Source organism: Rossellomorea vietnamensis (genome assembly GCF_008180615.1).
Lineage (GTDB): Bacteria > Bacillota > Bacilli > Bacillales > Bacillaceae_B > Rossellomorea > Rossellomorea vietnamensis_D.
In genome coordinates, this window is record NZ_VTEH01000010.1 from 1 (window position 1) to 115,343 (window position 115,343).

The following is a 115,343-nucleotide window of genomic DNA, read 5'->3' on the forward strand; positions in this document are numbered from 1 at the left end:
CTTCCCTAACAACAGAGCTTTACGATCCGAAAACCTTCATCACTCACGCGGCGTTGCTCCGTCAGACTTTCGTCCATTGCGGAAGATTCCCTACTGCTGCCTCCCGTAGGAGTCTGGGCCGTGTCTCAGTCCCAGTGTGGCCGATCACCCTCTCAGGTCGGCTACGCATCGTTGCCTTGGTGAGCCGTTACCTCACCAACTAGCTAATGCGCCGCGGGTCCATCTGTAAGTGGCAGCCGAAGCCGCCTTTCCACTTTTCCTCATGCGAGGAAAAGAACTATCCGGTATTAGCCCCGGTTTCCCGGAGTTATCCCAGTCTTACAGGCAGGTTACCCACGTGTTACTCACCCGTCCGCCGCTGATTTCAGGGAGCAAGCTCCCATCAATCCGCTCGACTTGCATGTATTAGGCACGCCGCCAGCGTTCGTCCTGAGCCAGGATCAAACTCTCCGAAAGAAGTTTGACTTGCTCATTTGCTATTTTTAAAGTATTAGCAACTTTGTAAGAAACATGTTCTTACTAGATTTACGTTGACGTTTTGAGTTGTTTAGTTTTCAATGTTCAATGTGCGCTTGTCGTAAGCGACTTATATAATATAACATTCATCTAGTTATAATGTCAATAACTTTTCAAAAAAAAGTTTCAGCCGGCTTTTTGCCAACGAGATTCATTATACATTTACCATCATGAGATTACAAGAAAAAATTATGATTTTACAGGTGAAATAAACTCTCACTTATCTTGAAGCATTCTCCATTAAAAAGAAACGAACCAGCATCCGGCTGATCCGCTTCGAATTCTGCAGATTAAGAAAGTACTTCTTCTATAAATAAGTCTCTTCTCTTCGCAAGATCCAAAATCGTCTCTGTTTCCTTCATCTGTAGTAGCGGACGGGTTGGATTTTCTCTTGTTATGAACATGACTTCCCCAGCTTCTCCGTTGGATAAACGGATTTCTGTACCGATGGTAAGGTCTGAGATGATATCCATAAGCGCCTGAACCGCCTGGATGTCATACTTGCCAAAATGGTCTTCCTTTATTTGCTCCAGCACCTGGAATGGCAGCTGTCTGCTCCTATAAACCCTCTCAGATGTCATTGCATGGAATACATCCGCAACTGCGATAATTTTTGAGAATTGGTGGATTTTTTCTTTGTTCTCTCCTGTTGGATAGCCGCTGTCATCCATTCTCTCATGATGTTGAAATATGGCTAGTTTTGTTTCAGGTTTCAGGAGGTTGATATCTTTCACCATTTTATAACTATATACTGGATGCATCTTGATTTCTTTGAATTGAGATTCTGACAATGCTGTCTCTTTACTAAGGATGGATGCAGGGATTTTGGCCATCCCGCAATCGGCCAGCACCCCGGCAAGAGTCACTTGGATTTTTTTTCCGTTATCCATTCCGAGCCTCTTGGCAATCAACCCGCTCAACAGGCCAGTGGCCAGTGGATGATGATAGATATAATCCTTTTTAGAAGTATATTGGTGGAGGTGGGCAACATTACTTGGGTTTTCCTCCACAAGCTCCAGCAAAGGCAGGATGATGCTTCGGATTTTTGAAATGGAGACAGACATTCCAGATTGCCAGTTTTGGAATTCCCCTTTGAACTCCTGAACTTTAATCAGATATAAATTCAGGAAGTCACCATTTTGCCTTAGAGGCTTTGTTGTTCTTTCCTCTTCATCCTCTACTGCTTGTACAGGAGAAAACGGGGTTCCGTCTGCTTTAATCCTTTCAACAGATATTTCTTCGATATTAAATGAGTGCAATACTTTAATATGGATATCTTTGATGACCGTTTTCTTAGGTATGATGGGTAAGGAAGTCATTCCCCAAATATCCTGATTAAGAATGCAGCCTTCTTCTGCCTCTTGTATCTTGATTTTCATTATTTCACCTCTGTCCAGCGTTCATTTCTTTATTTTACCAGACAATTAACAATCTTCGCACCGTTTTTCTTAAGCATTTCATACATTAATGATGCTGAAAATAAAAAATCACTCCCCGGAAAGGAGAGTGATTACTGTTTTATTCGTTACTGCTCTCGTTATCATTATCGTTTGCGTTCTCTTCAGAGGTTTCCTCTGTGACTCCATCAGCCGATTCTTCTGTCAGATCAACAGGGATCTCTTCTTCTTCTTTTTCTTCGTCCTTCTCGACTTTCGCCACTGTAGCAACTGAACTGTTTTCATCTAAACGGATCAGCTTCACACCCTGTGTGTTACGGCCTGTTGTCGAGATATCATTGACATCCATACGGATCAGTACGCCGTTAGCTGTAATCAGCATAAGGTCTTCTTCACCAGTTACAGCTTTAACAGAAATTAACTCACCGTTTCTTTCAGTGATGTTGCAGGTTTTCAAGCCTTTCCCGCCGCGTGTTTGAATACGGTACTCCTCTGCTGGTGTCCGTTTACCGAATCCTTTTTCCGTAACGACCAGGACATCGTCTTTCTCTTCAAGGATTTCCATGCCTACCACAATATCGTCAGAATCAAGATTGATTCCTTTTACCCCGGTAGCTGTACGCCCCATTGAACGCACATCTGTTTCAGGGAATCGGATCAGCATTCCTTTTTTGGTTCCGATAATCATATCTTTGCTTCCATCCGTCAGCTTAACGGAAATGAGTTCATCATTTTCCCTTAAATTGATCGCGATCAGGCCATTGGTTCTGATGTTAGCGAAGTCAGAGACTGGTGTACGCTTTGATATTCCCTGCTTTGTAGTGAAGAACAGGTACCAGTCATCAACGAACTCTTCTATACGAATCATTGCATTGACCCACTCACCTTTGTCGACACCCAGCATGTTGATGATTGGAATCCCCTTAGCCGTTCGGCTGAACTCAGGAATCTCATATCCTTTTGCTTTAAACGCCTTTCCTTTGTTTGTAAAGAAAAGGATCGTATCGTGTGTGGATGTGGTGAGAAGATGTTCAACAAAATCATCTTCATTCGTACCCATTCCCTGAATTCCGCGGCCGCCGCGTTTCTGGCTGCGGTAGGTGGAGACTGGAAGACGTTTGATATATCCATTATGAGTCAGTGTAAGGATGATATTCTCGCGTGGAATCAAATCTTCATCCTCAATCTGCTCAATGCCTCCCGCCACAATTTCAGTACGGCGTTGGTCATTGAAGCGCTCTTTGATCTCATTCAATTCTTCACGGATGATTTCCAATACCTTTTCCTCATCAGCAAGGATTGCTCTTAATTCTGCAATCAGCTTAAGAAGCTCTTGATACTCGTTTTCAATCTTATCTCGTTCTAAACCAGTCAAGCGCTGAAGACGCATATCGAGGATTGCTTGAGCTTGTTTCTCAGAAAGAGAGAAGTTCTCCATTAAGCCTTCCCGCGCAATGTCAGTTGTTTGAGAGCCGCGGATCAAAGCGATGATTTCATCGATATGGTCAAGGGCTATACGCAAGCCTTCCAAAATGTGCGCACGCGCTTCGGCCTTCTTCAGTTCGAACTCGGTTCTTCTGCGAATGACCACTTTCTGGTGCTCTAAATAATGATAGAGACACTGCTTTAGATTAAGTACCTTCGGCTGCCCATCTACAAGGGCAAGCAGGTTGATTCCGAAACTCGTCTGCAATGCCGTTTGTTTGTAAAGGTTGTTCAGAAGGACATTGGCATTGGCATCTTTGCGGACTTCAATGACGATCCTCATTCCGTTTCGGTCGGATTCATCGCGAAGGTCTGTTATGCCGTCAATCTTTTTATCTCGAACCAGGTCAGCAATTTTTTCAATAAGCTTTGCTTTATTGACCTGATACGGAATCTCCTCGACGATAATCGTTTCTTTACCGTTCGCCTTTGTCTCGATTCTTACTCTAGCTCTCATAGTGATGGAGCCTTTACCTGATTCGTATGCTCGGCGGATTCCGCTTCTGCCGACGATCATTCCCGCTGTAGGGAAATCAGGGCCTGGAATATAATCCATCAGTTCCTGGATTGTGATTTCCGGGTCATTGCTCAGTGCAAGAAGGCCGTCAATCACTTCACCCAGCTGGTGAGGCGGGATATTGGTGGCCATACCTACAGCGATCCCTGAGGAACCGTTCACCAACAGGTTCGGAAAACGTGCAGGCATGACAATTGGTTCACGTTCTGAACCATCATAGTTATCTCTATAGTCGATTGTATCTTTGTTGATATCACGGATTATTTCCATTGAAATCTTGGACATTCTGGCTTCTGTATAACGCATGGCTGCTGCTGAATCTCCATCGACAGATCCGAAGTTCCCATGGCCGTCTACAAGCATATAACGATAGTTGAAATCCTGTGCCATACGCACCATCGTATCGTATACAGCTGTATCACCATGCGGGTGATACTTACCGATTACTTCGCCGACGATACGGGCAGATTTCTTATAGGCTTTATCAGATGTCATTCCCAGGTCGTTCATCGCATATAAGATTCTTCGGTGTACGGGTTTTAGACCGTCCCGTACATCCGGCAATGCCCGGGAAACGATAACGCTCATGGCATAATCCAGGAAGGATGTACGCATTTCATGGCTAATATTAATTTCTTTTACATTAGAACGTGGTGTTTCCGCCATAATAGAAGGGACCTCCTTTTAAAAGGTATTTTAGCTACCTATGTCCGCTTTTGTTTCTTAAGTTTCTTAGTGATATACTGCCGTCTTCATACTCTCGATTGAATAGGTCCTTATGTAAAAGACAGGATAGAAAAAGATGCTTCTATCCTGCTGAGGAATTAAACGTCCAGGTTTTTCACATATGCAGCATTGTCTTCAATAAAGTTTCTGCGAGGCTCTACTTTATCCCCCATAAGCATCTCGAAGGTTTCGTCCGCTTCGATTGCATCTTCCAGGCTTACCTGCAGAAGGGTCCTGAATTCAGGATCCATTGTGGTTTCCCAAAGCTGAGTGGCATTCATCTCTCCTAAACCTTTATAACGCTGAATTCCCGGTTTAGGCTGCGCAGGCAGCTGTGCCAGTGCCTCTTCCAGCTGTTTATCTGAATAGACATAGTCTATCTTTTTACCTTGCTTGATCTGATACAAAGGCGGCTGGGCGATATAGATATAACCAGCTTCAATAATCTGTCTCATATAGCGGTAGAAGAATGTCAGCAGCAGCGTACGAATATGCGCTCCATCAACATCCGCATCTGTCATAATGACGACTTTTTGATAACGCGCCTTTGAGATGTCAAAATCTTCGCCGATTCCAGTACCAAGTGCAGTAATCATCGCACGTACTTCGTTGTTGGAAAGGATTTTATCAAGTCTTGCTTTCTCAACGTTGATGATCTTTCCTCTAAGAGGCAGGATCGCCTGGAAATGGCGGTCACGGCCCTGTTTGGCCGATCCGCCTGCTGAGTCACCCTCAACTATATAGATTTCACTGATTTTGGGATCCCTTGAAGAACAGTCCGCCAGTTTACCAGGCAGGCTTGATACTTCCAGGGCACTCTTTCGGCGGGTGAGTTCACGCGCTTTTTTCGCAGCAAGCCTTGCTCGTGCTGCCATTAAGCCTTTGTCGACTACTTTTCGGGCGACCACAGGATTTTCAAGCAGGAATGATTCAAAGTGCTCAGAGAACAAAGCATCTGTTATCGTTCTTGCTTCCGAGTTCCCAAGCTTTGTCTTTGTTTGTCCTTCAAACTGGGGATCAGGATGTTTGATAGAGATAATGGCAGTGATCCCTTCACGGACATCTTCACCAGAAAGATTGGCATCACTTTCTTTATATAAATTATTTTTTCGGGCGTAATCATTGATGACACGGGTCAGGGCAGTCTTGAATCCCGATTCGTGTGTTCCGCCTTCATACGTATGAATGTTATTGGCAAATGAGTAAAGGTTGCTCGCGAAACCATCGTTGTACTGAAGGGCTATTTCCACAGAAATGTTTTCTCTTTCACCCTCAATGAAAATCGGTTCTTCATGGATGACTTCTTTTGTCCGATTCAAATGTTCGACATAGGACTTGATTCCACCCTCATAATGGTACTCATTACTTTTATCTTCGACACGCTTGTCTTCGATGACAATCCTGATTCCTTTGTTAAGGAAAGCAAGCTCACGAAGACGATTTGCTAAGATGTCATATTCATATTCTCTTGTTTCCGTAAAGATCTCAGGATCCGGTTTGAAGTGGATGATTGTTCCTGTTACATCGGTTTCTCCTGTCACTTTTAAATCAAAACTTGGAGCGCCTTTTTCGAATTTCTGATAATGGATTTTTCCGTCACGGTGGACGAATACTTCCAGTTCTGTCGACAGGGCGTTCACGACAGAAGCACCTACTCCATGGAGACCGCCTGAAACCTTATAACCGCCGCCGCCGAATTTACCGCCGGCATGAAGGACGGTCATGATGACCTCAACAGCAGGCCTTCCCATTTTTTCGTGGATGCCAACCGGGATTCCACGTCCATCATCGCGGACCGTAATGCTGTTGTCTTCTTCAATTGTTACTTTGATTTCGGAACAGTAACCTGCAAGGGCTTCATCGATACTGTTATCGACGATTTCCCAAACCAAGTGATGAAGTCCTCTGGAGCTGGTGGAACCAATGTACATTCCGGGACGTTTCCTTACCGCTTCCAAACCTTCTAAAACCTGTATCTGATTCTCATCATAAGATTGTCTTTGTTCTTGTTCCATTGTCAAACCAATTCACCTACACTTCCTGTGCATATATATATTATTCATTCTCACTATCTATTTAAAAGATTGTCATGAGTATTCCATTTTCTCGAACGCTTCTTCAATGTGGTGGATGCCAATGGTGAAAGATACAACTGGTCTACGGTGACCACTAGAGACTTATATGTACCTTTTGCCAGGTTGCTCGTCTGTTTTTCTTTCTTTTTAAGAAATAATTGCATTTCCTCTGAAAATTGAACAGTATCCTTGTCTATTATTGCAACAATTTCATCTGTTCTTACCATCACATCTTCCCCAACATGAATATACATGGAAACACCTCACTTCACTCTCTTGATCTGACCGGCTTCAACTTCAAATGTTGTGGCCTCATTCAACGTCTGATGATCGATGCCGTCCACATTGGTCGTTGTGACAAAGGTCTGCACCTTGCCTTGAATAGTATTGAGTAAATGGGACTGCCTGAAGTCATCCAGTTCAGACAATACGTCGTCCAGTAAAAGAATCGGGTATTCTTTAATTTCTGAATGAATCAGTTCGATTTCAGCGAGCTTCAGAGAAAGGGCCGTGGTCCGCTGCTGGCCTTGAGATCCGAAAGTCTGGACATCCCTGTCATTGACAAAGAATTGCAGATCATCCCTGTGAGGACCGGCAAGAGTCACCCCTCTATCTATTTCACGCTGTCGTATAGAATTAAATTTGTCCTCTAGTATTCCTACCATTTTCGACCAATCTTGATCTTCGCATACATCTATGGACGGTTTATATTGAATATCCAGGGTTTCAATGCCTCTGGATATCCCTGAATGGATGGGACGTGCCCATTCTTGCAGAAGCTTGATAAAGTCAAATCGCTTGCGGATGATTTTCCCCGCTACTTCAATCAGCTGTTCTGTCAAAACGTCGAGCATCGTCTCATCTTTCTGCTTTTTAATCTGCAGCATCTTCAAGTAATGATTGCGCTGCTGAAGGATCTTTTGATACAAAGCGATATCATGCAAATAGACAGGTGATACCTGCCCGATTTCCATATCAATAAAACGGCGCCTCACTTGAGGGCTCCCTTTCACTAAGTGGAGATCCTCAGGCGCAAACATGACGACATTCATATTTCCTACATACTGACTCAATTTCTTCTGTTCAATATGATTGGATTTGGCTTTCTTGCCCTTTTTGGAAATCACCAATTCAAGAGGGATAGAGCCATTATATTTTTGTATCCTGCCTTTTATTTTAGCATATTCCTCATCCCAGCGTATTAAATCTTTATCATTTGATGTACGGTGGGATTTTGCCATTGCCAAAACATAAATCGACTCCATGATATTGGTTTTTCCCTGGGCATTTTCTCCCAATATAACATTCACACTGTTTTCAAATGTGATATCAATGGAGTCATAGTTTCGATAGTTTTTGAGCTGAATTTCTTCAATGTACATAAACAGTCATCCTCTTATTCTTCGTCAGAGATGATGAAAGCCCCATTTTCCTCTATTTCAACTTTGTCTCCAACCCTCAATTTTCTTCCTCTTCTTTGATCCTGTTCTCCGTTAACAAAGACTGCATGTTCACTCAGGAACCATTTAGCCATTCCTCCTGATTGAATCAGTTCAGCCAGCTTCAAAAACTGGCCCAAAGTTATATATTCAGTATCAATGGTAATTCTCTTTTCCATGATAGATCACTACTTTCCGGCATAATATCTAATTATTTTATTTTACTATATTTTCACCTTAATACAAAACACAACCTGCAAATGCTTTTGGAGAAGGCGCTTCGGCACTTTAAAGCGCTGAAAGGGACAGTCCCTCTTAGTGGTTTAACGTGTTAAAGCTGACTGTCTTGCTGCTTCCTAAATGAAAAAGCGACTGGCTGCATAACGGAAGATGTTGTTAGTCAGCCAGTCGGTTCATATACTTTTTGAATTAATATGTTCTTACAGGCAGAATCAACTGCAATATAGAGTCGTCATGGAGAGGCTTGATAACGAACGGTCTCATTGCTCCTGTAAAATCAATATGGATTTCTGTTCCTTCCAATGCTTTTAGAGCATCCATCATATATTTGGCACTGAAGGAAATCTTCAATTCTTCTCCCTCATTCGATTGGCTTTGAACCTGCTCGATGACTTTCCCGATTTCTGGAGTATTGGAAGAGATTTCGATTACGCCGTTTTCTACCGTCGATAATTTAACGACATTATTTCTTCCTTCTCTAGCCAAAAGAGAAGCACGGTCAATCGCCTGGAGAAATTCTTTTGTTGCCAGTACCAGCTCTGTTTTGCTTTCATTTGGGATCAAACGGCTTGTATCAGGATAGTTGCCTTCTAATAGTCTGGAGAAAAACAATAAGTGTTTTGCCTTGAACAGTACTTGATTATCAGTAATGACAATCTCCACTGGTTCAGAATTATCATCGAGAATCTTGCTAAGCTCCGTCAAACTTTTCCCTGGAATCACGATATTGTATTCATTTCCATTATCGTTTTCAAGTGGAGCCTTTCTCATCGCAAGACGATGGCTGTCTGTTGCAATACAGGAAAGTTCCCCATTTTCCACCTTCCAGTTTACACCTGTCAAGATGGGGCGTGTTTCTGAGGTGGACACTGCGAATACCGTTTGTCTTACCATGGTCTTAAGCAAGTCAGTTGGTACCTTGAAAGCATTTCCTTCCTCAATCTGCGGGAGATGTGGATATTCTTCTGGATCAAGTCCATTTAAATTAAATTCTGCTTTCCCTGAGCGGATCACTGTTTGCAAATGGTTTTGAACTTCAATTTCGACTGTGTCCATGGGAAGTTTTTTAACGATTTCGCTGAAGAACTTCGCTTGCAGCACAATTCCGCCTGTTTCAAAAACCTCTACGATTTCATTTCCTTCTTCCTCTTTTGGGATAAAAGATTCAATGGAAATATCGGAGTCGCTTCCTGTCAATGTGACTCCTTCATCATTAGCTGTTATTTTGATCCCCGTTAGAATTGGAATCGTTGTTCTGGATGTGACAGCTTTCATGACATCCCCGACACTCTGTACGAGATTGTCCCTTTGGATAACAAATTTCATTATCTTTTCCTCCAGTTTGAACATAATTTTTTTACTGCTGCATATACTAATATATTTATTAAAAAAATAGTACTAGTAGTAATAGGGCCTGTTAGTATGTGGATAAGTGGGAAAAACGAAAGGAAACACAGCCTATCCACATGTGGACAGACTGTGTGCAAACATAGCAAAGTTATTAACAGTATTCAGGATAACTCTCTATTAACTTTTTGGTGTTTTATATGGTTTTTTCTCAAAATCTGCTTTTGGAAAAAAAGGATTTCCGCTCCAAAGGCACGACTACGGGCAGCTAGCGCTGGGACCAGGCCCACCGGCCAGTGATGATCGCACTTCTTCTCTTCAGAATCTGCTGATTAAGAGGGCATAAAGCAGTTAACTTTTTAAAACATCCCTGATCTCTTTCAACTGATGCTGAAAAGCTGAATCAGCTCCAAGCATTTTAGAGATTTTTTCATGTGCATGAATGACGGTCGTATGGTCCCGTCCCCCGAATTCTTCTCCAATTTTCGGAAGTGAAAAATCAGTCATTTCTCTAGATAAATACATTGCAATCTGTCTCGGGAAGGCAATGGATTTAGTGCGCTTTTTCGCTTTGAAATCCTCCAGCTTTATATTGAAATGTTCACCGACCACTCTTTGAATATCAGCGATTGTGATCACTTTCGGTTTAGAACTTGGAATGATATCTTTCAAAGCTTCGGCAGCCAGATCGGCATTGATGTCTTTGTTGATTAACGATGAATAGGCCACAACCCTGATCAAGGCACCTTCCAGTTCACGGATGTTGGAATCGATTTGGTTAGCGATATAGAGCATGGCTTCATTAGGAATATCCAATCCTTCCGCTTTTGCCTTCTTCCGCAGGATCGCAATCCTTGTTTCCAAGTCAGGAGGAGTGATATCTGTAATCAGTCCCCACTCAAACCTTGAACGGAGCCTGTCCTCAAGTGTCGGAATCTCTTTTGGAGGCCGGTCACTCGAAATGACGATCTGCTTGCTTTCTTCATGCAAAGTGTTAAAGGTATGGAAAAACTCTTCCTGAGTCTGTTCTTTCCCTGCAAGAAATTGAATATCATCGATTAAAAGGACATCAACACTGCGGTATTTGTTCCGGAAATCAACGGCTTTATTGTCACGAATGGAATTGATGAATTCATTCGTAAATTTCTCAGAAGATAAATAAACCACTTTTGCAGCCGGATTATGCTCAAGGACATAATGTCCGATGGCATGCATCAAGTGGGTCTTCCCAAGTCCTACTCCTCCGTAAATGAACAACGGGTTATATGCCTTCGCGGGCGCTTCGGCAACAGCCAGTGATGCAGCATGTGCAAAGCGGTTACCGGATCCGATAACAAAGGTGTCGAACATATATTTAGGGTTAAGCATATTTTGATGAAACTCCTGGCTGTCGTCGTTATCAGCGACTTTCTTTGGAGGTACAGGTATATCAAATTCTTCCGGTTCCTGGTTCTGCGGAATAATAAATTTAACAATGAGTTCTTCGCCTGTAATGTCCAATAGAACACCGGAAATTAATTGAGAATACCTTCCTTCAAGCCAATCCCTGGCAAATTCATTGGGAGCGGTGATGATAAGTGTATCTCCTTGTATGGAATGAGCTTTAGTAGACTTCAACCAAGTATCAAAACTGGGTTTGCTGATCTTTTTCTCTATGTTCGAGAGGGCTTTATTCCACAAGTCCCCTATATTCTCCAAACTGGTCCCCTCCTTTTCCTCTAAGAGTATGTACAACGATTGTACAGCCTGACTCTCCGATAAAAGTTTATTATTAATAAAAATACAATACTATGAATGTGGAAAAATATATAATAAGGAAGAAAAACGGTTATTCGACAATATCCACCTTATGTGGACAACCTTTTACAAAGGCTCTGTACAAACTATCCACAAGTTATCCACCAACTGTGGATAACGTATTTTACCAACAATAGCAATTCAGAGTGAAAACACAATAATCATATCAGAATATCCTTGCGGTTGCAATGACTTTTAAACTTTATCCACAATAGCCTGTTCTTGTTGAAAAAACTTTTCCACAGGGTATTTATTTGTGAAAAAGGTGTCAATATGTGCTGTGGATAGATAATTTTCGTGTCGAAAAATATCCACAGGCTGTGTGGAGTCCAGTTTGGTATCGAAAAAGTACAACATGAATCAGACCATTTTAAAATAGAAGATTTGTTGAAGAAGTTGAAATGACTGTCTTGAGATTTGGTTCACTAATGGAAAAAAAATTGTGAATTCCCCTTTATCAGAGATCAGCATAAAAATCGGGATGGCATGTCCAGGTTGAATTTAAGTGAGGATTTGAAAAGCATAGTAAAAAGCAATAACACTTAAGAGAAGACAAGAGCAAAATAAAGAGGGAGAAGAAACTGGGTCTTTGAATTGATGAAATATAGCATATCATCTATTAACTGACTGTTTGCTTCTATACAAAGGTGCAAGAGACGTGAATACCTCCTTAGATATGAAAAATTTCCTTGGGAAACAAGAGAAGGAAGGACAAAAGTATGGACTCCACTTTTCAATCTTCTTTGGCTGCAGTCAAAATCAAACTCAAACTCAAAAGCCTGATATTCCCTTTGGTTTTAATTGAACTGGGAGCAGCAGCTCATTAAAATATGTGAAAACAATCTTTTTCAAAATTCACCTTGAAGAGCGGCAGAGTTTATCATAGGAGCCTTAAACAATGAAGCAAAGGGGAATATATATAGATTTAAATTTGTCCTAATAAAAGCATTACAGCCTTGCAAAAAATTAAAAGAGGTGGTATTGACAATTTATGTCCCTCTCTTTATAATTGAAAAGACTGTCTTTAACCTATAATTTTATCCATTCCTTTAGGGAGGTGTCATATATGAAAAGAACGTTTCAACCAAATTCTCGTAAAAGAAGCAAAAACCACGGTTTCCGTGCACGTATGAGCTCAAAAAACGGCCGTAAAGTTCTAGCTCGCCGTCGTCAAAAAGGAAGAAAAGTATTATCTGCCTAGGCCACTGAATTTATCAGTGGTCTTTTTTCAAGGCTCTTTTCGTAAATTTTTTGGCTATTTGACTTTTATTTCGAAAGAGAAAGCCAGAATGAACCAGGAAATTAAGAGCAAATAGCATTAGTGTGCTGGGTTATCCGAAAGCAGCCATTGAATCAGACCGGGTATAAATCTTCTTATAATAGAGAAAAAAGGTAACAGGGTTGCGAAGTTAATGTTTAAATGAACCTTTAAAGCCGATCTCACTGGAAAAAAGGGTTCCAAACTTGAATGAACTGATTTACTTTAGAAATAGCAGGTGGGTAAATGCGAAAAGAACAGCGAGTGAAGAAAAACAGTGAATTCCAAGAGGTATTCAAGAAGGGAACCTCAATTGCTAACAGACAGTTCGTTTTGTACAGACTCAAGAAAGAAGAACAGAAATTCTTCCGAATAGGTCTTTCTGTCAGCAAGAAGATTGGAAATGCTGTTGTCCGTAATCAAGTTAAACGATATATTAGACAGGTCTTTCTGGAATTGAAAGATGATGTCAAGGATCAGTATGATTACGTTATTATCGCCAGGAAACCGGCGGCCGATATGGATTTTCATGAAATAAAGAAAAGCTTGATCCATGTTTTAAAGAAAAGCAAAGTGCTGGATAGCAAGCAGCATGCACAGTTTGACAAAAGGAAATAAAAAATCGTAAGAACTTTGACAAGTTTCTACAGCATAGGGGAAGTAAAAGATGTTACAATATCCCTGTGTTTGCACCAGTTCCGATAATTGAAATTCAGATGATCGGATTTTCTTTATGGACAAGCCAGGTTGTCCGGATAAAAAGTTTTAGGGAGGAAGTAGAGGGTGAAAAAGAGATTTTTAGCCGTGCTTGTCATGATTGGACTTGTTACTGTCCTGTCGGGGTGCATGGAATATAACCAGCCGATCACAGAGGAGAGTTCCGGATTTTGGAATGAATACATTGTGTATCCTCTTTCTTTATTGATTACAAAAGTATCCGAATTTTTTGATGGAAGTTATGGATTAGGAATCATTATCGTTACACTTATTATTCGTTTAGCGATTCTTCCATTAATGATTAAACAGACCAAAAACTCCAAAGCCATGCAGGCGCTTCAACCAGAAATGCAGAAACTGCGTGAAAAATACAGTTCAAAAGATGCAGAGACACAGAGGAAACTGCAGCAGGAAACAATGGGGCTATTCCAGAAACATGGTGTCAACCCATTAGCAGGTTGTTTTCCGCTAATTGTCCAAATGCCGATTTTGATTGGTTTTTACCATGCCATAAGCCGTACCGAAGAGATTAAAAACCATACATTCTTATGGTTTGACCTTGGTCTGCCGGATCCATTTTATCTTCTGCCGCTTATCGCTGGTGCTACGACTTTCATACAACAGAAAATGATGATGGCAGGAACAGCAAACCAGAATCCACAAATGGCTATGATGCTTTACATTATGCCAGTCATGATTATCATCTTTGCCATCAACTTCCCGGCAGCACTTTCTCTATACTGGGTTGTTGGTAACTTATTCATGATCGTTCAAACCTACTTCATCAAAGGGCCGGACTTGAAACAGGCCGCAGCGAAAAGCGCGGGAGCTAAAAAGTGAGAGAAGTAACAGCTACTGGTCCATCGGTCGAAGAAGCAGTGGAATCTGCATTAGCTCAATTGAACATCAGTAGAGAACAAGCAGAAATTGAAGTGAAGGATGAGGGGAAAAAGGGATTTTTCGGTCTTTTTGGAACCCGTCCTGCCACGGTTTTTGTAAAAAAAATCAACAACCCGTTTGATGAGGTAAAGAAATATTTGATTTCCGTCAGTAATATGATGGGAATTGATGTTGAAATAGACATTAAAGTAGATGGCCGTCATGCCGAGTTTCAACTTGCAGGTGAGAAAATCGCTTTGTTAATTGGAAAAAGAGGCCAAACATTGAATTCACTTCAACATTTAGCCGGACTTGTAGCCAATCGATATTCAGAACAATTCCTCACAGTCGTGCTGGATGCAGAAAATTACCGCGAAAGACGCAGGCAGACACTCGCCAGCTTAGCGGAAAGACTCGCAGAAAAAGCGGTAAGAACGAACCGGAAAGTTTCATTGGAACCGATGCCCTCCTATGAACGAAAAGTAATCCATTCTGCTTTGGTGAGATCCAAAAAGGTGGAAACCTTCTCGGAAGGCTCTGAGCCAAACCGCTACATTGTTATAGAACCCAAAAGAAAATAAGTGACTTCCATCCAGGCTGGTTATCAGCCTGGATTTTTTTTGTTTAGCTCTTTTCGTAAACTTTGTTGTTATTTCGGACTAATTCCAAAAAATAACCATAATTCACCGAAATAACTTCATAACCAGGAAAAGAAAAGAGCTGCTCTCTTAGATTTGAGAAAAAACCTTAGTATACGGGGATATCTGAAAGCAACAATATATCCGAATACAGCTTTTTGTTTTGGAGTTTCAGTCAGCCATTTGCCGCCAGTTCCTTTAGAATCCTGGTGTTTGTTAACCTAAACACTTCAATTCCGTATAGTTTGAGAGCATGTTCCCCAGTATCCCGTTAGTGATAAAACAGCGGCACCATTCCTCTATCCTAGGGTTATAAAGTACTAAACGCCTTAAACACCACAAATGTTTCTCAGCAAAAAATGTGAACTCTTTCTATCCTTAATCGGTTTCTTATTACGGCTCAAAGTACAAGGATTAGCTTCCTCCTTTGAAGATGGGCTCGCCAGAAAAGATCACAAGCGCTCTTTATTAGGCATGATCCTCTCTAAGTGCTGGAGTTAATGCTGTATAAACACTCTTTTTACAGCACTATCTCTCTAATTCCTGGAGTTAATGCAGTATAACCGCTCTTTTTACGTCATCATCTCTTTAAGTGCTGAATTTAATGCTGTATAAACACTCTTATTACAGCATCATCTCTCTAATTCCTGGAGTTAATGCTGTATAAATGCTCTTTTTACGTCATCATCTCTTTGAGTGCTGGATTTAATGCTGTATAAACGCTCTTTTTATAGCACTATCTCTCTAAATCGTGGATTTGATGCAGTATAACCGCTTTTTTTACAGCATCATCTTTCAAATCTATGGAGTTGATGCAGTATAACCGCTCTCTTTACAGCATCATCTTTCAAATCAATGGATTTGGTGCTATATAAACACTCTTCTTACAGCACTCTCTCTCTAAGCCCCGGATTTGCTGCTGAATAACCGCTCTCTTTACGGCATCTTATCTCTGACTCTTAGATTTCAATCTGTATAGCTGCACTGGGAGACAAATCGGCTGCAGTTAAAAAAGGACTAAAAAAACGAAGTGTTTTAAACAAATACAAAAAACGTTCTGATTCGCTTTATTGTTATTCACATGTGGATAAGTTAAAATGAGAGAATGAGGAAAATGTCTTTGTGGATAAATATAAACCTGAACTTTTTTATCTATGAAGAGTATGATATTCTAATCATTTAGAGGATGAACGATACGCCTATAAATAAATCACTACGATATAGATATTTTACCGATGGAATGGCTAAGTTAGTAAAAAGCCATCCCGGATTCTTTCGTGTGTTCAAAATTAATAGTTGAGCACGAGACAGGAATAAGAGATTAAGAAAAGAGGTGAGAGAGATGGAATTCGATACGATAGCAGCCATTTCTACTCCGATGGGAGAAGGTGCGATAGCAATCGTTCGTTTGAGCGGTGACCAGGCCTTCGATATTGCGGACAAAGTCTTCAAAGGAATCAAAGGTGATTCGGTCCACGATGTGGCTTCCCACACAATCAACTATGGACATATTGTCGATCCTTCTACTGGTGCCGTTGTAGAGGAAGTCATGATGTCGGTCATGAAAGGCCCTAAAACCTTCACCCGTGAAGATATTATCGAAATCAATTGCCATGGCGGCTTGGTTTCAGTTAATAAAGTTCTTCAGCTGGTGCTGAAATCCGGCGCTCGTTTAGCAGAACCCGGAGAGTTCACTAAAAGAGCTTTCCTTAATGGACGAGTTGATTTATCTCAAGCTGAGGCGGTAATGGACTTAATTAGAGCGAAAACGGACAGAGCCATGAATGTTGCGCTTAACCAGATGGAAGGCCGGTTGTCTAAGCTGATCCGGAAGCTTCGTCAGGAAATTCTCGAGACGCTTGCCCATGTGGAGGTAAACATCGACTATCCGGAGTACGACGATGTCGAAGAGATGACCCATGGCGTTCTGCTGGAGAAATCAAAATATGTACGTGCAGAGATAGAAAAGCTTCTGCGAACGTCCGAACAAGGAAAAATCCTTAGAGAAGGACTTTCCACAGTCATTATCGGAAGACCGAACGTAGGAAAATCTTCATTGCTCAACAGCCTCGTTCATGAAAACAAAGCGATTGTGACAGATATCCCTGGAACAACACGCGATGTAATCGAAGAGTACGTAAATGTGAGGGGAGTTCCGCTCCGTCTTGTTGATACAGCTGGAATCCGCGAGACCGAAGATATTGTGGAAAGAATCGGTGTCGAACGGTCAAGGCAGGTTTTGAAAGAAGCCGATTTAATCCTGCTTGTGCTGAATTACTCTGACGAATTTACTCATGAAGATGAACAATTGTTTAAAGCAGTCGAAGGAATGGACGTAATTGTCATCGTCAACAAAACAGATCTTCCTCAGAAAATTGATATGGATAGAGTGAAGGAACTGGCATTACAGCATGCGATTGTTACAACTTCCTTATTGGAAGAACAGGGAATCGATGAGTTGGAAGAAGCCATATCTTCACTGTTCTTCGCAGGGTCACTTGAAGCGGGGGATATGACCTATGTATCCAACAGCCGCCATATTGCCCTATTAAATCAAGCGCATAACAGCATAGATGAAGCAATCAATGGAGTCGAAATGGGGACTCCAATCGATATCGCCCAGATCGATTTAACAAGAACATGGGAACTCCTTGGTGAGATCATTGGGGAAAGTGTTCATGAGAGCTTGATCGATCAGCTTTTCTCTCAATTTTGCTTAGGGAAATAACCGTTGCCCCCATCATCTTGAGAAAAGGTGTGGTAAAAAAACTGTTACCTTTAGATAGCAGTAAAGTTCACGAACAGGGACATAAGATAGAACGACTTACTTTAATAAAGTTTTAAAAATAGAAGTACCAACATTAAGGAGGAAACGAAAACGATGCAATATGAAGCAGGACAATTTGATGTCATCGTTATCGGTGCGGGCCATGCAGGTGTAGAAGCCGGACTGGCAGCTGCAAGAATGGGTGCCAAGACCATGATGATTACAATCAATCTAGATATGGTTGCATTCATGCCGTGTAACCCGTCAGTAGGCGGACCCGCAAAGGGAATCGTGGTCAGGGAAATTGACGCACTAGGTGGAGAAATGGGGAAAAATATAGATAAAACCCACATCCAGATGCGTATGCTGAATACGGGAAAAGGACCTGCCGTACGTGCTTTAAGAGCTCAGGCAGATAAATTTTCTTATCAGCATGAAATGAAGAAAACAATTGAAAATGAACCGAACATGACACTTCTGCAGGGAATGGTCGAAAGCCTTATCATTGAAGATGGCGAGTGTAAAGGTGTGGTAACTCAAACAGGCGCTGGTTACCGTGCGAAAACGGTTGTCATCACTACCGGTACTTTCCTTAGAGGTGAAATCATCCTTGGAGATCTTAAATATTCAAGCGGCCCGAATAATCAGCAGCCATCCATCAAACTTTCTGAGCATTTACAGGAGCTTGGGTTCGATATGGTCCGTTTCAAAACGGGAACTCCACCGCGGGTAAACAGCAAAACAATCGATTATTCAAAAACAGAAATACAGCCGGGCGATGAAGTTCCTCGGGCATTCAGCTATGAAACAACACAATATATCACAGATCAGCTGCCTTGCTGGTTAACGTATACCAATGCCGAAACACATCAGCTGATTGATGACAACCTGAGCCGTTCCCCTATGTACTCAGGGATGATCAAAGGGACAGGGCCGCGCTACTGTCCATCCATTGAAGATAAAGTTGTCCGTTTCCATGATAAACCTAGACATCAAATCTTCCTTGAGCCTGAAGGAAAGAACACACAAGAAGTGTATGTTCAAGGACTATCAACAAGTCTTCCGGAAGATGTGCAGATGAAAATTCTTGCAACCATCCCTGGACTGGAAAAAGCACAGCTGATGAGAGCTGGATATGCAATTGAGTACGATTCCATTGTGCCGACGCAGTTATGGCCGACACTGGAAACAAAGAAAATCAAAAACCTTTATACAGCAGGACAGATTAATGGTACATCTGGCTACGAAGAAGCGGCTGGACAAGGCTTGATGGCGGGTATTAATGCTGCTTGCCGTTCCTTGGATAAAGAAGAGGTCATTTTAGATCGTTCAGACGCTTATATTGGGGTGCTGATTGATGACCTCGTGACAAAAGGCACCAATGAACCCTATCGTCTTCTGACTTCACGTGCGGAATATCGTCTGCTGCTCCGCCATGACAATGCAGACCTTCGCCTCACAGAAATCGGCCGCAAAATCGGTCTCATTCATGAGGAGCGGTATGAACGTTTCCTGACGAAAAAGGCATCGATTGAGGAAGAAAAAGAGCGGTTGAGTACAATCAGGCTGAAGCCAAATGAAGAGACGCAAAATGTAATCAAAGCAGCCGGCGGAAGTGAACTGAAAGACGGCATCCTGGCATCCGATCTGCTTCGACGCCCAGAAATGAACTACAGCCATATCAAATCTTTGATTCCAAGAGAAGTATCTTTAACTGAAGACATTGAAGAACAGGTAGAAATTCAGATTAAATATGAAGGCTATATTGAGAAATCGCTGCAGCAGGTCGATAAAATGAAAAAGATGGAAAACAAAAAAATCCCTGATTTCATCGATTATGATGCCATCAACGGCCTTGCATCTGAAGCAAGACAGAAACTAAAAGAAGTCCGTCCTTTATCATTGGCCCAAGCTTCAAGGATTTCCGGCGTAAATCCTGCAGACGTTTCAATTTTGCTTGTGTATATTGAACAAGGAAAAATTGCTAAGGTATCAGCTGAATAATAGAAGAAGCCGTGGCTCTTTTCCTTATCTGCCGAAAAGAGTTTTAAAGGAAGGATTGAATCAATGAATATTTCTCAGTTTACAGAAAAGTTGAGCGAAAAGGGCATCAACCTGACATCAAAGCAGCTCGCCCAGTTCCAGCAATACTATGAAACGCTTGTTGAATGGAACGAAAAGATGAATTTAACTGCCATCACTGATAAAGAAGAAGTGTACTTGAAGCACTTTTATGATTCTATTACCGCTGCCTTTTACCTGGATTTCAACCGGGAAATCCGGGTATGCGACGTGGGTGCCGGGGCTGGGTTTCCTAGTATTCCTCTGAAAATATGCTTTCCGCAAATAGAAGTGAATATTGTGGACTCCCTGAATAAGCGGATCACTTTCCTTAATCACTTAGCTGAGAAGCTTGAACTGGAGAATACCTATTTTTATCATGACCGTGCCGAGACGTTCGCCCAGAAACCGGAGCATCGGGAACAATACGACCTGGTAACCGCAAGGGCTGTGGCCAGGATGTCTGTGTTAAGCGAATTATGTCTTCCGTTAGTGAAGAAAAATGGGACTTTTGCTGCGATGAAAGCAGCCAGTGCTTCCGAAGAGATGAACATAGGAAAGAAAGCAATCACAACTTTGGGTGGGGAACTGGAGGAAGTCCATTCTTTTCAGCTTCCGATAGAAGAAAGTGAAAGAAACATCATTGTTATTCAGAAAGTGAAGCCGACACCTAAGAAGTATCCGCGTAAACCTGGAACACCTAATAAGCTTCCGTTAGAGTAACATCCGTTAAAAGCTATGTGCATCAACCGGTTCCTGTATATGAATTTGATTGTACATTAATTGAAAATAGTGTCGATTAATATCTGATAAACGGTCAAAGTGATTGCAGGAACTTGTCATATGATAGAGAATAGTAAATAAGGGAGTTCCTTAAAGGTGGTGTAGGAAGATGAAGCATCCTTTCTCTCGTTTTTTTGGCTTAGGAGAAAAAGACCAGGGTACTGATCAGGAGATGGAAGCTGCTGTCAGCGAAGTGAATGATAGAGATGAAGTAAAGAATATTCCAATTTCCAGTATAGTCCCTAACCGTTTTCAGCCAAGAACAGTCTTTAACGAAGAGAAGATTGAAGAACTATCGAGAACGATTCATACTCACGGAATCATACAGCCGATTGTCCTGCGGCAAAGCGATGAAAATCAGTATGAAATTATTGCAGGGGAGCGCCGGTTCCGGGCAGTTCAAATGCTTGGCTGGGAAACTGTACCTGCTATTATTAAAAATATGTCTGATACAGAAACAGCTTCTGTTGCATTAATAGAGAATTTGCAAAGGGAAGAGCTTTCTCCGATCGAAGAGGCTGTTGCCTATGGCAAACTGCTTGAACTTCATAATTTAACCCAGGAGGCCCTTGCACAGCGCCTTGGAAAAGGGCAATCCACTGTTGCCAACAAGCTCAGGCTCTTAAAGCTGCCTGAAGAAGTACAGGAAGCCGTCCTGGCCAAGCAAATTACAGAAAGACATGCGAGGGCGCTCATCCCTCTTAAAAAGAAGGAAAAACAGGTGATTCTGCTTCAGGAAATCATTGAGAAAAACCTCAATGTCAAACAAACTGAAGACAGAGTGGATAAAATGCTTTCTGAAGGTGAAGAAAAGCCGAAGCCAAAGCGCAAGGCCTTCAGCAAGGATATGAGAATTGCGGTCAACACGATCCGCCAATCGCTGTCCATGGTTTCCGACAGTGGAATCAATCTTGATTCCCAGGAAGAAGAGCATGAAGAATACTATCAGTTCACTATAAAAATACCTAAGAAAAAGCAATAATAATATCTATTAATCTGCTATAGCATTATTCCTATATTCATAGATATCTATTGTGCTGAGTTTTTCACCCTTTACTTCCAAAAAATGAGTTGTTATTAAGGTGTTTTCTTATACTCAAGGGGATTGAGCGGAAATCACTTGCTTCTTTGCAGCATTAAGTATATACAAACAGCACAATAGATTCTTTCAGTGAGAAACAGTTAAATGGTTTCTCACTTTTTGTATGCAGCCATTCAATATAAATTGGAAATAGAATTTTTTTGAAATGAAAGACAAACTATTCCGGAATTTTGATAGAATAGAAGGTAGACGATAAATTTTTCAGGAAATTGAATTGGAAGTTTAAAGGGCAGGTGAAAACCTTGGGCAGAATAATAGCCATAACCAACCAGAAGGGCGGAGTGGGAAAGACCACAACATCCGTCAATTTGGGGGCGTGTTTAGCATACATAGGAAAGAAAGTACTTCTAGTTGACATTGATCCGCAAGGAAATGCCACAAGCGGTGTGGGCATTGAAAAAGGGGATGTCCAGGAATGTATATATGATGTGTTAGTAGATGATGCAGAGGTCAAAGATTTGGTGAAGCCGACTAAAGTGGAACGGCTATTTGCAGTACCCGCCACCATCTCGCTCGCAGGAGCGGAAATTGAACTTGTTCCAACGATATCCAGGGAGGTCCGCTTAAAGAGGGCTCTTGAAAAGGTTAAAGATGACTATGATTATATTATCATCGATTGTCCTCCCTCTCTTGGCTTGTTGACGATCAATGCGTTAACCGCATCTGATGCCGTCATCATCCCTGTGCAATGTGAATATTACGCACTCGAGGGGCTGAGCCAGCTGTTGAGCACCGTCCGGCTGGTGCAAAAGCATCTTAATCATGACCTGGCGATCGATGGAGTCCTGCTGACCATGCTGGACGCTCGTACAAACCTGGGAATTCAGGTCATTGAAGAAGTGAAGAAATATTTTCAAGATAAAGTTTACCGGACCATTGTTCCTAGAAACATTCGATTAAGCGAAGCTCCAAGCCATGGAGAACCAATTATTATCTACGATAGCAAATCCAGGGGTGCAGAGGTTTATCTAGATCTAGCAAAGGAAGTGGCTGCGAATGGCTAAAGGACTAGGTAAAGGAATAAACGCTTTATTCGCCAATGTGGATGCTGAGAAAGAAGAGTCAGTTCAGGAAATCAGCCTGAAAGAATTAAGGCCTAACCCTTATCAGCCGCGTAAAGTATTTGAACCTGAAGCAATCGAGGAATTGAAGGAATCCATCCTGGAGCACGGGATTCTACAGCCGATCATTGCCAGGAAAAGCATCAAGGGCTTTGAAATAGTCGTTGGTGAGAGAAGATATAGAGCGGCTAAAGAAGCAAAGCTTGATAAAGTTCCCGTCGTTGTCAGGGAACTGACAGATAAACAAATGATGGAGCTCGCGGTATTAGAAAACCTGCAGCGTGAGGACCTCTCGCCGATTGAAGAAGGCAATGCGTATCAACTTCTGATGGACAAGCTGGACCTCACACAGGAACAGCTGGCGAAAAGGCTCGGGAAAAGCAGGCCCCATATTGCCAACCATATCCGTCTCCTTTCTCTGCCTGTGCAGATTCAGCAGCTGATCATCGATAATAAAATTACGATGGGACATGGCCGCGCTCTGCTTGGCTTAAGAAAGAAAGAGAAATTGCAGCAGGTTGTCGATAAAATCATCAAAGAATCTTTGAATGTAAGACAACTGGAGAAACTGATTCATGAGTTTAATGAAAATGTTTCACGTGAAACAAAGAAGCCGGAAAAGAAAGATGTTTTCATTAAAGAACAGGAAACAATTTTAAGAGAAAGATTCGGTACCAATGTTTCCATCAAGCAATCCAAGAAAAAAGGCAAAATCGAATTCGAATTCTTCTCCAAAGAAGATCTGGATCGAATTCTGGAAATGCTGGGCCACTTGGAAGATAAATAATAGGTGCTTATTGAACTGACCATTTTAAATGTGTTGGTTCTTTTTTTGTGCCGCCTTTTATCTTAAGGATGGACAGCCAGATGGATCTGCTGATTCTCACTTAAGGCATAGCTTTGAAAATGGTTGTACCCAACAAACGGAAAACAGTCTTTTTTTAGGTTCCGTCTTTTATCCTAAATGTAAAAAAATTGTAGGCAATCACGGTGAAAAGTGCTATTTTAGTAGAAAGAATTTCGATAATCGAAAAAGGAGAACGTCTTTATGGTGCTTTTAGGAACGATCGTTAATGGAGTGTGCATCATTATTGGCACTCTGCTTGGCAAGCTGCTTCACCGTATTCCGGAGAATATGAAAGGTACAGTGATGTATGCAATAGGGTTGGCTGTTATGGTTTTAGGATTACAGATGGGAATGAAAAGTGATAATTTCCTCATTGTCATTATCAGCCTTGTCCTCGGTGCGGTCATTGGTGAATGGATAGGCCTTGATGATAAGCTTAATGCTTTAGGATGCTGGCTGGAAAAAAGGCTGGGAACGGCAAATAGTGAAACGAGCATCTCGCAGGGTTTTGTGACAGCAACTTTGATTTTTGTCATTGGTGCAATGGCTGTAATTGGAGCACTGGACAGCGGTATCCGAGGGGCTCATGATGTTCTCTATACAAAGGCAATCATCGATGGATTTACTTCCCTCATCCTGACTACAACGTTGGGAATCGGTGTTATGTTTTCCGCGGTTCCGGTGGTCCTTTATCAGGGAACGATTGCTTTGTTCGCTACACAAATTGACCGCTTCGTCCCTCAAGCGGTTATGGATTCTTTTATCGTGGAAATGACTTCTGCCGGGGGTATCATGATATTTGCGATCGGCCTTAACCTCATCGGCCTCACAAAAATCAGGGTAGCGAACCTTCTTCCCGGCATCCTTGTGGTTGCAGCAGTTGTCTCCTTAATGTACGGATATCAGCAATTTATTTTGTAATGGCTCTTTTCGTATACTTTGTTGCTATTTGATACTAATTCCGAAAAAATAATCTTGTTAAGAGAGGTAAGAACTCTGGTAACACCGAAAAGAAAAGAGCTGCTCTCCCTCGATAAGAGATAAAACTCTAGTATCCGGGGATATCCGAAAGCAACAATATATGCGAAAACATCCTTTATAATAAAAAAACACACTAAGCTTGGCTGCCATGTGTGTTTTTTCTATTATAGCAATTGCTGTTTTTCTTCATTAAGGTTCACCTTGAAGAATGACTCTTTTCGTGGTCTTGCCTTGCTTGCCAGATAGATTCCTTCTGAAATGATTCTGGCCATTTTCAGAACAAGATTCAAGCGGGTATTCTGCAAAACAAAGAATTCCATAAAGCCGCTGACATTTACAATTCCGGTGATATGCATATCACCGACATCCGGAAGTTCCTTATTTACACCCGCACCAGGCTTTACAGGTCCGTCGCCAAGCTGGATTGCCCCGACGCTCTTGAGTCTTCCAAGACAGGCATCGATGCCGATGATGAAAGGATTCAGATGACTTTTTCTGATTTCCTCCAGCTTTTCTTCCAGGTTGACGGCATGAATGGGATCATCCAGTGTACCGTAAATATGAAGACCGTCCGTTACTTTTTCTTCTAAAAAGGTGCCGACGAGTGGTCCTAAGGAATCGCCTGTTGAGCGATCTGTTCCGATACAAACGATTACTACGGGTCTCATGGTTGTCGGAAGCATGGTGAGCAGTTCCGCAGAGATTGAGGCGGCTGCTTTTTCATCATCATGCAGCACTCGGTATGGCTCTGCTTTCCGCTCAAAAAAACCCTTTTTCAGATTCATTCCCTCCACTCCTTTGTGGGTAGTATTAACAGTATACGGAAAAAAAGGCTTATCTATACATAGTATTATGTATTTGTCACAAACTAAGACCTTTTAAACAATTTTCGGATAGTTTGCTTGCCGCTATCCAAATACGGATAAAATTGATACAATGAGATATATTTTCTGAGAGCTTTATAGGAGTGGATTTCTTATGAGTCAAACAAATAATAATGAGGCTGAAAATCCGTTAGAGGAATCTGCTGATCAGGCTAAACAAGTAACACAAGAATTCTGGGATAAGTTAATTAGTGATGACTTATGGATTGAGATTGGTTTAGCTTCAGTAAAAATAATTTTAATTTTATTATTAACTGCTGTTGTCCTTAAAGTCGGTAGAACAGTTATTAGAAATATATTCAGGGTGCGTTCACGGTCTCCTTTTAAAATAACGGAGAGACGAGAAGCTACCTTAAGTAAACTATTGGAAAATGTCTTGACCTATGTTGTGTATTTCATATCAATCACGATGGTTTTAACCAACTTGGGAGTTGAGATTGGAGCTCTCTTAGCCGGTGCGGGAATTGTCGGTTTAGCTGTTGGTTTCGGGGCTCAGAACCTTGTGAGAGATATTATCACCGGCTTCTTCATCATCTTTGAAGACCAGTTCTCCGTAGGGGACTTCATCCGTGTCGGGGCACTGGAAGGAAATGTGGAAGAAATCGGTCTGAGAACAACGAAAATTAAAAACTGGACTGGTGAGCTTCATATCATACCAAATGGAAATATCGCCGAGGTCACCAACTTTTCTATCCATAATAGTATCGCTGTAGTGGATGTCAGCATCGCTTATGAAGAGAACATCGAAGAAGCAGAAAGAGTCATCAGTGAACTTCTGCAGACAATGCCTCAAAAATACGAAGAACTGGTCACACCTCCGGATCTGCTGGGTGTCCAGACACTGGGAGCTTCCGATGTTGTCATGAGGATTGTAGCGGAATGTACCCCAATGCAGCACTGGGCAATGGCGCGAAATATCCGAAAAGATGTTAAACTTGTATTGGATAAACATGGAATAGAAATTCCATTCCCTCGAATGGTTATGTATAACAGACAAGAAGAGAGTATAGAAAATTCCGTAAGACAGCTTGATAGTGAGTAGGGAGGAAAAGGTATGGAGCCAAAAAGCTTTCAATTGAACGATGTCGTGGAAATGAAAAAGCCGCACCCATGTGGAGTCAACCGCTGGAAAGTCATCAGAATGGGCATGGATATCCGTATCAAATGCCAGGGATGTGACCACAGTATCATGCTTCCTAGAAAAGAGTTTTCGAAAAAGATGAAGAAGGTATTGGAGTCTGCGGGAGAAGAGAATTAAGCAGGAGAGGGATTATCCGTTCAGGGGTACTCCCTCTCTTTTTCTGTTAAAACCAATCCTCGATTAGAAGAGTTCTATTACTCTCTAAAATATTCTAAGTTACCAAACTGGCTTGCTCTCCGGCTATTTCCCAGGCAACTTCCTTCCAGCTCTATCCGATCATTCCACCCTCCCCTTGTGTTTCTATCACTTAAAACCTATAATTAGAAAAGGTTTGAATAATTTTAGACATTGACTGCCGGTTCATCAGGCAGAATAAATATAGATCCATTTAATGAGGAGTGACCAAAATGGCTTTAACAGCTGGAATTGTTGGTTTGCCGAATGTCGGGAAATCAACTTTATTTAATGCAATCACAAAAGCAGGCGCAGAGTCTGCCAACTATCCGTTCTGTACAATTGACCCGAACGTCGGAATCGTAGAGGTTCCTGATTACCGCCTTGATAAATTGACTGAGCTTGTTGAACCGAAGAAGACTGTTCCGACAGCTTTCGAATTCACTGATATTGCCGGGATTGTGAAAGGTGCCAGCAAAGGTGAAGGACTTGGAAATAAGTTTCTTTCTCATATCCGCCAAGTGGATGCGATCTGCCAGGTTGTCCGCTGCTTTGCGGATGATAATATCACCCACGTTTCCGGGAAAGTAAATCCGCTGGATGATATTGAAGTAATTAATCTTGAATTGATTCTGGCAGACCTAGAGTCTGTTGACAAACGAATTGCCCGTGTACAAAAATTGGCCAAGCAAAAAGACAAAGAGGCTGCTTATGAGCATGAGATTCTTGTGAAATTGAAAGAGGCATTTGAAGAAGGCAGATCTGCTCGTACGGTTGAATTCTCAGAGGAGCAGATGAAAGTAGTAAAAGGCCTGCATCTTCTGACGATCAAGCCTGTCCTCTATGTTGCCAATGTTAGCGAAGATGACATTGTAGACCCATCTGATAATGAATATGTTCAGCAGGTCCGTGAGTTCGCGAAAGGTGACAACGCTGAAGTGATCGTTGTTTGTGCGAAGATTGAATCAGAAATTGCTGAGCTTGATGATGAAGAGAAAGCCATGTTCCTTGAAGAGCTTGGTATCGAAGAGTCTGGTCTGGACCAGCTGATCCGTGCTGCTTATGACCTTCTTGGGCTTGCCACCTACTTCACTGCCGGTGTTCAAGAAGTCCGCGCGTGGACGTTCCGACAAGGCATGAAAGCTCCTGAATGTGCCGGGATCATCCATACTGACTTCGAAAAAGGCTTCATCCGTGCGGAAACCGTATCATACGACGACCTGGTTGCAAATGAAACCATGGGAGCTGCACGTGAAGCAGGAAAAGTAAGACTTGAAGGAAAAGAATATATAGTAAAAGATGGAGATGTCATCCACTTCCGTTTTAACGTCTAAATAAAATATAGCTGTTCAAAGTCCTTATAATGGGTACTTTGAACAGCTTTTTTCTTATTGACAATACTGGAATATTTCCCGTAAGATAAAGCTATCTTGTAAAACAAGATAGCTTTTTTTTGATTCACTACCTTGTAAAACAAGTTAGAGAGGATGCAAACACGTGTCATTAAAAAGTCAGATGTTAAAAGGCATCTTAGAAGGATGTATCCTTGCCATCATCCATGAAAGTCCCACCTATGGATATGAACTTTATGTGAAACTATCCCAGAGAGGCATGGATGCTGTTAGCGAAGGTTCGATCTACCCTGTTTTATTGCGTCTCCAAAAAGAAGGGTTAATTCAGGGAAAGATGAAAAAATCAGACAGCGGGCCAAACCGGAAATATTATACCCTTACCGGTGCAGGTGAGAGTGCACTTGGACAATTTCGGGGTGAGTGGAAAAAATTAAGTACTTCAGTTGATTCAATTTTTAAAGGAGGGAAAACGTGTGACAGCTAAGGAAATGATCGAGCTCAATAATGAAAGAAGAGAAAAACTGAATGAAGCAAACAAGAAGTACTATGAAGATATGCTTCTTTACATTCGAATGAGTAATGTAGCGGAGCAAGATGGTGAAGAACTTCTTCTCGAAATTCTTGAGCACCTTCTGGAAGCGCAGGAAAATGGCCAGAGTGCTGAGGAAGTGTTTGGAAATCAGCCAAAGAAGTATTGTGATGAGCTGTTGAAAGATTTGCCAAAAGAGCCTGTAGCAAATAAATTATGGATGTATTTCTATATAACTGTCTCAGGGATGGCGTGGTATTTCTTGGTTCACGGAGTATTTGCCCTCTTCGTGCCGCCTGAAAAAGGACTCCCTCTTACTCCGATTCTTGTCTCGATTGTATTCTTTGGAGCTGTGGTTCTGTTACTGTTAAAACTTATGAAGTGGACAACATATAAAAAGAGAGCAAATCTGTGGCTCCTGTCTATGGGTGCACTTATATTTATGGGCTGGACGGGACTTCTTATCTATCTGGAACTCCAAGATGCCTTTCAATATGAACTGGCATGGCCGATGTATACATCACTGGCAGTTGCAATAATTCTATTCAGTCTGTCCTGGATATTACGCCATAGAGTCATTAAGTTTTAGAAAAAGCTGTTTCTATAACTCAGTAGAGAAAGAATGTTAATGTATTTCGCGTGCTATTGCATTAACCTGTCCACTATGATATAATTCTAACTTGTGAGTAATATTATATTGCTCCTTGCTCTTCTGCCGAGAAGAGCCGCATAGACCACAAGGAGGTGACTACAAGATGAGAAAGTACGAAGTTATGTACATTATCCGTCCAAACGTAGATGATGAAACTAAAAAATCTGTTGTTGATCGTTTCGATAATATCCTAACAACAAATGGCGCGGAGATCATCGAGTCGAAAGAGTGGGGTAAACGTCGTTTAGCTTATGAAATCAACGACTTCCGTGATGGATACTACCAATTGGTAAAAATCCAGTCTAACACAGAAGCAGTTTCTGAGTTCGATCGTTTAGCTAAGATCTCTGACGATATCATCCGTCATATCGTAATCAAAGAAGAAGAATAATCCAAACGTTTTCTGAAAACGAATGCTTCTGACTTGTTTCACGTGAAACAATTGTTAGAAGGAAGGGGTTGATTCTGATGATGAACCGAGTAATATTAGTGGGTCGGCTAACCAAGGATCCAGAACTGAAATATACTCCTAACGGGGTGCCCGTGGCTACATTTACACTAGCTGTTAATCGTACTTTTACGAATCAGCAGGGTGAACGTGAAGCGGACTTTATTAATTGCGTTGTATGGCGTCGTCCAGCCGAAAACGTGGCAAACTTCTTGAAAAAAGGAAGCCTTGCCGGTGTTGACGGCCGAATCCAAACTCGTAATTTCGAGGGACAGGATGGCAAGCGTGTCTTCATGACTGAAGTCGTTGCTGAATCGGTTCAATTCCTAGAGCCTAAGAACTCAAGCCAAGGCGGCGGTTCCGGCTATCAAGGTGAACGAGGCGGCAGCAATTATGGCGGCGGTCAGAAACAGCAGCAGGACTATTCATATGGTCAAGATCAGAATCAGCGCAATAATAACAACAGCAATAACAACAACCAGAACTATACGCGTGTGGATAATGACCCATTCGCAAATGACGGTCAGCCGATCGACATTTCGGATGACGATCTTCCATTCTAAATTTCAATATATGAAGCAATGAAAATAATAAGCAAGGAGGCGATTTGTAATGGCAATGCGCAGAGGCGGAAAAAGACGTCGTAAAGTGTGTTACTTCACTTCAAACGGAATTACACACATCGACTATAAAGATGTAGATCTTTTGAAAAAATTTATCTCTGAGCGCGGAAAAATCCTTCCACGTCGTGTGACAGGAACTAGCGCTAAATATCAACGCAGACTTACTCGTGCAATTAAACGCTCACGTACTATGGCTTTACTTCCATACGTTGTAGGTGAATAATTGAAACCAAAGGAACAGCAGGATTACTTCTGCTGTTCCTTTTTTATCTTCTTAAAAAGGCTCTTTTCGTAAACTTTATATAAACCCTAATTGAGCTGAAATAACCTGATAAGCAAAATGGGCAGCTCTCCCTGTTTAACTAGGAAAACTCCGCACTTGGAATTTTTTCGAAAGCAGCATTTTATGAGAAAACAGCCTCATAAATTAAATCCAAAGTGGTTTTCTCAAGGTTTGTAAGCAATAGTTATTAGCTATACTGATGAGAAGGCAATTGCGCGGACAGCATTTGAGAAAGCCGCTTTACATACTGTGAATTGAAACTGAGTTCGTTTAGAAGCAATGAATTGAAACTGTAAGCAAATACCTATAAAATTAGTGGTGTTTGCTTCGTGCAAAAAAAGAAAGTTAATCTGAGCAGCGGCGCTTCTGCTTTAGATTCATAAATGTGGGGTGTCCAAGTGAAAAATGCCCGTACGCTTACGGAAGGAGCATTGCTGCTCGCCATCTATACGGTTCTATTGCTGATAACAGCCTATGTTCCTGTCCTCAGCATCATTTCAATATTTTTCTTAGTACTGCCATTTATTATTTATAGTGAAAAGCATGGGATCAAGCCGGCACTGATTATGCTTGCAGCTGCTGTCTTTATTTCTTTACTGGCAGGAGCATTCTTAATCACCCTTCCTTTAACGCTTTCCTTTGGAACAGTAGGGATTATTATCGGTTGGATGCTGAAAAACAAAAAATCCAAAATGTTGATTTATCTTGTATCCAGCTTTGTCTTTTTGGTCAGTAGCGTGATTGAATATATTGTATCCATATTATTGCTGGATATGAACCTGATCCAAGAGTTCATTGCTTGGTTTGAAAAAGTTTTAATTAATGCCATTCAGCGGGCGGAAGAGATGGGTCAGCCGCTTCCTTCGGGGAATATGGAAGATATTCGTTCATCAATGGAACTGTTTGAGATCTTGCTTCCGTCCTTCTTTTTGACTTCTTCTCTGGGTGTGATGCTCATTATCATAAGCGTGAATTTCCCCCTGTTAAGAAGAATCGGAATTCACTCAGCCAAATTCCCGCCATTCAGAAATTGGAAGCTAGCGCAAAGCATAGTATGGTATTATTTAATTACATTGATTCTGATGATTATTGCAAGACCCGAAATGGGTACATATCTTCACGTGGTGGTTTTCAACCTTTTTTATGTACTGCAGCTGTTATTGGTTGTGCAGGGTCTTTCGTTCATTTATTTCTTTGCCCACTTAAAGAATTGGCCAAAGGGACTAGTGATTTTAATTACAGTTTTAGCCTTTCCGCTTTATGAGTTTGTAAGGATTTTAGGTATAATTGATTTAGGATTTGATCTTAGACAGCGCCTTCAACGTAAGTCATAAGGTTAGTATTCTTATTTGAGGAGCTGAAATCATGCCATCTAACTATAAAAAACGATTGGTCAGGTATCCACTGTATGGGCTGGCAGCCATTTCGGTCTTGGTCCTGGCAGCAGTGGCCTTCTATAACTGGTGGATTGCCCTTGCCGGGTTTTTCCTGCTGGCCGCCGTATTTTATATTGCGTTTTATTATGAAAAGAAAACTTATCAATCAACAGAAGAATATATTTCTACCCTCTCCTACCGTTTAAAAAGAGTGGGTGAAGAGGCTTTAATGGAAATGCCGATTGGAATCATGCTCATTAATGATGATTACTATATTGAGTGGACGAATCCATTCATGGCATCCTGTTTCAATGAAGATACATTGGTGGGACGTTCGCTTTACGATGTCGCCGATTCAGTGGTGCCATTGATCAAGCAGGAAGTGGATACGGAAGTCGTGACGTTGAATGAACGGAAATTCCGCGTTATTTTAAAACTCGAGGAAAGGCTCCTCTATTTCTTTGATGTAACAGAACAAACGGAAATCGAGAAGCAGTATGAAGAAGAGCGAACAGCCATTGCTATCATATTCCTGGATAATTATGATGAACTTACCCAAGGAATGGATGATCAGACGCGAAGCAGTTTAAACAGCATGGTCACCTCCATTTTAAATAAGTGGGCCAAGGATTCCGGTGTGCTCTTGAAGCGGATTTCCTCAGAGCGGTTTATAGCCGTTTTTAACGAGAAGATTCTTCAGCAATTAGAGAAAGATAAGTTCTCGATTCTTGATGATGTCAGAGATACAACCTCCAAGCAGAATGTTCCGCTTACTCTGAGCCTTGGTGTCGGAACCGGAGTCTCGACCCTTCCTGAACTTGGAACTCTTGCTCAGTCCAGCCTTGATCTTGCTCTTGGGCGGGGTGGTGACCAAGTGGCCATCAAGCAGCCTAATGGGAAAGTGAAATTCTATGGAGGAAAGACAAATCCGATGGAAAAACGGACCCGGGTCCGTGCCCGCGTGATTTCCCACGCTTTGAAGGAACTGATGGTGGAAAGCGACAAAGTCATCGTCATGGGCCACAGGATGCCTGATATGGATGCGATAGGAGCTGCCATCGGAGTCCGTAAAGTGGCGCAGATGAACCAGAAAGAAGGATATGTGGTTGTTAATTTTAATGAGATTGACAATGGTGTAAAACGATTGATGAACGAAATCAAATCGAACCCTGACCTGCATTCCAAGTTCATCTCTCCTGAAGCTGCCTTGGACCTTATGACTGACGATACACTCCTTGTGGTGGTGGATACCCATAAACCATCCCTTGTTATTGAGGAAAGGCTTTTGCAGAGGGCTGAACGAGTTGTTATCATTGACCATCATCGCCGTGGTGAAGATTTTATTAAGAATCCTCTGCTTGTTTATATGGAACCGTATGCTTCCTCTACAGCAGAGCTTGTAACGGAGCTGCTGGAATATCAGCCGAAGCATGAGAAAATATCTATGATGGAAGCCACAGCTCTGTTGGCCGGCATCATAGTCGATACAAAAAGCTTCACCCTGAGAACAGGGTCCAGGACGTTCGATGCGGCCTCTTATCTCCGGGGGCAGGGCGCAGATACCGTCCTGGTCCAGAAGTTCCTGAAAGAAGACGTGGAAACGTATATCAAGCGTTCGCGATTGATTGAAACGGTTGACTTCTATTACGATGGAGTGGCAATTGCGAAGGGTGAAGAGGATATCATCTATGATCCTGTTCTGATTGCCCAAGCTGCAGATACACTTCTGACCATGGATGGCGTCGTAGCTTCTTTTGTTCTTTCAAAAAGAACGGATGACCTTGTTGGAATCAGTGCCCGCTCTCTTGGTGAAGTGAACGTTCAAATTATTATGGAAAGCCTCCAAGGCGGAGGACATTTAACCAATGCGGCTACTCAAATTCCCGGCGTTACGGTGGGGGAAGCCGAACGCAGCCTGAAAGAGGCGTTGGATGAATACTTTGAAGGGGGAAAAGAATCATGAAAGTAATTTTTCTTAAAGATGTTAAAGGAAAAGGTAAAAAAGGTGAAGTGAAGAATGTGGCAGATGGATATGCACACAACTTCCTTATCAAGCAAGGACTTGCTGTAGAAGCAACAAACTCCAGTGTGAGCCAGTTGGAGGGCCAGAAAAATAAAGAAAAGAAACAAGCCCAGGAAGAGCTGGAAGATGCAAAGAAGTTGAAAGTAACTTTGGAAGAACTCACTGTGGAAATGACAGCCAAATCCGGTGAAGGCGGCCGTCTCTTCGGCTCAATCACAAGCAAACAGATTGCGGACCAGCTGAAAAAAACGCATAAAATAAAAGTGGACAAACGCAAAATCGAAATGAACGATGCCATCCGTTCATTGGGCTTTACCAATGTACCCGTTAAGCTTCATCAAGATGTAACCGCCACTTTGAAAGTGCATGTTACTGAAGAAAACTAATATTGGAAATCGATTTTACCGAAAAACGTGTTAAAATAGAATAGACTTATATAAATGTGATCTGGTAGGTTATGCCGATCACATTTTTTCTATTGAAAAAAATCCTTCTCTCTGGAGGTTTTACACTATATGAACGAAATAATGTCCAATCATGTACCACCACAAAATATAGAAGCTGAGCAGGCAGTCCTTGGGGCGATTTTCCTGGAACCCAGCACTCTGACCCAGGCATCTGAATCGCTTATCCCTGAGGATTTCTACCGCAGTTCGCATCAGAAGATATTCAACGTGATGCTGAACCTTAGTGATAAGGGGAAAGCTGTCGATCTGATCACAGTTACGGAAGAACTTTCTGCCATGAAAGAACTCGAGGATGTTGGCGGGGTATCTTATTTGAGTGAATTGGCCGGCTCCGTTCCTACTGCTGCCAATATCGAATACTATGCCAAGATCGTTGAAGAAAAGTCATTGCTCAGAAGGCTCATCCGGACGGCAACGACCATCGCGCAGGATGGCTACTCCCGTGAGGACGAAGTCGATGCCCTTCTAAGTGAAGCTGAAAAAAATATCATGGAAGTCGCACAGCGGAAGAATGCCGGAGCGTTCCATGATATCAAGGATGTACTAGTAAAGGCCTACGACAACATCGAACTCCTTCATAATCGTACTGAAGATGTAACGGGCATCCCAACCGGCTTCGCCGACCTTGATGAAATGACGGCAGGTTTCCAGCGAAATGACCTGATCATTGTTGCAGCACGTCCTTCCGTTGGTAAAACAGCCTTCGCTCTTAATATAGCGCAGAATGTAGCCGTGAAAACGGATGAAAATGTCGCGATCTTCAGTTTGGAAATGGGTGCCGAGCAGCTTGTGATGCGTATGCTATGTGCAGAGGGCAATATCAATGCCCAGAACCTTCGTACAGGATCGCTGACAGATGAAGATTGGCGCAAACTGACGATGGCGATGGGAAGCCTTTCGAATGCCGGGATTTACATTGATGACACCCCTGGTATCAAAATCGGTGAAATCCGATCAAAATGCCGCCGCCTTAAGCAGGAACAGGGCCTTGGGATGGTCCTGATCGATTACTTGCAGCTGATCCAGGGAAGCGGACGTTCCGGCGAAAACCGCCAGCAGGAAGTATCGGAAATTTCCCGTGAGCTGAAAGGGCTGGCACGTGAGCTTGAAGTTCCCGTCATTGCCTTGTCCCAGCTTTCCCGTGGAGTAGAGCAGCGTCAAGATAAGCGTCCCATGATGTCGGATATCCGTGAATCCGGAAGTATCGAGCAGGATGCCGATATCGTGGCCTTCTTATACCGTGATGACTACTATGACAAAGAATCAGAGAATAAGAACATCATAGAAATCATTATCGCCAAGCAGCGTAACGGCCCGGTCGGTACCGTATCTCTTGCCTTTGTGAAAGAATATAATAAATTCGTCAACCTGGAAAGAAGGTATGATGACGCAGGTGTTCCGCCTGGTGCATAAAGAGTCGAGGGATTCTCCCTTGGCTCTTTTTTATATGGAAATAAAAGCGGTAAGCTAGCTGGTTTCAACCTTTATTAAAAGTTACCTCAAGAGACAAGAGAAGAGTTGGAAGATGTTCACCTATATTTTTGATGCTTATAACTTGTAACATTCACACCGGAAGGCATAACCTCCAAAGTTAATGTATCGGCTCCTATATAATTATGTGCTTCCTCAAATGGATACACCTTTAAAACTATATTAAAACCAAAGGTTCTTCCATTGTGCGTTCTCTCAATACTTAAGATTTCTATATCGTAAAGAGCGTATTGAGTTAGCTCCCCGTATTGCCCTGTCACAGCATTGCCAATATGCGGAGACAATGTAGTGAGAAATGCATCAGTTATTATAGTTTGATTATTTTCCGCTTGTGATTGGATCGGTGTAAGGATTAGTACAAAAATAAGGGCCAGCGACATAACAATTAACTTCTTCATACAGGAATCCCCCTTCTGCTTTTTCTACCTAATATGACTGGATTCACTGGTTACTATACATACTTTTTAGGGTTTAAATCATATCAACAAAGAAGGGTTAGATGTAGATGGTTACATGTCACCTCAAGAGAGAGAAACGTTTTAGATTGTCCTTCATGAGCATCCCGAGAAACACAAGAAAAGGTAAAAACGAGATCAGGTGTCCTTCGTGAACAAACCGAGAGACACCAAGAGAGAAAAGAAACTTTAAACTTCAAACCAAGATCATTTAAACTAAAAAATCCAAATAGGACTAATAGATTTCCTTGTATCTTCGCAAACTAAATAAGTGAAATTAGAATAAATAATTTTTACGAACAAATAAAATAATAAATATAAATAACGTTCGTGTTTTCATTGACTAGACCTTCTTTTACCTGATAAAATAAGGTTGTTTGATATGAGAACGATAATTAACCCTAGCGGAGGTGCCATTTATGTCTTCAGTAGTAGTTGTAGGAACACAGTGGGGAGACGAAGGAAAAGGAAAGATTACCGACTTCCTTTCAGAAAATGCTGAGGTAATTGCACGTTATCAAGGCGGAAATAACGCAGGCCATACAATTAAATTTGATGGCGAGACTTATAAACTACATCTTATTCCATCAGGAATCTTCTATAAAGAGAAAACATCAGTGATCGGCAACGGAATGGTCGTTGATCCAAAGGCGCTTGTAAAAGAGCTGAAGTATCTTCATGACCGCGGCGTTACAACGGAAAATTTACGCATCAGCAACCGGGCGCATGTCATTCTTCCTTATCACTTAAAATTGGATGAAGTGGAAGAAGAGCGAAAAGGTGCTAATAAAATTGGAACTACGAAAAAAGGAATCGGCCCGGCATACATGGATAAAGCTGCCCGCAGCGGAATCAGAATCGCTGATTTGCTTGATTATGAATCTTTCAAGGAAAAGCTGACACGCAATCTTGAAGAGAAGAACCGTTTGTTAGAGCGTTTTTATGAAACCGAAGGATTTACAATTGAAGAAATCCTGGATGAATACTATGAATATGGACAGCAGGTTAAAAAATATGTTTGTGATACATCTGTTGTTTTGAATGATGCCCTTGATGAAGGCCGCCGTGTCCTGTTTGAAGGTGCACAAGGAGTTATGCTTGATATTGATCAAGGTACATATCCATATGTTACATCCTCCAACCCTGTTGCAGGGGGAGTGACAATAGGTTCAGGAGTGGGCCCGACGAAAATCTCTCATGTTGTGGGTGTATCCAAGGCTTATACGACTCGTGTTGGGGACGGTCCTTTCCCGACTGAATTGAAGAATGAAATCGGAGATCAAATCCGTGAAGTCGGCCGGGAATATGGAACAACAACAGGACGTCCGCGCCGTGTCGGCTGGTTCGACAGTGTCGTGGTTAGGCATGCGCGCCGAGTAAGCGGAATGACCGATCTATCGCTTAACTCAATTGATGTCCTTACGGGAATCGAGAATTTGAAGATCTGTACGGCCTATAAATATAAGGGTGAGGTTATCAATGAGTTTCCTGCTAACCTGAACATCCTTGCTGAGTGTGAACCTGTGTATGAAGAGCTTCCAGGATGGACGGAAGATATCACAGGCTGTAAAACATTAAGCGACCTGCCTGCGAACGCACGCCACTATCTTGAGCGTGTTTCCCAGCTGACAGGCATCCCTTTGTCCATTTTCTCTGTAGGGCCAGACCGCTCTCAAACCAATGTAGTGAGAAGCGTTTGGGCTAAATGATGATACAAAAAAGCTTGAGGACTAAGCCCTCAAGCTTTTTGCTATTTTGAACAGGAGCATCTATGTGGCGGCTCCTGCATGTAAGGTTTGATACACCCGGTCATCACAGATTATGTAGAGCACATCCTCTTTTCGAAGCTTCTTCTCCGCTGCATTGCTGAAATCCATGTCTTCGTTAACAGCGATTAAGACCGCTCCACTTTCAAACAGGGCATGCGAGGCATCCTTATATGTATGCCAATCTTTTAACGGAACTAGTTCATGAATATTTTTCCCGAACTTTTTGCTCAAAAGCTGCCTGAACAAGCCAGTGGTTCCCGGCTGCAGAGTCGCCTTTGCCATCAGGAGCGAGACAGAATCATTCGAAAGGATAAAATCATCTACATCAATATGGTTAAACAGAGGAATGTTCTTCTCTTCCATCACTTCTACAACTGAATGGATATTTGCGTTGTTCTTTTTTGATAAAGCTTCTACAGCAGAGGCAATCAATAGAGACTTCCCATCGGCCAGAACAGGTTTTGAGATACTTAAGTCCGAAAATATAGCCACCCGGTCTGCTTCCAGAATATTTGCCTTCATCAGTACTTCTTCATCTGAAGCATCTCCACTTATAAAGTGCACAAGGTCATGAGTAAATGGGGCGTTGTCCAACTGCTCGATCAACACAATATGCTTATCGCCCTTATGAGCAAGCACTTCCTTAATGGCCCGTTCCGTCCTCGAAGACCAGCCGATATATATAAAATGCTCTTTATTTTTAAACAAAAGCTTTCCCTCCCTTTTTAACGTGTTATAGGTAGCGAGAACATCCATGATTTTACTGATCAAAAGCCCGATGATGCCTATACCAAATATGAATAGAAAAACACCGAGGAGCCTTCCGGGCACCGTCGTAGGATAGTAATCACCATATCCGACGGTAGTCAATGTGGTCATCGTCCACCAGAATCCCTCAAAAAGAGTGGGAAAGTTTTCGGGTTCGATATAATGAATAGAAACTGTCCCAAACAGAACTATAGCAAGTGAAAGAAAAAGGATAACACTAAAGTCCATCTTGGACACTTTCTTCCACAGCCTTATGAAAATGGTCACACCATTGCACCTCCTGTTGTTTTCTTCCATATTAACATGAAATGATATATGGTCCCTCAGATTTTGGGCTTTAATTTATTTCGTGACCAACGAATTGATGTGACGGGATCTGTTTGGCTCCTCTTTATCAGACACCCCTTCTGGATACATATCTTAGATGAAAACCTTCCACTCATGTATCCACGCTGGACTTCTGGATACATATCTTAGATAAAAACCTTTCACTCATGTATCTACGCAGCGCTTCTGGATACATATCTTTGACGAAAACCTKCCACTCATGTATCCATGCAGGGCTTCTGGATACATATCTTAGATGAAAACCTTCCACTCATGTACCCACGCTGGACTTCTGGATACATATCTTAGATAAAAACCTTTCACTCATGTATCCACGCAGCGCATCTGTATACATATCTAAGATGGAAACCTTCCACTCATGTACCCACACAGCACTTCTGGATACATATCTTAAGTAGAAACCTTTCACTCATGTACCCACACTGCGCATCTGGATACATATCTTAGATGGGCACCTTCCACTCATGTACCCACGCTGTGCATCTAGATACATATCTTAGATGGTAACCTTCCACTCATGTATCCACGCAGCGCAACTGGATACATATCTTAGATGAAAACCTTCCGCTCATGTACCCACGCAGGACTTCTGGATACATATCTTAGATAAAAACCTTTCACTCATGTATCTACGCAGCGCTTCTAGATACATATCTTAGACGAAAACCTTCCACTCATGTATCCACACAGCACTTCTGGATACATATCTTAAGTAGAAACCTTTCACTCATGTACCCACACTGCGCATCTGGATACATATCTTAGATGAAAACCTTCCACTCATGTATCCACGCTGGACTTCTGGATACATATCTTAGAGGAAAACCTTCCACTCATGTACCCACGCAGAGCTTCTGGATACATATCTTTGACGAAAATCCTTCACTCATGTATCCACGCAGAGCTTCTGGATACATATCTTAGATGAAAACTTTCCGCTCATGTACCCACGCAGGACTTCTGGATACATATCTTAAGTAGAAACCTTCCACTCATGTATCCACTCTTTCGTAAAAATTGAACTCATATTTAAAGCCTCCATGCCTGTAATACGATGTATATAATGAGCCACAACACAGCAATTCAGACACAATAAAATTAATTTCGACATTATTTTCAAAAAGTTATTGCCTAGAATCTATTTTATGTGGTACTATTATCTTCGTTGCTCCAAACAAAACGGCCCATTGGTCAAGCGGTTAAGACACCGCCCTTTCACGGCGGTAACACGGGTTCGAATCCCGTATGGGTCACCAAAATTGGTCCGGTAGTTCAGTTGGTTAGAATGCCTGCCTGTCACGCAGGAGGTCGCGGGTTCGAGTCCCGTCCGGACCGCCATTTACATACTAAAAAATTGATTAATTTAATCTTAGTTCAAACTAAGAGGGTTTCGATAAACGAGAAGGTCAAGGAAGTGACTGAGCGAATACCGGAGCGCACTGAGAGGTGCGTGAGGATATGAGCGATGGAACTGACGAAGAGATTCGAAGTTTAGCGGAAGCCGAAACAATTATGGCTCAGTAGCTCAGTTGGTAGAGCACGTCCGAATAAGCTTCATAGAATAAACTTCAGCGTACAGCTCGAGCTGCACTTTGAATAAGCTTCCTTAGAGCTGGACGATCAATTAACATCTTAATTTTCCTATATTAATATGGCTCAGTAGCTCAGTTGGTAGAGCAATGGACTGAAAATCCATGTGTCGGCGGTTCGATTCCGTCCTGAGCCATCCTCTAAAAAGCATTGCGACGACTTGACTCTCGCGATGCTTTTTTATTTTTCGAAAATGACAATCAACCAGGCAAATGTTCCTTAGAGAAAAAAGGTGGGCTTTCCTTTTATTCTCTAAGGGTTATTTGACCCTGGGCCTGACCAAGGCGCTTCCGCTTTTATTTCAACGTGCCAATCTTCCCCTTCGTTAATACCTACCTTCTCCTTCCTTGAACCTCCTAGATATTTCATAAGAAAGGCATAATTTGTAACTTATTATACAATTATGTTACATTATGAAAACGTTTCTCTCTTGCTGCCAGAATTATGGTAGATTATAAAAGTACCATTTTAAACTAAACTAATTTTTTAGGTATAAGAGACTAATGTTCATATTGCTTCTGGTTTCTTTGTCTTTAGCTAGGAGGAAAGACCGATGATTTGGAGAAATTCCGTTCATTCATCTAAAGAAGAAAGTCCAAATAAATTAATACATAAATCTGTTAAACTGCTAAAAAGAGCGGCAATGACAACAATAGCTTTGTCTGCCCTTACCTTTGGTTCTGCTGCTGCAAATGACAATGCAGAGCTTAAAACGATTTATCACGTATATATGGAGACAGAATATGTCGGCTCAGTAACGGATAAATCAGCTGTCGAGAAGGCGATTGCTAGCAAGCTTGATGCAGAAGAAGAAAAGTATGATTCTATTGAATTGCAAATTGATCAAGAGATTTCTTATATTCCAGAACAAGTATTCAGGGCATCAGCCGATAATGAAAAGGTGATTGAACACCTGACTCAGGCTGTTAAAGCAGAAGCGAAGGCTGTTTCCATCTCATTCGGCGATAAGCCGGCGGTTCTTGTAAAAGACAGGCAAGAAGCAGAACTGGCTCTGAAAAAGCTGAAACTTAAATTCGTGTCGGAAGAAGAATTAAAAGAGATGGAAGAAGGTACACCTGATTCTAAAGAAGATTCGAAATTGATTTCAATTAAGTTATCAGAAGAAGAGAATCTTGAAGAAACCAAGGCTGCACCTGAAGAAATCATGAATGCTGACAAAGCGGTTGAGTTTCTTTTGAAAGGCACTATAGAAGAAAAAAAATACAAAGTTCAAGAAGGGGATGTATTGGGAAGTATTGCCCAAAAGCATGACCTGACTTCTGGAAAACTGCTGGAGTTAAACCCTGAATTGAATGAAGATAGTGTCATTCAGATTGGCCATGAAGTCAATGTAACGGTATTCAAGCCGCTTGTCGATGTAACAGTTGAAAAAGAACAATCTTCAGTTGAGACAGTTCCTTATGAAAAAGAAGTAATTGAAGACAATACATTGAACAAAGGCGATATTAAAGTGAAACAGGAAGGACAAGATGGCGAAAAAGCCATTACCTACCTTATAACAGAAAAAAATGGTGTTGGGGTTAACCGTACAGTCACAGAAGAAACAGTGACGAAAGAGCCTGTTAAGTATATTGTAATCAAAGGAACCAAAGTTACTCCTTCCCGGGGCTCAGGAAGTTTCTCATGGCCTACAAACGGCGGATATGTATCTTCCAAAGTTGGTCAGCGATGGGGAAAAATGCACAAAGGGATTGATATTGCCCGTCCCAATAACTTGACGATCAAATCGATTGATAACGGGACAGTTGTTTCAGCTGGATGGGATTCCGGCGGATATGGAAACAAAGTGGTTATCGACCATAATAACGGCTACCGATCCGTTTATGCACATTTAAGCAGTATCAGTGTATCAGCTGGACAAACCGTTTCAGCCGGTTCTGCTATTGGAAATATGGGAAAAACAGGTCAATCAACAGGAGTTCACCTGCACTTGGAAGTATATAAGAATGGTGGAATGGTTGATCCTTTAAGCCTCTTTTAATAAATGAACGATGTATCTTGGAATCCAATGCCTCTGGCCGTTTCGGCTCGGAGGCTTTTCTTTATAAAAAGCTGTTTTCTCATAGTTTGTTGCTTTCGGATAAATTCCAGGAGCCGGATTTTCCCCAGATACTAAGGAATTTCTCTCTAATCGGGTAAAAAGCTCTTTTTTTCATGATTACCAGGTTATCAAGGTGGGTTAAGATTAGTTTTTTTGAATTAGTTTCAAATAGCAACAAAGTTTACAAAACAGCCTTATAAAAAACTATCCTTGGTGAAATTTGGTTTCAGGCATCGCGCTTATCCACCTATTTTGAGTCTTTACCATTTATTTTTACTGATTTATATTACCCGGGAGATAAAAGCTTCAAACCTGTGAGAGTTAATAGATTACAATATGGAGACAAACCCTTCTAATTCCAGATAAAAGATGAATTAAAAGCGATTAAATGATAAATTAGAATCAACCCTGCGTTCATAAGCGTGCAGGTTTGTACCATAATACTAACTAGTAGAGAAACATTCACTGAAATAAAAGTCAATTTGAGATAAAGGAGATTAGGGACTATGGATAAGAAGATACTTGTTGTAGATGATGAGAAACCGATTGCGGATATACTGCAGTTCAACTTAAAGAAAGAGGGCTATGAAGTCCACTGCGCATATGATGGCGATGAAGCAGTCAAAATGGCGGAAGAAATCAAACCTGATCTTGTGCTGCTTGATATCATGCTTCCTAACCGCGATGGAATGGAAGTCTGCCGTGAAATCAGGAAAAAATATGAAATGCCGATTATCATGCTGACTGCTAAAGATTCTGAAATTGACAAGGTCCTTGGTCTGGAGTTAGGTGCTGATGACTATGTCACCAAACCATTCAGTACGAGGGAACTGATTGCCCGTGTTAAAGCAAACATGAGAAGGCATCAGCATGGGGCTGCCCAGCAGGCGGATGAAGCAGGATCAAATGAAATTGCTGTTGGTTCTCTTGTCATTCACCCTGATGCGTATATCGTCTCTAAAAGAGGAGATACAATCGAACTTACTCACCGTGAATTTGAGCTGCTTCATTACCTGGCCAAGCATATCGGTCAAGTTATGACTCGTGAGCACCTCCTGCAAACTGTATGGGGCTATGACTATTATGGAGATGTCAGGACTGTGGATGTAACGGTAAGACGTCTGCGTGAGAAAATTGAGGACAATCCCAGCCATCCTAATTGGATCGTTACCAGAAGAGGAGTCGGCTATTATTTACGCAACCCAGAACAGGAGTAATTAAATGAAGAAAGTAGGCATTACCCGTTCCATACACTTGAAGTTCGTCTTGATTTATGTCCTGCTTATCCTTCTGGCCATGCAAATCATTGGAGTATACTTTGTCCGTGAGCTGGAGGATAAGCTGATCACCAATTTTACAAGCAATATTAAAGAGAATGTCCGCTTTTTACAATATAATATCGGCGAAGAAATGCTCAAGGAAAGGACAGAGGATGATCCCCAACTTGAGGAAGATATTGAGCGGATCCTTGATGATTTTAAAGGGTCCGATGTTTCTGAGGTTACAGTCATTGACAGCAAGTCCCGCATCCTCGGTTCTGCCAGGGATGATAACCTCGATACAGTCGGACAGCGTACCACTAATACCATGGTGAAGAGGGTTTTAGCGACTGGAAAAGAAATTGACGAAGCTTTCCTTAACCAAAACGGAAACCGGATATGGGTGTACACCTCTCCGATCACCATTGGTAATGAAGAAATCGGGGCTGTTTATCTTATAGCCAAAATTGAAAACGTCTATCAGCAGCTGGAAGAAATTAATGAAATTTTTTCCACAGGCACGGCCATTGCTCTTGTAATTACTGCTATCCTGGGTGTTCTTCTGGGTCAGACGGTTACGAGGCCGATTTCCGATATGAGGAAACAAGCTCTTGCGATGGCAAAAGGAAACTTCTCGAGAAAAGTAAAGGTATATGGATATGATGAGATTGGCCAGCTGGCCATCACATTTAATAATTTGACGAAGAGGCTTCAAGAAGCTCCAGCAACGACTGAAGGGGAAAGAAGAAAGCTCTCTTCTGTCCTTTCTTATATGACGGATGGTGTTATAGCAACCGACCGTAAAGGCAGAGTCATCTTGATCAATGATCCTGCAGCCAAGATGCTGAATGTTTCACGTGAAACAGTCCTGTCACAGCCTCTGGTATCTCTATTAGGGCTTGATGAAGAGTATACATTTGAAGACCTATCAAATGAGCAAGATTCCATTATCCTGGATTATAGTACGAAAGAACAGCCTTATATATTAAGAGCTAATTTCTCGGTTATCCAAAAAGAAACGGGCTTTGTTAACGGAATTATAACCGTCCTTCATGATATTACGGAGCAGGAAAAGATTGATATGGAACGAAGGGACTTTGTATCCAATGTTTCTCATGAATTAAGGACACCTTTAACGACTATGAGGAGTTACTTGGAAGCATTAGCAGAGGGAGCTTGGCAGGATGAAGAAATCGCTCCGCGGTTCCTTAGTGTTACTCAAGATGAGACAGAGCGGATGATCCGCCTGGTAAATGATCTTCTTCAGCTTTCCAAAATGGACAGTAAAGATTACCGTTTTAATAAGGAATGGATTGAATTCGTAGGCTTCTTCCATCAAATCATCGACCGATTTGAAATGTCTAAAAATCAAAATGTTGATTTTAAAAGACAGCTCCCTGAGAATGCCTTATTTGTAGATATTGATAAGGATAAATTGACCCAGGTTCTTGATAATATTATTTCCAATGCGTTGAAATATTCCCCTGAAGGCGGTTTGATTACATTCAGTGTCACAGAGAAAGAGGAACATATCTTAATCAGTGTATCTGACCAGGGATTGGGTATTCCACAGGATAATTTAACAAAAATCTTTGAACGTTTTTATAGAGTCGATAAAGCCCGATCAAGACAAATGGGAGGCACCGGGCTGGGTCTTGCCATTGCAAAAGAGATGATTTCAGCTCACGGCGGAACTATATGGGCTGAAAGTAAGGAAGGAAAAGGAACAACCATTTCATTTACTCTTCCTTATGACAGTACACAAGAGGATGAGTGGCTATGAAGTATGAACAAATCAAATCCATCACACTGACCTTGCTTGTGGTCTCCAGTATCTTTTTGACCTGGAATTTATGGACGTATCAGCCAAGTCTGGAGCCAATTGATGAGAGCACTATTACGGAGGATATCGTAATCAGTGATCAAAAGGAGCTTAGGGAAATTATCCTGCCTCTTAAACTTCTTTATCATCGTGGAACTGACACCTATGGAACACAGAGGCAATTCGAGATGGAAAAGATGATAAATCAAATGGCTTCGTGGGATGTTTATGGGTTGACCAATATATCAGGAACGCTGACAAATGCAGAATTTTTTGAGCTTGTCCATGGTGAAGACCGGGTGGAAATTATCTTCCCCGATCTCATTTCTTTTGAGCTGTTTAATCCTATTATAAGATTCCGGGATAATCAGCTGCCGGCTGATACATTTGACCGGATCATTGTGAAAACAAGAGAAGATTCAGCGGAGTATGGGACGGTATACTTTGTCTCTTATAGCACTCAAAAAGTCTATGAAAGCCGGATAAATACTGCAGCTTTACAAGATTTCGAGAAGGAGTTTGCTGCTAAATCCATTAAGCATCCTGAATACTTTGGATTTGATGCTTCGGATACCCGCAGAGTCTATCTCCCTGAAAACTCAATGGACTTGAACAGCTATCAGTATGTTGCCGAACAAGATTCTCTTAATCAATATGTTGATGCTCTATTCAGCAAGCCCTCACTGGTCAGTCATGAATTCACTAATACAGGAGAGGAATTCAATGATGAGACCAGCCTGATGAGGGTTAATGTTCACAATAAAACTTTCTCGTTTGTGAATATTGAAGAAGAAGCAGAAGGCGAGACGAGTGTAACGAATCTCGTAATGCAGACAAGCGACTTCATTAATGACCATGGCGGCTGGCCGGCAGATTACTCTTATCGCTATTTCTCTGCGAGTAAGCCGCAGCGAAAGGTTCAATATCGGATGTTCATGCATGATCTCCCAGTGTTCAATGAAAGCGGTATGTCAGAATACTCGGTTGTGCTCGGTAAGGTGAATATTTATAAATATTACAGGCCTTATACGAGTTTGGATGGTACTTCTTCTGAAACCAGAAGCGTCACGCTCCCCTCCGGAAGGAAAGTGCTGGAACATCTGCTGGCAGACAATATCAATCCTGAGCAGATTGAAGATATCGTTCAAGGATTCAAACTGGCAAACGATGTCTCAAACCTCGTCGTTCTAGAACCGGCCTGGTATTATAAATATGCCGGCTCGTGGATCAGGGTTCAGACTGAAGATGTTGGGAGGGTTCCGATTGGATTGGAGTAAAACAAAAACGATTTTTATCATTGTATTTCTAATCCTGGATATTTTCCTGTTAACACTCTTCATAAACAAGTATAATGAAAGCCAGTACGATTTTCTTGGAGAGACAAAGTTTGAGGATCAGCTTCAAGTGGATAATATCAAGTATGAACAGCCTCTTTCAAAAGAACCGGAGAAACAGCCTTATATAAATGCCATTACAAAGGCGTTTACTGCTGAAGATATTAAGGATCTTAAGAATCAATCTGTCGAAATTATTGATTCCACCACAATTTCTTCAACCTTTGAAGATACAGAATACGTTTTAAGCGAAAAGTTTAAACCGGAGGAGCTTACTGATTTCATTAACAAAAATGTCCTGAACGGCGATGCCTATTCATTTTGGGATATAGATGAAGAACAGCAGAGAATCCTTTATTATCAGAATTACAAGGGAAAGCCCATATTTAAAAATATCAATGGTGAGCTTGCGATCTACTTTAATGAAGATCGCAAAATTGTCTCCTATACTCAAACCTTGATGACAGACTTTGAAGAGTTTACCGAAAAAAAATCTGTCATTTCGCCGATTCAAGCGGTGGAGACCCTGTATGACAAAGATAAGCTGCTTCCTGACAGTTCAATCAGGACACCGGAAATCGGTTTCTATACTCTTGTACCGGAGGCAGAGCGGCAAGTTTTAAGTCCCGCCTGGCATTTTACCGTGACAAGAGATGGGGAAACAGAGCATCATTTCGTGAATGCCTTTGAGGGCAATATTATCGAGTTCACCAATACAGAAAAAGAAATACTGGAGTGAGAGAAATGTCTATGCATTTTAGTGTACTTGCGAGCGGAAGTACGGGAAATGCCATTTTTGTTGAAACAGACCAGAACTCATTCCTCGTGGATGCTGGTCTAAGCGGAAAACAAATGGAAGCATTGTTTCAGAAGATTGGCCGGAACATCAAGGAGCTAACAGGCATCCTGGTGACCCATGAGCACAGTGACCATATAAAAGGAATTGGAATCCTGGCCAGAAAATACGGCCTGCCTATATATGCAAATGCAAAAACGTGGAAGGCAATGGACCCTCTAATCGGCAATGTCCCGCTGGAGCAAAAATTCGAGTTCGGCATGGAAAAGGTTCAAACATTCGGCTCCCTCGATATCGAATCATTTGGAGTTTCCCATGATGCTGCAGAGCCAATGTTCTACACTTTCCACCATGAAGGCAGAAAGCTGGTCCTTGTAACGGACACTGGATATGTCAGCGACCGCATGAAGGGTATCATCTCTAATGCCAACACGTATGTATTCGAAAGCAATCATGACGTGGACATGCTCAGAATGTGCCGATATCCTTGGAGTATCAAACGCCGTATCCTTAGTGATGTCGGCCATGTCTCCAATGAGGATGCAGCCATTGCGATGAGTGAAGTGTTCGGTGACCAGACCAACAGCATCTATCTTGCTCACTTGAGTAAAGATAATAATATGAAAGACCTTGCAAGGATGAGTGTTTCTCAAACACTTGAATCAAAAGGAATCAGAGTCGGCGAGCAGTTCAATCTTCTCGATACCGACCCTAAGAACCCGACAGAACTCGCAGCTATCTAGAGTGTTTAGGGGAAAAGGGAATTACAAGATGAAAGCTCTCTGGGCTTTCATCTTTTTTTAATTTTTGGGGATGAATCAAAGAGTAAATAACGCAAAAAGTGCTGAATTACTATCTATGCTGCTCTATAGGCACGGGAGTGGAAGGACTATGTATCCTGAGATGAATCAACGCCTGCCCCGCGGAGCTGTGAAACTGAGGCGAAGATCCATTATCGAATAACGGTAAGTAAAAAATACAGTAAATATTAGAACTTTTTTTCTAAAAGAAACGCTCTCCAAGTGGATAAATCCCAAAATATTTTATAAAATGAAAGCAAATTTCCATTTTACCTGACTATATTTTTGATTATGAAGGAAAAATATTAAAGATGTAGAGGAAAGGATGTAGCAGCAGATGGGTTATTATGACCAAGATTATGAAAATACAAGATCCAGACAGAAAGGAAACCGCGGCGGCTATTTCCTTGCAAGCCTTGTCGGGATTATATTAGGGGCAGTTCTCGTTATTGTGGCACTGCCAAAATTGGCTGATTGGGATGTACTTCCGTATAATCCGGGCAGCAATTTGGCTGAAACAGATGAAAACTATCATAACGGCCAAAACGGGGAAAGCAGGAACCTTTCCGTAAATGTCACGACAGATGTGACGGAAGCTGTTCAGAAAGCTGAAGATTCTGTCGTAGGGATTAGTAATATTCGTTCACAGAGCTTTTGGGAACAAACGGGCCAAGAGGCTGGAACTGGATCTGGGGTCATCTATAAGAAAGCTGGTGGGAAAGCATACATAGCCACAAACTATCATGTTATCCAAGATGCTGACCAGCTTGAAGTAACACTTTCAGATGGCACAAAGCTCCCTGCACAGTTAAGAGGCGGTGATGTCTGGACAGACCTTGCTGTTCTGGAAGTAGAGGCAGCAGAAATTGAAGCTGTAGCTGAATTCGGTAATTCAGATGAGCTCAGGACGGGTGAGCCGGTTCTTGCTATAGGAAACCCGCTAGGACTGGCATTTTCAGGATCAGTTACACAAGGGATCATTTCAGGTCTTGAGCGTACGATTCCTGTTGATGTGAATCAGGATGGAATGGAAGACTGGCAGGCAGAGGTCATCCAAACCGATGCAGCCATCAACCCGGGTAACTCTGGCGGGGCGTTGGTCAATATCGCCGGTCAGCTAATCGGAATCAATTCTATGAAGATAGCCCAGGAAGCAGTCGAGGGGATCGGCCTTGCGATTCCGATCAATGCAGCACAGCCCATTATAGAGGATCTTGAAGAATTTGGTGAAGTTAAACGCCCGGCAATGGGAGTTTCCTTGGAAAATGTCAATGAAATTACAGCATATCACCAGCAGGAAACGCTGAAACTTCCTGAAGAGATTAAAGACGGCGTAATGGTCCGGCAAGTTGTACCAAACTCTCCTGCGGCTCAAGCGGGACTTCAGGAATTGGATGTCATCGTGGAGCTTGATGGTGAGAAAATCACCGATATCATCCAGCTTCGCAAGCATCTTTATAATGAAAAAGAAGTCGGCGATCAAATGGAAGTGACAATATACAGAAATGGCGAGCAGCAAAAAGTTCAAATGAAGCTTACGGATGAATCTCGTCTATAATGTGGATAACTTAAAAGCAGGAAGGTGCCCAGCACTTTCCTGCTTTATTTTTTAATGATATGATGACTTGTGGATAAATTAATAAGAAAATGGACCAAGTTTAGAGTGGAGGGAAAGGTATGATCTATTGCTGCATTGAACACGTAGAGCTTGCGATGGACATCATTGTGGATGAATATGAAGTTGCTCCAAAATTAGAACAATTAACAGCTGAGCAAAACTTATCCACAACTTGTGAATATTGCGATAAAACAGCAGAATATATAGTGGCGAACTAATATTCCCATACGATATGTGGATAGTAATTGTGGATATGTGTATAACTTTTGTGGATAACGTGTTTGTAAATCGGTTGTAAAGTGAGTGTGAATTGTGAATATCTCAATTGTAACGGTTGGTAAATTAAAAGAAAAATATCTCAAGCAAGGAATCGATGAATATTTAAAACGTCTGAGTGCATACGCCAAAGTTGAAGTCATTGAGGTTTCCGACGAAAAAGCACCAGAAGAATTAAGTGAAACGGAAATGATTCAGGTCAAAGGAAAAGAGGGCGAGCGGATTCTGGCCAAAATCTCCCCGGATGCCCATGTCATTGCATTGGCGATCGAAGGGAAAATGAGAACCTCCGAGGACCTGGCTGATAACCTGGACAAGCTTGCGACATATGGGAAAAGTAAAGTTGCTTTCGTTATAGGCGGCTCTCTTGGATTGAGTGATGAGGTATTAAAGCGGTCTAACGAGACTCTTTCTTTCTCGAAGATGACCTTTCCCCATCAGTTGATGAGGCTGATACTGGTTGAGCAGGTTTATAGGGCTTTTCGGATTAATCGGGGGGAACCGTACCATAAATAGTAATGAAAAAAGGGCACTGAAGTAATTCAAGATAGGTAAATATAAATACTACTACGATTAAAACGGCATGAATACAGCCGTTTTTTTATTTCCCACTATCTTGTTGTAATCCTTAGACTTTTACAGAGGACAGTTTGTAACAAATAGCTTTGAACTTAGGCATTTAGTTTTAATCTCAGGGAAAGCTAGACTAAAACTACTCTCAGAGGTGACTTAAACTTTGCAAAGGTTAAGCAGGTTAGCTGCAATTCTTATACTATGTTCGCCAATATTCTCCTCCAGCCATCCAGAAGCAAGTATGCAGCCGAAAGTAGAAGAACATGAGGTTTTAGCCATTCAAGTATCTCGTTCAAACGGAGGAAGCCGGACATTCAAATTTAACGATGGATATGAAGAAGTCATCATAAATAAGATTGTTAATTGGATCAATACATCTAGTTCTGCAGAAAGACCAACCGAGTTAGAATTAAATCAGACTCCTCTCTCAAAAATCAAAATAAGAATGAAAAACGGAGAAATTGCAACTATTGAGCCTGCCTATCATTGTATTTATGAAAAACAAGCGAAGAATTGTATCCTAGCTGATGGCGAGGTTATACTTACGAAAAGTAAAATAAAAGTCCGATTGAATTCAGTAGAATTGTTTGATTGGCTTTTAGTTGGGTGGAAATTTGAGAGTGTGGGTGCTCCCAAAGAAGAATTACTTGAAGAAACCTTATATACAAGGTATTTCAATTATCTAAACAACACTTATTCGGACTTTATTATGTGTCCAGCAATAGATAAAATTGAACGAATTAATGGTGATACAAGAAGACATATTATCCATGCCAGTGCGTTAAATTATGGCGCACATCATGGTGATGTACCTTATGATAGAATTCGTATTACCTTGACAGATACTCCAGAAGAGGGAGTGGAAATAAATAGAGTTATTACTGAAAAAGCTGTTTCTCGAAAAGAAAGTCTTCTTCAATGCAGGCGGGGAAATTAAAAACATCTATCTGATAACTGTAAACTAAAAGACTTCATTATGGTGAATACCAGGAGTCCTTAAAAACAAAAAAGGCTGCGAAAACCATCCTTTATAAAGAGGGTTATCCGCAACCTTTTAAAAACCATTTAATTAGTAACCAACTGCCTATTCACATGATGTCTTCCAATCGGCACCACAGTAGGAGATCCTGCAACAGGATCTTCCACTACCGTGCAATGAAGCCCGAAAATATCCTCTATCAGACTGCTTGTAACAACCTCTTTCGGCGCTCCCTCTGCAACAAGCTTCCCTTTATGAAGAGCAAAAATATGGTCTGCATACCGTGCTGATAGGTTGATATCATGGAGAACCATGACAATGGTGGTTCCGCGCTTTTGGTTAAGATCTGTCAGCAGATCAAGTATTTCGACTTGATAGGTGATATCTAAATATGTTGTCGGCTCATCCAGAAACAATATGTCTGTTTGTTGTGCCAGCGCCATAGCAATCCAAACACGCTGTCTCTGGCCGCCTGAAAGCTCATCAATACTTCTGTCTGCAAATTCAGTGATATTCATAATTTCCATTGCCTCGGCAACAGCTTCATAATCCTGCTTTGTCCACCCTTTTAAAAACGTTTGGTGTGGATATCTTCCTCGCCCAACTAAATCGGCAACCGTTATCCCCTCTGGAACAATCGGTGATTGCGGCAGAAGTCCCAGGACACGGGCCAGCTGTTTAGGGGGGATCTTATTGATGGGTTTCCCGTCCAACGTAACCTGCCCCGAAGTTGGTTTAATAAGTCTGGCCATCGTTTTTAGCAGTGTAGACTTCCCGCAGCCATTAGCTCCGATAATCACGCTTATTTTATTATTTGGGATGGAAAGGCTGACATCATGCAAAATAGTTCTATCATCGTAGCCAGCTGTAATCCCTTCAGATTTAAAAGTATGAGTTGGTATCATTATAAATCCCCCTTTCGATTCATTCGAATGAGCAAGTAGATAAGATAAGGTGCGCCTAAAATGCCTGTGATGACACCTACGGGATATCGGGCAACGAAAGCGAACTGTCCAATAAGGTCGGCTCCTAGTACTAAAACGATCCCAATAAGCCCTGCTGGAATGAGAGGTGAAAATCCCACACCTACCAGTCTCTTGGCGATGGGCCCTGAAAGGAATGCCACAAAGGCAATGGGTCCTGTTGCAGCAGTAGCCAATGCAATCATAAGGACCGAACTGATTATTAGTACAAGTCTTGTCTTATCTGTATGGATTCCAAGTGATGTTGCTGCTTGCTCGCCTAGTTCCAGCATCTCTAGTTGTTTCCCAAAGACGAGGATAATAGGCGCGCAGATTAGAACGATAAAGATAAGAGGGTAAAGAGTCTCCATCTTCGCTCCATTTAAACTTCCGCTCAGCCACCTCATGGCAGTAGGAATATCGTGGTGCTGCCCAATGAGCAATAGATAGGAAATGACGGCATCCAGCATCGCTTGAATTCCGATTCCCACTAATATTAAACGACCGATTGAAAACGAAGTTCCCTTTGATAGGAAAAAAATGATGACTACTGCAGTAAGTCCTCCGATAACAGATGCAATAGAAACAACCATATTGCTGGCTTGAAGAACTATGATACAAAACACAGCCGCAGCACTGGAACCAGCTGTAATCCCGATTACATTCGGGTTAGCCAAAGGATTGCGTAACATGGTTTGAAAGACGGTTCCCGCAACCCCGAAAGCGAAACCGGCAAAAACACCGGCAATCATTCTTGGCAGCCGGATTGTTCCAACTGCAAAGGATACCCCTTTGACTTCCTCGCCCAGAAGAACCCGCAAGACATCCTGAACGGGATAGATCGTATTCCCAAGCATCAGCATCGTGCAGCAAAGCGCAAAGGAGATGATGGCGAGTAAGGAAGTAACGAATACGAAACGGCGGCGTCTCTTTATTCTGCCTGTCATAATAGTATTTAATGTAGTGGATTCATTCATCATAAGGCACGCATTTTCGCTTTCATAGTTAGTAAAATTAAGATAGGGGCCCCAATAAAGGCTGTAACGACACCGACTTCTAACTCACCAGGACTGCCGAGAAGTCTGCCGCTTACATCAGCAAGCGTTAAAACAATAGCGCCTGTAAGTGCTGACATCGGTATAACAAAGCGTAAATCAGGACCGATCATGAGACGGATCCAGTGAGGGGCTAACAACCCGATAAAGCCAATTGGGCCTGCTAATGCTGTTGTTACGCCGCACAATAAAACACCGCCAAATGAAGCGATTAGCCGAAGTGTGCCGGTCTGTACGCCAAATCCCTTGGCAACCTCATCTCCTAAAGCTAAAGCATTCAATGCTGGTGCGGTAAATAATGCGATAAGTAAGCCGAGACCGAGAAAAGGAAAGAAAATGGAGATGGAATCCCAGTTTCCAGCTCCGACACTGCCTACTTGCCAGAATCTGAATTGGTCCATAACGCTTGAGCGGGGAATCATAATGGCTATCACAAGAGAGGATAACGCCGCACTTGTAGCAGCCCCCGCTAAAACGAGTTTAAGGGGCGTGGCACCGCCACTCCCCATTGAACCAATTCCGAAAACAAAAATGGCAGTTATGAATGCTCCTGCTAACGCAAACCAAATGTATTGACTAGCAGAACCAATATCAAAAAAAGAGATACCTATAACAACAAATAGTGCTGCTCCTATGTTTACTCCCAATATGCTGGGGTCTGCAATCGGATTTCGGGTCACGGATTGCATAAGTGCCCCGGAAACCCCCAAGGCAGCTCCACACATCAGACTGAATATTGTCCTGGCAATTCTTTGGCGGACTACATTGGCTCCATGAGTCTGTACATCAGGGTGGAACAAGCCGTTCATCAGCTCATTCCATCCTACTGTCCGAGACCCAAACGCAAGGGATGCCAATACACAAATACCGAGCAGGATAATAGAAAGGATCAAAACTTTAATGAAGTTCTTCGGTAAAATCAACTGCTTATTTTTTGCAACGGACGAAGTGTTCATTATTCAACTTTGCTTACAGCTTCTGAGAGTAATTCCACGTACTCGTCAATTGTGTAATTGATTGAAAGTGTGCTTGGAGTTCCTGCTGCTGCAAGTGGAGTGTTGTCTTCTATAACAACTATAGAACCTCTCTCAACTGCTGGAATTTTTCCTAGAATAGGATCAGCCTGAAGGGTTTCAAGTGTATTTTCATTACCATAAGTCACAAATACGTCAGCATCATTCAACATATCAGAATTTTCTGCACTTACTTCTATATAGAAGCTGCTGGGATCAATTTCACTTGTAATGCTCTCAGGGTATTCAAATCCTAACTCAGTAAGGAAAGCACCGCGTGGATCTGTTTCTGAGTAGATATAGAACTTAGATAAATCAGCAGCATCAATACTTACAAATGCAGCCTTTTTACCTTGAAATTCAGGGTGTTGGCTTGCTTTTTCTTCAATTACTTCTTCTGTGTCAGCAATCAACTGCTTCCCTTCTTCTTCCAATCCCATACCGATTGAGTTGTAAGTAACTTGTTCTCTCCATGAAGCGACCCAAGGGCTCGTTTGATAAGCAACCACAGGAGCGATTTGGCTTAATGTATCATATTCTTCTTGAGTAATGCCTGAATATGCTGCAAGAATGACATCTGGATTAGCGTCTGAAATTGCTTCAAAGTCTAAACCATCAGTATCTTGGAAGATGTTAGGGTTTTCTTCGCCAAGCTCTTCTAACTTTTCTGCAGTCCAAGGCAGCATTCCGCTATCATCTTGAACGCCGTAGTTTGCAGCAGAAAATCCTACCGGTACAACACCAAGAGCAAGAGCGACATCATGATTTGACCATGCAACCGTAGCGACACGTTCAGGTTTCTCTTCAATTGTCGTTTCTCCAAATGCATGTTGGATCACAATCGGATATTCCGCAGCTGCTTCTTCCGTTTCAGTTGTTTCTGTATTAGATTCTTCAGCCGAATCAGACCCGGAATCTTCATTCTGCTGATTGGAACAACCAGCTGCCATCAGCATAGCAATAAGTAATAATGAGAAGAATGAGAATTTTCGTTTCATAAGCATTTTATGTATCCATCCTTACTATGAGTGTAGTTGATAATAATTATCACTATCAATACTGTATAATCTCTTTATAAGAATGTCAACAAAATATTCAGTACTTTGCAGATTGGAACACTGCGTATTAGTATCCATTGGTATATATGTGCAACTTAAGAAATGAGGATGATCTGAGGTACTCTTGTGTGAATTAGATTAAATCCGTTAAAAAAGCAAAATAATCCCCCTCATGGTTGAAGGGGATTTAAGTTTTTATACTTAAAAATCTCACAGTTTCATATTTGAACCAAACCCACCGGTCAAATGTTCCAAAAAGAATAAAAGGGTAAGACTGCCTTGACTCTACCTCTTTGGAACATTTGCCTGTCGGGGCTGATCAAGGCGTTTGCGCTTTTTTTGCAATCCAGCTCCAGCGCCCAGCCCCTCGTGGTCAAATAACCCCCGGAGAATAAAAGGAAAGACCGCCTTTTATTCTCCGGAGAACATTTGCCTGTCGGGGCTTAACAGGGCGCTTTCGCTTTATCTCAATCCAGCTCGAAGGTCCCAGCGGCTAGCAGATTTCGGTCTCTCTCCTTGCGATAAGTCATCATCAACTCACTTTGTTCGTTGTGATTCCTTTATCTCATACGAGAGCCCTAAAATCTGTACGCCGCTGAGCGGGGCCTTTCCGCTTTTTATTTAATAGCCTTACTAACCTTTAACTTCTTCCCTTTAACAGTCTCATTCTCCATAGCTTGCAGAACCAGTGAGCCCTTACCATTCAGGATATCAACATAAGACATTTGGTCATGGATGGTGATAATGCCGATATCGTCTGCGGTGACTCCAGGGATCTTTGCAATCGTTCCGACAAAATCAACGGCGCGGATCTTCTTCTTTTTCCCGCCGGTGAAGTGAAGTTTCATAATATCTTGATTGATGCGGGCCGTTTTGTTATTTCTTACAACGCGCCTGCCGCTGAGTTTTTCTTCGAATGCAGCTTTTCCGGCTGCAACTTCCGGATAGCTTGGAGCTTCTATTGCCGGCAGTTCAAAGCCGATGTATCTTTCAATTGCTTTGATGAACTTTGCTTCATAAGGAGTTGAAAAAGTGATGGCTTTTCCTTTATTTCCGGCACGCCCGGTTCTTCCGGTACGGTGCACATAGCTCTCTTTTTCCATAGGCACGTCATAGTTGATGACCAGTGTGACATTATCAATATCAATCCCTCTGGCAGCTACATCGGTGGCCACCAGATAGCGAAAGTTCCCCAATTTGAAGCCTTCCATGACAGAGAATCTGTCCTCTTGTTCCAGACCGCCATGGAGTCTCTCACATGGATATCCAGCTTTATCGAGTTCTGAGTAAACAGTATCGACGTGTTCTTTGGTACGGCAGAAAATCAGGCAGCTGTCAGGATTTTCTACTACCGTGATGTCTTTTAGAAGTGAGATCTTTTCTTCTTCTTTCACTTCAATCAAGGAGTGCTCAATCGTATCAGCCGTTACTCCGGTTGATTCAATCTCAATCTGAAGAGGATTCTTCATATATTTATGGCAAAGGTTTTCAACGTCTTTAGGCAGGGTAGCCGAAAAGACCATCGTTACTCGATCGGAAGGCAGCTCATTGATAATTGCTTCCACTTCATCGATAAAACCTCTATTAAGCATTTCATCCGCTTCATCAATGATAAGATACTTGATTTTCTCCAGATCCAGCGTTTCTCGTTCAATATGGTCCATGACCCGGCCTGGCGTACCCACGACTACATGAGTTTTCTGTTTCAGTTCTTCCCTTTGTTTTGAAAAAGGTTCTTTACCATAGACGGCCACTGCTTTAATACGTTTAAACCTTCCGATATTCGTGATATCTTCCCGGACTTGAACCGCGAGCTCCCTGGTTGGGGTAAGGATTAATGCCTGAGGCTTTTTCTCCTCCCATTCAATCAGGTCGGAAACAGGAATTCCAAAAGAGGCAGTCTTCCCGCTTCCTGTTTGGGCTTTGACGACCAGATCCTGACTTTCCATTGCAGCTGGAATTACTTTACTTTGCACTTCTGTTGGCGTTTCATATTTTAAGACAGCTAATGCTCGTTGGATGTCATCACTTACTCTATAATCCGCAAAACTTTTTTTATTCATTTTATAACCTCAATTTTTTGTTTTTTCATCATATGTATAGAATTCTCTTCAAGAATTATTATATGCATATCTGAATATGGTTCATTATACTTGAAAAGTCGAGGACATATCGGCTTTTACCCCAAATTAATAAAAGTAAGGGCTGTAAGCTGTCAGGGGCAGAGACTCATATTAACTAAATCATTTTTCAGTGCATACCAAAAGGGTGCAGGGGGTAAACCCTCAATAAAAAGAGGTGACAGCCATGGCTTTCGATTATGATTTAGATTTTGATAACATCGATTTTCGTAAGAACCCTGAACTATACAGAGTTGGCAGGGGAGAACAAGGGGTGCTGATGGTGGAACCTTATAAAAGTGAAATCCTGCAGCATTGGCGATTTAAGACCCCGGAAATCGCAAAGGAGTCCTCTGATAGAATTTATGAGATGTTTCTTGATTATAAGGAGAAAGAAGATTTTGTCGGCATGGACATGGCGAGGAAATTCCTGCAGATGGGCTATACAAGGGCCCGCCGGTACACGAATTACAAAGGCGGAAAAAAATATGATGAGAACGGTGATGTAAAGGAAAGGCAGAATGATCCGGAGAAGGCAGAATCAGCGGCCATCTTTATGGAGAAATGGAAGCTGGCCAGGGAGGATAAAGGTTATCTTAAGCGGAAAAAAGAGCATCAGAAGAAGTATGGCTAAGGTAAAAGCAGGAAGGCCCTAAGCGTTCACTACAGACCTAATAAGGATAAAATGAATTGTTGTCTTTAGCTGCACCCTGTTAGGCAGGGGTTATTAAATAATGAATGAGCTATGGAGTGCGAGATAAGATATCGTGCTTCTTTTTTTTATGTAAAGGCTGATTTGGCATACATTGTTGCTTTCGGAAAAATCCCAAGACTTTCCTCTCTAATTGGAGGGTGTAGCCCTTATCTTCTTACTTACGGCGATATCTACGTATTTCATGCTGAATAGCCGCAAAGTTTACGAAAAGAGCCTATGTAAAAGAACCAGCACTCGAGACAGTAGAGAAATTTATAAAATGGAAAAATTAACAAACAATACTGTTGAAAATTGCTATAATGATTCTTAACAGCAGTGTTTAAACTTTAATTTTTATAGAGAGCAAAGGGGAGCGGGGAATGGCTGAAATGAATGAAAACCCAATGGTTTTGAACGATGAGAAGAAGCCAAAGATCAAGATGGAAAGAAAAGAAGGGGAACCCACTGCCGCTTTTAAAGGAGCAAGCTGGGCAGCATTGACGGCAGGTGTATCAGCCTACTTGATTGGCCTGTTCAATGCAGGGATGGAACTGAATGAGAAAGGGTACTACTTTGCTGTATTGGTATTTGGACTGTATGCAGCTGTCTCGCTTCAGAAAGCAGTAAGGGACAAAGAAGAGGATATTCCTGTTTCAGGTATCTATTACGGCCTCAGTTGGTTTGCAGTAATTGTAGCCATATCCTTGATGGCAATCGGGCTTTATAACGCCGGAAGTATCATTTTAAGTGAAAAAGGATTTTATGCCATGTCATTTGTTCTTAGTTTGTTTGCGGCCATCACCATTCAGAAAAATATCCGGGATACGCAGGTGGCAAGGGATAGAGATTAATCATTTGGGAAATAGAATCCTGGAAAACCCCACCTTTCAAGAGTGGGGTTTTCTTGTGTGGTAACAAAATAGTAAACTGCAGCAAAAACTCTTAAACTTTAAAGTGTTTTTCAGTAACTACCGTTATTGCTACACAAACATTAGATGCCTGATTTTAGAATCTACTTTTTATTTACACAGAAAAAGTCGACTTTTCTTTGAAAAGCAATGAATATGTTGCTCTCTTTACTTAATAGCTTTAGAATCCTTTTATCCTTTTTGAACATTGCCAGCAGGCGCTGGAAAGGATCCTCCTCCATTTTCAAAGTAAAGATGCTGATCATGGCAGTGACCGGTGGCAATTATCAATGTGGTTCAGTATGTTGGGTAGTAAATAGAGGAAAAAAGTTCCCTTATTTACTAAAAAACATTGAAAAAAGCTAAAATAGTGGAATAAGTTTCCCTTATTTAACTTATTACACAAAAAAAAGTACTTTTCGGTTCAAATAAGAGAAGAAAGTTCCTCTATTTATCCCAAAATGATCTTGAGTTTTAAATTAAGGGAAAAAAGTTCCCTTATTCTTGCCGCTGGGCACTTAATTAAGGAACTAACAGGCGCTTTCCCTAAGATTAGGCACCCGCCCATAGGAGCCGGGTATTTTGAATGGAAACCAACACTCTTCCAAAATACCGGAAAAGGAAAAGGTACATTTCAGCAATTTTAAATCTTTGTTGGACTTTTCCAGAGACCTCATCAAAGGACCGGTTCCCTGATTACCCTATGAACCCACTCGCTCCCTGGCAGTATTTCTTCCTGCCCCAATCCGTGTATGACCCTTGGCCTTCCCTAGGCCATACCGAGGCATATTCCCAAAAATGGATTCATAGTTTCCTTTCTTTACTTGATAGGTTTCATGAAAAATACCAACAGCTCCATTGCTTCCAATCTTTTTATTGAAGTTTTTCCAGGCAGCCAAGTGTTTGTCATAATGTGCATAAGCCAGGAGGTCGTCCATCGAACGCCAGTATTGAATCATGGCAGTGGTCCTGAGTCCGAAGTAGCTTTCCATGGATAAAAAACCGAGTTCATCTTTATGGGAATAAAGCTCCTGAATCATACCAGGCATTGCTTTTACTACAGGCGCCCATTTATGAATCGCCCAAGGTTTATTGATTCGCATCCCTATTATGAATACAACAATGTCCTCACTGTTATCGGCCGTATAGCGTCCATTGAGTATCGGATTTCCCATTACAAATCCTCCATTTCTTCAAACTTACTCAAAGTAGATTCACACCATTCCACACCAGCTTTTGTTACTCTCTTGCCGTAATCCAATGTAAACAGCCAATAGGCTGCATCTCCATCAAGGGAATGGTTGGCGGTAATGGATTGTTCAATAGTTATATAGGTTTGGCAGCGTTTTTCTAAATCCCGCTTATAATTGTGCAGGAGTACGAGGGTCTTTTCTTTTGACTGGTGCTGGCCGAAAAATAACTTAAGCAAAATTTCGTTTCGCTCAACGGGCAATTGTTCAATAGGTTCCTCCAGCCAGTTCTTTAAGGTTTCTTTGCCTTTCTGAGTAAGGTAGTATTCATTTTTGTCTCTTTTACCCGGTGTCGAAGACTCTTTGATTTCCGCCAGGTCTTCTTCAACAATAAGCTTCAGTGCAGGATATATCTGGCCATAACTGATCTTCCAGAAATGGCTTAAGCTGTTATCAATCAGCTGCTTAATGGCATACCCCGATTTACAGTCTGTCGTCAGAATTCCTAAAATAGCGTACGTTGTATCATTGTATTTTTTCATAACGATCCACCTATCTAAAAGATATGTATCATTTAGATATATATTATAGGGAAGATTCTCGAAATGCAAATTGGATTTCGGAATAATGAAATTATGCAGGTTATCTAAGTCAGGAATTGCTCAAATAATCCAGAAGAATATTGATTCTGGAAAGTGGTCTGACAATTATTGTGGGAAATTTAATTTGTAGGTCGCTGAACGCCCGCTTCTGCTTTTGCTGTACCGCCCGCCCCGCAGAGTTGTGCACCTGGAAAGGAAACAACATATTCAACAGCCGCACTCTTTGTCAAATCACTCTTTGCTCTCCAACTATAAAGATACAGCTTTTTACAATCGGCCGGAAATAGTCTATAATTATCAGATAACCACTGTTATTTTAATTCTGGAAATTATTTAAATATACTATAAATAAAGTTATAATTGATCTAAAGACTTCCAAGCAGGAATGCCTGCTCTACTATACAAATATAGGGATAAGGATGGGTATTATGAGCAACCTACAGACGAAAACAGACGTTATTTTGATTGGTGCCGGAGTCATGAGTGCAACTTTGGGTTCTATATTGAAAGAATTAGCTCCCCAATGGAATATCAAGGTATTTGAGAAGCTGGATAGTGCGGGGGAAGAAAGCTCGAATGAATGGAATAATGCCGGGACAGGCCATGCGGCATTGTGTGAGCTGAATTATACGACTGAAAAGCCGGACGGCTCTATTGATATCACAAAGGCTGTCAAGGTCAATGAGCAGTTCCAGGTTTCAAAGCAGTTTTGGTCTTTTCTTGTAAACAATGACCTGATTAGCAATCCTGAAGATTTCATCATGCCGATTCCTCATATGAGCATGGTTCAAGGGGAAAGCAACATTAATTTTTTAAAAAATAGATTTAAAGCGCTTTCAACTAATCCGTTATTTGAGGGGATGGAATTCTCCGAAGATCCGGAAAAGCTGAAGGAGTGGATTCCGCTTATCATGAACGGCCGTAAGTCGGGTGAACCAATTGCGGCGACCAAGATTGATTCAGGAACGGATGTGAACTTCGGGGCGCTGACCCGCATGCTGTTTGATCACTTAAAGACTAAAGATGTAGAGATCAATTACAAGCACAGTGTGGAGGATTTTAAGCGTACTGGCGACGGTTCTTGGGAAGTGAAAGTACACGATTTAGAAAACAAGAAGATAGAGTACCATAACGCCAAATTCGTTTTCATCGGCGGAGGAGGCGGAAGTCTGCCATTGCTTCAAAAAACAGGCATCCCTGAGTCCAAGCAGATTGGCGGATTTCCTGTAAGCGGGCTTTTCCTGGTATGCAACAAGCCGGAAATCGCAGCACTTCATCATGGGAAGGTGTACGGTAAGGCTAAGGTAGGGGCTCCTCCAATGTCTGTACCGCATTTAGATACTCGGTATATCGACAACAAAAAATCCCTGCTGTTTGGACCGTTTGCCGGCTTCTCGCCAAAATTTTTGAAAACGGGTTCAAATTTAGATTTAATCGGTTCTGTAAAGCCGAATAATGTCCTTACGATGCTGGCAGCAGGAGCGAAAGAGATGTCATTGACAAAATACCTGATTCAGCAGGTCATGCTGTCTCATGAAAAGCGCATGGATGAATTGCGTGAGTTCATTCCCAATGCAAAGTCAGAGGACTGGGATATCGTCGTTGCAGGCCAGCGTGTGCAGGTAATCAAGGATACCGACACAGGCAAAGGAACTCTTCAATTTGGTACGGAAGTTGTCAGCGCGGCAGATGGTTCAATCGCAGCATTGCTGGGTGCATCTCCGGGTGCTTCCACTGCCGTCAACGTCATGCTTGAGTTATTGGGCAGATGCTTCCCGCAGCATATGGAAAAGTGGGAGCCGAAAATTAAAGAGATGATTCCTTCTTATGGACTGCTGCTTTCTGAAAACCCTGAGCTTTTCCGGGAAATTCATGAGTCTACTGCGGAGACACTTGGTCTTAACAACAAAAAAAGCTCTTTAGTTAAATCCTTGGATAAAGAGACTATTGAAAAAGTGACAAGTTGATTGAATAGAGGCGGGAACCTTCAAGCTGCAGGAGAGCTGAAGGTTTCTTTTTTTGCAGGCTGTTTTTTCGCAAAGATTGTGGCTGCTTCAAACGAAATGGATTTCCGCTCCAGGCGAACGACTCCGCGGGGCGGGCGGTGAAGTAAAAGCGGAAGCGGCCGTTCAGCGACGTACAGATTTTAGGGCTCTCGTATGAGATAAAGGAATCACGAAGAGCGAAGCGATTCGATGATGACTTATCTTTATAAAGTGGAAAGGCCCCGCTCAGCGGCGTACGGACTGGACTGACTCCGCATGAGATAAAGGAAACACAACGAACGTAGTGAGTTGATGTTGACTTATCGCAAGGAGGAGGCAGGGAAGTACGCTAGCCGTTGGGGCCTTGCAGCTAGATTAGCAAGGAGAGAGACCGAAATCTGCTAGTCGCTGGCCGCTGGAGCTGGATGAGCCTCCTCGGCTGCGCCTGCATAAAATGTAGAAGCGCCCTGAACAGCCCCGACAGGCAAATAACCCGAGGGGCTGGGCGCTGGCACTGGATTGGGGGTCTCACCTGTCCCGCTAGTCCCGCAGGAGATCGTACGCCTGCAGCGAAGATCCTCCTTCTTAAAGGGGGGGGAAGGTAAATTCTCATTTTAAGTCAGCAATTAACCAATAATAGACTATTTTATAGACTGTTTTCGCATTTTTTTCTTTCGACAGTATCCGCCTCCTGATACTAAGATTTTTCTCTTTTTCACCTCTCCGTTATCTTATCTAGTATATTACTCCCCGGATAATTTTAATGAAACATCCCCTTTCAATTCCAGATGTGCTAAATTTAAATAAAATGCTATTAAAAAGAGGTCCTTGACAGTGAATTCTGAAGTAACAGCTTATATTACTTTGATATGTACTTCCAGTGTACTCAGCCTATATTTAAGTTTCTTTGTATATTCCAGGCGCCTTCACTATAAAAATATTGCACCTTTATTTATTCTTCACACCATGTTCAACTTTATTTATTGCGTAGGGTCAGCCTTTGTTCTGCTATCTTCCTCGCTTCCAGAAATCAAGTTTTGGACTATTGTTTTATATGCAGGGATGCCTTTTTCTCCTGCTCTCGGGCTGATGTTTATCATGCGCTATTTGGGGATGAAGCTGACTGCTGCAAGGTTGGCGGCACTTCTTACAATCCCTTTTATTAGCTTAATCATGGTCGCCACAAACGATTTTCATCATCTTCATTACAAAATATATGAAATTGATGCTGAATTAGGAGCACCTTTTGTGCACCAGGAAATCGGGCAGTGGTATGTAATACACGGGCTGTACACATTCGGCAGCCTATTTGCGGCATTGCTCCTGTTACTTTCCCGCTGGAAGGAAACGGCTAAAGCTTACCGGCCGCAATTGATTTCACTTATTTTCGCTCAACTTGTTCCGATTATTACTGCTTTTATTTATTTAATCGGCATCACCCCAACGGGCATTGACCCCGTGCCAATGGTCCTGTGGGTGACGTCCCTTTGCTATTTTTGGTCTATCAGTACATCCCGGATGTTTACCCTTATGCCAATTGCGAAAGATGCCATCTTTCAAAGTATTAATGATGGAGTAGTGGTGCTGGATGAATCTCAAAGATTAATCGAGTTCAATCAGGCTTCACAAGAAATGTTTCCCGGCTTGTCTAAAGATATGCTTGGAATCGAATTCTTAAGAATTTGGGAAAATTTTTCGGGACAAGCCTTTCCATATGAATTTAATACAGGCTCTTTTCAACAAGAATTACAGTTTACAGTTGATGGCCCCTTGGATAGGGCCTTCCAAGTACGAGTTTCCCAGCTTCATCAGGCTCATCAGAAGAATGGCATTTTAATCATATTTACTGATATTACTGAGGTTAAGCAGCTGCAGATGAAGTTAGAGCACCTGGCTTATCATGATGAGCTCACTCAAGTGTATAACCGCCGTGCATTCTTCACACAATGTAAACGAGCATATAAGGAGTCACAGAAGGACTCTTCCCCGTTTACCGTGATTATCATGGATATTGATCATTTTAAAAGCGTAAATGATACTTATGGCCATAATGTTGGAGATCAATTGCTGGTACATGTCGTCAAATCCTGTCAATCACAGTTGAAGAAAGAAGATCTCTTTGCCCGCTACGGCGGGGAGGAATTTGTTCTTGCGCTGAAAGGGTATACTTGTCAGGAAGCGGAGTCGCTGGCTGAGCGGATAAGGCTTTATCTGGAGACAGAACCGTTCAAGGTAAAGGATATCAATATTGTGGCCACTATGAGTTTCGGGGTGGCGGAAGCAGAGCCGGAAAATGCGGAAACACTTTTTGATCTTCTGAATAAAGCAGATAAAGCTTTATATTCTGCTAAAGCCGCAGGGCGGAACAGAGTTCAGGTTTATCATGAAGAAGAGATCCTCATTTGAGGAAAAACTAAGAAGCCAGTTAAAAACCGCTTCCAGGATGCTGGAAGCGGTTTTTGTATTAATTACGGATAAGGTAGTCAAACGCACCCAATGCGGCCGTTGCTCCTGATCCCATAGAGATAATGATTTGCTTGTAAGCACTGTCTGTACAGTCTCCTGCAGCAAACACTCCAGGGAGGGTAGTAGCACCCTGCTTATCGATGACGATCTCTCCCATACGGTTGCGGTCAAGGACATCGCCTAACCAATCCGTGTTAGGAACAAGGCCGATCTGAACGAATACACCCTCGAGATTGATGTGCTGTTCGGTTTCTGTATCACGTTCCACATAAGTGATTCCGTTCACCTTATCGGTACCGGTAATCTCTTTTGTTTGCGCGTTCTTGATCACAGTTACATTCGGCAGGCTGTATAGGCGGTCTTGTAAGACAGCGTCCGCTTTCAGTTCAGCATTGAACTCAAGGACGGTTACGTGCTTAACAATCCCGGCAAGGTCAATCGCAGCTTCCACACCGGAGTTGCCGCCGCCGATGACGGCTACATGTTTGCCTTCGAATAAAGGTCCGTCACAGTGAGGGCAGTAAGCTACCCCTTTATTCTTTAATTCATCTTCGCCTGGAACACCAACTTTTCGCCAGCGTGCACCAGTTGATAGAATAAGAGACTTACTTTTTAGAACAGCTCCATTTTCAAGCTCAAGCTCGATAAGGTCTTTCTTTTCAAGACGGCTTGCACGCTGCAGGTTCATGACATCAATGCCGTAATCCTTCACATGCTCTTCCAAGCTTGCGACAAGCTTAGGGCCTTCTGTCTGCTTGACGCTGATGAAGTTCTCGATGCCCAGCGTGTCCATAACTTGTCCACCGAAGCGCTCTGCAACGATACCTGTACGGATACCTTTACGGGCTGCATAAATGGCAGCACTGGCTCCTGCAGGGCCTCCTCCAACGACGAGAACATCATAAGGGTCCTTGCCAGAAAGCTCAGAAGCATCAGGACCGCCTCCCATTTTGCCAAGAATCTCTTCAAGGGACATACGTCCGCTTCCGAATTCTTCGCCATTCAGGAATACAGTTGGCACAGCCATGACTTCCTTGCTCTCTACTTCATCTTTGAAAGCAGCGCCGTCAATCATGGTATGAGTGACGCCTTCATTGAAGATACTCATCAGGTTAAGTGCCTGTACGACATCAGGGCAGTTGTGGCAGCTCAAACTGATATAAGATTCGAAATGGTAATCGCCCTTTAGGTTCTTGACTTGGTCAAGAACACTTTGGTCTACTTTAGGAGCTCTTCCGCTCACTTGCAGAAGGGCAAGGACCAACGAAGTGAACTCATGACCGAGAGGGATACCGGCAAAGGTTACGCCGGTATCTTCTCCGATGCGGTTCACACTAAAGCTTGGTGTGCGATCGAGTTCAGTGTTTTCTACTTTAATGTGAGAGGACATTGTAGCCAGTTCATCTACTAAAACAAGCATGTCACGGGAAACTTCATCATCGCCCGCACTCACTTTAAGCAGAATGTCGCCCTCAAGTAATTCAAGATATTGGGCTAACTGTGCTTTGATATCTGCATCAAGTAACATTTATTCCAACTCCTTAGATTTTACCTACAAGGTCAAGGCTTGGCTTAAGTGTGTCAGAACCTTCCTGCCATTTAGCAGGGCAAACTTCGCCTGGGTTCTTTCTTACATACTGTGCTGCCTTCACTTTGCTTACTAGGATATCTGCATCACGGCCGATGCCGCCAGCGTTGATTTCAACTGTTTGGATAACGCCGTCTGGATCGATAATGAATGTTCCGCGGTCAGCAAGGCCATCTTCTTCATTTAATACTTCAAAGTTGCGAGTGATTCTTTGAGAAGGGTCACCGATCATCGCATACTTGATTTTACCGATAGTTTCTGAGCTGTCGTGCCAGCCTTTATGTGTGAAGTGAGTATCAGTAGAAACAGAATATACTTCAACACCTAGAGATTTAAGCTCTTCGTAGTTGTTTTGTAGATCTTCAAGTTCAGTTGGGCATACGAAAGTGAAATCTGCAGGGTAGAAGCAGAAAATGCTCCATTGGCCTTTTAGGCTTTCTTCTGTTACTTCGATGAACTCACCATCTTTAAATGCTTGTGCTTTAAATGGTTTTACTTCTGATCCGATAAGAGACATAGTATGTCGTCCTCCTTCAATATGGTTAATTTTTATAATAATTCTAATCTGATATATATTATTATATAGAATCTATTATACGTCAAGGATAAAACTCAAATAGATTTTAAGATTAGAATTTTTTTAAAAGACAGATACCCAAATACGAAGCGTTGATAGAGCTGTTTAGCTGAGAGCTGTTATCAGCTACCTTAAAATTAACAGAAAACGGCAGGATTCTCAAAAGAGATGCTTTCAAATGAGAAAGTTTTTTAAGAAATCAGCAAGGTCTTTCATTTTGTCTGATAATCTTCTTCCATTGCTGCTTTCCAACTACACTTTTCTTTTTAGGCTTTTTGTGCAAAAGCAGTTCGTATAGATTGTTGAGTTGGATACCAATTTCTTTGTAAAAGAGTAGAGTGCTCTTTGCTTTTTGGCTTTACGGGTTCTTTCTGGTAAATGGTAGCGGCTTGTTTCACCTTTCATCTTAAATAGCAACAAAGTTTACCCAAAGAGCTTTTGAAAGGATTACCTTCCAATCAACTCTCCTGCATTCAATGGGAGCGCCTTTTGGAGCTTTTAAAGCGGCTGATTACTTATTTACTTCAAATCATTATGCTGCAGCTCTGCCTTCATTTGTTCTTCCTGCTCCTCAACTGTAATCCTGTTGATTTGTTCAACCAGATAATGGTGAAGGTAGTCTTTTTCGTCGCAGACAGGCTCATTCTCTTTTTTCATACAGCTGCTCCTTTTCGAATCTTATTCCTTAACCGCCCCTCGTTTCATGGGAAAGCCATGGACAAATGCCAAATTTAAAATAGTGTCCAAAGCAAGTTACATCATGTATTCTTCCCACAATTGCCGACTGTATTCGAGGATTAGGCCATTTAAATGCAGCTAAGGGTGACTCGGGTGAAATTCAGAAGATACCGCAAGTGAAAATAATACACTAAGGGTTTTCTCTCAAATCGGAGAGAGCAGCTCTTTTCTTTTCCTGTTTACGTGGTTATTCCGGTGAACTATGGTTGTTTTTTTCGGAATTAGTCTGAAATAGCAACAAAGTTTACGAAAAGAGCCTTAAAAAATCAGCTATTGACATTGTTTAACAATAGTAAGGAAAAGGAATATATACATTAGCTGAAGGCAAAGATAAACGAAGAAAAAAAGCGGAAGAGTTTACGAAAAGAGCCATAGTAAAAAGAATGGCTGAAAAGGGAGAAGTTCTTTGACTTTTTTCCTATTTATAAGCATTATATAAAAGTAAAGGGGAGTAGCTGTACAAATAAAGTCGTCAGCACGAGGTTCACCTCCGGCTTATTTGGCAATTCACATTGTTAGCCAGACCTTTACTGCAAATACTTTGTTTGACAGGAAGGGGAGGTATTTTGGAGTCGATCTGGCTGGAATATGGTTGGGCATTATTAATTTTAATTGGACTGGAAGGTTTGCTGTCGGCTGATAACGCGCTTGTATTGGCCGTCATTGCAAAACATTTACCGGATGATCAAAAGAAAAAGGCAATCAGCTACGGAATCCTGATGGCGTTCGTTTTCAGGTTCGGAGCTCTTTTCGCAATCTCATTCATCGCCAATGTATGGCAGGTACAGGCAATCGGGGCAGCCTACCTAATTTACTTAGGAGGTAAACACTTAGTTACGGCCAAGTTTGGTAAAGAGAATGAGAATATAGAAGAGAAAATAGAAAAAGAAGCAAAGGGGAAAGGCTTTTGGCCGACTGTTGGTAAAATCGGTTTAGCCGACCTTGCTTTTGCAATCGATTCGATTCTTGCAGCTGTTGCACTTGCTCTTGGATTGCCTGATTCAGGCCTTGGCCAATTTGGTGGCATGGATGCAGGTAAGTTCATAATCGTTGTTCTTGGCGGTATTGCAGGACTGATCCTGATTAAGTATGCTGCAACTTGGTTTGTACAGTTACTTGCCAAACGCCCGGCATTGGAAACAACAGCTTATGCAATTGTAGCCTGGGTAGGTGTGAAGCTGGCTGTCATTACCCTTGCACATGAGGATATTGGTGTACTTGATCACCATTTCCCTCACAGCACAGGATGGACGATCACGTTCTACGGTATTTTGATCGGAATCGCTCTATTTGGATGGTTCGCACCTGAGAAAAAAGAATCTTCACAGGGCGGCCACTAAGAAGAATGTGCATTGAGAAACGGACTCGTTCATTAGAGTCCGTTTTTTTGATGTATTGCCAAGAAGTTTATAGGGTAATCTGCAGCACATATGCATTCTTACCTACAGGAGCAAAACCGGGTGTTTATGTATATCTTTGTTTCACGTGAAACATTTTCGGTAGATAGACACCAATATAGAGCAAGGGATATAATAAGACCAAAATACTCTGAAAAAGGCAAACTTCTCCGAAAGGGAAGGACGCAAAGCCATGAGCCTGTCCGCTTTCAACAGCGTATGGTTGTCAGGCTGCCAGGTGCCTTTCTGAGGGCAGCGGCCTTCAGAATGGAGGATAATAGGTTGAAAAAAATCATAATGGTAATGATACTGCTTTTATCTGCTTTAGCAGGAGGGACGGAGGTAAAGGTGAATGCATCAATAACGCATGATCGTGCAACCTGGCTGTGGGATCCATGGATGATCGTCAATGATGAAGAAGGAACTCTCGCTTTTTTGGAGAGCAAAAGGCTTAACAAGGTGTACCTCCAGATTGATAGAAATATCTCAGCATCTATATACCAGAGCTTTATTGAAAAGTCCTCTGCTAAAGGCATGGAAATATATGCATTGGACGGTGCACCAGAGTGGGCAGCACCCCAAGGGTATATCAGTCAGGATCACCTGATGGCTTGGCTCAGCGGCTATCAAGAAGAAGCTTCACCTCAACAAGAGTTCTCAGGAGTTCACCTTGATGTAGAGCCTTACCTATACAGCGGATGGAATTCCAAGCGGGCCGCCACAGTGAAATCCTATCAGGCACTATTGCTCAGGGCAAAAAACAGTACAGAGAATTTAAATCTCCCCCTTGAAGCAGATATGCCATTTTGGTTCGATGAAATTTCTTATAATAATATCTATGGAAAAGGCTTGCTGGCTGAATGGGTCATTGCAGGAACCGATGGAGTAACCATCATGGCCTACAGGGACAGCGCTGCTTTAATTACTGATTTTGTCAAAAAGGAAATTGAGTGGGCAGGTAGATACTCTAAAAGACTGATTGTAGGCGTGGAAACCGGGGAGACCAGTGAAGGAGACACTATTTCCTTCTTTGAAGAGGGAGAAATCTACATGAATGAACAACTTGAAATTGTGAAGGCGTATTATGAGAACAAAGCTGGATTTGGCGGGACAGCTGTTCACCATGTGGGCAGCTGGATGACGATCAAGCCTTGATTATCCATGCAGCCATTCATTCCTTATCGACTTTATTTTTGGGGCCTGATAAGAGCACTTTTCACTTAAACAAAGGCAGTTCTCTCCTTAAATGTTGCTTTCGTAAAAATCCCAAGGGCCCGATTTTTTCCCTGTGATAGAGTTTTCCTCTATATACAGAGAGCAGCTCCTTTCTTTCCAGCAGGATACTTCTGCTCGATTATGGCATAGTTTTCGAATTTATATGAAATAGCCCAAATTAATAAAAAAGATCTTCTCCCTGATTCACTAGTTGAAGCAGGGAGAGGATCCTTTTTTAAAAGAAAAGGAAAGTATAAAATTTTTAGTTCGAAGATTAGGGAGCGTTTCTGATCCAGCGCCTAGCCCCTCGGGGTCAAATAACCCCCGGTGAATAAAAGGAAAGACCGCCTTTTTTTCTCCGGGGAACATATGCCTGTCGGGGCTGATCAAGGCGCTTGCGCTTTTTTTACATACCTTTAAGGAATAACGCGGCACCGGCATACTTTCTGGCCAGTGATTGATAGTATGCCGCCTGTACAGTAAGCGTGGAGGAGATTAGGACATTCAACACTATGTGCAGGTTTTCTTGATCTGCTCCCTTGAATACAGGCAGGAAGGTTTGGCATTCTTCCTTGATTAACGCAGCAACACACCCATTCATGGAAGATGCCTCTTGCAAAGAAGGAGCTGAATGATGGTGGATTTTATCAAAAACGGATGCGTATGCAGAATATAAATCCACTGGATTGACCATATCATCTGTCCGGTCTTCAGGATTGTTGAAGATCAGGGCAAGAACGTTCCTGATGGATTCAAAGTCGAGAGCAGCTTTCAGATCCTCCACGATAAAGAGGATAGCTGCCTGGTCGACAGTGTATTTTCTCCCTATCTGCGGAGTACCGATAAGCTCTTTTACCTCCCGTTTCACCCAATTTTGGACAGCACTTGGAGAGAAATTCGTGAATTCAATCTGGTTTCCCAGAGAAACGATTTCATTAATGGAAAATCCAATTTCTTCATTTTCTGCCTTTATGCATTTTTCGAAGATGGCTGGCATTTCTGTAGAAAGGAACGCATTTAAAGTCTTTCCATTTTTAATTTTATCCTCGTGTGATGAGCTCCAGGTGTCCTGAAGAACCGTTAATGGTGATGGTTCCGTTGGACTGTTTAACGAAAGTAATAAATCGGCCATATTTTTTCTGGATAGTTTGAAGGCTTCCACTGTTTACACCCCTGCCCCTTCCAAGTGTTCTGATTATTTATTCTTTAATCCTAATTGTAGATCCCCTTTCAGTCAATGCTTGCAGGAAACGAAGGAACGTAATATCGATTTTTGGTTATAAAAATTGATTGATATTATAATGAAAAGGTCATATAATTAGTTCATATACAAGTTCATTTGAACTTGAAAAAGAGAGGGAGATCAAATGGGTAAACGTATTCTGTATTTTCTTTTAACGAATATTCTCGTATTGCTTACGATTAGTATTATCTTCTCCTTAACAGGAGCAGGTAATTATATTAACAGCCAAGGCGGAATTGATTTTGGAGCCTTGCTGATATTCAGTGCGATCATCGGTTTCTCCGGATCCTTCATTTCACTCGCGATGTCACGCTGGATAGCGAAAAAAATGATGAATGTCCGTGTCTTGGATCCCAACAAGCCAATGTCTGCCATGGAGCAGGAAGTAGTGGAAAAGGTTCACCGCTTGTCCAAAGCGGCTGGATTGATGCATATGCCTGAAGTCGGGATATATGATTCTCCTGAAGTCAATGCTTTTGCTACCGGTCCGTCCAAGAAGCGTTCCTTGGTTGCTGTTTCTGCAGGACTGCTGCGTGAAATGGATGATGATGCGGTTGAAGGTGTCATTGCCCATGAAGTTGCCCACATTGCCAATGGGGATATGGTGACAATGACCCTGCTGCAAGGCGTTGTCAATACATTCGTCGTATTTTTGGCGAGAATTGCTGCTTGGATTGCATCACGTTTCGTTAAAGAAGATATGGCGCCAATCGTCCATTTTATCGCCGTAATCGTGTTCCAGATTGTCTTCTCTATATTGGGAAGCTTAGTCGTTTTCGCGTTTTCACGTTATAGAGAGTTCCACGCCGACAGAGGCGGAGCAGACCTTGCCGGCAAGGATAAAATGGTCCATGCCCTGCGTATGCTTAAAGCCTACTCCAACCGTGTAGTTGAGGAAAGAGACACAGCGGTTGCCACGCTGAAAATCAGCGGTAAGCGAAAATCGCCGCTTTTCTCGACACACCCTGATTTAGATGATCGAATCAACAGGCTTGAGGAAAGATAATGATAGTTTAAATGAAGAAGGGCTTGCCTCATTGGCAGGTCCTTCTTTTTTGCCATACCATTATATGTTGATTACTCACTTTGCAGGTTGCTTTTCCATATAAAGTCGGTAAGATAACGCCATAATTCACCTTAAATATACCTTGGTAAGCAAGAAAGAAAAGAGCTGCTCACTCCGATTAAAGAGAAATCCTTAGTTCCGAAAGCAACAATTCATCCGAAAACAGCCTCTATATAAGAATAATTGACTATATTTGTCATTTGTAAGATAGTTACTATATCTAAGATTTTTGGGCGGTGGGAAGTTGAAAGAGTTTCATAAAAATTTTAATAGTAAGCTGTACTATATCAGCATCGTGACAGTCATCATTTTAATGTTTGCGGGATTGTTAGTTAGTAACCCCCGGATGGCAAATCCAGGTACTGGCTATGCTGTACATGCGGTACTGATAGTAGTGCTGAGCCTTTGTCTCCTTGTTTATCCGAAGTATGAAAACAGGCCGGTCAGGATCTTAACAATAATGGCGGCTTCAGCATACTTTTACGTGCTGTTTTTTCTCTATCCGGAAACATGGTCGACTTTCATCTTTCTTTGCTTTATCCCTGCCGTATCCATACTGTTTTTTGACAGGAAGCTCTTCTTTTTCTCACTCATTCTAAATGGAGTTCTTATCTCCATCACATTCAGTTTTATTTTTGTGATTGATAATGGAGTCAGGTTCTCTCATATTGAAAAAGATTTGACAGGCAATATCGTAAACTTCATCGGAAGCCAGATGATTATTTATTTTATCTTTCATCTGACCAATAGAAGGATTCAGAAACAGCGGCTCTATTTTGAGCAGGTTCAGAATGCGGAACGGTTAAAGACGACGGGCCAGCTCGCGGCGGCAGTTGCTCATGAAATCAGGAATCCGCTGACCGTTGTGAAAGGATTTTTGCAATATTATGCCGGAGATGAAGAGTTCAATAAGGAATATAAGAGAAACTTTTCCTTATTAATCGATGAGCTGGATGCTGCGGAATATGTAATTTCACAATTCCTTTCAATCGCCAAACCGGATAAAGAGAGCAGCTTGGACAAAGTAGATATAAAGAGAATGCTTGATGATGTAACGGATCTTTTGAATACATATGGGCTTCTTCATGATAATCAAATTCACCTTCAAGTGAAGGGAGACTGCTATGTCTCTGCCAATACAATTGAACTGAAGCAGCTAATGATCAACCTGGTCAAGAATGCCATTGAAGCCTCCCCTCATGGTTCTCCTATCTCGGTTAAAGCAGAAAAAAAACGTGATAATATCGAGATCAAAATAGAGGACCGGGGCCGAGGGATGTCGAAGGAAGAAGTGAATTCTTTAGGGACTCCATTCTATTCTTTAAAAAGCAAAGGAACCGGCCTTGGATTAATGATTTGTTATAATATTGTAGAAAAGTATAATGGTACCATTCAGTTTGTGAGTGAGGTTGGAACCGGCACAATCGTCACCCTTCATTTTCCGCAAGCTGCATAGTAAAGAAAGGAGTGATTCAATGAACACTAACTCACAGAAAAGTATTATTGAAAAGCTGAATTTACATAAGTTTTCTTCAAGGGCGGTCCTTAACATTCCCGCAAACCTTCATGATTTCAAGGACCTGGCCTTTGACAGTACCATCGAAGACAAAAAATATGATCTTGTGTTTCTCTTCATTTTCTCCCTGCAGGATTTCAGAGAGCATTTGAAGGCGGCTGTTGATCAAAAGTTGATTAAGGATAATGGCTACCTTTACTTCGCTTACCCGAAGAAAAATAATCCTGAGTATGATCAATACATAGAGCGGGACAGCATTTATAATGAAGATCATTATAATGAAGAAGGATTTGTCCACAACAGCAATCTAAAGTTTTCGCGGATGGTCAGCTTAAACGAAACATTCACTGTAGTCGGGATGAAAGCACAGCCAGAGAAGAAGAAAGCTCCTGTCAAAAGCAGCAGCCAGTGTGTGGATGATTATATCGAAAATATCGAGGAGTTAAGGAGCTCCTTGGCGGTCAGCCCAGAGGTCCTTACCATCTATGATGGACTGACATTTGGGTATCAAAAGGATTGGGCACGCTATGTCTATAGCGCCAAGAGAAAAGAGACAAGGGAAAAGCGCTTGAAACAGATGGAAGAGGTATTGGCAGCGGGGTATAAATCAATGGACTTATATAGGAGAGACCAGAAGAAATAACCATAGAGCGGCGGGTCCAGAGGAGGATCTTCCCGCTCTATTTTTTCTTTCATATACCCAAATCCCAATTGCCTGCAACCCCTTAGGGTACAGAAATCAGGCAAATACCTCACTCATCAGCGCATGGGTGTTATTCTCAGTGTCTTTGAAGAAGGTCATCCAAGTCTCTGTCTGTCCCATCTTCGCAACAATGTGTGGTTCATCCGTAAAAGCCACCCCTTTTTCTTTCAACTGTTCCCAGGATGCTTTAATATCATTGACTTCAAAGTAGATGACTGAACTTGCTTGTGCAAATTCCTCTTTTTCCGGCAGTGTCAGCATAATCCTCAGCCCGCTGCACTGAAGAAAAGCCATGCTGTCCGTGTTATAAAGAAGGCTCAGGCCCAGCTTCTCTTTATAAAATTCAAGCGCTCGGTCAATGTCTTGTACAGGCACCCCGATTTGTCCAATCTTTTGTATAGTGTTTGATTTCATCTTTAAATTGCTCCCTTCGAATTTAGCCTATTAAAAAAATGATTTTACTATTCAGATAAATCCATTATACCTTATTTTCCTGTTTGTAATAGAAAAGCACTGCTCCATGAAGGAACAGTGCTTGTATTGGATACTCTTAGATTGATTTTATTAAACTATCTACGTTGAGATTTTCCCTCTTTCTGTATGTCTTTAAAGAAAGAGACGCCCATCAATATTAACACCACGGCAAACGGAAGGGCTGCAATGATCAGCATGTTCTGCAGACCTTGGGTACCGCCAAAATAGACTACCACCGCGGCAATGGTGGATTGAATCAGTCCCCAGCCGATCTTAACAGAGTTAGCAGGGTTCAACTGTCCGTTGGTGCTCAGCATGCCAAGCACGAAAGTGGCGGAATCGGCGGAAGTGATGAAGAAGATTGCAATCACAACGATTGTCAAAATGGACATGAATGTCCCCAAAGGATACTCTGCCAGCACTCCGAATGTCGAGGTTTCCAATGTGAGATCAGAGATTACCGCTGTACCAAGCTGCTCAAGATTCAGGGCAGAAACCCCGAACACAGCGAAGAAGATGAAACAGACCAGCGATGGAAGCAGGAGTACACCAAAGAGAAATTCCTTTACCGTCCGGCCCTTTGAAATACGGGCGATGAAGATACCGACGAACGGTGCCCAGGAAATCCACCAAGCCCAGTAAAAGATGGTCCAGCCGTCAATCCAGCTCCGCTTGTCTTCACTCAAAGGAGCAAGTCTCAGGCTCATGTCAAAGAAGTCAGAAACATAGCTTCCCAGAGTATGGGTGAACATGTTGAGGATATACATGGTAGGCCCCACAATGAACAGAGTAACCAGCAATAATATGGCAAGTCCCATATTGATATTACTCAGGTACTTTATACCTTTGCCGATCCCCGACCATGCGGACCAGATGAACAGCACGGTTGCGACCGCAAGTACGGTCAGCTGTACGGCAAAAGTGTCCGGAAAACCGAAAAGATAGGAGAGTCCTCCAGTAATCTGGGCAGAACCGAAACCAAGTGTGGCAGCCACCCCGATGACTGTGGCAAATACAGCCAGGACATCAATCATTTTTCCGAACGGCCCTCTCATAAGTTCTTCCCCGAAAAGCGGGGTAAGAGTGGCACTAATCAGTCCGGGAGCCCCTTTATTGAATTTAAAATAGGCCAGGATCAATCCGACTATTGCGTAGACCGCCCAGGCATGGATGCCCCAGTGAAAGAAAGAATATTTCAACGCTTCTTTTATCGCTTCATTCGATCCTTCTTCACTCATGGGGCTGCTGATAAATGCGTGCGAAATAGGCTCGGCAGTTGTCCAGAAGACAAGGCCGATTCCCATTCCGGCACTGAAGAGCATCGCAAACCAAGAAGATCTGCTGAACTCAGGCTCGTCATCCTTCTTTCCCAGTTTTAACTTGCCAAATCGGGAAAACATCAGGAAAACACAGAAAAGAAGAATGGCGATAACAATCAGCAAATAGAACCAGCCAAAGTCACTTAAGATACGACCGGTCAATTCAGAAGAAAAATTATTCAGATGTTTAGGAGCCGCAGCCCCCCAAATAACGACTATCAACGAGATAGCCAGTGCAAACCAAAATACATGTGTCGCTTTTTTCATATTCCACCTCTCAAATATTTGAGAGTATCCAACTCTTTAATGATAACATAATTTAACTATCGATGCTCTTCAACTAAAAAGCGGAAAGGCCCCGCTCAGCGGCGTACGGACTGTACCAGCCCCGCATTGAGATAAAGGAATCACGAAGAGCGACAGCGATTCGATGATGACTTATCGCAAAGGAGGGGATGGGCAGTACGCTAGCCGCTGGGGCCTTGTAGCTGGATTGCATATAAAGCGGAAGCGCCTTGATCAGGCCCGACAGGCAAATGTTCCCCGGAGAAAAAAAGGCGGTCTTTCCTTTTATTCTCCGGGGGTTATTTGACCCCGAGGGGCTAGGCGCTGAAGCTGGATTGCATAAAAAGCGGAAGTGCCTTGATCAGGCCCGACAGGCAAATGTTCCCCGGAGAAAAAAAGGCACCGAGAAAGTCCAACAATAAGTAAAAAGGCAGAATCGCTCACTTCAGAGAGTGATTCTGCCTTTTTCACTTCCTAAAAAGAGTTTTGATTTCAGTAGGTGTGCGGCTCCGCTGGGATGGCGCACGCCAGAGTGGCCTTTATAGCGGAAGCCGTCTGCTCCTTAATTAAGTATCCAGCGTGAAAATAAGGGGAGATTTTCCCGCTAATTGCAAATTTCAGCTCATTACTTGAGTAAATAGAGGGAGTTTTTCCCCTTATATGAAAAAAAGCACCTATTTTCTCGTGGTTTAATTCAAATAAGGGGAATTTTTCCCGCTATTTTAGCTATTTTCAGTGCTTTCTTAGTAAATAAGGGGAATTTTTCCCTCTATTTATATTGAAATGCATTGAACCTTGCTGATAAGTGCCTCTGATCACTGTTCCTTTCTAAATTTCAGTAGATTTTCAGTGTCCTCGAGAAACAAGGCGGTCTTCCCTTTTATTCACTTTGGGTTATTTGACCCAGAGGGGCTAGGCGCTGAAGCTGGATTCAGAAACCCTGCCTGATTTCCATTCTAGATATCTTTTACTTTTTTAAAAAACTCCCCTGCTTAAAAACAGAGGAGTCTGAAGCTATTCGCTAATTAAGGTTGTTCAGCACTTCGAGTGTACCCCTGGCAAAGTTTCCGTCAGCACTTTTAATGGAAATGTGATCATCCTGGCTTTCAGGAGGCTCACCGTCTCCTACCCAAAAGAAGGTGACATCTTCGGCTCCGCATTGGCGTGCCGTTTCGGCCATAATGAAATCTCCGTGGCTGTCCCCAAAGACATAGACGGATTTCCCTTCTGCAGAAGCTTGGCCGAAAACCCACTCGGCCCCGATCTTCTTGGAAAGATCCTTCGGCACCACATCGACGCCGTAGGTAGAGACAACAACCTTTTTATCGTGCTTATCAGCAACTTCTTCAGCTTCCTTGGAATAGGCCTTTAACGCCTTTTGGGTTTTTTTAAGGTGTTCCTCGTCTCCCGGGTCTCCGTGGACCGACTCGACGGTTCCCATAGATTCCTTTGTATGATCCCACTCAATCAAACCAACATAATCCTGCTTTTGGCTGATTTTGAGCAGTTCCTCTTTAACCTCATCGGGCACAACGAAGTTCTTATCAAGTTCCCATTTGTCAATATCCGGCCCTTTTCCTTTAATAGCTCCGTGTTCCGCGACACAGAAAAGACCGGACCAATCTTCTTCCTGATTCAAGGAAGAGAAGATATGATCAGCCAGCCACTTCCTGGAGCGGCCGGTGATGAATGCGAGCTGTTCATTTTGCTTGTGCAGTTTCTCGATTGTATGTAATACCTCTTCGCTGGGACGTGCATGTTCATCCGTAAGGACACCGTCCACATCAAATATATAGAATGTCATAATAGCCTCCTTTTATAGAGATATATATACCCTTTATAAGTGAAAAATAAAATGGATTTAATGCAAAGGCCCCTGTTTTTTAAAATGATGGCCCCCGGGAAGTCAGCAGGGTACATCAAAATCAAAAAAACCAAAGATGATGTCCCTCGCAGCAAAAGCAAGGGACATCATCAGTGTAACAATATCTAATTAAGCCTTTCGTACAGAAACGAAGGAAGTATCTCAAACTGAAAAAGCTCAGAAACCGCTGCTCACCAATGCTGGCAGACAATCACTCAGCCTTTTTACAAACCACTGCTTACCATTCCTTCGGCTCGTAATCCAGGTCGCTGAACAACTGCTTTTTCTCTTTTTTGGAAAGGTCACGCCACTGGCCTACAGGGAGGTTTCCTAAGTGAATATTCATGATCCGTACCCTTTGGAGCCGCAGGACATCATAACCTAAAGCTTCACACATACGTCGGATCTGCCTGTTAAGCCCTTGTGTCAGGGTGATTTTAAAATCAAACTTGGAAAGCTGTTCTACTTTACAAGGAAGAGTCTTGGTCCCCAATATCTTCACGCCTTTAGACATTTGCTGTAAAAACTCGGGAGTTATGGGCTTGTCGACCGAAACGTTATATTCTTTTTCATGCTCATTTTCCGCACGGAGAATTTCGTTGACGATATCTCCGTCGTTTGTCAGCAGTATCAATCCATCCGAGTCTTTATCAAGACGTCCGATATTAAAAATTCTTAATGGATGATTAACGAGGTCGACGATGTTGCCTTTCACATTTTTTTCGGTGGTACTTGTAATTCCGATCGGTTTATTGAGTGCAATATAGACATTGTTCCGGGCAACGCGCAGCTGCTGGCCGCTTACCCTGATATCGTCACCTGGTTCAACCTGATCGCCGATTTTGGCTTTTTTACCGTTGATGGTGACTCTGCCTTCTTCAATCAGTCTGTCAGCTCCCCGCCGCGATGCTTTGCCGGCTTCACTGATAAATTTATTTATACGCAATTCGAACACACACCTTCATCTGGGTCATTGTAGCTTAAGAATACCCAATTACAGCGTCGTTTTCAAGAAACGCCTCATGCAGCACCTAGTAAGAACCCCTAGTAAAAAAACTCCCTTCCAGATGGAAGAGAGCCTGAGTGCGTTACATTAAAAGCAGAAACCCAATGATACCGGCAAGCAAAGCATAGAAGAGCATGGGAATCAGTGTCATCCGGATGATGGTTCCCTCCTTGCCGCCGAGGTTCACAACAGAAGCAGCCGCAACGACATTGAGGACGCAGATCATATTGCCGGAGTTCGCTCCAAGTACTTGCAGGGCAAGCACCACTTCTGTATTAGCGCCGATACTATCTGCAACACTAAACTGGAACAAGGAGAACATCATGTTACTGAAGGTGGCGCTTCCTGAGATGAAAGATCCGAGTGCCCCTATGATGGGTGCAGCCAGCGGCCAGTTGCCGCCGATGACTTCGGAAACCATTGCTGCCAGTTCCATTGGCATGCTGCCCAAGTCAGCCAGGTTCCCCCCGGAATTGATGAAGATCCTGACCATCGGCACAGCGGTTCCAAGGGCAATGATGCTTCCCCCCATAGTTTTAGCAGACTGACTGAATGTTTTTCTAACAAGCGAACCATTCATTTTATGAAGGAGAATGGTCAGAACCACGACGAGGATAAAAATTGATCCCGGGAGGTACAAGGGTTCAAAGAAGGTACTGATTTCTGTGCCGAGAATGGACGCCCAACCAAATTTCACTTCCCTGAGCCATCCCTTTAGAGGAAGTATATCAAGTCGTGTTAAGACTAGGAATACCGCAACCAGCAGATAGGGAAGCCATGCGAGCCATAGCGGCATTGTTTTGTTTCCGGTAACGGGCTGAGCGATTACCGATGGTGTCTCAGAGAAGTCCCAAGGTTTGTCAGGCAGCAGGAATCCTCTTTTAGCAGCAGGCACTACAATCGCCAGTCCAACCAGCCCCCCTATGATAGAAGGAAACTCCGGGCCAAGAAGAGTCGCTACGAGAAAGGCAGGGATGGTGAAACTCAAACCGGCAAAAATAGCAAACGGGAATAATTCTAACCCTTCTTTCCAAGACCGGTTTTCACCGAAGAATCTGGTCAGCATCACTACTAGAATCAAAGGGATGAACGTACCTATGAATAGATCAATGAATACTGCGGTGCTGGCCACTTCCTGCAGAAACTGGTTGATGGACATACTTCCCAGACTATTCTCTACAATTTGAGCCAATGATGCACCCTCGTTAAGTCCCTGTTTGACCCCTACGATCATGGGGGTTCCTACAGCTCCGAATGAAACGGCTGAACTATCTGCTATCAAAGCGAGGGAAACGGCTGCCAAAGGAGGAAATCCCAATGCCACAAGTAATGGGGCCCCTATCGCAGCAGGTGTCCCGAAGCCTGCTGCGCCTTCAATGAAAGACCCGAAAAGCCAGGCAATGATGATGAGCTGGACACGCCTGTCCGCCGAGATCTGTGTAAAACCGTTACGGATGGAGTCGAGGGCACCGCTGTTGGTAAGAGTGTTCAGCAGTAATATTGCGCCGAAAACAATCCATAAGATAGAAACAGAGATTAAGATTCCCTCAATTGCTGCAGCCGTAATCTGGACAGCAGGCACCTTCCAAATAAAGAAAGCCAACAGTGCTGTAGCGGCAAGGCTGACCGGCATTGCCCGGGAAGCTGGCATACGCAAAATGACAAGAAATATGAATACAGCCAAAACCGGAGTCAATGCGGTAAAAAGTTCAAATATATTCATAGTTGTTCATCCTTTTTTTGAGGTGATTTATTATATTTCTAGTATACGATGGGGTGGTGGAAAAGTATGTGGATTATTTGTGAAATATTTCACAAACTATAAAATAATTTTAAAAAAACTCTTCCGGAGATGCTTACATAAAAGGAAAAATAGTGATTTCGCTTCCTTTTTAAGTTGGTGCTGCATCCCTTTTTGCCGAGCTTATGTTAAAAACTAAAAGCCCCAGTCAAAAAGACTGAGGCTGCAGTTTATAAGGATTCTTTGATTACTTTTTTATAATACAAAACAGACAGGATCCCAAATATCGAATAGAGGGCTGTGTAGAGACCCATCACAAGGAGCATGGGTGTCCATAATTCCGTTCCGAATAAGAACCAGCCGGACTTGATGGCAAAATAGCTGTGAAGCAGTCCTGTAACAAGGGGGATACCGAAATTGTACACCTGCTTCAGCTGGATCCCCTTCAGGAGGTCGCCTTGAGTGTAGCCGAGTTTTCTCAGAATCGTATAGTGCTGGCGCTCACTTTCACTCTCATCCATTTGCTTGAAGTAAAGGATGCATCCGGATGTGATCAGGAAAGTCAGTCCCAAAAAGCCGACAATGAACATTACGACGCCCATAGTTTGCTTTTGTGAGGTGCTCATCGCCAATTGTGAGTCAGTTCCGTCCTTTTCAGCCAATCCTGACTCGGTGAAAAGTTCGTTTGCTTTTTCCACCTGTGATTTCTTGCTAATTTCAACTCCAATATATAGAGAGGAAGGCATTTGAATCTCAGGGTCAAGATCGTTTTTTAGCTTATTGAATGTGGATTCATTTACCACAGCTACAGGAATACCGCCGGAAGAGAAATACCAGGAGATATAGTACTCTTTTTGTATGCCCAAATATGTTTGGGGAATCTCAATAGTATTGCCTTGTATCGTTACGCTTCCTGAATCTTTTAAAGAGAGAAAGGTCTGAATTGTGTCATTATATCCTGTGAATAAAATCTCATTTTCTTTAAGCTCAACCCCATCAACCGATTTTTCGCTTATGACAGGGAACAACATTTCTTCCGGATTCATATTCATTTCAGCCATTTTGGACTCCATAATATCTGATAGGTCCAGTTTGGCTTGAAGGACCTCAATCGTTTCCTCGTTGAAAGGGATTCCGTTCTCTTTCAAGATATCTTTGAATTGCTGGGCATCCTCTGCCATGGCAAATGTAAAGTCTTCCGGCACACTGTTTTTAGCTGATTTTTCTGCTGAATAATACGAGATATAACTCAGTGAAAGAAGACTGATGGCGAGCGCAGATACAGTGGTGATGATTGTCAGAAGAAGAGCGTTTGACTTCATCCGGAACATGATGGATGAAAGGGACAGCACCTCATAGATGTTCAAATAACCGTTTTTTCTGTTTCTGATCAGGTTGGCTATGAACCGGACGGATCCTTTATAAAAGAAGTACGTTCCAATGATCACACTGGCCAGAATGAAGGCCATCGCAAAGAATAATTCATTGATTGTCGTGAAATCTCCGCCGAATAACTTGGAGGAAGTATAGTAGCCTGAAAGAATCAACAGCAGACCGAGAACACCCATGAGCACTTCCCATACGGAGATTTTCTTTACCCGCTCTTCTGTCGAGGAGGTCACTCTAAATAACGAAAGAATGCTCTGCCTCTTGATGAAGATATAGTTCATGAGCATGATCAGCAGATAGATCCCCGCAAACACGATCAAGGTCTGGATCAGCGCCCGTTCCGAAAAGTGAAGGGTGGCGATGGCATCGACTCCGGTCACTTTGAACAAAATCATGATGATCAGCTTTGAAAAAGAAAAGCCGATGAAGACGCCCGCAATGATGGAGCCGAAATAAAGGATAAAATTTTCAGCGCTGAGGAGGCGGAAAATCCGGCCCTTTGTCATCCCGATCAGTTGGAAAAGGCCGATCTCTTTGCTGCGCCTTTTGATAAAGATGTTATTGGCATAAAGAAGAAAAATTGAAACGATGGCCACAAGTAAAATCGATGCTGTCCTGACTGCTGCTGCGCCTTTTATCGTTCCTTTTGTTTCATCCATCGAAGGATCGAACTGCAATGTGACAAATGCAAAGTATAAGGCCACACTGAAAATCAAGGCGAAAACGTATAGATAATAGTTCTTAAGGTTTTTCTTCAGGTTGCGGAAGATAAGATCATTCATGCTCATACTGAACACCGCCTAGTACCGCCTGGGTCTTGATGATATCTTTGAAAAATCTTTGCCGGGACTGATCCCCTTTAATGAGCTGGGTGTAAATCTGGCCGTCTTTTATGAAGATGACTCTGCTGCAGAAGCTTGCGGCAGTCGGATCATGAGTGACCATTGCGATGGTTGCTTTTCTTTTCTGATTAAGGTCGGAAAGCTTATTCAGGAGGTCAGAAGCGGACTTGGAATCCAGTGCCCCGGTTGGTTCATCGGCAAAAATGATGCTGGGCTCATGGATAAAGGCTCGTGCAGCTGATGTCCGCTGCTTTTGTCCGCCTGATATTTCATTAGGATACTTATCCTTAATTTCGTAGATTCCGAGCTCCTCCCCTAAAGCTTTGAATCGTTGTTCGGCTTCTTTCCGTGGTGTTTTTGTGATGGAAAGAGGCAGCAAAATGTTTTCTTTAACGGTCAGGGTATCGAGCAAATTATACTCTTGGAAGATGAACCCTAAGTGATTCTTACGGAACTGAGCAAGCTGCTTTTCCTTGAGGGAGGTCATTTCATTGCCGTTGATGGTAATGCTGCCGCCGCTGACTTTATCGATGGATGACAGGACATTGAGCAGCGTTGTTTTTCCAGAACCGGAAGCGCCCATGATGCCGACAAATTCTCCTGCCGCGATGGAAAGGTCGATTCCTTTCAATACTTCTTGTTTATTGAATTTATTTCCGTAGCTTTTATGGATTTTGGCTGCTTCTAAAATATTCATAGCTTCAAACTCCTTTTGGTTGATACCTTCATTATAGAAAGGGGGAAGAGGAAATTCCTTCGAATCATCTAACAATAAGCAAAAGCATGTGACAGTTTTGTCACATGCTCCTAATGGTGGTGAAATCATTCTCCTTTGGGAAGGTAAGAGTGAAAGTGGTCCCCGCCCCTGGTGCTGATTTCACATGCAAATCTAAATGGAGCGGCTCGGCTGCCTTTTTGGCCAGGTAAAGTCCCATTCCGGTCGAAGCACTGTCTTGATGGTCAGTCGTAGAGGTAAACCCTTTCTCATAGATCCTTGGCAGATCTTTTGGATTGATCCCCCTTCCGAAGTCCTGAATCTTCAGAGTGACAGTGCCTTTTTCTTGATTACTGTTTATCCTGATATCAGTTTTGTCACTGTATTTTACGGCGTTGGATAAAATCTGCCTAAGGATGAAAGCAAGCCATTTGGCGTCACTCAACACTTCGCAAGCCTTTAAATCAATGTCAAAACCGATTCCTTTTTGAATGCACCAGGATTGAAGCATCTTGATTTCTCGGTAGAGGAGTTCTTCAAGATCGACCTTTTCTATGTAGAGATCATTTTCAATAAAAGAAATCCTTTTTTGATGAAGCTGTTGATCGAGAAGCATGTGGATCCGAAGCCATTCGTACGTCAAAGCGGACTTCAGGGGCTGTTCCCCGATCCTGCCAATGATCAGATGCATGGCGGTAAGAGGTGTTTTCACTTCATGTATCCATGACAGGAGATCATCTTTTTCCTGTTCAAGCGTTAAATTGTTTTGAGAGGCTGACTTTCGCAATGTTTCGCTTTGTCCAGCCAAGCTTTCTTCCACGATTTTTTCAAACGGGCTGCTGCCATTGACAAGGCTGGAGGGATCAAGGTCGTCTTCACGATCAATCAATTCTTTGAAAAATTTGGTTTCTTTGTTGTACCGGATGGCAAGAAAGATAGAAAAAATGAGCAGAGCCAAGAAAGAGAAGTATAGAACAGGCTGGAGCCGTATGGCTGGATCAATATAAGAGACAAAGATAAGGAATGCCAGGAAAAATAGATAGAGGGAAATCCAGCTGAGCCTTTCTCTTAGAAACAGCCGGATCATTTGTTATCCTCTTCCTTAGCAATATAGCCCTGGCCCACCTTCGTTTGAATGAAGCAGCCCAGACCAATTTCCTGCAGGTGCTTTCGCAGCCGGTTGACATTGACGGTCAGGGTGTTATCACTGATGAAGCGTTTATCATCCCACAAGCTTTCCATTAATTTTTCCCTGCTGACAATTTTGTTTTTTTCTTCAATCAGAAGTTTCAGGATGAAGATTTCGTTCTTGGTCAGTTCTATGGCTCCCGACTCATTGGACACCATGTTTTTCTCATAATCCACTGTTGCTCCGTTCCATGTCTTTAGGTGGACGCTATCCGTATTATAGTTATACACCCGCCGCAGAGTAGCCTGGATCTTGGCAACCAATACTTCAAAATGAAAGGGCTTCTGGATGAAATCATCTGCTCCGAGCTGCATGGACATGACCATGTCTGTGGGATGGTCGCGGGAAGATAAAAAGATGATCGGCACATTGGAATGCGATCTTATCAGGCGGCACCAATGAAAGCCATCAAACTTTGGAAGCTGGATATCAATGATAACCAAGTCAGGTTTAAGTTCAGTGAATTCCTGGAGGACCCGTGCAAAATCACGGATACCATGAACTTCATAGGACCATTGAGACAAACGTTCTTCTATTTCTTGAAATAAGGTTAAATCGTCTTCTATAACGAGAATGTTAAACAAAGTTTTCACCACACAGTCACCCTGATTTTACATTGATTATAACAAAATTTCCCTTACAGCTATACATCAATTCAGAACAACGAAAAGCAGGGATGATGGAATCCCTGCTGATGGTTCGCGTTGAAAAATTAAGTGCCCTGTTCGAAGTCCTAATATATTTCGTGGCAGAAGTGAGCAGTCAAAGCTCTCTCAAAATCGGAAGTGAACAGCATCGGAAAGAACCGCCTGATTTAATAATCTCAGTAATGTCTACTTCTATTACATCAAAGCCCCGATCGCGGAGTTGTTTATTAACTTCTTTATTGACAGGTAAGCTGAGAATTTTTTTGCTGCCTATTGATAGTAAATTTGTTCCCAGGGTGAATTGTTCTTCTTTAGAAACCTCGATTAGTTCATATCGGGAACCGAAAAATTCGATGTCCTGTTCCGTTAAGGCTTCGCGGAAAATAAGTGCTTCTGTGGGTGAAATGACATTGAAGACACAATCTAAGTGCAGGTATTCGGCTTTGAACTTAATTCCCTTCACTTCATAATGCGGCAGAAGGCTCTGCAGGTGATCGACCGAACTTTGCGTAGTTCTGTCGCTGAGTCCTACATAAACGGTACCTTGATCAATGACAACATCGCCGCCTTCGATTCTGTCTTCTGCAAGATTGTAATAAGAAAGATCCTCATCCTCAAGCCATTGCTTCAGTACAGTTTCTTCCCCTCTCCTGACATCACTGGCCATTCTGGCGACGAATACGGTCTGTCCCAAGGTAAACCCGATGTCACGGGTGAAAACCTGCTCATGGTATTTTTTATGATAAGGAAGAAGAGCCACCTCCACTCCATTATCTCTCAGGGTTTTAACAAACTGGCCGTGCTGTTCGACGGCTTTGTCTATATGTATCCCCTCATCCTTGAATTTCCTCTGAGTTTCATTGATAACATCACGGATTGTCATATAATGGGGCTCACATAGAATAACCCGCTTTAAAGTATCATATTCACTGCCGCAGTATGTTCTGTATTTCTCTTGAGAATCTGTACTCATAAGAACTCTCCTCATAAATGAATTTACCCTTAGGATAGACTGAACCGGGAGATAATATTTATCCTTTTTTGGTACTTCAACACACTAAAGCACTAATAGGGACTGTCCCTTTTAGTGCTTTAGCGTGCTAAAATGTTTGGTAATGTTTTTCAAGAGTATACTGACTATCAAAGGTTGCAGGGATTTGTGATATAGTATGTATAACATGAAACCGTAAGTTTGATGCTTAAGGTTTTATTTCATAATAGAGAGTGGAGAGATTTATTATGTTGATGACCGAAGATCAATTTATGCTTCAAAAACTCCAGGATTTGTTTAAAGGCACTTCTGGGGATATAGATAAAGATATCATTAAGGCGCAGCAATATATGGATGGAATCAAGAATTTGATTGAGATTTGCGGCGATGACCCGGACCGTGACGGTCTGCAGGAAACACCGTTCCGTGTATTGAAGGCATTTTTAGAATATACAGAAGGATACCGTGAAGATCCGAAAGTACATTTGGAAAAAGTGTTTGATGTTGACCATAAAGAATTGGTGATGGTGAAGGATATTGAGTTTTATTCGATGTGCGAGCATCATTTCGCTCCTTTCTTTGGTGTCGCCCATGTAGGCTATGTACCGGACAGGAAAATTACGGGCTTATCCAAAATCGGCCGCCTGGTCGAAGGGTATGCCAAGCGCTTTCAGGTACAGGAAAGACTGACGAATGAAATCGCCCAGGCGGTCGAGGAGGTCCTAGAGCCGCAAGGTGTGATGGTCGTGGTTGAAGCTAAACATATGTGCATGTGCGGCCGCGGCATCAAGAAGTCGACTGCTTCCACGACGACTACGGCGGTCAGGGGAATCTACGCAGAGAAGACGGAGAACAGGATGGAATTTCTATCCCTTTTGAATAGATAGCAGGGCAGATAAACCTAAATGATAATGTCGATAGTGCAGGTGAGAAAAATGAGACACGCAGTGATCACTGCTGGTTCCAAAGGGCTTGGAAAAAAAGTGACCGAGCAATTCCTTAAGCGGGGCTGCTCTGTGACGGTCAATTTCAGGAGCGATTTTGAAAGGGTTGAACAGTTAAAACAAGAATGGGCAGCCTATCTTGAGCAGCTTCAGTTTGTTCAAGGCGATATCACTAAAAAGGAAGATATCAGAAACATCATTGATCAGGCTATGGGCCGGTTTGGCCGAATTGATTATCTCGTCAATAATGCCGGTCCTTATATTTTTGAGCGCAAGAAGCTGATTGATTATGAGGACCATGAGTGGGAAGAGATGATCAACGGGAATTTGACAGCCGTTTTTCATTTTCTAAAACTCGCTGTACCGATCATGAGAAGGCAAAAATTCGGCAGGATCGTCAATTATGGCTTCCAGGATGCCGAGCATTCACCTGGCTGGATCTACCGTTCGGCCTTCAGTGCAGCAAAGGTGGGCCTGGTTTCACTAACAAGATCCATTGCCTTGGAGGAAGCCGAGTATGGCATCACAGCTAATATGATATGCCCAGGAGACATCAGGGGTGAAATGAAAGAGTCTTCCATTGAATCTGCCAGGGGTATGAAGGACGATCGGACGCCCATCGGCAGGTCCGGCACTGGGGAAGATATTTCACGCCTCGTCAGCTTCCTGTGTGATGAGAACTCTGACCTTATCACGGGAAGTGTCATCTCAGCCTCTGGAGGCATCAATGTTGTCAGCCGAAATGGGCTGCCTCATTCATGAATGGTAAAAACCCGTACTCTAACTTGTGCGGGTTTTTTGGTGTGGACCGAGGCGCATCACATCGAATGATCTCCCTTGCACGTCCGGCGGGGTACGTCAAAATCGAGAAACCCGCTAGATGATATCCTTGGAAGGCCGGCGAGGTACATCAAGCCGGAAAAACTGAAAGATAATGTACCTCGCCCGGCAAGCGGGGTACATCAAAATCGAGAAACCCGCTAGAAGATGTCCTAGGAAGGCCGGCGAGGTACATCAAACCGGAGAAACTTAAAGATAATGTACATCGTCCGGCAAGCGGGGTACATCAAAATCGAGAAACCCGCTAGAAGATGTCCTAGGAAGGCCGGCGAGGTACATCAAACCGGAGAAACTTAAAGATAATGTACATCGTCCGGCAAGCGGGGTACATCAAATCGAAAAACCAAAAGATAATGTACTTCGCCTGGCAAGCGAGGTACATCAAGCCGGAAAAACTGAAAGATAATGTACCTCGCCTGGAAAGCGGGGTACATCAAATCGCAGAAACCAAAAGATGATGTACGTCGCCCTGGGAGCGAGGTACATTAAACCGAAAAAACTGAAAGATAATGTACTTCGCCTGGCAAGCGAGGTACATCAAACCGGAAAAACTGAAAGATAATGTACCTCGCCCGGCAAGCGAGGTACATCAAATCGCAGAAACCAAAAGATAATGTACTTCGCTAGGGGAGCGAGGTACATCAAATCGTAAAAACTAAAAGATAATGTCCCTCGCCCGGCAAGCGGGGTACATCAAATTGGAAAAACTGAAAGATAGTGTACTTCGCCCGGAGAGCGAGGTACATTAAACCGGAAAAACTAAAAGATAATGTACTTCGCCTGGCAAGCGAGGTACATCAAAATGAGGAAAACCGAAAGATGATGTCTCTCGCTCTGCAAAAACAGGGCTCCTCCAACAATCAACTGCCCAGCTCAAGAAAAAGGGGCGCTCCAATCCTCGAGGCAGGCGGCTATTTTCATGATGAACTGAGGGTGATGAGCACACATCCATATACTTAGCCCCCACATATGAAGTGAACAAAAAAACCTTCCCGCGAGAAGGTCTAAAAATCTTAACTCAGTTTTTTAAGAAAAGGCTTGGGTGCATCAAGATTCTGCAGCGGCTCCTTCCTTCCGCTATCTTCCTCTCCAATCACTAAAGATGAGCAGTCGGGCGGAAAGTCATATGGAATGAATTGACGGTAATCTTCAGGAAGAAGGTTAGCGTTCTTATAGCTGTGAGATACCATGCGCGGATCAAATCCAGGTTGGCGTTTAATATGGTTGATGACCACTTTGCCAATTGTCCTGCCCAATCGAAGCCCTTCGCTGTTATCAGAAGGAAAATGGACGCCGCCGAACAGCCTGCTGTCGGCATCATCTTCTGCTACTTTATTCAAATTGCGTGCCTCTCTTGGGAAGAAATAACTTAATACTGTTTCTGCGCACCCGGACATGACGGCATGCCCGGAAGGATAAGTCGGGAAGCGCGGCGTACAAATTATTGTTTCCAGTGTTTGGTCATACTGATTGGGCCTTGCCACATCCCACTTATACTTCAGGTCCCATGTGACGACCATGGCATCATTGACAGCTCCATGAACGTAAGCCTGTATCTGGGCTGCAGCAGTTGGGGAGACGTTATAGGTATCGATCAGCCGGTCTATCACAGGTGTCCATTGTTTAGTAGGAACTCCGCTTCCATAATAGACAGCGATCTTTTTTTGCGTTTCAGTCAGTGTATTCAAGGTCTTCTTGACCACTTTGAGCTCTCTTTCAAAATCGATCATATTAGGGTGTCTGAGAAACCGCTCGACTTCCTTTCCTTCGGGAGTACTAATGTCCCCATCCTGCTGCCTTTTTAAGAAAAGAAGAGGCCATGAACCTGCTGATGGTGTGACGGGATCTCTCGGCGGCCCGCTTTCCCCGGCATAAGGAGTTTCAGACCATAGTAAATAAGGTTCTCTCATATAAATTCACCTCCTTTCCTTATAGTATGAAGGTGGAGAGGCTGGGGAGTAGGTGGGAGTAACGGTTTGACGAAAGAGAGTGAAAAATCCTGAATAACTTACACAGAGTATATGGACAATAAAGAAGTAAAAATTCCCCCGAAAAGAGGTAACGAAAAATGACGAACCATGATAATCAAGGATTTTCTCATGATGAATTCAAGCTGTCGAAGTCAGGGTTTGACCCAAACATGCCCGGCCACAAGAACCAGCATTCTAATGAAATGATTCTAAGACAGGAGCCCCGAACAGCCAGAAAAGAAGGAAGCGGAATCAGTCTTCCTTATGAAACCCGGCTGGAAATGGGATTGATGCTGGATGAGCATTTGTGTGCTTTGAACGTGGCGTTACATCAATACACCAAGCATCATTGGCTCACAGAAGGTGCCGAATCATTCGGAAGTCTTCATCATATTCTGGATGAACATATCGATGTAACTGAGAAGCACATCGATATGGTAGGCGAGCGCGTTGCCAGGCTGGGTGTCGTGCCTACTGCCCACCCTGTTACACAGCATGAAATTTCCTATATTAAACACGAAGTGGAAGGCCGCTACACAATGAGGGATTACCTTCGCAATGATCTGGAACATGAGATCAAAATTCAGGGCATGATGAGAAAAACAATCAAGCGTGCACACGAGTTGAATGACTTTGGTACAGTGCAGGTATTGGAAGAAGTTCTTTTGAAAAGAGAAGACTTTGGATATCACCTCTGGAGCCTTCTTGAAGATGATACCCTGGTCCGCGGCATGACACATCTGTTGGACGGCAAGGAAGATATTGCTGACAACCGCCATCTTAATGACAACCTTCCAAATTGATCTTGGATTGAAAGGGTACTTTTCTTAACTCTTAGAAACCCTTTTGTAAAAGGCTCTTTTCGTAAATTTTGTTGCTATTTGATACTTATTCTTAAGAAAATCCGGCTCTTGGGATTTTTCCAAAAGCAGCAATACGCAAAAACAGCCTTGAAAAAAGTGGAGACTCCTCATCACTTTATAAAAATCAAAAACCTGCTTCCTTGTCTGGAAGCAGGTTTTCATTTAGTATCGGTTGCTTTCTTTAACAAATTCCACATAAAATTTTACGGCATTAAGGTAATTTTCTGTGCTGACATGCTCATTGGTGCCATGCATCCGGTTCAGGTCTTCGGAAGTGATCTGGACAGGGAGAAAGCGGTACGTATTATCGGCAACACTGTCATAATGTTTGGCATCCGACCCGGCAACCATCAAATAGGGAGCGATGACAGCCTCGCTGTAAACATTTCTCGCTGCCTGCTGGATGGTTTTGAAGGGCTTGCCTTTCAATGAAGATACCTTTGTTGCTTCGCTCCCTGTCACTTCAACGGTAATGGCTTCATCCTCAATAGTTTCTTCGATAAATTGTTTCACATCTTCCAATGAGTCGCCTGGCATGAGTCGAAGGTTGATGATGGCACTTGCTTGCTCAGGAAGGGCATTGTATTGTTCCCCGGCCTGGAATATCGTTGGAGCAATTGTCGTTCTGATCAGTGCTGCTGAAGCGGGTTCCTTCAATAACACTTCTTCAATAATAGGTTCAAAGAAGAGTTTATTTGAAAAAATATACTTCATCCCGAAATTCATTTCAGGTGCAACGTACTCAAATAAATCCTCTCCTGGTCCTTTAAGATCCTCTGTAAACTGGGTTTCCTCCAGTTTGGCTATGGCACCGGCGATTCTGCCGATATTCGTCCGGCTCTGCGGCTGGGAGGAATGTCCGCCGCTGCCCTCCACTGAAAGCTCTGCTGTCGCCGATCCTTTTTCCGAAATGCCGACAACGCCGACGGGAGCTTCGACTCCTGGCACCATGTTTTCCACTATGGCACCTCCTTCATCGAGGACAAAATCAAATTGCACGCCTCTTTCCTTCAGTAATGAAGCTATAGCCATTGCCCCTTCTTCTCCGCCGATTTCTTCATCATGCCCGAACATGAAGTACATATCTCTTTCAGGCTGAAACCCTTCCTCTATAAGGTGCTCAAGGGCTTGCAGAATTCCGATCACCCCGATTTTATCGTCGAGAGTACCCCGTCCCCAGATCTTACCCCCGGCAATCTTACCGCTGAAAGGGTCATGGTCCCAGTTTCCCTCGGTACCTTGAAGGACAGGGACTACATCATAATGGCTGGTCAGGCCAATCGGTTTTTTAGAGGGGTCCTGGCCTTTCCAAGTATAAATGAGTGCATAATCATTGACTCTTTCCAGGTCCAATTCACGATGAACAGAGGGATAGGTGTGATCTAAAAAATCGATGAAGCGCTGGAACTCTTCAAGTTCAAATTTACTGCGGTCATCATAAGAAATGGTTTTGTAGGTTATAGCCTCAGAAAGGTTATTAATCGCCTTTTCTTCATCCAAGGTAATTTTTTCAGGATCAGGAACAGGTTGTTTAGATTGAACGGTAAAAGTGTTGAAAGCGGTTACAATTATAAAGATTAAAATAAAACTGCCCAGACTCAAAAATGCAATCTTCCAGAATTTCATCGAGGAGCCCCCTTTTACTATAGTTTAAGGCAGGAGATGAACTTTGGAAATGGATTTTACTTATAGAATTTTCGACAGGTTTTGTAAAAGAGTGTTTCCGTATATATTGTTGCTTTTAGAAAAATATTGATAATAAGGTTTTTCTCTCCAGACGGAGGGAGCAGCTCTTTTTTGGGGTTTACCGGGCTATTTCCGGTTAATTGGAGTTCTTTTCACAAAATGGCTTGCAAAAAAGATCCCCTAAGCCTTATCCGGCCAGGGGATCTTCTCTTATAGGGATATTTCCTATAAAATGTTGCTTTTGCAGGGTTTCTATCATTGATAGAAATTAGTGAAAATCACCAATAAGGATTTGCTTTTCCCGGATCAGAATTAAGCTTCATCTTACCGCTATAGAATCCGCGGTCGGAAGGCATAGGTATCGGTGCAAATCTAATGATTCCTGTATAGGTCTTCCCGTCTTTTTCATATAGGTAGGCACCATCACTATCCCCGATTTTTTCCCCGTACATGCCGTATTTCTCTTGAACGGCAGGCGGCTGTAAATCGGCAGGAAATTCAACGATGAGCTGATACCTTTTTTCAGTATCTCCTCTTTTGAGAACGATTAAGAAGGTGCCGTCCTCTCCAACTTCCCCTGTGTCAGTCAGTATGAATTCTTCCAAGGGTTGTGCTGTGGCATCCATAACTTGCTCGATTTCAGCGTCATCTGGATATTCCTTCAGTCCAGCCTGGATGACGCTTCCCTCAGGCAGGTTTGTTTGACCGCGAACCACCATTCTTTTATGAAAACGCACGTTAGACTCCATGATAATCGTTTCGTTTCCTGAAGCGATTTGAGGTGCCTCTTCTTCGGCAAGGGTTTCATCCACCAGGACCACTCTGCAGCCAGCCAGCATTAGAAGGACAGAAACCATCGCCAATAGGGATACCGCTTTCTTTAACATGCCTTTTTCTCCTTATCAGCAAAGGAAAAGTCTCCTTTTTGAGGCTGATGGGTCGCAGCTGGCATGCTTGTCTGTCTGTTTTTCTTCCTTAGGCGCTTCAGGCCGACAGAGTTGCCTTCAATAAGTACAGATCTTAATACTGAACTGATCTCATTTACACAATAAATGGATATCGCAAAAAACAGGAGCGGACCCAATACGATATAAGGCTTGATGAAAACCTGCTGGATATTGATACTGATTGTGGCAGCCCATTCATTGATGGCTGAAAAATATACCGGGATGCTTTCCATGATACCGAACTCCGCGGTCATCAGTCCGCCCAGACAGATTTTAAGGATTCCCAGCTGGATCAATAGAAGAAGCGTTTGAGACAGCTGTTCAGAAAATAGAACAATAGAATGCCGGCCGTAGTGAGGCAGCAAATGTTTCTTGATCAAGTGAAAGCGGCTGGCCCCCATTTGTCTTGAAACATCCACGAATTCCTGCTTCATGAAATCATTCATCCCCTGTCCGACATACATTCCTAGGGAAGGAATGACGATGAGTGCAATAACGACTACTTCAATAATTAAAAAGCGCATGCTTGTAAGTGCCTGTACTTCGTAAGCCGCTTGAAGCGGATAAAGCAGGATGTAACCGACTATGGCCAGAGGAATGAAATTGAATGTATCCCAAAAGCCTTTAAAGCCGGATCTCAGCCAAGACGGCATGAAAGCATACAGCAGTCCTGTCGCAAAGCCGCCTGCCATCCTCAGCAATGCGATGGCCAATGCGCCAAGCAAGGTATATTTGGCACCATCGATAAGCAGCAGGAATATATTTCTCCCCAGCCTGTCACTTCCCATGGGAGGCATCTCTGAGGGGGAATAAGGTGCTGCTGCAATGACTTTAGCAGTTTCAGGATCTGTTATATATGGCGGTCCTTCAGCCTGTAAATCCGGATAGAGAACGGGTACGATAAAGCTTCCTGCAATCATGCTTGCCAGAATTGCAAAGGGTATCCAAAACCGTACAGATTTGAAAATACTCATACTTCAACCTCCCCTCCAATCGTCTTGGTTAAAAGAACTCGGCCGATGCTGAAGATGATGAAGAATGGCACGTAAATCATCAGCATGCCAATGAAGAACGCACTTGGTTCTGCAGTAGCTGTTTTAAGCAGAACAAACATAAATCCATTAATGTTAAACAGAATTTCAATGATGAGCAGATTAGAAAGCATCAATAAGAAAATCGGTTTGATGTGATAATAAAATTGAACCCAAACGTTCCGAAACAAATGAACCCACAAAGTATAAGCTTTTGAAAACCCTTTGGAAAAGGAATATTCAACGTACGGCTTGTCTTCTTCCTCTCTTATCTGGAAAAGGAAATGCTTTGTAAGAAAGGCAATTGGCAGGACAGCCAGGCAGACAATTGGCAGCACATAGATTTTGTCTTCGCCTAGCTTGTAGATATCAAACATGAGGATATCCGTCTTTTTGAAAAGCCAAATGATGAATAATTGCAGAAGTACAACGATCATGACATCCGGCAGGGAATCAAATAAATCAAGAATACGCAGGCATCCCCGTTTGGCCCAGCCTGGCAGGAACATGATCAGATAGCTGATGACAGCCGAAACGACAACAGCGATGGAAAAGGCTGTTACCAGAAGAAGGAACGAGTACCCGAACAGTTGTAACAGCATCGGGAAAATCGGATAACTTTTTCCATTATCATCAACCATAATGGAAATGGATGCGGGATTCAGTACATCATGGAAGATTTGCTTCAGAGTATGAAGGTATTTGGCAATATGTATGACGAGTTCATGATCATAGAAAAGCAGTGAACCGGCAGCACTAAATAGAAATAACCCTGCACATGTCAGTAGGAACTGAACAGGCAGCCACAATATTTTATTCAAGGGAAAAGCCTCCTTATTTATCGATAAGGCAGTGGATAGCTGCCTCTTCTCCAGCTTAGTCTATGGTTGATTTTTACTATGTCATCCACGGCCAGCTTCAGCGCCCAGCCCCTCGGGGTCAAATAACCTCAAGAGAATAAGAGGAAATACCGCCTTTTTTTCTCTTGAGAACATTTGCCTGTCGGGGCTGGACAAGGCGCTTCCGCTTTTGTTGTTACAATAACATTTCAAATTTTTCAGAATATTTCATTCTAACTATAGCATTTTCTAAATTTTGGTTCAATAGTGAGAGTGAAATACCGAAAATTGAAAAAACGCATTAAAATGGAGATAATAAAAGGTAAATAAAATTCAAGTTAATCAGAGAATAAGGGGAAGTTTGTCATGAATGAAAAAGAAGCAATTCAGCAGTTAGAGAAGCCAAACACGACTGCAAGTCTGGTTCGGGATTTTAAAAACATGGGTATCGAAAAGGGAATGGTCCTCATTGTTCACTCTTCCTTAAGTTCCTTAGGATGGGTTTGCGGTGGTGCAGTTGCTGTAGTATCTGCTTTGATGGAAGCTGTAGGGAAAGAGGGGACTCTTATAATGCCTGCTCAATCTGCAGATAACTCTGATCCGGCAGAGTGGGAAAATCCTCCTGTTCCGGAGAGCTGGTGGCAGATTATCAGGGATGAGATGCCTGCCTATGATCCTGATGTGACTCCTGCGAGAGGAATGGGGAAAATCGCCGACACGTTTAGGAACTTCCCAGGAGTAAGGAGAAGCAGCCATCCGATCTATTCTTTTGCTGCTTGGGGTAAACATGCTGATCTTATATTAAGCGAGCAGCCGCTGGAGGAAGGGTTTGGTCCAAATTCACCTCTGGCAAAAATTTATGAGTTAAGTGGAAGCGTGCTCCTGATTGGTGTTTCGCATGAAAGCAACACTTCTCTCCATTTTGCAGAGCACAGTATTAGCAGCCGCCAGAAGGTCAAAAAAGGGACTGCGCTGATGGAGGATGGAAAGCGGATATGGAAAAACTACGAAGAGATCTTATACGATTCTGATCCTTTTGATGAACTTGGAAAAGAATTCGAGGAAAAGCATGCTATTAAAACTTCAGTGGTCGGGAAAGCTGACTGCAGGCTTATGGAGCAGCGTGCTGTAGTTGATTTTGCACGAAGATGGCTTCAAGAAAAAAATGAAAAGAAGGGAATGGAAGAGTGATGAATGAAAAATTAGTAAGAGTGGGAACTACTTATCTTCCTGTGCAAAACCCGGCATCATCTGCTCTGTGGTACTCTGTGAACCTTGGAGCGGAAATAAGCTACCAGGATAGCGATAAGGCGATTTTAAACCTAGCCAATCAGAGCTTTTTTCTTGTGAAGGCAGGCAGTAACCAATCGGCCGGTTTTTTTGATCAGAATGGAGAGGAACACTTTTCATTAACATTTGAAGTGGACGGCCTGTCAGCATTGGAAGATCTTCACCACAAATTTAAACAGCAAAAAATTAAGACTGGGGACATTGAAGATCGGGGCCATGCCGGCCGGAACTTTGTCTTTTGGGATATGGACGGCAACATGTTCGATGTATGGAGCGAGCTTAGTCCTGACTTTAAAAAGAGATATACGATAGATTAAAATGTTTCACGTGAAACCTTTTTGAAGGAGGAAAACGATGACAAAACCGCAATACGAAAAAGCAACTTTTGCCGGCGGATGTTTCTGGTGCATGGTTTCTCCTTTTGATGAGAGGGAAGGCATCAAGGAGATAGTAGCAGGATACACGGGGGGAGTTACTGAAAATCCGTCATATAAAGAAGTAGTGTCAGGGAAAACAGGTCACAGAGAGGCTGTTCAAATTGTCTTTAATCCTGAGGTGTTCCCATATGAAGACCTTCTGAAGCTGTAATGGCAGCAGATTGATCCCACAGATCGTGAAGGACAGTTCAGCGACAGGGGAAGTGCCTATATGACAGCTATCTATTACCATAACGAACAACAAAAGGGTACAGCCGAAAAGTCAAAGCGGGACCTGCAAGAAAGCGGGAAGTTTCAGAAGTCAATTGCAACCGAGATCCTTCCAGCCCAAGCCTTTTTTCATGCGGAAGATTATCATCAGGATTTTTATAAAAGAAATAATTTCAGATACGAACTTTACCGCAGGGGATCCGGCAGGCAGGAGTTTTTGAAGAAGCACTGGCCAAAGGATACATCACATCTCAAAGAAAAACTCACAGAAATCCAATATCAAGTCACACAGGAAAATGGAACAGAGCCTCCTTTTGAAAATGAATATTGGAATAATGAAAGGGAAGGAATCTATGTCGATATCGTTTCTGGAGAACCGCTTTTTACGTCAAAAGACCAGTATGACAGCGGATGCGGCTGGCCCAGCTTCACAAAGCCTGTTATGTCTGCAAGCGTAAAAGAGAAATATGATTTGAGTCACAGAATGACCAGAGTCGAAGTGCGAAGCCGTGAAGCTGATTCTCACTTGGGACATGTATTTGAGGATGGTCCAGGTAAAAACGGGCTGCGGTACTGCATCAATTCAGCTGCACTAAGGTTCATTCCTGTGGAAGATTTAGATAAAGAGGGGTATGGGGATTTTAAAATCCTTTTTCCAGCACATTCATAAAAGATCCGCTCAATGTCATGGATACTCTTGATTCCCCTGATAGCGCAAAAGTGCATTGAATCAGCTATACCAGGCAGATGTCCCAAAGAAAAGTCCCCCTAAATTTTATAAAAATAATTGGCATTGTCCACTAAGCAATAAAAAACGTCCTGAGAACCCTCACAGGACGTTTCATTTTGATACCAATAGTTGTATGAATGCTGCTGAAGTATGGTGATTAGCCGTTAAACACCCTACTAAAATGGGAAACCACCGCTCAAGTATGGTGATTAGCCGTTAAACACCCTACTAAAATGGGAAACCACGGCTGATGTATGGTGATTAGCCGTTAAACACCATACTAAAATGGGAAACCACGGCTGAAGTATGGTGATTAGTCGTTAAACACCCTACTAAAATGGGAAATCGCCACTGAAGTATGGTGATTAGCCGTTAAACACCCTACTAAAATAAGAAATCGCGGCTGAAGTATGGTGATTAGCCGTTAAACACCCTACTAAAATGGGAAATCGCCACTGAAGTATAGGGATTAGTTGTTAAACACCATACTAAAATAAGAAATAGTCACTGAAGTATGGTGATTAACCGGGCAGTGCTTTTAGAGGCATTTACATCTTCAGATTTCCCGCATCTATAGGAGCAAGATGCTGTTTCGGTTCAGGAACCCGGGATAGAATAATGATGCCGATGATGAATAGGACGACAAGACTGAATACACCTGTACTGGAATCGCCTGTCACCTGAGCAGTCACCGCGACAAGGAGCGGTCCCATGATGGAGGCAAATTTTCCAAAGATATTATAAAAACCGAAAAATTCATTGGAGTTTTGTTTAGGAACCAACTTGGCAAAATACGATCTGCTTAAAGCTTGAATCCCTCCCTGAGATGTTGCAACAAGCATCGCGAGTATCCAGAAGTCTAAAGTCGTTTCCAGGAAATAAGCATAGATACAAACAAAGATATAAATGATGATACCGACATAGAGCATTTTCTTTCCTGTGAATTTTTCAGAAAGCCTTCCGTAAAGAATGGCAAATGGAGCTGCCACGACCTGGGTGACAAATAAGATGATGAGAAGGCTTGTGGATGATATGCCAAGGTCTGACCCATAAGCTGTCGACATCGTGATGATGGTGCCGACACCGTCAATATAAAAGAAGTAAGCAAGCAGAAATAAGAATAAGGCACGGTATTTTTTGATTTCTTTAAATGTCTTCGCAAGACGCTTGAAGCTGTTGACGACCGGCTTCGGTTCCGGCTCAATATAGTAGCGCTGATGGACATTTTTAAACATGGGAATGGCAAACAATCCCCACCACAAAGCAGTTATCAGGAAGGCAATCTTACTTGCAATCGTAGTCGAGAGGGGGATGGTCCCGCTTTGTGACAGAACGATAATGGCAATACTGATAAGGAATGGAATGGTGCTTCCGATATATCCCAGCCCATAGCCTCTGGCAGAGATCCTGTTCATTCTTTCATCTGAGGTCACATCGGTCAGGAAGGCGTCGTAAAATACGTTTGCCCCCGCGGAACCGACTGCAGCGAAGGTATAACAGATTAAAAGGATGAGCCATTGGTCACTTGGAATGAAAGCCAGCACGGCTGTAGCTGTGATTCCCAAGCCAAAGAAGAATGTGAAAAACTTCTTCTTGAACCCTTTATAATCGGCAATAGTTCCAAGGATCGGACCGAGCATGGCCAATATAAAAGTAGCGATGGCAATCGTGTATCCTAAGTAAGCAGTAGAATCGGACGGGCTTACTCCCGCATTGGTGGCGGCTGCCTTGTAGAACAATGGAAAAACCGCCGTTGAGATTATGATGGAATAAGCCGAGTTAGCCCAATCATAGAACATCCAGCTGTTTTCTTCTTTCGAAAAACTTTTCATCAGCATTGACCTCCTGGAAACGATTTCAATTTTATTGTACAAGAAAAGCAGTGAAGAAAATGAAAAGCCCGTAAACTTTACATAAGATTTACAGTTTCAGCAGGTCTTGGACGATGTGCCCGTCTGTTTCTCCCAAGTGAATCCCCAGCAGCCTGGCAAATGTCGGCCCTTCATCCACAAGAGTCATGGCCGGGATGATGCCCCCCTCGCGTATCCCTTTACCGGAAGCCATCAAAATCGTATGATAATCCGGCTTGTTCGGTGAATATCCATGGGAGGCATACGTATATTTTCCAGATTGGACATCTTCAGGAGTGATTTCATCCAGATAACTTCCCTCGAGCCCTTCTTTAATGTAAAAGCCTTTTAGAGCTTCAATCATGAAAGCACAGTTCCCGTCAGCTCCTTTTTTCCGGGCTTCTTTACCGGTTATGATATGCTCAATACCGTTCTTTTCATCCTCTAAAAGATCCCGCAAGATCCCTTCTGCGGCTTTCAGTGTTTCTTGATCATGTGGGTCTTTAACGTATATATATGCCGAGCCGTCGCAGCTTTTGCAATAGGCTTTCCAATCAATCACTCGCCCGGTGTCGTTTACGCTGATCAAGCCCTTTTCCTTCAATAGGACATTGGGTTTAATTGCTTTGGATTCATCGAGAGCGCTGTGGTCGCCAAGGGCTATAATGGTTGAATTGTCATATATGCCGGAATCCTTCAAGGCTGACAGGATTCTGCCTAGACGCTCGTCATGTCTTTTCAAAGCCGCATATGCCTCCTCAGAAGAGAATCCATGATAGTGCCGGTTGGAATCCAGGTCGGTAAAATGGATGAGCATGAGGTTGGGCTTTTTCTTGCGAATGGTTTCAACCGTTGATTCTAGTACAAAGTCGTCCAGCTCCGGCTGAAACAGGCCATTACGGATGTGACCGAAGCGCCGGTTCATTTCCAGCTGAAAAGAAGTGCTTCCATTCCAGAGAGAGACGGCTATCTGGTGATGCCAGGGCCGGTTAGCGAATATTTCAGGCATATTGTAGTCGATATTCGCCTTGGCGGTTACAGGCCATAGTAAGGCAGCAGTCGTCAAGCCTGCTCGTTTTGCTTCATCATAGAGAGTCGTCCCTTTGATATGATGTCTGTGCCAATACCAGTCAGGAGAGGCGCTGCCAGGCTGCAGGTGAGTATTGTTGATGACTCCATGTCTGTTTGGGAAGTTGCCGGTTACGATAGTGGCGTGGCATGGATAGGTGACGGAAGGATAAATCGTTTCGACAGCTTTGCAATAGGCGCCTTTTTTTAGAAATGCTTTAAAGTTAGGAAGTTCGGTCAGTGTGGGAAAATCCAAAGAAGAAAGACAGTCGAATGAAATAACAATCAAGTGGTCAGTAAGTTGTTCCATGGAAGCCTCCGGAATCTAAATATTTAAAAAATTCACTATATGTATTAAATATAACAGAAAACCTGGATTAGACCAGAAAGGATTTAAATGGAAGCGAAAACTTTACAAACGCCATTCTGAATAGCATCCAGCCGGCTTGGGGTCCAGGGATACGGGGCCGTGAAGTGGATTTACGGCTTTCATTTTTCCATAGTGAATGTTGTTCTTTGCTGCTTTCTCACTGCTGCTCTTTAAAGCGGCCGCAAACTTTGTAAAAGGCTGTTTTCGCATATATTGCTGCTTTCGTAAAAATATCAAGAGCCGGATTTTTCACCGGTTACTAAGAGTTCTATCTCTTAGCGGGGGAGAGCAGCTCTTTTCTTTTCTATTACCGTATTTTTTCTTTTCTTGGTATTGATCTTTCTTCGGAATAAAATCAATAGCAACAAAGTTTACGAAAAGTGCCTTGCAAAAACACCTATAAGAAGAGTAATTGAAAAAATAAAGGGCGAAACCATTGGCGGTTTCGCCCTTTGCCAGCCTCAATCTTCCCTGAAGCCGGACAGTATTGTTCCAATATCATGCCTGAATATAGTCGTAATCGTAATCCGTTTTATCGTCCTTGAAGTATTCCGCAATTACCTCTTTATCCGAATGGGGAATTTCCTTTCCTTCGACGATCTGGGCTCCATTGATACAGCCGCTTGTCAGAAGAATGAGATCCTCTTCGTTACTGAGTGAAAGGGCGGACAGAACTCCCTCTGCTCTGGTTCTCTCAGTATAAATGTTCTCAGCAGACGGATCAGAGAAGCCAGCCAGGACATGGCTGATGATCTCGTCAGGATCAGTGAAATCAGGGTGATCAACGGAAACGACAATCTCATCTGCTTTTCCGTCAATTGTTTCTGCCATCAGCGGCATTTTGGATTTATCCCTGATGCCGATTCCTGTGATCAGAACAATCAATCGTTTGTACTCCAGCTTTTTAACTTCCCTAAGCAAATTATCAAGGGCAGCCGGTGTGTGGGCATAATCAAGAAGGATCTTTCTGTTTCCGTACTCTGTCAGAATTTCAAACCTTCCTTCAGGCCCTTCGACCGATGGCAGAGCCAGCAGGATTTGATGAATCGAATAACCTGAGTGCAGGGCTGTACATATAGCAGCAAGTATATTGGCTACGTTATAGTTTCCGATGACCGGCACTCTGACAATATAGGACTCATCGTGAACCTTTAGTTCAAAAAAGGTCTCGTGGCCGATGGTTCTTAAATTGGATGCTTTTACATCTGCTTCTGACCTTCTATCAAGGCTGTAAGTAAGCACTTCCCCGGGATACATGTCCAGGATATCCTTGCCCATGCCGTCATCATCGATATTTACCACTGCTTTTTTAGCCTGCCTGAACAGTTTAAGTTTGGCTTCTTTGTAGTTTTCGAATGTTCCATGAAACTCCAAATGTTCAGGAGAGAGGTTGGTATGTATGGCGACATCAAACTCTATTCCCTCCACCCTTTTTTGTTCGGTGGCGACTGAGGATACTTCCATGGCAGCAGCCTGATCACCGCGCTGATAGAATTGATCAAAAATATAATGCAAATCAGAAGATTCCGGAGTAGTCGGCGTACTTTTCTTCAGATTGATTTTTCCAGAGGAAGAAATGATGCCGGTCGTCCCGATTGAGCCGGTCGGTGTTCCGAGCAAGGTCATCAAGGATTTCACATAGGCAGTGACAGTGGTTTTCCCGTTCGTTCCCGTCACCCCGATAGTGGTCAGCTTTTCGTGGATTCTTTTATAAAATAGGATTGACAATTGCGCAAGGAAAGCCCTGGCATCTTCTACCAGAAGAAATGTCCTGTCCGGATACTTTTTACTGGCTTTTTCAAGAACCTTAGCGTTTTCCCCGGCCAGCACAGCAGCTCCATTATGAATTGCGTCTTCCAGGAATGAATGCCCATCGTGCTTTTCGCCGCTTACGCAAACAAACGCAGCATTTTCCAGCACTCGTCTAGAGTCATAATTGACGTTTGAAATTTCTCTCTTCTCTTTTCCCCAGAGGCGTTTGATTCCTAACTGTTCCTGTGATGTAAAGTCAATATTCATGGCTCTCTCCCTTTGATATGAAAGTCGGTGATCCCAAGCTTCATATATAGTTTGACCGTAACAGCAGTGAGCATATACAAGAGGAATAAATGCTTGTCATTCTCTTTCAACATACTGTCTCAATTTCTATCCGTCTTTACCCGGATTTTCAAAAAGTATGCTGGAAAAGATTTCTTGTAAAGAAAAAATAGTGGCTCATGCTCTTGTGAAAAAAATGAATTGTATTAAGTTTTGGATTGTTCTGAGAAGATTTTCCATGAAAATTGAGATATACTCTAGATAAAATTCAACAGTCAAATGCTCGGAGGAAGGTATGGCCGGAAATAAATCAAGGGGCTTTTTTCAACTCATTCAATTCAGCATCATTGGAATAATGAATGCCTTTATTGATATCTTTTCGTTAAATTTGTTTTTATTTCTATATCCTTCAGAACAAGGGGCGGTATTGGTTCTTTTCAATACTGCCGCCTATACCCTGGCTGTCTCAAACAGTTATTTTTGGAATTCGCGCCTGACTTTTAAAGAGGGCAGCAGGGATGGCCGGGTAAAACTCATCTTCGTGATACAGGCGCTGATCAGCCTTTTGATCAGCAATGCTGTATTCTTAGGGTCAGTTCAGCTGCTTGGTATTACATCCTTGCAGCTGTTTCTGGTACACAACCTCTCGAAAGCCCTTGCCATGCTCCTGTCTTCGGGAGCAAGCTTTCTTTTTATGAAGTATTTGGTCTTCCGGACAGAAGAGGAATCATCTGTAAAAGGGAAACGCAGCAGAATCAGATAATCGTTCGTGCCATCATTGACTAAAGGAGGAGAAGAAGAAATGAGCACTGTAAAATGGGGAATCATGAGCACAGCCAATATCGCCAGAAAAGCCATCATCCCAGCACTCCAAAATTGTGGTAATGCTGAAGTCACGGCAATTGCCAGCACAAGCGGAAAGGCAGAAGAAGCTGCCAAAGAATTTTCCATCCCTAAAGCATATCAGAGCTATGAAAAACTATTAGACGATCCTGATATCCAGGCGGTCTACATCCCGCTGCCCAATACCATGCACAAGGAATGGGTTACGAAAGCGGCAGAGAAAGGCAAGCATGTGCTGTGTGAAAAACCGGCGGCATTGAACGTTGAAGATGTAGAGGAAATGGCCGAAGCCTGCCGTTCAAATAATGTCCTCTTCATGGAGGCCTTTATGTACCAGTTCCATCCACAGCACAATCGGGTCAGGGAACTGATTGCAGAAGGTGCCATTGGAGAAGTCAGGCATATGAAGTCTGCTTTCACCTTCAAACTGGATTTTGAAAGAAATAAACAGAATATCAGGCTGGATAAAGGCCTTGGTGGAGGAAGCATCTGGGATGTCGGCTGCTACTGCATTCACTCCACGAGGTATATACTAGGGCAAGAACCTGTAGAGGCCTATGTGAAGGCGGATGTTCATGAGGAATTTGGAGTAGATACGAAAGCATCAGGCCTTCTCAGCTTCGAAAAAGGGGTAACCGCGAGCTTCGAATGCGGTTTTGATCAGCCTATGAGGGATTTCTATGAAGTTTACGGCACTAATGGGACAATCAAGGTTCCGTTTGCCTACCGTTCAGACCGCTTTCCTGACGGAGAAGTCAGCATTCTCATCAGTGATGAAAAAGGGATAGAGAAAAAAGAGGTGCTGGAGGGAAATCAATATGAGATTCAAACAAACCACTTCAGCCAGTGCATACTGAACGGAGAAAAACCTGTTTATTCTCCTGATGATACCAAAAGGAATATCAAGGCCATTCAAGCTTGTTATGAGTCCTTGGAAAAAAATGCTCCTGTACGATTATAATTAAAAGTACCCTATCGTCTCTCAAGAGGCGGTTTTTTTATGAAAAATGGTACCTGGAAGATAGATGACGAATAGTTAGAGTTGGATCTTAGAGGTGAGCGAAAACCACACGAAAACTATACAAAATCAATACAATGAAATGTTTTATCTGTATTTTTACGGGCATATCAATTGCACTAATACTATTAATTGTCGGAGGCCTAAACTGGCTGCTTGCCGGATTATTCGAATTTGACCTAGTAGCAGCCATCTTTGGGGGACAGGAAGCCATTCTTTTTAAAATTGTTTCCATCCTTGTTGGTCTTTCAGCGATTTACTGCATCAAACTTTTTGGCAGAATCAAAGATTAATAATAGCTGCTTTATCAGCAGACTAAAGCCACTCCAATAAGTTGGAATGGCTTTTTATATGGCTATTCAGCCTTTTTTAGGGAATTTATCATTTGGCCTTTAGATTAACAGGCTCCCACAGGTTTTCAATCCCCTGCACACGTTTGATGGCGGTAATGGCTCCTTGATGGAGACCTTCATGCCAGTTCGCGAAGGAAACTACTTCGGCTAACGTTTCAAAAGCAATTTCCTTTGTCATTTGGAAAGGCTTTTCCCCTTTCTCCGATAGTTTTCCCATGAAAGAGGCCTTCAACCTTTCCGGCTGTTCAGACAAGAGCGGTCTTAACTCTTGAAGTGAAGGAGGCGTTCCTTCCCAGGCATCAGGACTTGTATTGAAGCCAAACATTTCAGCAAAACCTTCGGGGATTTGTCCTTTTTCTCCTGCAAAAGAATGGATAAGGTTTTCATGGCTTAAATATATATGGCCCAAATTCCATCTGATGGAGTTTTTGAAACCCTCCGGCACAATGTCAGCCATTTCTTCCGTTGTGTTGTCCAATGCGGCAAGCGTTCTCATACGGATAAAATCCATTTGTTTAAAAAGTTGTGTATCCTCCATCATCATTCCTCCTACAGCGTTTTCCTTACTACTTCTGTAAATGTGGAGAAATCCCTTCTATTTAATGGGTTCTAAGCGTAAACTTTGTTGCTATTCGATCCTAATTCCGAAAGGCTCTTTCTAAGAGATTGTTACTTCCCATTTTTAGGTAGAGGGTTGGAGCAGAACTCCGTTTCATGTAAACAGCCACAAACTTTGCGAAAACAGCCTTCCGAAAAAATAACTAAATTCACCGGAAAAACCTGGCTACATGAAAAGAAAGGAGCTGCTATCCGAGATTAGAGAGAAAACCCTTAGTATCCAAGGGGAAATCCAAATCTTGGGGTTTTCCTTAAGCAATAAACTGCCTATTTAATATAGGAGGTTTAATGTTAGACTTATATCGGGCAGGAAGGGATAATTAGATTTATAACAATGTGGAAGTGCATAATGAGAAGGAAACGCTGATTGTTAGTAAAGTCTCAAAGTTCGAGAAAAAAATAAAGGATTGGGACCGGATTGGTTGAAGTTAGTAAAAGGATATTAAAAAATATACAATATACATACGATAGATTTGGTGTAAATCTGAAACTTTTTGATTCGCAGTGCGTATAAGTTAGTAAGAACATAGAAAATCTGGACGGAGGTGAAAACATGAGCATACTAAAAAGACTGTTTGGCAAAAAGGAAAAAGAGGTGCCAGTCGTAAAAGAACGAAATGTTTTCACAATTGAGGTCGGAGATATTGTGGCATATGATCTTGAGGACTATGAAGTGGTCAGCAAGCTAACATATAATGACCATGGCTTCGAATGGATAGGATATCAGTTGGAAAGCCCGGGACGTACAGTGTGGCTGAGCGCCGAGATGGATGATCAGGTGTATTTAGGGATCTATGAAAAAGTGAAGCTGAAGCTGAGTGAACCGATACCGGAAGAAATTGAATATAACGGAACACGTTATTACTTGGATGAATCCGGAACTGCAAGAGTAAAAGGAGAAGGCCGCGGGAAAAATGTGAATGACATAAATTGCCGTTACTTCGATTTTGAGGATGAAGACGAAGAAAGCTATTTATCCGTGGAGATTTGGGGCAGTGAAATCGAGGTCAGCAGCGGATATGAAATCAATGAATATGAAATCAAAATAATCGCAAGCAATTAATCAGGAGGCTGAAATCATGTTTCAATTATTTAAAAGAGTAAAAACAGTAGTAGGTTCAGAATTGAATGCCATGCTAGATAAAGCGGAAGATCCGGTGAAGATGCTTGACCAGTTCATGCGTGAAATGGAAGCGGATATCCGTGACGCAGAGGCGGCGGTAGCGAAGCAGATCGCAAATGAGAAAATGCTTCAAAGGAAATATGAAGAAGCAGACAAAATGGCGGAGAAGAGACAGCAGCAGGCAGTCAAAGCACTGGAAGCCGGCAATGATGACCTTGCCAGAAGAGCACTTGAAGACAAGAAAACCCACAGTGCCCAAGCTGATACAATGCGTGAATCCTATGAGAGAGCCAAAGGCGATGCCGACAGCTTGCGCAAGAAGCTTGATGAAATGAAGAATGAATACAACCAGATGAAGCTGAAGAAGGATTCATTAAAAGCACGCGCTGAATCAGCAAAAACACGTACAAAAATGAACCGTGCCATGTCTTCAATTGGCGGGGACGAATCCAGAAAAGGCTTCGACCGTATGGAAGAGAAAGTCCTGCAGTTTGAAGCAGAGGCTGAAACAAGCGAGGATATGAAGTCATCGAACCGCAGCCTTGATGATGAACTTGATGCATTAGATAAGAGCAATGGTGTCGATGATGAGCTGGCAGCCCTAAAGAAACAATTAGGCAAAGAGTAGTTTGATTGCAGGAACTGCGGAAGTGGCGGTTCCTGCTTATGTATGTCTTCCTGGAAGCATTGCATTTGGAAGGTGTATCCAGGCAGTCTTTTTGAAGACACGAACTTGGCGATCTAGTGAAGAAGATGTATCCAAGCAGGCCCCTTGTGAACAAATCACATCAATTTGAAGTAATGAGCAAGTGAAAGCAGGTGAGTAAATGAAGAAGTCGTTAGCGGTCTTGATTGTTACAATGATTATGCTGGCCGCCTGCGGTCCTGGCCCTGGTTCAGGGAGCGGTTCAATATTCAAGGAAGGTATAGTCGACTTTATTAACAATCAATATACCTTTACCGATACGGTGGCAAGCGGGACGGATGACAGCAATTATTCAGAAGTTTACATAGCAGAAAATCAATCAATTGATGAAGTAGCCCAAGCTATCCAGAATCACGTGGAACCCGAAAAGATTAGTGACAAGAAGGACAATAAGCAGGTGCTTGTCTATGACGAGTTGTTTGTCATCCTTACAGAAGATGAGGAAGACAGTGCGAACACCATGATTGAAGTGGCTAATGACCGGTTTGTCCGCAACAACTACAGCCCGAGTTTCTTTCAGGGTCTGCTGCTTTATTCGGTTTTGAATAGTTTACTCGGTACCAATGACTGGGACAGAAGTCAGCGTCTAAAATGCAGAAATAACCCTGAATTGTGTTACGGCGGCTACAGCCGATCAGGCGGGACTTTTACAGGCTACAATAAAGCACCTATCCGCGGCGGATCATCTTCTGTCAGGGGTGGAGGCCCTGGTGCCGGAAAATAAAAAATGGAAACGCACTGTTCACCTCCGGCAGGCAAATGTTTCGAAGAGAAAAAAGGACGTTCATTCTTTTCGGACGCTTTGACCCGGGGATCCTGTGCTGCAAATGGTTTGAATAAGGAATTTAGAAGGGAGACTGAGGCATGGAACCATTTATTTTAACACTTATGTACTTTGCAATAGCGATAGTAATTGTAATAATTGGACTCTATATTTTTGAATTGTTGACAAGTAAATACAAGGATTGGGATGAGGTACTGGCAGGAAATCAAGCAGTTGCCCTTTCCATAAGCGGAAAAGTGATCGGAATCTGCATCGTCCTGGCTTTTTCGATTTACCACAGCTCCGTACTGACCGACACACTAATCTGGGGCGCTTTTGGGGTCGTCCTGCAAATGGTTGCATACTTGCTGTTTGAACTGGTGACAAGAAAGTTTTCAGTTGAGGAACAGCTGCATAAAGGCAATGTGGCAGTTGGAATCATCACCTTTGCTGTATCTGTCGGATTGGCATTTGTCATCGGGGCTTCAATTACGTAATGAAATCTCCGTTCGGCTTCACAGCTGGGCGGAGACAAGAATCTCAATTTAACCCGAAGGCTTTCATAAAGGGGACTTATCAGTGGAAAACGAAGGAATTCGAAAAACGAAAGCAATTTATTGGGCTTCAGGGATTGTCTCGATTTGCGGGATCATCTTTGAAGTCCTGTTTGGTGCCGCGGGATCTTATATTCTTGGAGACGGAGTGAAGCAATATACCTTAACCATTTCGCTCTTTTTGACAGGGATGGGGATCGGCGCTTCTGTCAGCGAAAAGGTGACCAAGAATCTTATCGTCTCTTTTATTTGGATTGAATTGCTCATCGGCTTGATTGGCGGGTTGTCCGTATTTATCTTATTCGGAGTGACAGCGTTTTTGGGTGAGGGAACGGACGCCTTTTTCCTCTATGCTGTAACAGCGATCGTGGGGGCATTAACGGGTGTGGAGCTTCCGATACTGATTAGAAAAGCAAATGAAATTGGAGAAACGTTGAGCCGCAGTACTGCAAGGGTGCTCTTTTCCGATTATGCGGGCGGTCTGATTGGCGGGCTGCTGTTTGTCTATCTGCTGAGACCTCAATTGGGTTTAGTGAAAACAGCTTTTGTTGTTGCCTTGGTGAATGTTATTGTCGCCCTTTGGCTCATCGTGTATTTTAAGGATGAAATCAAATCCTTGAAGAAACATGCTGCTGCGGGCATCACGGTATTCATCTTTTTATTGTCAGGAGTTTTCTGGGGAGAGGAAATGGCCTTTTCTTTTGAGCAAAAATTGTACCGTGACCCTATCGTTTTTTCCGAGAATACAAATTATCAGCAAATCATTTTGACGAAAGAACAAGGCGATCTGCGGATGTTCCTGGACGGACAGCTGCAATTCAGTTCAGCAGATGAATACCGGTATCATGAAACCCTGGTCCATCCGGCTATGGCCGGTGCGGAAAGAAGAGAGAATATTCTTATCCTGGGCGGCGGGGACGGACTCGCCATCAGGGAGTTGAGAAAATATGATGAGGTCAAGCAGATCACACTTGTGGATCTTGATCCCCGTGTTGTGGAGCTGGCCAAAGAGAACCCTTCTATCGCTGAGCTGAACGGACATGCCTTTGAAGATGAGCGTGTCCAGGTCATCAATCAGGATGCCTTTAACTTTATGGAAAAGTCCTCAGATCTTTATGATGTCATTTTAGTCGACCTGCCCGATCCCAATAATGAATCATTAAATAAGCTGTACACATTGGAATTCTATCAGCTGATCCGCAACCATCTCCCCCCGGGAGGCACGATCATGGTGCAGAGTACCAGCCCGACTTTTGCGACCGAAGTGTATTGGAGCATTGATAAAACCATTCAGGCAGCGGGACTGAATACAGCGAACCTTCATGTTGATGTACCAAGCTTCGGAGACTGGGGATTCGTTCTGGCTTCACGGGAAAAACGATCTCTATCGGAGCTGGATATAGAGGTGGAGACAAAGTTTTTAACGGAAGAAGTGCTGAATGGCTTAGGTGCCTTTGGAAAAGACATTGATTCCTCGATAACAGATGAGAATGGTAAAGAAGTGAAGCTGGAAATCAACACATTGATCAACCCGAATTTGATCCAGAAATATGAGAAAGCATGGACCACGTATTAGACGACCGGGCTTGCCTGTCTGTCTAATACGTTTTTTTGTGCCCTAAACCGGTTATTGTAATAAGAATGTGGCGATAAAGAGAGTGAGGGCTTTTGACCGAAAAGATTCATGTATGATTGGGAGATGAATATAATGGGGTGTATGGATTTCTGAAAGCCAATTCTTAAAAAAGGTGTGTTTGGATTTGGAAATGGATAGTAAATTGCAGCAAATCACAAGTACCTTGCAAGCGAGAGCGGGCAGCAGCGTCAATGTGATGCTGGCGAAGGACTTTCCAGGTAAGCGGATTGCCGGCGGAAAATACAATATGGGCACTCATACAATTACGATGTATATCGATGAAATCAAAAGACAGTGTAAAATCCTGTTTTCGACACTGGATCATTTTTATGAATACTTTACTGTGGTTTTTGCCCACGAATTGGGCCACGCGGGAGATAATGAACTCGAGGAACTTGCAGACAGGCTGGATTCCTCCGATGAGTATGAACGAAAACGAATTGCCCTGCAGATTGAAGAAAATGCCTGGTGCATAGCAAAAGATCTGATTCCGGAGATAGACAGAAACTTTACAAATCACATCATACAGGAATCCCTGCTTTCCTATCGCGCCCAGGTGAAAACGGAGACAGTCTCTGTACCGGCCTGCATAATTCCATAGGGTTCTCTTCATACTATGATTGTAAGACCTAAAAGGAGAGATGAACATGGGACGCACAAAGTCAGGCAATGGAAACGCACAGCGCAACGACAACCAGAAAAAAGGTAACCGGACGAGCACCGAAATGGTCGAATTCACGACTGGTGACGCAAAGAAGAAAAAGAATCGATTTCAGGATTAATAATGAAAAGGGGCATCTCTTGGCTGAGAGATGCCCCTTTTTTATTTCTTATGAATGCGGGAGGGTGTTTGGTCTGTTGAATTGGTTGTGCCGATAAATTGAGGTTTTCCGCCGATAAACCTTGGAAAAGCGCCGATAAAAAATTTTTTCCGCCGATAAAGTTGCTGAAATTGCCGATAAACGGCTGGTTTCCGCCGGTAGGCTGACCAAACCATTATCCTCGAGGCAACGCACCCACCCGAATAATAGCATCATTAATACTTCAGCTTCTTCAAAGGCTTATTCGCCGGCCCTTCCAGCACTTCTCCATCAATCGAGAACCGTGATCCATGACAAGGGCAGTCCCACGTCCGTTCCCCATGGTTCCAATCGACCTCGCACCCCATATGCGTACAAGTTGTGTCTACGATATGAAGAGTTCCGTCTTCATCTTTGAAAGCCCCGCCTTTTTGTCCATTGACGGAGACGTGAGCTCCTTCGCCATTCTCCAAGTCTGCCGGAGACTTCGAGGCAGGAGTGATCTTGCCTTTGATCAGGTGCTTCGCGACATCACCGTTGTATTCCAGGTAATGTTTGATGCTTGGATCTGCGACAAAGCGGGAAGGACTGAAGATTTCTTCATAAGGGCTCGACTTCTTGATGATAAGGTCAGAAAGAATCATGCCAGCTGCTGTTCCCGAGGTCATTCCCCATTTTTTAAAGCCTGTCGCAACAAAGATGTTTTTATGGTTTGCCGTCAATTGCCCGATATA

Annotated in this window: 101 protein-coding genes, 3 tRNA genes, 1 rRNA gene, 1 pseudogene and 1 riboswitch (1 of these 107 running past the window's edge); of the genes and pseudogenes, 63 read left to right on the forward strand and 43 right to left on the reverse strand. The window is 42.7% G+C overall.

The annotated features are described in order from the left end of the window. The 9 genes from FZC79_RS12900 to dnaA all read right to left on the reverse strand — a co-directional run. A 16S ribosomal RNA gene (locus tag FZC79_RS12900) occupies window positions 1–456 on the reverse strand; the annotation flags it as partial. A gap of 350 nt (window positions 457–806) precedes the next feature. Further along, window positions 807–1,895: an HD-GYP domain-containing protein gene (locus tag FZC79_RS12905; RefSeq protein ID WP_148947199.1), complete on the reverse strand. Its 1,089-nt coding sequence runs from the start codon at window positions 1,893–1,895 to the stop codon at window positions 807–809. 139 nt (window positions 1,896–2,034) lie between these two features. Further along, window positions 2,035–4,581 carry a DNA gyrase subunit A gene (gene gyrA / locus FZC79_RS12910; RefSeq protein WP_148939489.1) on the reverse strand — a complete coding sequence of 849 codons (2,547 nt, stop codon included), beginning with the start codon at window positions 4,579–4,581 and terminating at the stop codon, window positions 2,035–2,037. A gap of 158 nt (window positions 4,582–4,739) precedes the next feature. Next, a complete protein-coding gene (gyrB, locus tag FZC79_RS12915) occupies window positions 4,740–6,656 on the reverse strand; it encodes a DNA topoisomerase (ATP-hydrolyzing) subunit B (protein ID WP_148947289.1) in 1,917 nt (638 codons plus the stop codon). Between the two features lie 53 nt (window positions 6,657–6,709). Further along, window positions 6,710–6,970 carry an extracellular matrix regulator RemB gene (remB, locus tag FZC79_RS12920; protein ID WP_148947200.1) on the reverse strand — a complete coding sequence of 87 codons (261 nt, stop codon included), beginning with the start codon at window positions 6,968–6,970 and terminating at the stop codon, window positions 6,710–6,712. A 9-nt stretch (window positions 6,971–6,979) separates the two neighbouring features. Then, entirely contained in the window at window positions 6,980–8,098 is a 1,119-nt protein-coding gene (recF, locus tag FZC79_RS12925) for a DNA replication/repair protein RecF (protein ID WP_148939487.1), read from the reverse strand. Window positions 8,099–8,112: 14 nt separating this feature from the next. Continuing rightward, window positions 8,113–8,334 carry a S4 domain-containing protein YaaA gene (gene yaaA / locus FZC79_RS12930; protein ID WP_148947201.1) on the reverse strand — a complete coding sequence of 74 codons (222 nt, stop codon included), beginning with the start codon at window positions 8,332–8,334 and terminating at the stop codon, window positions 8,113–8,115. 250 nt (window positions 8,335–8,584) lie between these two features. Further along, on the reverse strand, window positions 8,585–9,721 hold the full coding sequence (dnaN, locus tag FZC79_RS12935; protein WP_148947202.1) for a DNA polymerase III subunit beta: 1,137 nt from the start codon (window positions 9,719–9,721) through the stop codon (window positions 8,585–8,587). Window positions 9,722–10,093: 372 nt separating this feature from the next. Then, on the reverse strand, window positions 10,094–11,440 hold the full coding sequence (gene dnaA, locus FZC79_RS12940; protein WP_148947203.1) for a chromosomal replication initiator protein DnaA: 1,347 nt from the start codon (window positions 11,438–11,440) through the stop codon (window positions 10,094–10,096). 1,165 nt (window positions 11,441–12,605) lie between these two features. On the opposite strand from dnaA, the gene rpmH reads away from it, so the two are divergent. The 11 genes from rpmH (at window position 12,606) to FZC79_RS12995 (ending at window position 24,573) form a co-directional block, all read left to right on the forward strand. After that, complete coding sequence (gene rpmH, locus FZC79_RS12945; protein ID WP_006837292.1) at window positions 12,606–12,740, forward strand: 50S ribosomal protein L34; 135 nt, start codon at window positions 12,606–12,608, stop codon at window positions 12,738–12,740. A gap of 303 nt (window positions 12,741–13,043) precedes the next feature. Next, window positions 13,044–13,415 carry a ribonuclease P protein component gene (rnpA, locus tag FZC79_RS12950; RefSeq protein ID WP_148947204.1) on the forward strand — a complete coding sequence of 124 codons (372 nt, stop codon included), beginning with the start codon at window positions 13,044–13,046 and terminating at the stop codon, window positions 13,413–13,415. A 165-nt stretch (window positions 13,416–13,580) separates the two neighbouring features. Continuing rightward, window positions 13,581–14,354 carry a YidC family membrane integrase SpoIIIJ gene (gene spoIIIJ, locus FZC79_RS12955; protein ID WP_148947205.1) on the forward strand — a complete coding sequence of 258 codons (774 nt, stop codon included), beginning with the start codon at window positions 13,581–13,583 and terminating at the stop codon, window positions 14,352–14,354. Beyond that, window positions 14,351–14,974 (forward strand): RNA-binding cell elongation regulator Jag/EloR, encoded by a 624-nt coding sequence (jag, locus tag FZC79_RS12960; protein WP_148947206.1) that lies wholly within the window; start codon window positions 14,351–14,353, stop codon window positions 14,972–14,974. Before spoIIIJ ends, jag begins: the two co-directional genes overlap by 4 nt. A 1,399-nt stretch (window positions 14,975–16,373) precedes the next feature. Then, entirely contained in the window at window positions 16,374–17,759 is a 1,386-nt protein-coding gene (gene mnmE / locus FZC79_RS12965; protein ID WP_148947207.1) for a tRNA uridine-5-carboxymethylaminomethyl(34) synthesis GTPase MnmE, read from the forward strand. Window positions 17,760–17,912: 153 nt separating this feature from the next. Then, entirely contained in the window at window positions 17,913–19,802 is a 1,890-nt protein-coding gene (gene mnmG, locus FZC79_RS12970) for a tRNA uridine-5-carboxymethylaminomethyl(34) synthesis enzyme MnmG (protein WP_148947208.1), read from the forward strand. Between the two features lie 63 nt (window positions 19,803–19,865). Beyond that, on the forward strand, window positions 19,866–20,582 hold the full coding sequence (gene rsmG / locus FZC79_RS12975) for a 16S rRNA (guanine(527)-N(7))-methyltransferase RsmG (protein WP_148947209.1): 717 nt from the start codon (window positions 19,866–19,868) through the stop codon (window positions 20,580–20,582). 169 nt (window positions 20,583–20,751) lie between these two features. Beyond that, window positions 20,752–21,624: a nucleoid occlusion protein gene (gene noc / locus FZC79_RS12980; protein ID WP_148947210.1), complete on the forward strand. Its 873-nt coding sequence runs from the start codon at window positions 20,752–20,754 to the stop codon at window positions 21,622–21,624. Window positions 21,625–21,986: 362 nt separating this feature from the next. Beyond that, complete coding sequence (locus FZC79_RS12985; RefSeq protein WP_148939476.1) at window positions 21,987–22,748, forward strand: ParA family protein; 762 nt, start codon at window positions 21,987–21,989, stop codon at window positions 22,746–22,748. After that, window positions 22,741–23,592, forward strand: a complete 852-nt coding sequence (locus tag FZC79_RS12990) for a ParB/RepB/Spo0J family partition protein (RefSeq protein ID WP_148947211.1) — start codon at window positions 22,741–22,743, stop codon at window positions 23,590–23,592. The genes FZC79_RS12985 and FZC79_RS12990 overlap by 8 nt, the downstream gene beginning before the upstream one ends. A 261-nt stretch (window positions 23,593–23,853) precedes the next feature. Further along, on the forward strand, window positions 23,854–24,573 hold the full coding sequence (locus FZC79_RS12995) for a DUF554 domain-containing protein (RefSeq protein WP_148947212.1): 720 nt from the start codon (window positions 23,854–23,856) through the stop codon (window positions 24,571–24,573). A gap of 224 nt (window positions 24,574–24,797) precedes the next feature. Here FZC79_RS12995 and yyaC read toward each other — a convergent pair whose 3' ends face one another. Beyond that, window positions 24,798–25,418: a spore protease YyaC gene (gene yyaC / locus FZC79_RS13000; RefSeq protein ID WP_148947213.1), complete on the reverse strand. Its 621-nt coding sequence runs from the start codon at window positions 25,416–25,418 to the stop codon at window positions 24,798–24,800. Window positions 25,419–25,611: 193 nt separating this feature from the next. Between yyaC and FZC79_RS13005 the strand changes: the two genes are divergently transcribed. From FZC79_RS13005 to dnaB, 12 genes are all read left to right on the forward strand, one after another. Further along, on the forward strand, window positions 25,612–26,559 hold the full coding sequence (locus tag FZC79_RS13005; RefSeq protein ID WP_148947214.1) for a mechanosensitive ion channel family protein: 948 nt from the start codon (window positions 25,612–25,614) through the stop codon (window positions 26,557–26,559). Between the two features lie 12 nt (window positions 26,560–26,571). Beyond that, window positions 26,572–26,775, forward strand: coding sequence for a DUF951 domain-containing protein (locus FZC79_RS13010; RefSeq protein ID WP_148939471.1), 204 nt, complete (start codon window positions 26,572–26,574; stop codon window positions 26,773–26,775). 290 nt (window positions 26,776–27,065) lie between these two features. Next, entirely contained in the window at window positions 27,066–28,166 is a 1,101-nt protein-coding gene (gene ychF, locus FZC79_RS13015) for a redox-regulated ATPase YchF (RefSeq protein ID WP_148947215.1), read from the forward strand. 163 nt (window positions 28,167–28,329) lie between these two features. Then, on the forward strand, window positions 28,330–28,668 hold the full coding sequence (locus FZC79_RS13020) for a PadR family transcriptional regulator (RefSeq protein ID WP_148947216.1): 339 nt from the start codon (window positions 28,330–28,332) through the stop codon (window positions 28,666–28,668). Then, a complete protein-coding gene (locus FZC79_RS13025) occupies window positions 28,658–29,302 on the forward strand; it encodes a DUF1129 family protein (RefSeq protein WP_148947217.1) in 645 nt (214 codons plus the stop codon). Before FZC79_RS13020 ends, FZC79_RS13025 begins: the two co-directional genes overlap by 11 nt. Before the next feature lie 166 nt (window positions 29,303–29,468). Beyond that, the gene (rpsF, locus tag FZC79_RS13030; RefSeq protein WP_148939467.1) at window positions 29,469–29,756 is read left to right on the forward strand and encodes a 30S ribosomal protein S6; all 288 of its coding nucleotides are present in this window, start codon (window positions 29,469–29,471) and stop codon (window positions 29,754–29,756) included. A gap of 77 nt (window positions 29,757–29,833) precedes the next feature. Next, window positions 29,834–30,376, forward strand: a complete 543-nt coding sequence (gene ssb / locus FZC79_RS13035; protein WP_148947218.1) for a single-stranded DNA-binding protein — start codon at window positions 29,834–29,836, stop codon at window positions 30,374–30,376. A gap of 49 nt (window positions 30,377–30,425) precedes the next feature. Then, the gene (gene rpsR, locus FZC79_RS13040; protein WP_113927344.1) at window positions 30,426–30,659 is read left to right on the forward strand and encodes a 30S ribosomal protein S18; all 234 of its coding nucleotides are present in this window, start codon (window positions 30,426–30,428) and stop codon (window positions 30,657–30,659) included. A 458-nt stretch (window positions 30,660–31,117) separates the two neighbouring features. Continuing rightward, window positions 31,118–32,053 carry a YybS family protein gene (locus FZC79_RS13045; protein ID WP_187442771.1) on the forward strand — a complete coding sequence of 312 codons (936 nt, stop codon included), beginning with the start codon at window positions 31,118–31,120 and terminating at the stop codon, window positions 32,051–32,053. A gap of 31 nt (window positions 32,054–32,084) precedes the next feature. After that, entirely contained in the window at window positions 32,085–34,058 is a 1,974-nt protein-coding gene (locus tag FZC79_RS13050; RefSeq protein WP_148947220.1) for a DHH family phosphoesterase, read from the forward strand. Continuing rightward, entirely contained in the window at window positions 34,055–34,504 is a 450-nt protein-coding gene (gene rplI, locus FZC79_RS13055; RefSeq protein WP_148947221.1) for a 50S ribosomal protein L9, read from the forward strand. The genes FZC79_RS13050 and rplI overlap by 4 nt, the downstream gene beginning before the upstream one ends. Before the next feature lie 129 nt (window positions 34,505–34,633). Next, window positions 34,634–35,998 carry a replicative DNA helicase gene (dnaB, locus tag FZC79_RS13060; protein WP_148939462.1) on the forward strand — a complete coding sequence of 455 codons (1,365 nt, stop codon included), beginning with the start codon at window positions 34,634–34,636 and terminating at the stop codon, window positions 35,996–35,998. 116 nt (window positions 35,999–36,114) lie between these two features. Here dnaB and FZC79_RS13065 read toward each other — a convergent pair whose 3' ends face one another. After that, window positions 36,115–36,474, reverse strand: coding sequence for a DUF3888 domain-containing protein (locus FZC79_RS13065; RefSeq protein ID WP_148947222.1), 360 nt, complete (start codon window positions 36,472–36,474; stop codon window positions 36,115–36,117). Window positions 36,475–36,950: 476 nt separating this feature from the next. On the opposite strand from FZC79_RS13065, the gene FZC79_RS13070 reads away from it, so the two are divergent. Beyond that, complete coding sequence (locus FZC79_RS13070) at window positions 36,951–38,240, forward strand: adenylosuccinate synthase (RefSeq protein ID WP_148947223.1); 1,290 nt, start codon at window positions 36,951–36,953, stop codon at window positions 38,238–38,240. Between the two features lie 60 nt (window positions 38,241–38,300). Here FZC79_RS13070 and FZC79_RS13075 read toward each other — a convergent pair whose 3' ends face one another. Further along, window positions 38,301–39,365 carry a potassium channel protein gene (locus FZC79_RS13075; protein ID WP_148947224.1) on the reverse strand — a complete coding sequence of 355 codons (1,065 nt, stop codon included), beginning with the start codon at window positions 39,363–39,365 and terminating at the stop codon, window positions 38,301–38,303. A gap of 1,232 nt (window positions 39,366–40,597) precedes the next feature. Here FZC79_RS13075 and FZC79_RS13080 point away from each other — a divergent pair. The 13 genes from FZC79_RS13080 to FZC79_RS13140 all read left to right on the forward strand — a co-directional run bounded on the left by FZC79_RS13080 (window position 40,598) and on the right by FZC79_RS13140 (window position 52,483). Beyond that, window positions 40,598–40,672: transfer RNA gene (locus tag FZC79_RS13080), tRNA-Glu, on the forward strand. A gap of 5 nt (window positions 40,673–40,677) precedes the next feature. After that, window positions 40,678–40,754, forward strand: a tRNA-Asp gene (locus tag FZC79_RS13085). Between the two features lie 315 nt (window positions 40,755–41,069). Continuing rightward, window positions 41,070–41,142: transfer RNA gene (locus FZC79_RS13090), tRNA-Phe, on the forward strand. A 417-nt stretch (window positions 41,143–41,559) separates the two neighbouring features. Continuing rightward, window positions 41,560–43,008, forward strand: a complete 1,449-nt coding sequence (locus tag FZC79_RS13095) for a peptidoglycan DD-metalloendopeptidase family protein (protein ID WP_148947225.1) — start codon at window positions 41,560–41,562, stop codon at window positions 43,006–43,008. 566 nt (window positions 43,009–43,574) lie between these two features. Then, the gene (yycF, locus tag FZC79_RS13100; RefSeq protein ID WP_148947226.1) at window positions 43,575–44,285 is read left to right on the forward strand and encodes a response regulator YycF; all 711 of its coding nucleotides are present in this window, start codon (window positions 43,575–43,577) and stop codon (window positions 44,283–44,285) included. A gap of 4 nt (window positions 44,286–44,289) precedes the next feature. After that, complete coding sequence (walK, locus tag FZC79_RS13105) at window positions 44,290–46,110, forward strand: cell wall metabolism sensor histidine kinase WalK (RefSeq protein ID WP_148947227.1); 1,821 nt, start codon at window positions 44,290–44,292, stop codon at window positions 46,108–46,110. After that, window positions 46,107–47,426, forward strand: a complete 1,320-nt coding sequence (locus tag FZC79_RS13110) for a YycH family regulatory protein (RefSeq protein ID WP_148947228.1) — start codon at window positions 46,107–46,109, stop codon at window positions 47,424–47,426. Before walK ends, FZC79_RS13110 begins: the two co-directional genes overlap by 4 nt. Beyond that, window positions 47,413–48,222 carry a two-component system regulatory protein YycI gene (locus tag FZC79_RS13115; RefSeq protein ID WP_187442772.1) on the forward strand — a complete coding sequence of 270 codons (810 nt, stop codon included), beginning with the start codon at window positions 47,413–47,415 and terminating at the stop codon, window positions 48,220–48,222. The genes FZC79_RS13110 and FZC79_RS13115 overlap by 14 nt, the downstream gene beginning before the upstream one ends. A 5-nt stretch (window positions 48,223–48,227) precedes the next feature. Then, the gene (locus FZC79_RS13120; RefSeq protein ID WP_148947230.1) at window positions 48,228–49,022 is read left to right on the forward strand and encodes an MBL fold metallo-hydrolase; all 795 of its coding nucleotides are present in this window, start codon (window positions 48,228–48,230) and stop codon (window positions 49,020–49,022) included. A gap of 394 nt (window positions 49,023–49,416) precedes the next feature. Next, on the forward strand, window positions 49,417–50,637 hold the full coding sequence (locus FZC79_RS13125; protein ID WP_148947231.1) for a S1C family serine protease: 1,221 nt from the start codon (window positions 49,417–49,419) through the stop codon (window positions 50,635–50,637). 119 nt (window positions 50,638–50,756) lie between these two features. After that, window positions 50,757–50,915 (forward strand): CxxH/CxxC protein, encoded by a 159-nt coding sequence (locus FZC79_RS13130; protein ID WP_148947232.1) that lies wholly within the window; start codon window positions 50,757–50,759, stop codon window positions 50,913–50,915. Between the two features lie 94 nt (window positions 50,916–51,009). Beyond that, on the forward strand, window positions 51,010–51,489 hold the full coding sequence (gene rlmH, locus FZC79_RS13135; protein ID WP_148939452.1) for a 23S rRNA (pseudouridine(1915)-N(3))-methyltransferase RlmH: 480 nt from the start codon (window positions 51,010–51,012) through the stop codon (window positions 51,487–51,489). 220 nt (window positions 51,490–51,709) lie between these two features. Next, on the forward strand, window positions 51,710–52,483 hold the full coding sequence (locus tag FZC79_RS13140; protein ID WP_215727436.1) for a hypothetical protein: 774 nt from the start codon (window positions 51,710–51,712) through the stop codon (window positions 52,481–52,483). 128 nt (window positions 52,484–52,611) lie between these two features. On the opposite strand, the gene FZC79_RS13145 is transcribed toward FZC79_RS13140, so the two are convergent. The 5 genes from FZC79_RS13145 to FZC79_RS13170 all read right to left on the reverse strand — a co-directional run bounded on the left by FZC79_RS13145 (window position 52,612) and on the right by FZC79_RS13170 (window position 58,676). Beyond that, window positions 52,612–53,430, reverse strand: coding sequence for an ABC transporter ATP-binding protein (locus tag FZC79_RS13145; protein ID WP_148947234.1), 819 nt, complete (start codon window positions 53,428–53,430; stop codon window positions 52,612–52,614). Beyond that, on the reverse strand, window positions 53,430–54,467 hold the full coding sequence (locus FZC79_RS13150; RefSeq protein WP_148947235.1) for a FecCD family ABC transporter permease: 1,038 nt from the start codon (window positions 54,465–54,467) through the stop codon (window positions 53,430–53,432). The genes FZC79_RS13145 and FZC79_RS13150 overlap by 1 nt, the downstream gene beginning before the upstream one ends. Then, complete coding sequence (locus FZC79_RS13155; RefSeq protein WP_148947236.1) at window positions 54,464–55,498, reverse strand: FecCD family ABC transporter permease; 1,035 nt, start codon at window positions 55,496–55,498, stop codon at window positions 54,464–54,466. The genes FZC79_RS13150 and FZC79_RS13155 overlap by 4 nt, the downstream gene beginning before the upstream one ends. After that, entirely contained in the window at window positions 55,498–56,559 is a 1,062-nt protein-coding gene (locus FZC79_RS13160) for an iron-siderophore ABC transporter substrate-binding protein (protein WP_148947237.1), read from the reverse strand. Before FZC79_RS13160 ends, FZC79_RS13155 begins: the two co-directional genes overlap by 1 nt. Window positions 56,560–57,230: 671 nt before the next feature. Further along, window positions 57,231–58,676: a DEAD/DEAH box helicase gene (locus FZC79_RS13170; protein ID WP_148947239.1), complete on the reverse strand. Its 1,446-nt coding sequence runs from the start codon at window positions 58,674–58,676 to the stop codon at window positions 57,231–57,233. Between the two features lie 244 nt (window positions 58,677–58,920). Between FZC79_RS13170 and FZC79_RS13175 the strand changes: the two genes are divergently transcribed. Together FZC79_RS13175 and yiaA are read left to right on the forward strand one after the other, a co-directional pair. Further along, window positions 58,921–59,367 (forward strand): DUF4385 domain-containing protein, encoded by a 447-nt coding sequence (locus FZC79_RS13175; RefSeq protein WP_148947240.1) that lies wholly within the window; start codon window positions 58,921–58,923, stop codon window positions 59,365–59,367. Between the two features lie 440 nt (window positions 59,368–59,807). After that, a complete protein-coding gene (gene yiaA, locus FZC79_RS13180; RefSeq protein ID WP_148947241.1) occupies window positions 59,808–60,278 on the forward strand; it encodes an inner membrane protein YiaA in 471 nt (156 codons plus the stop codon). A 758-nt stretch (window positions 60,279–61,036) separates the two neighbouring features. Here the strand turns inward: yiaA and FZC79_RS13185 are convergent. Beyond that, complete coding sequence (locus tag FZC79_RS13185) at window positions 61,037–61,510, reverse strand: DUF4188 domain-containing protein (protein WP_148947242.1); 474 nt, start codon at window positions 61,508–61,510, stop codon at window positions 61,037–61,039. Then, window positions 61,510–62,067, reverse strand: a complete 558-nt coding sequence (locus FZC79_RS13190; protein WP_148947243.1) for a PadR family transcriptional regulator — start codon at window positions 62,065–62,067, stop codon at window positions 61,510–61,512. The genes FZC79_RS13185 and FZC79_RS13190 overlap by 1 nt, the downstream gene beginning before the upstream one ends. Window positions 62,068–62,546: 479 nt before the next feature. On the opposite strand from FZC79_RS13190, the gene FZC79_RS13195 reads away from it, so the two are divergent. Together FZC79_RS13195 and FZC79_RS13200 are read left to right on the forward strand one after the other, a co-directional pair. Further along, window positions 62,547–64,094, forward strand: coding sequence for a malate:quinone oxidoreductase (locus tag FZC79_RS13195; RefSeq protein ID WP_286365369.1), 1,548 nt, complete (start codon window positions 62,547–62,549; stop codon window positions 64,092–64,094). 852 nt (window positions 64,095–64,946) lie between these two features. Then, window positions 64,947–66,518 (forward strand): histidine kinase N-terminal 7TM domain-containing diguanylate cyclase, encoded by a 1,572-nt coding sequence (locus FZC79_RS13200; protein WP_148947245.1) that lies wholly within the window; start codon window positions 64,947–64,949, stop codon window positions 66,516–66,518. Window positions 66,519–66,576: 58 nt separating this feature from the next. On the opposite strand, the gene ahpF is transcribed toward FZC79_RS13200, so the two are convergent. The 3 genes from ahpF to FZC79_RS23180 form a co-directional block, all read right to left on the reverse strand. Further along, a complete protein-coding gene (ahpF, locus tag FZC79_RS13205; protein WP_148947246.1) occupies window positions 66,577–68,106 on the reverse strand; it encodes an alkyl hydroperoxide reductase subunit F in 1,530 nt (509 codons plus the stop codon). 13 nt (window positions 68,107–68,119) lie between these two features. Next, complete coding sequence (ahpC, locus tag FZC79_RS13210; RefSeq protein WP_148939413.1) at window positions 68,120–68,683, reverse strand: alkyl hydroperoxide reductase subunit C; 564 nt, start codon at window positions 68,681–68,683, stop codon at window positions 68,120–68,122. A 579-nt stretch (window positions 68,684–69,262) separates the two neighbouring features. Further along, complete coding sequence (locus tag FZC79_RS23180; protein ID WP_187442773.1) at window positions 69,263–69,400, reverse strand: hypothetical protein; 138 nt, start codon at window positions 69,398–69,400, stop codon at window positions 69,263–69,265. Window positions 69,401–70,047: 647 nt separating this feature from the next. On the opposite strand from FZC79_RS23180, the gene FZC79_RS13215 reads away from it, so the two are divergent. Together FZC79_RS13215 and FZC79_RS13220 are read left to right on the forward strand one after the other, a co-directional pair. After that, complete coding sequence (locus tag FZC79_RS13215) at window positions 70,048–70,821, forward strand: TerC family protein (RefSeq protein ID WP_148947247.1); 774 nt, start codon at window positions 70,048–70,050, stop codon at window positions 70,819–70,821. 206 nt (window positions 70,822–71,027) lie between these two features. Then, a riboswitch (cyclic di-GMP riboswitch) is annotated at window positions 71,028–71,117 on the forward strand. 43 nt (window positions 71,118–71,160) lie between these two features. Continuing rightward, a complete protein-coding gene (locus tag FZC79_RS13220; RefSeq protein WP_148947248.1) occupies window positions 71,161–72,033 on the forward strand; it encodes an amidase in 873 nt (290 codons plus the stop codon). Window positions 72,034–72,499: 466 nt separating this feature from the next. Here FZC79_RS13220 and FZC79_RS13230 read toward each other — a convergent pair whose 3' ends face one another. Continuing rightward, window positions 72,500–73,255, reverse strand: a complete 756-nt coding sequence (locus tag FZC79_RS13230) for a DUF1836 domain-containing protein (RefSeq protein WP_148947250.1) — start codon at window positions 73,253–73,255, stop codon at window positions 72,500–72,502. A gap of 205 nt (window positions 73,256–73,460) precedes the next feature. Here FZC79_RS13230 and htpX point away from each other — a divergent pair, with 205 nt between their 5' ends. The 3 genes from htpX to FZC79_RS13245 all read left to right on the forward strand — a co-directional run bounded on the left by htpX (window position 73,461) and on the right by FZC79_RS13245 (window position 76,561). Further along, entirely contained in the window at window positions 73,461–74,342 is an 882-nt protein-coding gene (gene htpX, locus FZC79_RS13235) for a protease HtpX (protein ID WP_148947251.1), read from the forward strand. A gap of 304 nt (window positions 74,343–74,646) precedes the next feature. Continuing rightward, window positions 74,647–75,858, forward strand: coding sequence for a sensor histidine kinase (locus FZC79_RS13240; RefSeq protein WP_148947252.1), 1,212 nt, complete (start codon window positions 74,647–74,649; stop codon window positions 75,856–75,858). 19 nt (window positions 75,859–75,877) lie between these two features. After that, the gene (locus FZC79_RS13245) at window positions 75,878–76,561 is read left to right on the forward strand and encodes a YdeI/OmpD-associated family protein (RefSeq protein WP_148947253.1); all 684 of its coding nucleotides are present in this window, start codon (window positions 75,878–75,880) and stop codon (window positions 76,559–76,561) included. Between the two features lie 96 nt (window positions 76,562–76,657). Here the strand turns inward: FZC79_RS13245 and FZC79_RS13250 are convergent, their stop codons facing one another. The 10 genes from FZC79_RS13250 to FZC79_RS13300 form a co-directional block, all read right to left on the reverse strand. Then, window positions 76,658–77,035 carry a VOC family protein gene (locus tag FZC79_RS13250; RefSeq protein WP_148947254.1) on the reverse strand — a complete coding sequence of 126 codons (378 nt, stop codon included), beginning with the start codon at window positions 77,033–77,035 and terminating at the stop codon, window positions 76,658–76,660. A 155-nt stretch (window positions 77,036–77,190) separates the two neighbouring features. Next, window positions 77,191–78,681: a glycine betaine uptake BCCT transporter gene (locus tag FZC79_RS13255; protein ID WP_148947255.1), complete on the reverse strand. Its 1,491-nt coding sequence runs from the start codon at window positions 78,679–78,681 to the stop codon at window positions 77,191–77,193. Window positions 78,682–79,720: 1,039 nt separating this feature from the next. After that, on the reverse strand, window positions 79,721–80,503 hold the full coding sequence (locus FZC79_RS13265; RefSeq protein WP_148947256.1) for an HAD-IIB family hydrolase: 783 nt from the start codon (window positions 80,501–80,503) through the stop codon (window positions 79,721–79,723). 298 nt (window positions 80,504–80,801) lie between these two features. Beyond that, on the reverse strand, window positions 80,802–81,509 hold the full coding sequence (gene rluF, locus FZC79_RS13270; RefSeq protein WP_148947257.1) for a 23S rRNA pseudouridine(2604) synthase RluF: 708 nt from the start codon (window positions 81,507–81,509) through the stop codon (window positions 80,802–80,804). Window positions 81,510–81,651: 142 nt separating this feature from the next. Continuing rightward, the gene (locus FZC79_RS13275) at window positions 81,652–83,292 is read right to left on the reverse strand and encodes an L-lactate permease (RefSeq protein WP_148947258.1); all 1,641 of its coding nucleotides are present in this window, start codon (window positions 83,290–83,292) and stop codon (window positions 81,652–81,654) included. A gap of 248 nt (window positions 83,293–83,540) precedes the next feature. After that, window positions 83,541–85,487 carry an FtsX-like permease family protein gene (locus FZC79_RS13280; protein WP_148947259.1) on the reverse strand — a complete coding sequence of 649 codons (1,947 nt, stop codon included), beginning with the start codon at window positions 85,485–85,487 and terminating at the stop codon, window positions 83,541–83,543. Continuing rightward, entirely contained in the window at window positions 85,474–86,238 is a 765-nt protein-coding gene (locus tag FZC79_RS13285) for an ABC transporter ATP-binding protein (RefSeq protein WP_148947260.1), read from the reverse strand. Before FZC79_RS13285 ends, FZC79_RS13280 begins: the two co-directional genes overlap by 14 nt. 100 nt (window positions 86,239–86,338) lie before the next feature. Next, window positions 86,339–87,343 carry a sensor histidine kinase gene (locus FZC79_RS13290; RefSeq protein WP_148947261.1) on the reverse strand — a complete coding sequence of 335 codons (1,005 nt, stop codon included), beginning with the start codon at window positions 87,341–87,343 and terminating at the stop codon, window positions 86,339–86,341. Beyond that, window positions 87,340–88,029, reverse strand: a complete 690-nt coding sequence (locus FZC79_RS13295; protein ID WP_148947290.1) for a response regulator transcription factor — start codon at window positions 88,027–88,029, stop codon at window positions 87,340–87,342. The genes FZC79_RS13290 and FZC79_RS13295 overlap by 4 nt, the downstream gene beginning before the upstream one ends. A 178-nt stretch (window positions 88,030–88,207) precedes the next feature. Then, a complete protein-coding gene (locus FZC79_RS13300; RefSeq protein ID WP_148947262.1) occupies window positions 88,208–89,065 on the reverse strand; it encodes a dimethylarginine dimethylaminohydrolase family protein in 858 nt (285 codons plus the stop codon). A 266-nt stretch (window positions 89,066–89,331) separates the two neighbouring features. On the opposite strand from FZC79_RS13300, the gene folE reads away from it, so the two are divergent. Together folE and FZC79_RS13310 are read left to right on the forward strand one after the other, a co-directional pair. Next, entirely contained in the window at window positions 89,332–89,970 is a 639-nt protein-coding gene (folE, locus tag FZC79_RS13305; protein ID WP_148947263.1) for a GTP cyclohydrolase I FolE, read from the forward strand. Between the two features lie 48 nt (window positions 89,971–90,018). Beyond that, window positions 90,019–90,789 (forward strand): SDR family oxidoreductase, encoded by a 771-nt coding sequence (locus tag FZC79_RS13310; RefSeq protein ID WP_148947264.1) that lies wholly within the window; start codon window positions 90,019–90,021, stop codon window positions 90,787–90,789. A 1,091-nt stretch (window positions 90,790–91,880) separates the two neighbouring features. Here the strand turns inward: FZC79_RS13310 and FZC79_RS13315 are convergent. Next, a complete protein-coding gene (locus tag FZC79_RS13315) occupies window positions 91,881–92,777 on the reverse strand; it encodes a vanadium-dependent haloperoxidase (RefSeq protein ID WP_148947265.1) in 897 nt (298 codons plus the stop codon). Between the two features lie 158 nt (window positions 92,778–92,935). On the opposite strand from FZC79_RS13315, the gene FZC79_RS13320 reads away from it, so the two are divergent. Continuing rightward, the gene (locus FZC79_RS13320; protein ID WP_148947266.1) at window positions 92,936–93,640 is read left to right on the forward strand and encodes a Dps family protein; all 705 of its coding nucleotides are present in this window, start codon (window positions 92,936–92,938) and stop codon (window positions 93,638–93,640) included. Between the two features lie 222 nt (window positions 93,641–93,862). On the opposite strand, the gene FZC79_RS13325 is transcribed toward FZC79_RS13320, so the two are convergent. The 4 genes from FZC79_RS13325 to FZC79_RS13340 all read right to left on the reverse strand — a co-directional run bounded on the left by FZC79_RS13325 (window position 93,863) and on the right by FZC79_RS13340 (window position 98,185). Further along, window positions 93,863–95,326: a M20 family peptidase gene (locus FZC79_RS13325; protein ID WP_148947267.1), complete on the reverse strand. Its 1,464-nt coding sequence runs from the start codon at window positions 95,324–95,326 to the stop codon at window positions 93,863–93,865. 338 nt (window positions 95,327–95,664) lie between these two features. After that, complete coding sequence (locus FZC79_RS13330; protein ID WP_148947268.1) at window positions 95,665–96,273, reverse strand: hypothetical protein; 609 nt, start codon at window positions 96,271–96,273, stop codon at window positions 95,665–95,667. Further along, a complete protein-coding gene (locus FZC79_RS13335; protein WP_148947269.1) occupies window positions 96,267–97,307 on the reverse strand; it encodes an ABC transporter permease subunit in 1,041 nt (346 codons plus the stop codon). Before FZC79_RS13335 ends, FZC79_RS13330 begins: the two co-directional genes overlap by 7 nt. Beyond that, window positions 97,304–98,185, reverse strand: a complete 882-nt coding sequence (locus FZC79_RS13340) for an ABC transporter permease subunit (protein WP_148947270.1) — start codon at window positions 98,183–98,185, stop codon at window positions 97,304–97,306. The genes FZC79_RS13335 and FZC79_RS13340 overlap by 4 nt, the downstream gene beginning before the upstream one ends. A 384-nt stretch (window positions 98,186–98,569) precedes the next feature. Between FZC79_RS13340 and FZC79_RS13345 the strand changes: the two genes are divergently transcribed. The 4 genes and pseudogenes from FZC79_RS13345 (at window position 98,570) to msrB (ending at window position 100,810) form a co-directional block, all read left to right on the forward strand. Then, window positions 98,570–99,394 (forward strand): aminoglycoside N(3)-acetyltransferase, encoded by an 825-nt coding sequence (locus FZC79_RS13345; protein ID WP_148947271.1) that lies wholly within the window; start codon window positions 98,570–98,572, stop codon window positions 99,392–99,394. Further along, window positions 99,394–99,810 carry a VOC family protein gene (locus FZC79_RS13350; protein ID WP_148947272.1) on the forward strand — a complete coding sequence of 139 codons (417 nt, stop codon included), beginning with the start codon at window positions 99,394–99,396 and terminating at the stop codon, window positions 99,808–99,810. The genes FZC79_RS13345 and FZC79_RS13350 overlap by 1 nt, the downstream gene beginning before the upstream one ends. A gap of 37 nt (window positions 99,811–99,847) precedes the next feature. Next, window positions 99,848–100,372 (forward strand): annotated as a pseudogene (gene msrA / locus FZC79_RS24005) (peptide-methionine (S)-S-oxide reductase MsrA); the annotation flags it as partial. Then, entirely contained in the window at window positions 100,358–100,810 is a 453-nt protein-coding gene (msrB, locus tag FZC79_RS24010; protein ID WP_353733610.1) for a peptide-methionine (R)-S-oxide reductase MsrB, read from the forward strand. The pseudogene msrA and the gene msrB, both read left to right, overlap by 15 nt. A 608-nt stretch (window positions 100,811–101,418) precedes the next feature. On the opposite strand, the gene FZC79_RS13360 is transcribed toward msrB, so the two are convergent. The 3 genes from FZC79_RS13360 to FZC79_RS13370 all read right to left on the reverse strand — a co-directional run bounded on the left by FZC79_RS13360 (window position 101,419) and on the right by FZC79_RS13370 (window position 106,177). Further along, entirely contained in the window at window positions 101,419–102,705 is a 1,287-nt protein-coding gene (locus tag FZC79_RS13360) for an MFS transporter (RefSeq protein ID WP_148947291.1), read from the reverse strand. An 85-nt stretch (window positions 102,706–102,790) separates the two neighbouring features. After that, window positions 102,791–104,098 (reverse strand): alkaline phosphatase family protein, encoded by a 1,308-nt coding sequence (locus FZC79_RS13365; protein ID WP_148947273.1) that lies wholly within the window; start codon window positions 104,096–104,098, stop codon window positions 102,791–102,793. 558 nt (window positions 104,099–104,656) lie between these two features. Continuing rightward, window positions 104,657–106,177 carry a UDP-N-acetylmuramoyl-L-alanyl-D-glutamate--2,6-diaminopimelate ligase gene (locus tag FZC79_RS13370; protein WP_148947274.1) on the reverse strand — a complete coding sequence of 507 codons (1,521 nt, stop codon included), beginning with the start codon at window positions 106,175–106,177 and terminating at the stop codon, window positions 104,657–104,659. A 313-nt stretch (window positions 106,178–106,490) separates the two neighbouring features. Between FZC79_RS13370 and FZC79_RS13375 the strand changes: the two genes are divergently transcribed. The 3 genes from FZC79_RS13375 to FZC79_RS13385 all read left to right on the forward strand — a co-directional run bounded on the left by FZC79_RS13375 (window position 106,491) and on the right by FZC79_RS13385 (window position 108,349). Then, window positions 106,491–106,958 carry a GtrA family protein gene (locus FZC79_RS13375; protein WP_148947275.1) on the forward strand — a complete coding sequence of 156 codons (468 nt, stop codon included), beginning with the start codon at window positions 106,491–106,493 and terminating at the stop codon, window positions 106,956–106,958. A 39-nt stretch (window positions 106,959–106,997) separates the two neighbouring features. Next, on the forward strand, window positions 106,998–107,999 hold the full coding sequence (locus tag FZC79_RS13380; protein ID WP_148947276.1) for a Gfo/Idh/MocA family protein: 1,002 nt from the start codon (window positions 106,998–107,000) through the stop codon (window positions 107,997–107,999). Window positions 108,000–108,133: 134 nt separating this feature from the next. Continuing rightward, window positions 108,134–108,349 carry a DUF378 domain-containing protein gene (locus FZC79_RS13385; RefSeq protein ID WP_148947277.1) on the forward strand — a complete coding sequence of 72 codons (216 nt, stop codon included), beginning with the start codon at window positions 108,134–108,136 and terminating at the stop codon, window positions 108,347–108,349. A gap of 88 nt (window positions 108,350–108,437) precedes the next feature. On the opposite strand, the gene FZC79_RS13390 is transcribed toward FZC79_RS13385, so the two are convergent. Continuing rightward, the gene (locus FZC79_RS13390) at window positions 108,438–108,947 is read right to left on the reverse strand and encodes a DinB family protein (protein WP_187442774.1); all 510 of its coding nucleotides are present in this window, start codon (window positions 108,945–108,947) and stop codon (window positions 108,438–108,440) included. A 633-nt stretch (window positions 108,948–109,580) separates the two neighbouring features. Between FZC79_RS13390 and FZC79_RS13395 the strand changes: the two genes are divergently transcribed. The 7 genes from FZC79_RS13395 to FZC79_RS23860 all read left to right on the forward strand — a co-directional run bounded on the left by FZC79_RS13395 (window position 109,581) and on the right by FZC79_RS23860 (window position 114,591). Continuing rightward, window positions 109,581–110,090: a DUF4178 domain-containing protein gene (locus FZC79_RS13395; RefSeq protein WP_148947279.1), complete on the forward strand. Its 510-nt coding sequence runs from the start codon at window positions 109,581–109,583 to the stop codon at window positions 110,088–110,090. A gap of 16 nt (window positions 110,091–110,106) precedes the next feature. Continuing rightward, a complete protein-coding gene (locus FZC79_RS13400; RefSeq protein ID WP_148947280.1) occupies window positions 110,107–110,778 on the forward strand; it encodes a PspA/IM30 family protein in 672 nt (223 codons plus the stop codon). A gap of 199 nt (window positions 110,779–110,977) precedes the next feature. Beyond that, window positions 110,978–111,580: a DUF4247 domain-containing protein gene (locus tag FZC79_RS13405; RefSeq protein WP_148947281.1), complete on the forward strand. Its 603-nt coding sequence runs from the start codon at window positions 110,978–110,980 to the stop codon at window positions 111,578–111,580. Between the two features lie 140 nt (window positions 111,581–111,720). Then, complete coding sequence (locus FZC79_RS13410) at window positions 111,721–112,116, forward strand: DUF350 domain-containing protein (protein ID WP_148947282.1); 396 nt, start codon at window positions 111,721–111,723, stop codon at window positions 112,114–112,116. 82 nt (window positions 112,117–112,198) lie between these two features. Beyond that, window positions 112,199–113,749, forward strand: a complete 1,551-nt coding sequence (locus FZC79_RS13415; protein WP_148947283.1) for a polyamine aminopropyltransferase — start codon at window positions 112,199–112,201, stop codon at window positions 113,747–113,749. Between the two features lie 190 nt (window positions 113,750–113,939). Continuing rightward, window positions 113,940–114,410 (forward strand): hypothetical protein, encoded by a 471-nt coding sequence (locus FZC79_RS13420; RefSeq protein WP_148939528.1) that lies wholly within the window; start codon window positions 113,940–113,942, stop codon window positions 114,408–114,410. A 46-nt stretch (window positions 114,411–114,456) separates the two neighbouring features. Further along, entirely contained in the window at window positions 114,457–114,591 is a 135-nt protein-coding gene (locus FZC79_RS23860; RefSeq protein ID WP_262372167.1) for a hypothetical protein, read from the forward strand. Between the two features lie 254 nt (window positions 114,592–114,845). Here FZC79_RS23860 and FZC79_RS13425 read toward each other — a convergent pair whose 3' ends face one another. Then, window positions 114,846–115,343, reverse strand: partial view of an FAD-dependent oxidoreductase gene (locus tag FZC79_RS13425; RefSeq protein WP_148947284.1) — the 3' portion only. Its footprint extends 1,035 nt past the window's final position; only the last 498 of its 1,533 coding nucleotides appear in the window; its start codon lies off the right edge, out of view; it ends in the stop codon at window positions 114,846–114,848.

Coding starts and splice junctions, on each gene's coding strand:
- FZC79_RS12905 (WP_148947199.1), bottom strand. CDS start 1,895: ATGAAAATCAAGATACAAGAGGCAGAAGAAGGCTGCATTCTTAATCAG.
- gyrA (WP_148939489.1), bottom strand. CDS start 4,581: ATGGCGGAAACACCACGTTCTAATGTAAAAGAAATTAATATTAGCCAT.
- gyrB (WP_148947289.1), bottom strand. CDS start 6,656: ATGGAACAAGAACAAAGACAATCTTATGATGAGAATCAGATACAGGTT.
- remB (WP_148947200.1), bottom strand. CDS start 6,970: ATGTATATTCATGTTGGGGAAGATGTGATGGTAAGAACAGATGAAATT.
- recF (WP_148939487.1), bottom strand. CDS start 8,098: ATGTACATTGAAGAAATTCAGCTCAAAAACTATCGAAACTATGACTCC.
- yaaA (WP_148947201.1), bottom strand. CDS start 8,334: ATGGAAAAGAGAATTACCATTGATACTGAATATATAACTTTGGGCCAG.
- dnaN (WP_148947202.1), bottom strand. CDS start 9,721: ATGAAATTTGTTATCCAAAGGGACAATCTCGTACAGAGTGTCGGGGAT.
- rpmH (WP_006837292.1), top strand. CDS start 12,606: ATGAAAAGAACGTTTCAACCAAATTCTCGTAAAAGAAGCAAAAACCAC.
- rnpA (WP_148947204.1), top strand. CDS start 13,044: ATGCGAAAAGAACAGCGAGTGAAGAAAAACAGTGAATTCCAAGAGGTA.
- mnmE (WP_148947207.1), top strand. CDS start 16,374: ATGGAATTCGATACGATAGCAGCCATTTCTACTCCGATGGGAGAAGGT.
- mnmG (WP_148947208.1), top strand. CDS start 17,913: ATGCAATATGAAGCAGGACAATTTGATGTCATCGTTATCGGTGCGGGC.
- rsmG (WP_148947209.1), top strand. CDS start 19,866: ATGAATATTTCTCAGTTTACAGAAAAGTTGAGCGAAAAGGGCATCAAC.
- noc (WP_148947210.1), top strand. CDS start 20,752: ATGAAGCATCCTTTCTCTCGTTTTTTTGGCTTAGGAGAAAAAGACCAG.
- FZC79_RS12990 (WP_148947211.1), top strand. CDS start 22,741: ATGGCTAAAGGACTAGGTAAAGGAATAAACGCTTTATTCGCCAATGTG.
- FZC79_RS12995 (WP_148947212.1), top strand. CDS start 23,854: ATGGTGCTTTTAGGAACGATCGTTAATGGAGTGTGCATCATTATTGGC.
- yyaC (WP_148947213.1), bottom strand. CDS start 25,418: ATGAATCTGAAAAAGGGTTTTTTTGAGCGGAAAGCAGAGCCATACCGA.
- FZC79_RS13005 (WP_148947214.1), top strand. CDS start 25,612: ATGAGTCAAACAAATAATAATGAGGCTGAAAATCCGTTAGAGGAATCT.
- FZC79_RS13010 (WP_148939471.1), top strand. CDS start 26,572: ATGGAGCCAAAAAGCTTTCAATTGAACGATGTCGTGGAAATGAAAAAG.
- ychF (WP_148947215.1), top strand. CDS start 27,066: ATGGCTTTAACAGCTGGAATTGTTGGTTTGCCGAATGTCGGGAAATCA.
- rpsF (WP_148939467.1), top strand. CDS start 29,469: ATGAGAAAGTACGAAGTTATGTACATTATCCGTCCAAACGTAGATGAT.
- ssb (WP_148947218.1), top strand. CDS start 29,834: ATGATGAACCGAGTAATATTAGTGGGTCGGCTAACCAAGGATCCAGAA.
- rpsR (WP_113927344.1), top strand. CDS start 30,426: ATGGCAATGCGCAGAGGCGGAAAAAGACGTCGTAAAGTGTGTTACTTC.
- FZC79_RS13050 (WP_148947220.1), top strand. CDS start 32,085: ATGCCATCTAACTATAAAAAACGATTGGTCAGGTATCCACTGTATGGG.
- rplI (WP_148947221.1), top strand. CDS start 34,055: ATGAAAGTAATTTTTCTTAAAGATGTTAAAGGAAAAGGTAAAAAAGGT.
- dnaB (WP_148939462.1), top strand. CDS start 34,634: ATGAACGAAATAATGTCCAATCATGTACCACCACAAAATATAGAAGCT.
- FZC79_RS13065 (WP_148947222.1), bottom strand. CDS start 36,474: ATGAAGAAGTTAATTGTTATGTCGCTGGCCCTTATTTTTGTACTAATC.
- FZC79_RS13070 (WP_148947223.1), top strand. CDS start 36,951: ATGTCTTCAGTAGTAGTTGTAGGAACACAGTGGGGAGACGAAGGAAAA.
- FZC79_RS13075 (WP_148947224.1), bottom strand. CDS start 39,365: ATGGAAGAAAACAACAGGAGGTGCAATGGTGTGACCATTTTCATAAGG.
- FZC79_RS13095 (WP_148947225.1), top strand. CDS start 41,560: ATGATTTGGAGAAATTCCGTTCATTCATCTAAAGAAGAAAGTCCAAAT.
- yycF (WP_148947226.1), top strand. CDS start 43,575: ATGGATAAGAAGATACTTGTTGTAGATGATGAGAAACCGATTGCGGAT.
- walK (WP_148947227.1), top strand. CDS start 44,290: ATGAAGAAAGTAGGCATTACCCGTTCCATACACTTGAAGTTCGTCTTG.
- FZC79_RS13110 (WP_148947228.1), top strand. CDS start 46,107: ATGAAGTATGAACAAATCAAATCCATCACACTGACCTTGCTTGTGGTC.
- FZC79_RS13120 (WP_148947230.1), top strand. CDS start 48,228: ATGTCTATGCATTTTAGTGTACTTGCGAGCGGAAGTACGGGAAATGCC.
- FZC79_RS13125 (WP_148947231.1), top strand. CDS start 49,417: ATGGGTTATTATGACCAAGATTATGAAAATACAAGATCCAGACAGAAA.
- FZC79_RS13130 (WP_148947232.1), top strand. CDS start 50,757: ATGATCTATTGCTGCATTGAACACGTAGAGCTTGCGATGGACATCATT.
- FZC79_RS13145 (WP_148947234.1), bottom strand. CDS start 53,430: ATGATACCAACTCATACTTTTAAATCTGAAGGGATTACAGCTGGCTAC.
- FZC79_RS13150 (WP_148947235.1), bottom strand. CDS start 54,467: ATGATGAATGAATCCACTACATTAAATACTATTATGACAGGCAGAATA.
- FZC79_RS13155 (WP_148947236.1), bottom strand. CDS start 55,498: ATGAACACTTCGTCCGTTGCAAAAAATAAGCAGTTGATTTTACCGAAG.
- FZC79_RS13160 (WP_148947237.1), bottom strand. CDS start 56,559: ATGCTTATGAAACGAAAATTCTCATTCTTCTCATTATTACTTATTGCT.
- FZC79_RS13170 (WP_148947239.1), bottom strand. CDS start 58,676: ATGAATAAAAAAAGTTTTGCGGATTATAGAGTAAGTGATGACATCCAA.
- FZC79_RS13175 (WP_148947240.1), top strand. CDS start 58,921: ATGGCTTTCGATTATGATTTAGATTTTGATAACATCGATTTTCGTAAG.
- yiaA (WP_148947241.1), top strand. CDS start 59,808: ATGGCTGAAATGAATGAAAACCCAATGGTTTTGAACGATGAGAAGAAG.
- FZC79_RS13185 (WP_148947242.1), bottom strand. CDS start 61,510: ATGGGAAATCCGATACTCAATGGACGCTATACGGCCGATAACAGTGAG.
- FZC79_RS13190 (WP_148947243.1), bottom strand. CDS start 62,067: ATGAAAAAATACAATGATACAACGTACGCTATTTTAGGAATTCTGACG.
- FZC79_RS13195 (WP_286365369.1), top strand. CDS start 62,547: ATGGGTATTATGAGCAACCTACAGACGAAAACAGACGTTATTTTGATT.
- ahpF (WP_148947246.1), bottom strand. CDS start 68,106: ATGTTACTTGATGCAGATATCAAAGCACAGTTAGCCCAATATCTTGAA.
- ahpC (WP_148939413.1), bottom strand. CDS start 68,683: ATGTCTCTTATCGGATCAGAAGTAAAACCATTTAAAGCACAAGCATTT.
- FZC79_RS23180 (WP_187442773.1), bottom strand. CDS start 69,400: ATGAAAAAAGAGAATGAGCCTGTCTGCGACGAAAAAGACTACCTTCAC.
- htpX (WP_148947251.1), top strand. CDS start 73,461: ATGGGTAAACGTATTCTGTATTTTCTTTTAACGAATATTCTCGTATTG.
- FZC79_RS13245 (WP_148947253.1), top strand. CDS start 75,878: ATGAACACTAACTCACAGAAAAGTATTATTGAAAAGCTGAATTTACAT.
- FZC79_RS13250 (WP_148947254.1), bottom strand. CDS start 77,035: ATGAAATCAAACACTATACAAAAGATTGGACAAATCGGGGTGCCTGTA.
- FZC79_RS13255 (WP_148947255.1), bottom strand. CDS start 78,681: ATGAAAAAAGCGACACATGTATTTTGGTTTGCACTGGCTATCTCGTTG.
- FZC79_RS13265 (WP_148947256.1), bottom strand. CDS start 80,503: ATGACATTCTATATATTTGATGTGGACGGTGTCCTTACGGATGAACAT.
- FZC79_RS13275 (WP_148947258.1), bottom strand. CDS start 83,292: ATGAATATATTTGAACTTTTTACCGCATTGACTCCGGTTTTGGCTGTA.
- FZC79_RS13280 (WP_148947259.1), bottom strand. CDS start 85,487: ATGAGCATGAATGATCTTATCTTCCGCAACCTGAAGAAAAACCTTAAG.
- FZC79_RS13285 (WP_148947260.1), bottom strand. CDS start 86,238: ATGAATATTTTAGAAGCAGCCAAAATCCATAAAAGCTACGGAAATAAA.
- FZC79_RS13290 (WP_148947261.1), bottom strand. CDS start 87,343: ATGATCCGGCTGTTTCTAAGAGAAAGGCTCAGCTGGATTTCCCTCTAT.
- FZC79_RS13300 (WP_148947262.1), bottom strand. CDS start 89,065: ATGAGTACAGATTCTCAAGAGAAATACAGAACATACTGCGGCAGTGAA.
- folE (WP_148947263.1), top strand. CDS start 89,332: ATGTTGATGACCGAAGATCAATTTATGCTTCAAAAACTCCAGGATTTG.
- FZC79_RS13310 (WP_148947264.1), top strand. CDS start 90,019: ATGAGACACGCAGTGATCACTGCTGGTTCCAAAGGGCTTGGAAAAAAA.
- FZC79_RS13315 (WP_148947265.1), bottom strand. CDS start 92,777: ATGAGAGAACCTTATTTACTATGGTCTGAAACTCCTTATGCCGGGGAA.
- FZC79_RS13320 (WP_148947266.1), top strand. CDS start 92,936: ATGACGAACCATGATAATCAAGGATTTTCTCATGATGAATTCAAGCTG.
- FZC79_RS13325 (WP_148947267.1), bottom strand. CDS start 95,326: ATGAAATTCTGGAAGATTGCATTTTTGAGTCTGGGCAGTTTTATTTTA.
- FZC79_RS13330 (WP_148947268.1), bottom strand. CDS start 96,273: ATGTTAAAGAAAGCGGTATCCCTATTGGCGATGGTTTCTGTCCTTCTA.
- FZC79_RS13335 (WP_148947269.1), bottom strand. CDS start 97,307: ATGAGTATTTTCAAATCTGTACGGTTTTGGATACCCTTTGCAATTCTG.
- FZC79_RS13345 (WP_148947271.1), top strand. CDS start 98,570: ATGAATGAAAAAGAAGCAATTCAGCAGTTAGAGAAGCCAAACACGACT.
- FZC79_RS13350 (WP_148947272.1), top strand. CDS start 99,394: ATGAATGAAAAATTAGTAAGAGTGGGAACTACTTATCTTCCTGTGCAA.
- FZC79_RS13365 (WP_148947273.1), bottom strand. CDS start 104,098: ATGGAACAACTTACTGACCACTTGATTGTTATTTCATTCGACTGTCTT.
- FZC79_RS13370 (WP_148947274.1), bottom strand. CDS start 106,177: ATGAATATTGACTTTACATCACAGGAACAGTTAGGAATCAAACGCCTC.
- FZC79_RS13375 (WP_148947275.1), top strand. CDS start 106,491: ATGGCCGGAAATAAATCAAGGGGCTTTTTTCAACTCATTCAATTCAGC.
- FZC79_RS13380 (WP_148947276.1), top strand. CDS start 106,998: ATGAGCACTGTAAAATGGGGAATCATGAGCACAGCCAATATCGCCAGA.
- FZC79_RS13385 (WP_148947277.1), top strand. CDS start 108,134: ATGAAATGTTTTATCTGTATTTTTACGGGCATATCAATTGCACTAATA.
- FZC79_RS13390 (WP_187442774.1), bottom strand. CDS start 108,947: ATGGAGGATACACAACTTTTTAAACAAATGGATTTTATCCGTATGAGA.
- FZC79_RS13395 (WP_148947279.1), top strand. CDS start 109,581: ATGAGCATACTAAAAAGACTGTTTGGCAAAAAGGAAAAAGAGGTGCCA.
- FZC79_RS13400 (WP_148947280.1), top strand. CDS start 110,107: ATGTTTCAATTATTTAAAAGAGTAAAAACAGTAGTAGGTTCAGAATTG.
- FZC79_RS13405 (WP_148947281.1), top strand. CDS start 110,978: ATGAAGAAGTCGTTAGCGGTCTTGATTGTTACAATGATTATGCTGGCC.
- FZC79_RS13410 (WP_148947282.1), top strand. CDS start 111,721: ATGGAACCATTTATTTTAACACTTATGTACTTTGCAATAGCGATAGTA.
- FZC79_RS13420 (WP_148939528.1), top strand. CDS start 113,940: ATGGATAGTAAATTGCAGCAAATCACAAGTACCTTGCAAGCGAGAGCG.
- FZC79_RS23860 (WP_262372167.1), top strand. CDS start 114,457: ATGGGACGCACAAAGTCAGGCAATGGAAACGCACAGCGCAACGACAAC.